Annotated in this window: 98 protein-coding genes, 14 pseudogenes and 1 riboswitch (2 of these 113 running past the window's edge); of the genes and pseudogenes, 85 read left to right on the top strand and 27 right to left on the bottom strand. The window is 59.9% G+C overall.

Translation table 11 applies throughout. The features are described 5' to 3' along the window. From fliJ to JFV26_RS20265, 27 genes and pseudogenes are all read left to right on the top strand, one after another. Nucleotides 1-432, top strand: the 3' portion of a protein-coding gene (gene fliJ, locus JFV26_RS20395) for a flagellar export protein FliJ (protein WP_201195012.1). Its footprint begins 18 nt before the window's first position; only the last 432 of its 450 coding nucleotides appear in the window; its start codon lies off the left edge, out of view; the stop codon is at nt 430-432. Between the two features lie 176 nt (nt 433-608). Beyond that, the gene (locus tag JFV26_RS20390) at nt 609-914 is read left to right on the top strand and encodes an STAS domain-containing protein (protein WP_201195011.1); all 306 of its coding nucleotides are present in this window, start codon (nt 609-611) and stop codon (nt 912-914) included. A gap of 5 nt (nt 915-919) precedes the next feature. Then, nucleotides 920-2,625: pseudogene (locus JFV26_RS20385) on the top strand (ATP-binding SpoIIE family protein phosphatase). A 30-nt stretch (nt 2,626-2,655) separates the two neighbouring features. Further along, nucleotides 2,656-3,003: an Hpt domain-containing protein gene (locus tag JFV26_RS20380; RefSeq protein ID WP_201195010.1), complete on the top strand. Its 348-nt coding sequence runs from the start codon at nt 2,656-2,658 to the stop codon at nt 3,001-3,003. Nucleotides 3,004-3,107: 104 nt separating this feature from the next. Continuing rightward, a complete protein-coding gene (locus JFV26_RS20375) occupies nt 3,108-4,484 on the top strand; it encodes a flagellar hook-length control protein FliK (protein ID WP_201195008.1) in 1,377 nt (458 codons plus the stop codon). Between the two features lie 200 nt (nt 4,485-4,684). Next, entirely contained in the window at nt 4,685-5,191 is a 507-nt protein-coding gene (gene fliL / locus JFV26_RS20370) for a flagellar basal body-associated protein FliL (RefSeq protein ID WP_201195006.1), read from the top strand. A 9-nt stretch (nt 5,192-5,200) separates the two neighbouring features. Continuing rightward, a complete protein-coding gene (gene fliM, locus JFV26_RS20365) occupies nt 5,201-6,169 on the top strand; it encodes a flagellar motor switch protein FliM (protein ID WP_092271441.1) in 969 nt (322 codons plus the stop codon). A gap of 67 nt (nt 6,170-6,236) precedes the next feature. Next, entirely contained in the window at nt 6,237-6,695 is a 459-nt protein-coding gene (fliN, locus tag JFV26_RS20360; RefSeq protein WP_416195329.1) for a flagellar motor switch protein FliN, read from the top strand. After that, nucleotides 6,696-7,175: a flagellar biosynthetic protein FliO gene (fliO, locus tag JFV26_RS20355; RefSeq protein WP_201195002.1), complete on the top strand. Its 480-nt coding sequence runs from the start codon at nt 6,696-6,698 to the stop codon at nt 7,173-7,175. Further along, nucleotides 7,175-7,933 carry a flagellar type III secretion system pore protein FliP gene (gene fliP / locus JFV26_RS20350; protein WP_201195000.1) on the top strand — a complete coding sequence of 253 codons (759 nt, stop codon included), beginning with the start codon at nt 7,175-7,177 and terminating at the stop codon, nt 7,931-7,933. The genes fliO and fliP overlap by 1 nt, the downstream gene beginning before the upstream one ends. Next, nucleotides 7,930-8,199: a flagellar biosynthesis protein FliQ gene (gene fliQ, locus JFV26_RS20345; RefSeq protein WP_201194998.1), complete on the top strand. Its 270-nt coding sequence runs from the start codon at nt 7,930-7,932 to the stop codon at nt 8,197-8,199. The genes fliP and fliQ overlap by 4 nt, the downstream gene beginning before the upstream one ends. A 3-nt stretch (nt 8,200-8,202) precedes the next feature. Continuing rightward, nucleotides 8,203-8,985 carry a flagellar biosynthetic protein FliR gene (gene fliR, locus JFV26_RS20340; RefSeq protein WP_201194996.1) on the top strand — a complete coding sequence of 261 codons (783 nt, stop codon included), beginning with the start codon at nt 8,203-8,205 and terminating at the stop codon, nt 8,983-8,985. Between the two features lie 3 nt (nt 8,986-8,988). Then, nucleotides 8,989-10,128 (top strand): flagellar biosynthesis protein FlhB, encoded by a 1,140-nt coding sequence (flhB, locus tag JFV26_RS20335; RefSeq protein WP_201194995.1) that lies wholly within the window; start codon nt 8,989-8,991, stop codon nt 10,126-10,128. A gap of 220 nt (nt 10,129-10,348) precedes the next feature. Then, nucleotides 10,349-12,477, top strand: a pseudogene (flhA, locus tag JFV26_RS20330) (flagellar biosynthesis protein FlhA). A gap of 11 nt (nt 12,478-12,488) precedes the next feature. Beyond that, nucleotides 12,489-13,823 (top strand): flagellar biosynthesis protein FlhF, encoded by a 1,335-nt coding sequence (gene flhF / locus JFV26_RS20325; protein WP_201194994.1) that lies wholly within the window; start codon nt 12,489-12,491, stop codon nt 13,821-13,823. Nucleotides 13,824-13,939: 116 nt separating this feature from the next. Then, the gene (gene fleN / locus JFV26_RS20320) at nt 13,940-14,770 is read left to right on the top strand and encodes a flagellar synthesis regulator FleN (protein WP_093417037.1); all 831 of its coding nucleotides are present in this window, start codon (nt 13,940-13,942) and stop codon (nt 14,768-14,770) included. Then, nucleotides 14,767-15,507 carry an RNA polymerase sigma factor FliA gene (fliA, locus tag JFV26_RS20315; RefSeq protein ID WP_007894214.1) on the top strand — a complete coding sequence of 247 codons (741 nt, stop codon included), beginning with the start codon at nt 14,767-14,769 and terminating at the stop codon, nt 15,505-15,507. Before fleN ends, fliA begins: the two co-directional genes overlap by 4 nt. A gap of 168 nt (nt 15,508-15,675) precedes the next feature. After that, nucleotides 15,676-16,047, top strand: coding sequence for a chemotaxis response regulator CheY (locus JFV26_RS20310; protein ID WP_201194993.1), 372 nt, complete (start codon nt 15,676-15,678; stop codon nt 16,045-16,047). Nucleotides 16,048-16,069: 22 nt separating this feature from the next. After that, entirely contained in the window at nt 16,070-16,858 is a 789-nt protein-coding gene (locus tag JFV26_RS20305; RefSeq protein WP_201194992.1) for a protein phosphatase CheZ, read from the top strand. A 53-nt stretch (nt 16,859-16,911) separates the two neighbouring features. After that, a pseudogene (locus JFV26_RS20300) lies at nt 16,912-19,151 on the top strand (chemotaxis protein CheA). 49 nt (nt 19,152-19,200) lie between these two features. Beyond that, a pseudogene (locus tag JFV26_RS20295) lies at nt 19,201-20,333 on the top strand (protein-glutamate methylesterase/protein-glutamine glutaminase). Next, nucleotides 20,333-21,073, top strand: a complete 741-nt coding sequence (locus JFV26_RS20290) for a flagellar motor protein (protein ID WP_201194991.1) — start codon at nt 20,333-20,335, stop codon at nt 21,071-21,073. The pseudogene JFV26_RS20295 and the gene JFV26_RS20290 overlap by 1 nt, the downstream one beginning before the upstream one ends. Before the next feature lie 15 nt (nt 21,074-21,088). After that, nucleotides 21,089-21,979 carry a flagellar motor protein MotD gene (gene motD, locus JFV26_RS20285; RefSeq protein WP_201194990.1) on the top strand — a complete coding sequence of 297 codons (891 nt, stop codon included), beginning with the start codon at nt 21,089-21,091 and terminating at the stop codon, nt 21,977-21,979. 43 nt (nt 21,980-22,022) lie between these two features. Continuing rightward, nucleotides 22,023-22,811: a ParA family protein gene (locus JFV26_RS20280; protein WP_201194989.1), complete on the top strand. Its 789-nt coding sequence runs from the start codon at nt 22,023-22,025 to the stop codon at nt 22,809-22,811. Nucleotides 22,812-22,928: 117 nt separating this feature from the next. Further along, nucleotides 22,929-23,813: a CheW domain-containing protein gene (locus JFV26_RS20275; protein ID WP_201194987.1), complete on the top strand. Its 885-nt coding sequence runs from the start codon at nt 22,929-22,931 to the stop codon at nt 23,811-23,813. An 87-nt stretch (nt 23,814-23,900) separates the two neighbouring features. After that, nucleotides 23,901-24,385, top strand: a pseudogene (locus tag JFV26_RS20270) (chemotaxis protein CheW). Then, nucleotides 24,386-24,777, top strand: a pseudogene (locus JFV26_RS20265) (DUF2802 domain-containing protein). A gap of 100 nt (nt 24,778-24,877) precedes the next feature. Here the strand turns inward: JFV26_RS20265 and JFV26_RS20260 are convergent. After that, the gene (locus JFV26_RS20260; protein ID WP_201194985.1) at nt 24,878-25,207 is read right to left on the bottom strand and encodes an EscU/YscU/HrcU family type III secretion system export apparatus switch protein; all 330 of its coding nucleotides are present in this window, start codon (nt 25,205-25,207) and stop codon (nt 24,878-24,880) included. Continuing rightward, nucleotides 25,204-26,769, bottom strand: coding sequence for a flagellar hook-length control protein FliK (fliK, locus tag JFV26_RS20255; RefSeq protein WP_201194983.1), 1,566 nt, complete (start codon nt 26,767-26,769; stop codon nt 25,204-25,206). Before fliK ends, JFV26_RS20260 begins: the two co-directional genes overlap by 4 nt. A 210-nt stretch (nt 26,770-26,979) precedes the next feature. Here fliK and ccmA point away from each other — a divergent pair, with 210 nt between their 5' ends. From ccmA to JFV26_RS20205, 10 genes and pseudogenes are all read left to right on the top strand, one after another. Next, nucleotides 26,980-27,615 carry a cytochrome c biogenesis heme-transporting ATPase CcmA gene (gene ccmA / locus JFV26_RS20250; RefSeq protein ID WP_201194981.1) on the top strand — a complete coding sequence of 212 codons (636 nt, stop codon included), beginning with the start codon at nt 26,980-26,982 and terminating at the stop codon, nt 27,613-27,615. Continuing rightward, complete coding sequence (gene ccmB, locus JFV26_RS20245) at nt 27,612-28,280, top strand: heme exporter protein CcmB (RefSeq protein WP_201194979.1); 669 nt, start codon at nt 27,612-27,614, stop codon at nt 28,278-28,280. The genes ccmA and ccmB overlap by 4 nt, the downstream gene beginning before the upstream one ends. A gap of 94 nt (nt 28,281-28,374) precedes the next feature. Beyond that, entirely contained in the window at nt 28,375-29,130 is a 756-nt protein-coding gene (locus JFV26_RS20240) for a heme ABC transporter permease (RefSeq protein ID WP_201194977.1), read from the top strand. After that, a complete protein-coding gene (ccmD, locus tag JFV26_RS20235; RefSeq protein ID WP_008145547.1) occupies nt 29,127-29,303 on the top strand; it encodes a heme exporter protein CcmD in 177 nt (58 codons plus the stop codon). The genes JFV26_RS20240 and ccmD overlap by 4 nt, the downstream gene beginning before the upstream one ends. After that, nucleotides 29,300-29,755, top strand: coding sequence for a cytochrome c maturation protein CcmE (ccmE, locus tag JFV26_RS20230; RefSeq protein WP_201194975.1), 456 nt, complete (start codon nt 29,300-29,302; stop codon nt 29,753-29,755). Before ccmD ends, ccmE begins: the two co-directional genes overlap by 4 nt. Nucleotides 29,756-29,759: 4 nt before the next feature. Further along, entirely contained in the window at nt 29,760-31,748 is a 1,989-nt protein-coding gene (locus tag JFV26_RS20225) for a heme lyase CcmF/NrfE family subunit (RefSeq protein ID WP_201194973.1), read from the top strand. After that, nucleotides 31,745-32,281, top strand: a complete 537-nt coding sequence (locus JFV26_RS20220; protein WP_201194971.1) for a DsbE family thiol:disulfide interchange protein — start codon at nt 31,745-31,747, stop codon at nt 32,279-32,281. The genes JFV26_RS20225 and JFV26_RS20220 overlap by 4 nt, the downstream gene beginning before the upstream one ends. Further along, the gene (locus tag JFV26_RS20215; RefSeq protein ID WP_201194969.1) at nt 32,278-32,748 is read left to right on the top strand and encodes a cytochrome c-type biogenesis protein; all 471 of its coding nucleotides are present in this window, start codon (nt 32,278-32,280) and stop codon (nt 32,746-32,748) included. The genes JFV26_RS20220 and JFV26_RS20215 overlap by 4 nt, the downstream gene beginning before the upstream one ends. Then, complete coding sequence (gene ccmI / locus JFV26_RS20210) at nt 32,745-33,944, top strand: c-type cytochrome biogenesis protein CcmI (protein WP_201194968.1); 1,200 nt, start codon at nt 32,745-32,747, stop codon at nt 33,942-33,944. Before JFV26_RS20215 ends, ccmI begins: the two co-directional genes overlap by 4 nt. Nucleotides 33,945-33,958: 14 nt before the next feature. Further along, nucleotides 33,959-34,362 (top strand): annotated as a pseudogene (locus JFV26_RS20205) (hypothetical protein). A gap of 166 nt (nt 34,363-34,528) precedes the next feature. Here the strand turns inward: JFV26_RS20205 and JFV26_RS20200 are convergent. The 3 genes from JFV26_RS20200 to JFV26_RS20190 all read right to left on the bottom strand — a co-directional run bounded on the left by JFV26_RS20200 (nt 34,529) and on the right by JFV26_RS20190 (nt 36,904). Further along, on the bottom strand, nt 34,529-35,416 hold the full coding sequence (locus tag JFV26_RS20200) for a LysR family transcriptional regulator (RefSeq protein WP_201194967.1): 888 nt from the start codon (nt 35,414-35,416) through the stop codon (nt 34,529-34,531). A gap of 63 nt (nt 35,417-35,479) precedes the next feature. Continuing rightward, a complete protein-coding gene (locus JFV26_RS20195; protein WP_201194966.1) occupies nt 35,480-36,199 on the bottom strand; it encodes an SDR family oxidoreductase in 720 nt (239 codons plus the stop codon). Nucleotides 36,200-36,247: 48 nt separating this feature from the next. Further along, nucleotides 36,248-36,904 carry a peroxiredoxin-like family protein gene (locus JFV26_RS20190; protein ID WP_201194965.1) on the bottom strand — a complete coding sequence of 219 codons (657 nt, stop codon included), beginning with the start codon at nt 36,902-36,904 and terminating at the stop codon, nt 36,248-36,250. Between the two features lie 274 nt (nt 36,905-37,178). Between JFV26_RS20190 and JFV26_RS20185 the strand changes: the two genes are divergently transcribed. Next, nucleotides 37,179-37,565, top strand: a complete 387-nt coding sequence (locus JFV26_RS20185) for a type II toxin-antitoxin system HicB family antitoxin (RefSeq protein ID WP_342215476.1) — start codon at nt 37,179-37,181, stop codon at nt 37,563-37,565. A 78-nt stretch (nt 37,566-37,643) separates the two neighbouring features. Here JFV26_RS20185 and JFV26_RS20180 read toward each other — a convergent pair whose 3' ends face one another. After that, entirely contained in the window at nt 37,644-38,849 is a 1,206-nt protein-coding gene (locus JFV26_RS20180; RefSeq protein ID WP_201194964.1) for an MFS transporter, read from the bottom strand. Nucleotides 38,850-39,082: 233 nt separating this feature from the next. On the opposite strand from JFV26_RS20180, the gene JFV26_RS20175 reads away from it, so the two are divergent. Beyond that, nucleotides 39,083-39,712 carry a DUF5666 domain-containing protein gene (locus JFV26_RS20175; protein WP_201194963.1) on the top strand — a complete coding sequence of 210 codons (630 nt, stop codon included), beginning with the start codon at nt 39,083-39,085 and terminating at the stop codon, nt 39,710-39,712. Nucleotides 39,713-39,903: 191 nt separating this feature from the next. Here JFV26_RS20175 and JFV26_RS20170 read toward each other — a convergent pair whose 3' ends face one another. The 8 genes from JFV26_RS20170 to gcl form a co-directional block, all read right to left on the bottom strand. Then, a complete protein-coding gene (locus JFV26_RS20170) occupies nt 39,904-40,899 on the bottom strand; it encodes a sulfate ABC transporter substrate-binding protein (protein ID WP_201194961.1) in 996 nt (331 codons plus the stop codon). Between the two features lie 209 nt (nt 40,900-41,108). Beyond that, nucleotides 41,109-41,933, bottom strand: a complete 825-nt coding sequence (locus JFV26_RS20165; RefSeq protein WP_201194959.1) for an ion transporter — start codon at nt 41,931-41,933, stop codon at nt 41,109-41,111. Between the two features lie 23 nt (nt 41,934-41,956). Beyond that, entirely contained in the window at nt 41,957-42,871 is a 915-nt protein-coding gene (locus tag JFV26_RS20160; protein ID WP_201194957.1) for an urea transporter, read from the bottom strand. Between the two features lie 142 nt (nt 42,872-43,013). Beyond that, nucleotides 43,014-44,429, bottom strand: a complete 1,416-nt coding sequence (gene pyk / locus JFV26_RS20155) for a pyruvate kinase (protein ID WP_201194955.1) — start codon at nt 44,427-44,429, stop codon at nt 43,014-43,016. Then, nucleotides 44,419-45,699, bottom strand: a complete 1,281-nt coding sequence (locus JFV26_RS20150) for a glycerate kinase type-2 family protein (RefSeq protein WP_201194953.1) — start codon at nt 45,697-45,699, stop codon at nt 44,419-44,421. Before JFV26_RS20150 ends, pyk begins: the two co-directional genes overlap by 11 nt. A gap of 193 nt (nt 45,700-45,892) precedes the next feature. After that, nucleotides 45,893-46,780, bottom strand: a complete 888-nt coding sequence (locus JFV26_RS20145; RefSeq protein ID WP_201194951.1) for a 2-hydroxy-3-oxopropionate reductase — start codon at nt 46,778-46,780, stop codon at nt 45,893-45,895. 69 nt (nt 46,781-46,849) lie between these two features. Next, on the bottom strand, nt 46,850-47,632 hold the full coding sequence (gene hyi / locus JFV26_RS20140; RefSeq protein WP_201194949.1) for a hydroxypyruvate isomerase: 783 nt from the start codon (nt 47,630-47,632) through the stop codon (nt 46,850-46,852). A gap of 142 nt (nt 47,633-47,774) precedes the next feature. After that, nucleotides 47,775-49,550 (bottom strand): glyoxylate carboligase, encoded by a 1,776-nt coding sequence (gene gcl, locus JFV26_RS20135; RefSeq protein ID WP_201194947.1) that lies wholly within the window; start codon nt 49,548-49,550, stop codon nt 47,775-47,777. 268 nt (nt 49,551-49,818) lie between these two features. On the opposite strand from gcl, the gene JFV26_RS20130 reads away from it, so the two are divergent. Together JFV26_RS20130 and JFV26_RS20125 are read left to right on the top strand one after the other, a co-directional pair. Further along, on the top strand, nt 49,819-50,259 hold the full coding sequence (locus JFV26_RS20130) for a GlcG/HbpS family heme-binding protein (protein WP_201194945.1): 441 nt from the start codon (nt 49,819-49,821) through the stop codon (nt 50,257-50,259). 216 nt (nt 50,260-50,475) lie between these two features. Continuing rightward, a complete protein-coding gene (locus JFV26_RS20125) occupies nt 50,476-50,934 on the top strand; it encodes an REP-associated tyrosine transposase (RefSeq protein ID WP_201194943.1) in 459 nt (152 codons plus the stop codon). Nucleotides 50,935-51,050: 116 nt separating this feature from the next. Here the strand turns inward: JFV26_RS20125 and JFV26_RS20120 are convergent, their stop codons facing one another. Next, complete coding sequence (locus JFV26_RS20120; protein ID WP_201194941.1) at nt 51,051-51,656, bottom strand: TetR/AcrR family transcriptional regulator; 606 nt, start codon at nt 51,654-51,656, stop codon at nt 51,051-51,053. A 523-nt stretch (nt 51,657-52,179) separates the two neighbouring features. Here JFV26_RS20120 and JFV26_RS20115 point away from each other — a divergent pair. From JFV26_RS20115 to JFV26_RS20095, 5 genes and pseudogenes are all read left to right on the top strand, one after another. After that, nucleotides 52,180-53,313 (top strand): efflux RND transporter periplasmic adaptor subunit, encoded by a 1,134-nt coding sequence (locus JFV26_RS20115; protein ID WP_201194939.1) that lies wholly within the window; start codon nt 52,180-52,182, stop codon nt 53,311-53,313. 13 nt (nt 53,314-53,326) lie between these two features. Beyond that, the gene (locus tag JFV26_RS20110) at nt 53,327-56,407 is read left to right on the top strand and encodes an efflux RND transporter permease subunit (RefSeq protein WP_201194937.1); all 3,081 of its coding nucleotides are present in this window, start codon (nt 53,327-53,329) and stop codon (nt 56,405-56,407) included. Beyond that, a pseudogene (locus JFV26_RS20105) lies at nt 56,397-59,518 on the top strand (efflux RND transporter permease subunit). Before JFV26_RS20110 ends, JFV26_RS20105 begins: the two are co-directional and overlap by 11 nt. Before the next feature lie 138 nt (nt 59,519-59,656). Next, nucleotides 59,657-61,086, top strand: a pseudogene (locus JFV26_RS20100) (efflux transporter outer membrane subunit). 69 nt (nt 61,087-61,155) lie between these two features. Further along, nucleotides 61,156-62,070: a DUF808 domain-containing protein gene (locus JFV26_RS20095; RefSeq protein WP_201194935.1), complete on the top strand. Its 915-nt coding sequence runs from the start codon at nt 61,156-61,158 to the stop codon at nt 62,068-62,070. A 215-nt stretch (nt 62,071-62,285) separates the two neighbouring features. On the opposite strand, the gene JFV26_RS20090 is transcribed toward JFV26_RS20095, so the two are convergent. Next, entirely contained in the window at nt 62,286-63,074 is a 789-nt protein-coding gene (locus tag JFV26_RS20090; RefSeq protein WP_201194933.1) for an MlaA family lipoprotein, read from the bottom strand. Next, nucleotides 63,067-64,365 carry a serine/threonine protein kinase gene (locus tag JFV26_RS20085; protein WP_201194931.1) on the bottom strand — a complete coding sequence of 433 codons (1,299 nt, stop codon included), beginning with the start codon at nt 64,363-64,365 and terminating at the stop codon, nt 63,067-63,069. Before JFV26_RS20085 ends, JFV26_RS20090 begins: the two co-directional genes overlap by 8 nt. Before the next feature lie 224 nt (nt 64,366-64,589). Between JFV26_RS20085 and JFV26_RS20080 the strand changes: the two genes are divergently transcribed. Next, a complete protein-coding gene (locus tag JFV26_RS20080) occupies nt 64,590-64,958 on the top strand; it encodes a hypothetical protein (RefSeq protein ID WP_201194929.1) in 369 nt (122 codons plus the stop codon). Between the two features lie 87 nt (nt 64,959-65,045). Here the strand turns inward: JFV26_RS20080 and JFV26_RS20075 are convergent. Next, nucleotides 65,046-66,640, bottom strand: a pseudogene (locus tag JFV26_RS20075) (glycoside hydrolase family 17 protein). Nucleotides 66,641-66,927: 287 nt separating this feature from the next. Between JFV26_RS20075 and JFV26_RS20070 the strand changes: the two are divergent. The 4 genes from JFV26_RS20070 (at nt 66,928) to JFV26_RS34245 (ending at nt 70,277) form a co-directional block, all read left to right on the top strand. After that, nucleotides 66,928-67,779: a glycine betaine ABC transporter substrate-binding protein gene (locus tag JFV26_RS20070; protein ID WP_201194927.1), complete on the top strand. Its 852-nt coding sequence runs from the start codon at nt 66,928-66,930 to the stop codon at nt 67,777-67,779. Between the two features lie 227 nt (nt 67,780-68,006). Beyond that, nucleotides 68,007-68,318 carry a DUF485 domain-containing protein gene (locus JFV26_RS20065; protein WP_059407499.1) on the top strand — a complete coding sequence of 104 codons (312 nt, stop codon included), beginning with the start codon at nt 68,007-68,009 and terminating at the stop codon, nt 68,316-68,318. After that, nucleotides 68,315-69,973 carry a cation acetate symporter gene (locus JFV26_RS20060; RefSeq protein ID WP_201194925.1) on the top strand — a complete coding sequence of 553 codons (1,659 nt, stop codon included), beginning with the start codon at nt 68,315-68,317 and terminating at the stop codon, nt 69,971-69,973. Before JFV26_RS20065 ends, JFV26_RS20060 begins: the two co-directional genes overlap by 4 nt. 70 nt (nt 69,974-70,043) lie before the next feature. Beyond that, nucleotides 70,044-70,277 carry a hypothetical protein gene (locus tag JFV26_RS34245; RefSeq protein WP_201195900.1) on the top strand — a complete coding sequence of 78 codons (234 nt, stop codon included), beginning with the start codon at nt 70,044-70,046 and terminating at the stop codon, nt 70,275-70,277. A gap of 529 nt (nt 70,278-70,806) precedes the next feature. Here the strand turns inward: JFV26_RS34245 and gltA are convergent. Continuing rightward, on the bottom strand, nt 70,807-72,096 hold the full coding sequence (gltA, locus tag JFV26_RS20050) for a citrate synthase (protein WP_201194923.1): 1,290 nt from the start codon (nt 72,094-72,096) through the stop codon (nt 70,807-70,809). A 348-nt stretch (nt 72,097-72,444) separates the two neighbouring features. Between gltA and sdhC the strand changes: the two genes are divergently transcribed. The 12 genes from sdhC (at nt 72,445) to JFV26_RS19990 (ending at nt 86,952) form a co-directional block, all read left to right on the top strand. After that, nucleotides 72,445-72,831 (top strand): succinate dehydrogenase, cytochrome b556 subunit, encoded by a 387-nt coding sequence (gene sdhC / locus JFV26_RS20045; protein ID WP_201194921.1) that lies wholly within the window; start codon nt 72,445-72,447, stop codon nt 72,829-72,831. Next, on the top strand, nt 72,825-73,193 hold the full coding sequence (gene sdhD / locus JFV26_RS20040; protein WP_123510546.1) for a succinate dehydrogenase, hydrophobic membrane anchor protein: 369 nt from the start codon (nt 72,825-72,827) through the stop codon (nt 73,191-73,193). The genes sdhC and sdhD overlap by 7 nt, the downstream gene beginning before the upstream one ends. 3 nt (nt 73,194-73,196) lie before the next feature. Next, nucleotides 73,197-74,972: a succinate dehydrogenase flavoprotein subunit gene (gene sdhA, locus JFV26_RS20035; protein ID WP_201194919.1), complete on the top strand. Its 1,776-nt coding sequence runs from the start codon at nt 73,197-73,199 to the stop codon at nt 74,970-74,972. Nucleotides 74,973-74,983: 11 nt separating this feature from the next. Continuing rightward, nucleotides 74,984-75,688: a succinate dehydrogenase iron-sulfur subunit gene (locus tag JFV26_RS20030; RefSeq protein WP_201194917.1), complete on the top strand. Its 705-nt coding sequence runs from the start codon at nt 74,984-74,986 to the stop codon at nt 75,686-75,688. Nucleotides 75,689-75,950: 262 nt separating this feature from the next. Further along, nucleotides 75,951-78,782 carry a 2-oxoglutarate dehydrogenase E1 component gene (locus JFV26_RS20025; RefSeq protein ID WP_201194915.1) on the top strand — a complete coding sequence of 944 codons (2,832 nt, stop codon included), beginning with the start codon at nt 75,951-75,953 and terminating at the stop codon, nt 78,780-78,782. A gap of 42 nt (nt 78,783-78,824) precedes the next feature. After that, nucleotides 78,825-80,045 carry a 2-oxoglutarate dehydrogenase complex dihydrolipoyllysine-residue succinyltransferase gene (gene odhB, locus JFV26_RS20020; RefSeq protein ID WP_201194913.1) on the top strand — a complete coding sequence of 407 codons (1,221 nt, stop codon included), beginning with the start codon at nt 78,825-78,827 and terminating at the stop codon, nt 80,043-80,045. Nucleotides 80,046-80,143: 98 nt separating this feature from the next. Further along, on the top strand, nt 80,144-81,580 hold the full coding sequence (gene lpdA / locus JFV26_RS20015; protein ID WP_201194911.1) for a dihydrolipoyl dehydrogenase: 1,437 nt from the start codon (nt 80,144-80,146) through the stop codon (nt 81,578-81,580). Between the two features lie 200 nt (nt 81,581-81,780). Continuing rightward, nucleotides 81,781-82,947: an ADP-forming succinate--CoA ligase subunit beta gene (gene sucC, locus JFV26_RS20010; protein ID WP_008148602.1), complete on the top strand. Its 1,167-nt coding sequence runs from the start codon at nt 81,781-81,783 to the stop codon at nt 82,945-82,947. Then, complete coding sequence (gene sucD / locus JFV26_RS20005) at nt 82,947-83,828, top strand: succinate--CoA ligase subunit alpha (protein WP_003210566.1); 882 nt, start codon at nt 82,947-82,949, stop codon at nt 83,826-83,828. Before sucC ends, sucD begins: the two co-directional genes overlap by 1 nt. A 408-nt stretch (nt 83,829-84,236) precedes the next feature. Next, nucleotides 84,237-85,550 carry a branched-chain amino acid transport system II carrier protein gene (brnQ, locus tag JFV26_RS20000; RefSeq protein ID WP_201194909.1) on the top strand — a complete coding sequence of 438 codons (1,314 nt, stop codon included), beginning with the start codon at nt 84,237-84,239 and terminating at the stop codon, nt 85,548-85,550. A gap of 263 nt (nt 85,551-85,813) precedes the next feature. Beyond that, on the top strand, nt 85,814-86,551 hold the full coding sequence (locus JFV26_RS19995; RefSeq protein ID WP_201194907.1) for a DUF599 domain-containing protein: 738 nt from the start codon (nt 85,814-85,816) through the stop codon (nt 86,549-86,551). After that, entirely contained in the window at nt 86,551-86,952 is a 402-nt protein-coding gene (locus JFV26_RS19990; RefSeq protein WP_201194905.1) for an MAPEG family protein, read from the top strand. The genes JFV26_RS19995 and JFV26_RS19990 overlap by 1 nt, the downstream gene beginning before the upstream one ends. Nucleotides 86,953-87,020: 68 nt before the next feature. Here JFV26_RS19990 and JFV26_RS19985 read toward each other — a convergent pair whose 3' ends face one another. Further along, complete coding sequence (locus JFV26_RS19985; protein WP_201194903.1) at nt 87,021-87,278, bottom strand: hypothetical protein; 258 nt, start codon at nt 87,276-87,278, stop codon at nt 87,021-87,023. Nucleotides 87,279-87,436: 158 nt separating this feature from the next. Here JFV26_RS19985 and JFV26_RS19980 point away from each other — a divergent pair, with 158 nt between their 5' ends. The 4 genes and pseudogenes from JFV26_RS19980 to JFV26_RS19965 all read left to right on the top strand — a co-directional run bounded on the left by JFV26_RS19980 (nt 87,437) and on the right by JFV26_RS19965 (nt 91,137). Next, nucleotides 87,437-87,913 carry a PaaI family thioesterase gene (locus JFV26_RS19980; protein ID WP_201194901.1) on the top strand — a complete coding sequence of 159 codons (477 nt, stop codon included), beginning with the start codon at nt 87,437-87,439 and terminating at the stop codon, nt 87,911-87,913. Continuing rightward, a pseudogene (locus JFV26_RS19975) lies at nt 87,910-88,361 on the top strand (PaaI family thioesterase). Before JFV26_RS19980 ends, JFV26_RS19975 begins: the two are co-directional and overlap by 4 nt. An 81-nt stretch (nt 88,362-88,442) precedes the next feature. Next, nucleotides 88,443-90,347, top strand: a complete 1,905-nt coding sequence (gene htpG, locus JFV26_RS19970) for a molecular chaperone HtpG (protein WP_201194899.1) — start codon at nt 88,443-88,445, stop codon at nt 90,345-90,347. A 61-nt stretch (nt 90,348-90,408) separates the two neighbouring features. Then, nucleotides 90,409-91,137: a dienelactone hydrolase family protein gene (locus JFV26_RS19965; RefSeq protein ID WP_201194898.1), complete on the top strand. Its 729-nt coding sequence runs from the start codon at nt 90,409-90,411 to the stop codon at nt 91,135-91,137. Between the two features lie 67 nt (nt 91,138-91,204). Here JFV26_RS19965 and JFV26_RS19960 read toward each other — a convergent pair whose 3' ends face one another. Together JFV26_RS19960 and JFV26_RS19955 are read right to left on the bottom strand one after the other, a co-directional pair. After that, complete coding sequence (locus tag JFV26_RS19960) at nt 91,205-92,065, bottom strand: pirin family protein (protein ID WP_201194897.1); 861 nt, start codon at nt 92,063-92,065, stop codon at nt 91,205-91,207. A gap of 61 nt (nt 92,066-92,126) precedes the next feature. Continuing rightward, on the bottom strand, nt 92,127-92,543 hold the full coding sequence (locus JFV26_RS19955; protein WP_201194896.1) for an OsmC family protein: 417 nt from the start codon (nt 92,541-92,543) through the stop codon (nt 92,127-92,129). Between the two features lie 320 nt (nt 92,544-92,863). On the opposite strand from JFV26_RS19955, the pseudogene JFV26_RS34990 reads away from it, so the two are divergent. Next, a pseudogene (locus JFV26_RS34990) lies at nt 92,864-93,634 on the top strand (MCP four helix bundle domain-containing protein); the annotation flags it as partial. Further along, entirely contained in the window at nt 93,626-94,489 is an 864-nt protein-coding gene (locus tag JFV26_RS34985; protein ID WP_446739942.1) for a methyl-accepting chemotaxis protein, read from the top strand. The pseudogene JFV26_RS34990 and the gene JFV26_RS34985, both read left to right, overlap by 9 nt. Before the next feature lie 138 nt (nt 94,490-94,627). On the opposite strand, the gene JFV26_RS19945 is transcribed toward JFV26_RS34985, so the two are convergent. The 3 genes from JFV26_RS19945 to purM are packed head-to-tail and all read right to left on the bottom strand — an operon-like array spanning nt 94,628 to nt 97,058. Further along, entirely contained in the window at nt 94,628-95,341 is a 714-nt protein-coding gene (locus tag JFV26_RS19945; RefSeq protein WP_201194892.1) for a DUF3108 domain-containing protein, read from the bottom strand. Nucleotides 95,342-95,349: 8 nt separating this feature from the next. Then, nucleotides 95,350-96,000 (bottom strand): phosphoribosylglycinamide formyltransferase, encoded by a 651-nt coding sequence (gene purN / locus JFV26_RS19940; protein ID WP_201194891.1) that lies wholly within the window; start codon nt 95,998-96,000, stop codon nt 95,350-95,352. Continuing rightward, nucleotides 96,000-97,058, bottom strand: coding sequence for a phosphoribosylformylglycinamidine cyclo-ligase (purM, locus tag JFV26_RS19935; protein ID WP_201194890.1), 1,059 nt, complete (start codon nt 97,056-97,058; stop codon nt 96,000-96,002). Before purM ends, purN begins: the two co-directional genes overlap by 1 nt. 340 nt (nt 97,059-97,398) lie before the next feature. On the opposite strand from purM, the gene JFV26_RS19930 reads away from it, so the two are divergent. The 6 genes and pseudogenes from JFV26_RS19930 to JFV26_RS19905 all read left to right on the top strand — a co-directional run bounded on the left by JFV26_RS19930 (nt 97,399) and on the right by JFV26_RS19905 (nt 102,785). Further along, nucleotides 97,399-98,499 carry a DUF2066 domain-containing protein gene (locus JFV26_RS19930; protein ID WP_201195861.1) on the top strand — a complete coding sequence of 367 codons (1,101 nt, stop codon included), beginning with the start codon at nt 97,399-97,401 and terminating at the stop codon, nt 98,497-98,499. 38 nt (nt 98,500-98,537) lie between these two features. Further along, on the top strand, nt 98,538-99,611 hold the full coding sequence (locus tag JFV26_RS19925; RefSeq protein WP_201194889.1) for an AI-2E family transporter: 1,074 nt from the start codon (nt 98,538-98,540) through the stop codon (nt 99,609-99,611). Between the two features lie 230 nt (nt 99,612-99,841). Further along, nucleotides 99,842-100,546 (top strand): DnaA regulatory inactivator Hda, encoded by a 705-nt coding sequence (gene hda, locus JFV26_RS19920; RefSeq protein ID WP_054049492.1) that lies wholly within the window; start codon nt 99,842-99,844, stop codon nt 100,544-100,546. Nucleotides 100,547-100,771: 225 nt separating this feature from the next. Further along, a complete protein-coding gene (locus JFV26_RS19915) occupies nt 100,772-101,410 on the top strand; it encodes a C40 family peptidase (RefSeq protein WP_201194888.1) in 639 nt (212 codons plus the stop codon). Nucleotides 101,411-101,575: 165 nt separating this feature from the next. Then, nucleotides 101,576-102,112 carry a C40 family peptidase gene (locus JFV26_RS19910; protein WP_201194887.1) on the top strand — a complete coding sequence of 179 codons (537 nt, stop codon included), beginning with the start codon at nt 101,576-101,578 and terminating at the stop codon, nt 102,110-102,112. 18 nt (nt 102,113-102,130) lie between these two features. Next, nucleotides 102,131-102,785 (top strand): annotated as a pseudogene (locus JFV26_RS19905) (O-methyltransferase). A 92-nt stretch (nt 102,786-102,877) separates the two neighbouring features. On the opposite strand, the gene JFV26_RS19900 reads toward JFV26_RS19905, so the two are convergent. Next, nucleotides 102,878-104,191, bottom strand: coding sequence for a PQQ-dependent sugar dehydrogenase (locus JFV26_RS19900; RefSeq protein WP_201194886.1), 1,314 nt, complete (start codon nt 104,189-104,191; stop codon nt 102,878-102,880). 70 nt (nt 104,192-104,261) lie between these two features. Further along, nucleotides 104,262-104,846, bottom strand: coding sequence for a hypothetical protein (locus JFV26_RS19895; protein WP_201194884.1), 585 nt, complete (start codon nt 104,844-104,846; stop codon nt 104,262-104,264). Nucleotides 104,847-104,999: 153 nt separating this feature from the next. Next, a riboswitch (cobalamin riboswitch) is annotated at nt 105,000-105,232 on the top strand. Between the two features lie 80 nt (nt 105,233-105,312). On the opposite strand from JFV26_RS19895, the pseudogene cobO reads away from it, so the two are divergent. From cobO to JFV26_RS19845, 10 genes and pseudogenes are all read left to right on the top strand, one after another. Further along, a pseudogene (gene cobO, locus JFV26_RS19890) lies at nt 105,313-105,923 on the top strand (cob(I)yrinic acid a,c-diamide adenosyltransferase). After that, nucleotides 105,920-107,320, top strand: coding sequence for a cobyrinate a,c-diamide synthase (locus JFV26_RS19885; protein ID WP_201194882.1), 1,401 nt, complete (start codon nt 105,920-105,922; stop codon nt 107,318-107,320). Before cobO ends, JFV26_RS19885 begins: the two are co-directional and overlap by 4 nt. Continuing rightward, nucleotides 107,317-107,967, top strand: coding sequence for a 5,6-dimethylbenzimidazole synthase (gene bluB / locus JFV26_RS19880; protein ID WP_201194880.1), 651 nt, complete (start codon nt 107,317-107,319; stop codon nt 107,965-107,967). Before JFV26_RS19885 ends, bluB begins: the two co-directional genes overlap by 4 nt. Then, nucleotides 107,964-108,872: an adenosylcobinamide-phosphate synthase CbiB gene (cbiB, locus tag JFV26_RS19875; RefSeq protein WP_201194878.1), complete on the top strand. Its 909-nt coding sequence runs from the start codon at nt 107,964-107,966 to the stop codon at nt 108,870-108,872. The genes bluB and cbiB overlap by 4 nt, the downstream gene beginning before the upstream one ends. Beyond that, nucleotides 108,865-109,857, top strand: a complete 993-nt coding sequence (gene cobD, locus JFV26_RS19870) for a threonine-phosphate decarboxylase CobD (RefSeq protein ID WP_201194876.1) — start codon at nt 108,865-108,867, stop codon at nt 109,855-109,857. The genes cbiB and cobD overlap by 8 nt, the downstream gene beginning before the upstream one ends. Then, nucleotides 109,854-111,305, top strand: a complete 1,452-nt coding sequence (locus JFV26_RS19865) for a cobyric acid synthase (protein ID WP_201194874.1) — start codon at nt 109,854-109,856, stop codon at nt 111,303-111,305. The genes cobD and JFV26_RS19865 overlap by 4 nt, the downstream gene beginning before the upstream one ends. 121 nt (nt 111,306-111,426) lie before the next feature. After that, entirely contained in the window at nt 111,427-111,948 is a 522-nt protein-coding gene (cobU, locus tag JFV26_RS19860) for a bifunctional adenosylcobinamide kinase/adenosylcobinamide-phosphate guanylyltransferase (RefSeq protein WP_201194872.1), read from the top strand. After that, nucleotides 111,945-113,000: a nicotinate-nucleotide--dimethylbenzimidazole phosphoribosyltransferase gene (gene cobT / locus JFV26_RS19855; protein WP_201194870.1), complete on the top strand. Its 1,056-nt coding sequence runs from the start codon at nt 111,945-111,947 to the stop codon at nt 112,998-113,000. The genes cobU and cobT overlap by 4 nt, the downstream gene beginning before the upstream one ends. After that, nucleotides 112,997-113,572 (top strand): alpha-ribazole phosphatase family protein, encoded by a 576-nt coding sequence (cobC, locus tag JFV26_RS19850; protein ID WP_201194868.1) that lies wholly within the window; start codon nt 112,997-112,999, stop codon nt 113,570-113,572. The genes cobT and cobC overlap by 4 nt, the downstream gene beginning before the upstream one ends. Before the next feature lie 2 nt (nt 113,573-113,574). Continuing rightward, on the top strand, nt 113,575-113,989 hold the 5' portion of the coding sequence (locus JFV26_RS19845; RefSeq protein WP_201194866.1) for an adenosylcobinamide-GDP ribazoletransferase. 320 nt of this gene lie beyond the right edge of the window; only the first 415 of its 735 coding nucleotides appear in the window; the start codon lies at nt 113,575-113,577; its stop codon lies beyond the right edge, outside the window.

Here is a 113,989-nt window from a genome sequence, read left to right as displayed (position 1 = left end):
GGGCGTCTGGCACCGGTGGTCGAAATGGCCGAAAAGGTCGAGAAAACCGCTGTCCAGCGCCTGGGGCATTTCCAGGGCCAGGTGCGCCTGGCGCAAAGCAAGCTCGATGACCTCGAAGCCTTCCGCCTCGATTACCAGGAACAATGGATCGTGCGCGGCAGCAATGGCGTTTCCGGCCAGTGGTTGCTCGGCTATCAGGGCTTTTTGGCGCAACTGGGCACGGCCATTGATCAGCAGCGACAGAGCCTGGTCTGGCATCAAAACAATCTGAACAAAGCACGGGACACCTGGCAGCAGGCTTTTGCCCGGGTTGAAGGCTTGCGCAAACTGGTCCAGCGCTACATGGATGAGGCGCGCAAGCTTGAGGATCGGCGTGAGCAGAAGTTGCTGGATGAGTTGTCCCAGCGCTTGCCGCGTCAGGATCCGTATTAGGTGTTGTGTTCAAAAGATTGCAGCCTTCGGCAGCTCCTGCATTAACCGCGTGTAAACCCGATTCCGTAGGAGCTGCCGAAGGCTGCGATCTTTTGATCTGATTTCCCGCCTTGCCCCTATCCTCGGCAGGTGCTAAACCTTGTACACACGTTGTTCAATGACAAGGAAGCCGTTAAATGTCAGTCGTTACAGAAGTCTCTCAAAATGGGCAAAAGCTGACGATTTCGATCAAGGGACGATTCGATTTTGCCAAGCATCAGGAATTTCGCGAGTCCTACGAAAATCGTGAGCCAAAACCCGAGTCCTTCGAAGTCAACCTGAAGGACGCCACCTACCTCGACAGCTCTGCGCTCGGCATGTTGTTGCTGTTGCGTGATCACGCCGGTGGCGAAAACGCCGAGATAACGTTGACCCACGCCAACGCCGATGTGCGCAAGATTCTGGCCATTTCCAACTTCGAACAAATCTTCGACGTGGCGTGATCGCCATGCGATTGATGTTCGAACCGCTGACGATCCTGATCGCTGAAGACAGTGCGGCTGATCGTATGCTGCTGTCGAGCATCGTTCGGCGCCAGGGTCATGAAGTGTTGACTGCGGCCAACGGGGCCGAGGCGGTCGAAGCGTTCCGTCAGCAGCAACCGCAACTGGTGTTGATGGACGCCATGATGCCGGTGATGGACGGTTTCGAAGCGGCGCGGCAGATCAAGGCGCTGGCGGGGAAACCCTGGTGCCGATCATCTTTCTGACCTCGCTGACCGAAAGCGAAGCCCTGGTCCGCTGCCTGGAGGCTGGCGGTGACGACTTTCTGGCGAAACCCTACAACCAAGTGATCCTCGGAGCCAAGATCAAGGCGATGGACCGCTTGCGCCGCTTGCAGGCCACCGTGCTTGAACAGCGTGACCAAATCGCCCAGCACCACGACTACTTGCTCAACGAACAGCGGGTGGCGAAGGCGGTGTTCGACAAGATTGCCCATTCCGGCTGCCTGAATGCGCCGAATATTCGCTACCTGCAATCGCCCTACGCGCTGTTCAATGGCGATCTGCTGCTGGCTGCCTTTACTCCGGCTGGTGACATGCACGTGCTGCTCGGTGATTTCACCGGTCACGGCCTGCCGGCAGCAGTCGGCGCCATGCCCCTGGCGGAAGTGTTTTATGGCATGACCGCGAAGGGCTTCGGCTTGCCCGAAACCCTGCGGGAGATGAATGCCAAGCTCAAGCGCATCCTGCCGGTGGACATGTTCTGTTGCGCGACCCTGCTGTGTTTGAGTTTCCAGCGATGTTCGGTTGAGGTCTGGAATGGCGGGATGCCGGACGGTTACCTGCACAGCTTCGCCAGCGGCGAGCGGACACCGCTGACGGCGCAGCACCTGCCATTGGGGGTGCTTAGCCCGCAAACCTTCGATGATCGCACCCAAGTGTTTCCGATGGCCGTCGGTGATCGGGTATTCCTGCTGTCCGATGGGGTGATCGACACCTGCGATGCCAACGAGCAGTTATTCGGTATCGAGCGATTGGAGCGAGTATTTGCGGCCAATCGTCAGCCCGGGGTGTTGTTCGAAGAGATTGAACAGGCCCTGCGCGACTTCCGTGGCGAGGCCCGGGATGATGTGAGCATGGTCGAGGTCAGCCTGCTGGAAGCCGCCCAGATCAGTCCGCCGGCACTGGTGTATTCCGACAGTGGTCAGTCCTGTCCGCTGGACTGGTCGGTGAGTTTCGAGTTCCGCGCCGCCACCCTCAAACGTTTTAATCCGCTGCCGTATCTGCTGCAATTGCTGCTGGAGGTCCATGGCCTGCGGACGCAAAGCGGCGCGTTGTACAGTGTTCTGGCCGAGTTGTATTCCAATGCGCTGGAGCACGGCGTGCTGGGCCTGGATTCGAGTCTCAAGCGCGATGCCTTGGGTTTTGCGCGCTATTATCAGGAGCGCAATGCGCGTCTGGATCAGTTGCAGGATGGCTACGTGCGTTTGCATTTGGCGGTAACGCCAGAGGGCGAGGGCGGTCGCCTGACGATTCGAGTCGACGACAGTGGCAAGGGTTTCGATGTGGCGCAGGTGATGGACCGTCCCCTGGATGGCGTCCGTCTGTCGGGACGGGGCGTCAGTCTGGTTCGTCAGTTGGGCCGCAAGGCGAGTTGGTCAAACGATGGTCGTAGTGCGCACGTGGAGTTTTACTGGGAGGCTCTGGCATAATCCGCGAATTCTTGATCAAGGAGTGAGCAAGTGGCTGACACACATCTGGATCGCGACGTGCTGAGCGCGTTGCAGGAAGTCATGGAGGATGAGTATCCGACCTTGCTGGATACCTTCATCGCCGACTCCGAGGAGCGTTTGCGCGTCCTGCGAAAGGCTGAAGATGCCGCGCAGCTCATGAATGCTGCCCACAGTTTCAAGGGCAGTAGCAGCAACATGGGCGCCATTCGTCTGGCCGAGCTGTGCGATGAGCTGGAGCAGCGGGCCAGGCAGGAACGCCTGGCGGGCATCGAAAAACTGGTCGGAGAAATTGACGGCGAGTTCGCCATTGTCCGCCCGCTTTATGAGGCCGAGCGTCAACGTTCCCTGGCGGAGTAACGCGCCGCCGGGCGCTTTTGGCGTCTTTCCAGCAAAACTGGCTCGACCCTTGCAGCTATCTCTATTAACTGTACCTACGATCCCAGTGCAGCGGAGACCGCGTTATGCCCGTTACCCCCAACTCGCTTCTTCAGGTCGCGGCAAAGGCCAAGCCTCAAGTCGCCAGCGCCAACCCCCCGCCGGTGGCTGCGGTGCCTGTGGATAAGGCGTCCAGCTTCGCCAAGGTCTTCGCCAATCAAGCCCGGAACAAGCCTGTCGTGTCGGCTGACACAGCGGTCAAACCTGCTCGGGATAAAACCTCGGACAGCCCTGGCAAAAAGGACGTCGGCAACACCAGGGCTGCCGCCTCGGCCCCGACCGTTGCCGATAGCGGCAAAACCTTGCCCGCTGATAATTCGGCGCCGGTGCCCGCATCGACAAGCGACAAGACCGCCAGCGATAGCGATACGGACACCGCCAATACACCGGTAGCCGTCGATGCGCCGCCGGCCGACCCGACGCTGGACCCCGCCTTGATGCAAGCGGTTCAGCCGGTGGCGCCAGCGCCAGTGCCGCAAACGCCACCCGTGGTTGTCACGGCGCCACCGCAAGTCGAGGCGCCGGTTGCTGCCGCTGTTGCTGCTGCGCCAGCACCGGCAGCCGCCCCGGCCACCGCCGATACCGATTTCGATCCAGAGGCTGACCCGCTCGATGCGTTGCCAGCCTTGCGCATGGCCATGGAGCAGAGCGGGCACGTGTCCGCTTCCAGCCAGGCTCAGGCCAAAGCGGCACCGACTCAGGCGCAAACCGATGGCGACCTGACCTCGGCGCAAAACTTTGCCGCCGGCATGGCGACCATGCTTGATGTGAAGGCCGACAAAGACAGCACCAGTCAGGGTGGCGAAAAGACGTTCAGTGGCTTGATCAATGAAGGTCTCAAGGACCTGACCTCCTCCAGCAGCGATACCCGTGTCGATGACTTCGCCAGCCGTCTGGCGGCATTGACCCAGGCCGCTACGCCGAAAACCGCCAATGCCCTGCCGGTCAATCAGCCGATTGCCATGCATCAGAGCGGCTGGACCGACGAAGTGGTAAACCGCGTCATGTACCTGTCCAGTGCCAATCTCAAGGCGGCCGACATCCAGTTGCAGCCCGCCGAACTGGGGCGCCTGGATATTCGGGTGAGCATGGTGCCGGACCAGCAGACCCAGGTGACTTTCATGAGTGCTCACCCCGGCGTTCGCGAAGCACTGGACGGGCAAATGCATCGCCTGCGTGACATGTTCGCGCAGCAGGGCATGGGCCAGGTCGACGTCAACGTGTCCGATCAGTCCCGTGGCTGGCAGGGCCAGGGTCAGGATCAACAGGCGCAGGGCGGTCGTACCAGCGCCAGTGGCGGTCGCGTTGATGCCATGGATGATGATATTGCGCCGGCGGTGGCAGAAGTGGCTGCGACAGCTACCAGCGTGATCGGCTCCAGCGCCGTCGATTATTACGCCTGATAAATTAGGCAACCCCAAAAAGATCGCAGCCTTCGGCAGCTCCTACAGGGTGTACACCTTGCCAATGTAGGAGCTGCCGAAGGCTGCGATCTTTTGCTTTTTAAGCCCTTCGCACTTTTGCCCTCCGACACTTCTGGCATAACACTTGCTCTTGCCTTGCCGTGCGACTGTGAAAACCTGAATAGTGACGGATTATTGGCATGGCGAAGAGCGAAGCAGCAGCAGTGGTTAAAGACCCTGCAACCAAAGGCAAACTCAAGCTGATCATTGCGATCGTGGCGGCGGTGCTGCTGGCGATCGGCTTGTCCGTGGGGGCGACCTGGTACTTCATGCACAGCGCCGCCAGTAAACCTGCCGTCGTGGCAGAAACCGCCCCGGCCGGCAAACAACCGGCAGTCTTCGAGCCCATGGCGCCGGCCTTCGTCGCCAACTACAACCAGAACGGTCGTCAGCGCTACATGCAGGTGAGTATCACCCTGCAGGGGCGCAATCAGGCCGATCTGGATGCGCTTAAAGTGCACATGCCGGTCATCCGCAACAACCTCGTCATGCTGTTCTCCGGCCAGGACTTCGCCACCCTCGCGACCCCGGTCGGGCAAGAGATGCTGCGTCAGAAGGCCACCGCGAGCGTCCAGGAAGTAGCGCAGAAAGAGCTTGGCAAAGTGGTGATCGAACAATTGCTTTTCACTAATTTCGTACTGCAGTAGGAACACGACATGGCCGTGCAGGACCTGCTGTCCCAGGATGAGATCGATGCGCTGTTGCATGGTGTCGACGATGGTCTGGTACAGACCGATACCGCTTCCGAACCCGGCAGCGTCAAAAGTTACGACCTGACCAGCCAGGATCGGATCGTCCGCGGACGCATGCCGACCCTGGAAATGATCAACGAGCGTTTCGCCCGCTACACCCGCATCAGCATGTTCAACATGCTGCGTCGCTCGGCAGACGTTGCCGTCGGTGGCGTGCAGGTGATGAAGTTCGGCGAATACGTGCACTCGCTGTACGTGCCGACCAGTCTCAACCTGGTCAAGATCAAGCCGTTGCGCGGCACTGCACTGTTCATCCTCGACGCCAAACTGGTGTTCAAACTGGTGGACAACTTCTTTGGCGGTGATGGTCGTCACGCGAAGATCGAAGGGCGTGAATTCACCCCGACCGAGTTGCGTGTGGTGCGCATGGTGCTGGAACAGGCGTTCATCGATTTGAAAGAAGCCTGGCAGGCGATCATGGAAGTGAACTTCGAGTACATCAACTCGGAAGTGAACCCGGCCATGGCCAACATCGTCGGCCCGAGCGAAGCGATTGTGGTCTCGACGTTCCACATCGAGCTCGATGGCGGTGGCGGCGACCTGCACGTGACCATGCCGTACTCGATGATCGAGCCGGTGCGTGAAATGCTCGACGCCGGCTTCCAGTCGGACCTCGATGACCAGGACGAGCGCTGGGTCAACGCCCTGCGCCAGGACGTGCTCGACGTCGACGTGCCGATTGGTGCCACCGTCGCCCGTCGTCAGTTGCGTCTGCGCGACATCCTGCATATGCAGCCGGGGGACATTATCCCGGTCGAGATGCCGGAAGAAATGATCATGCGCGCCAACGGCGTGCCTGCGTTCAAGGTCAAGATGGGTTCGCACAAAGGCAACCTCGCGTTGCAGGTGATCGAGCCGATCGAGCGCCGTTGATCGGCGCTTAACCCCCCATTTAACACTGGCCGCTTCCAGTTGAAGAGCTGCCCGCCGAGGACACATGATGAACGACGATATGAACGCCCAGGACGACCAGGCACTCGCTGACGAATGGGCTGCCGCGCTGGAAGAAACCGGTGACGCCGGCCAGGACGATATCGATGCCCTGCTGGCCGCTGATACCGGTGGCTCGGCGTCCAACCGCCTGCAGATGGAAGAGTTCGGCAGCGTGCCGAAGAACAACGAACCGGTGACCCTCGACGGTCCGAACCTGGACGTGATCCTCGACATCCCGGTGTCGATTTCCATGGAAGTCGGTAGTACCGACATCAACATCCGTAACCTGCTGCAACTCAACCAGGGTTCGGTCATCGAGCTGGATCGTCTGGCCGGTGAGCCGCTGGACGTGCTGGTCAACGGCACGCTGATCGCTCACGGCGAAGTGGTGGTGGTCAACGAGAAGTTCGGCATCCGCCTGACTGACGTGATCAGCCCAAGCGAACGCATCAAGAAGCTGCGCTAAGTGAAAAAGGTTCTGGGTTCTTTGCCGGGATTGCTGCTGGCGTTGCCGTTCAGCGTGATGGCGGCGGAACCGGTTGCAACGGTCACTGCCGCGGTGAATACCGCGACGGCTGCCGCTGCGCCGACGGTCAGCAGCGGTGTGGCCGGGCAATTGACGCAATTGGTGTTCGGCCTGTTGTTTGTGCTGGGGTTGATCTTCTTCCTCGCCTGGCTGTTGCGTCGGGTCCAGCAGGCCGGGCCGGCCGGCAAGGGGCAGGTGATCGACATCATAGGTTCCCGTGCCCTGGGCCCGCGTGATCGTTTGATGCTGGTCCAGGTCGGCAATGAGCAGATTTTGCTCGGCATCAGTCCTGGCACCATCACTGCGCTGCATGTGCTCAAGGAGCCGGTACAAGTGCCGGGCGGGACTGAAAAATCGACCCCGGAGTTTGCCCAGCGCCTGATGGAACTGTTGGGCAAGGATCAGAAGGATAAGAAGTAATGGGTGCGCTACGCATCGTCTTGACGCTGGCCCTGATGCTGGCTGCGCCGTTGGCGCTCGCCGCCGATCCGTTATCGATCCCGGCAATCACCTTGGGCACCAACGCCAACGGAGCTCAGGAATACTCGGTCAGCCTGCAGATTCTGCTGATCATGACCGCGCTGAGCTTCATCCCGGCGTTCGTCATGCTGATGACCAGTTTTACCCGGATCATCATCGTCTTCTCGATCCTGCGTCAGGCCCTGGGCTTGCAGCAGACCCCGTCGAACCAGATCCTCACCGGCATGGCGCTGTTCCTGACCATGTTCATCATGGCGCCGGTGTTCGACCGGGTGAACAACGATGCCTTGCAGCCGTACCTGGCGGAAAAAATGACCGCCCAGGATGCCGTGCTCAAGGCGCAAGTGCCGATCAAGGACTTCATGCTGGCCCAGACCCGCACCAGCGATCTGGAGCTGTTCATGCGGTTGTCCAAGCGCACTGACATTGCCACGCCGGATCAGGCGCCTCTGACCATTCTGGTGCCGGCGTTCGTGACGTCGGAGCTGAAAACCGCGTTCCAGATCGGCTTCATGATCTTCATTCCATTCCTGATCATCGACTTGGTCGTGGCCAGTGTGCTGATGGCCATGGGGATGATGATGCTCTCGCCGCTGATCATTTCCCTGCCGTTCAAGATCATGCTGTTCGTGCTGGTCGATGGCTGGGCATTGATTATTGGCACGTTGGCCAGCAGCTTTGGAGGTGTTTCGCCATGACGCCGGAAGTCGCCGTAGATATCTTTCGGGATGCGTTGTGGCTGACCACCATGATGGTTGCGGTGCTGGTGATTCCGAGTCTGCTGGTGGGCCTGTTGGTGGCGATGTTCCAGGCCGCGACCCAGATCAACGAACAGACCTTGAGCTTCCTGCCGCGCCTGCTGGTGATGCTGGTGACGCTGATCGTGGCCGGCCCGTGGCTGGTTCAGACGTTCATGGAATACATCCTGCGGTTGTACGGCAGTATTCCTCAGGTCATTGGCTAAACCATGTCGCTGCTGCAACTGACCGATACCCAGATCAGCACTTGGGTGGCGACGTTCATGTTGCCGCTGTTTCGCGTCGGCACGTTGCTGATGGTCATGCCGGTCTTCGGCACGACCCTGGTGCCCAGGCGCGTGCGGGCGTATCTCGCTCTGGCGATCACGGTGGTCATCACGCCGGCCCTGCCGCCGATGCCGCCGGTCAATCCGCTGGACTTGAGCGGGCTGCTGCTGATCGGTGAGCAGATCATCATTGGCGCCGTGCTGGGCTTCTCCTTGCAGTTGTTCTTCCAGGCGTTCGTCATCGCCGGACAGATTGTCGCGATCCAGATGGGCATGGGCTTTGCGTCCATGGTCGACCCTACCAACGGCGTATCGGTGGCGGTGATCGGGCAGTTCTTCACCATGCTGGTAACGCTGTTGTTCCTGTCGATGAACGGTCACCTGGTGGTCTTCGAAGTCCTCACAGAAAGCTTCACTACGCTGCCGGTCGGCAGCGGGTTTATGGTCGATAATTTCTGGCAACTGGCGGGCAAGCTCGGCTGGGTGCTGGGGGCGGCACTGGTGTTGGTGTTGCCGGCGATCACGGCGTTGCTGGTGGTCAACATCGCGTTTGGCGTGATGACCCGGGCGGCGCCGCAACTGAACATCTTCTCCATTGGGTTTCCGCTGACCCTGGTGCTGGGGATGTTCATCCTCTGGATCAGCCTGGGCGACATTCTCAACCAGTACCAGCCGATGGCCGTGGAGGCCTTGCAGTTTCTACGCGAACTGGCACGGGTGCGCTGAGCCATGGCTGAGAGCGAAAGCGGTCAAGACAAAACAGAAGACCCCACGGACAAGCGCAAGAAAGACTCCCGCGACAAAGGCGAGGTGGCGCGCTCCAAGGAACTCAATACCCTGGCGATCATGCTCGTCGGTGCCGGCGCACTGCTGATTTTCGGCGGAGTCCTGGCCCAAGACATGATGGAGTTGATGCGCCTTAACTTCTCGTTGCCGCGGGAGGTGATCCTCGATCAGAAATCCATGGGCAACTACCTGATGCACTCGGGTCAGGTTGCCTTGTGGGCCATTCAGCCGATCATGATCTCCCTGGTTCTGGCAGCGCTCATCGGCCCGATTTCTCTGGGCGGCTGGTTGTTTTCCGCGAGCAGCCTGGCGCCGAAGTTCAGCCGGATGAACCCGCTCAGCGGCCTCAAACGGATGTTTTCCACCAAGGCCCTGGTCGAGCTGCTCAAAGCGTTTGCCAAGTTCACCATCGTTTTGTTTGTGGCGCTGGCGGTGTTGTCCTCGGACATCGCTGACTTGCAGCGCATTGCCCATGAGCCGTTGGAGACGGCGATCATCCACAGTATTCAGGTGGTGGGTTGGAGCACGTTGTGGATGGCTTGCGGGCTGATCATCATTGCGGCGGTCGACGTGCCTGTGCAGTTGTGGGAAAGCCACAAGAAGCTGCTGATGACCAAGCAGGAAGTGCGTGACGAGCACAAGGATTCGGACGGGCGGCCAGAGGTCAAGCAGCGGATTCGTCAGCTGCAGCGCGAGATGTCCCAGCGCCGGATGATGGCGGCGATCCCGGATGCCGACGTGGTCATCACCAACCCGACGCACTACGCCGTAGCGCTCAAGTACGACCCGGAGAAGGGCGGGGCGCCGATGCTGATCGCCAAGGGCAGTGACTTCCTGGCGTTGAAGATGCGTGAAATTGCCGTGGCCAACGAAGTGCTGCTGCTCGAATCGCCAGCCCTGGCGCGTTCGATCTATTACTCCACAGAACTCGACCAGGAAATCCCTGGCGGCTTGTACCTGGCAGTTGCCCAGGTACTGGCCTACGTCTACCAGATCCGCCAGCACCGCGCCGGCAAGGGCAAGCGCCCGGACCCGCTCAAGGACGACTTGCCGATCCCACCGGATCTGCGTCGCGATTCTTAAAAGATCGCAGCCTCGTTTCACTCGACAGCTCCTGCAGGGGTGGTTTATCTGCGATATCGCGGTGTAAACCCAACCCGTAGGAGCTGCCGAAGGCTCGGTCCGCGTTCGGACGATCTTTTGATCTTGTCCAGTCCCGGCAAAAGTGGAAGGCTTCTTGCAGTAGCCGCTCTGCGTCTGCTTCAGGCGTCAAAAGTTTGCTTTAAAGGAACGGGGAAAACCGGTGGATCGCTCTCAGTTATTCAATAGTGCTCGCGCTAACGTCGCCGACTTGAGTCGGGGCAATCTGGGTGTGCCGCTGTTGCTGCTGGTCATGCTGGCCATGATGATGTTGCCGGTGCCGCCGTTCCTGCTGGACGTGTTTTTCACGTTCAACATTGCATTGTCCATTGTCGTCCTGCTGGTCTGTGTCTACGCTTTGCGGCCGTTGGATTTCGCGGTGTTTCCGACGATTTTGCTGGTCGCCACGCTCATGCGCCTGGCGCTGAACGTGGCCTCGACGCGAGTGGTGATGCTCCACGGTCAGGAAGGGCATGCCGCCGCCGGTAAGGTGATCCAGGCCTTCGGTGAGGTGGTGATCGGCGGCAACTACGTGGTCGGTATCGTGGTCTTCGCGATTTTGATGATCATCAACTTCGTCGTGGTGACCAAGGGTGCCGGGCGGATTTCCGAGGTGAGCGCGCGCTTCACCCTCGACGCGATGCCCGGCAAACAGATGGCCATCGACGCCGACCTGAACGCCGGCCTGATCGATCAGAACCAGGCCAAACTGCGCCGGATGGAAGTTGCCCAGGAAGCCGAGTTCTACGGTTCCATGGACGGTGCCAGCAAATTCGTGCGCGGTGACGCCATCGCCGGCCTGCTGATCCTGTTCATCAACCTGATCGGCGGTATGGCGGTCGGTATCTTCCAGCACGGCATGAGCTTCGGTGACGCCGGCAAGGTTTACGCGCTGTTGACCATCGGTGACGGTTTGGTGGCGCAATTGCCATCACTGCTGTTGTCCACCGCCGCTGCGATCATGGTGACCCGTGCGTCCGGCTCGGAAGACATGGGCAAGCAGATCGGTCGCCAGATGTTCGCCTCGCCGAAAGCGTTGGCGGTGGCGGCAGGTTTGATGGCGGTGATGGGCCTGGTGCCCGGCATGCCGCACTTCTCCTTTCTCAGCATGGCGGCCTTGGCGGGTGGCGCTGCGTACCTGTTCTGGAAAAAGCAGAGCGTGGTCAAGGTTCAGGCCTTGCAAGAGGTCAAGCGCCAGCAAGAACTGCTGCCATCCCCGGCCCGCGCTCAGGAAACCAAGGAGCTTGGCTGGGACGACGTGACCCCGATCGACATGATTGGCCTGGAAGTTGGCTATCGCCTGATTCCGCTGGTGGATCGCAACCAGGGTGGTCAGTTGCTGGCGCGGATCAAGGGCGTTCGCAAGAAGCTGTCCCAGGACCTGGGCTTCCTGATGCCGACTGTGCACATTCGTGACAACCTCGACCTGGCGCCAAGTGCTTATCGCCTGACCCTCATGGGCGTGATCCTCGCCGAGGCGGAGATTTACCCGGATCGCGAGCTGGCGATCAATCCGGGGCAGGTCTACGGCACGCTCAATGGCATTACCGCCAAAGATCCGGCTTTTGGTCTGGAGGCGGTCTGGATCGAAATCAGCCAGCGTGCCCAGGCCCAGTCCCTTGGTTACACCGTGGTCGATGCCAGTACAGTGGTGGCAACCCACTTGAACCAGATTCTGTACAAGCACTCCAGTGAGCTGATTGGCCACGAGGAAGTGCAGCAACTCATGCAATTGCTGGCCAAAAGCTCGCCAAAACTGGCTGAAGAGTTGGTGCCGGGCGTTGTTTCGCTGTCGCAGTTGCTCAAAGTCTTGCAGGCGTTGCTCGCCGAACAAGTGCCGGTACGGGACATTCGCAGCATCGCCGAGGCCATCGCCAACAATGCAGCCAAGAGTCAAGATACTGCCGCTCTGGTGGCCGCGGTGCGCGTCGGCGTATCCCGCGCAATCGTCCAAAGCATTGTAGGGACTGAGTCGGAGCTACCAGTTATCACCCTGGAGCCAAGGTTGGAACAGATATTGCTCAATAGTCTTCAGAAGGCAGGACAGGGCTCGGAAGAGGGCGTTCTGCTGGAGCCAAGCATGGCAGAGAAGCTGCAACGTTCGTTGATCGATGCCGCGCAGCGTCAAGAGATGCAAGGTCAACCGGTGATTCTGCTGGTAGCCGGTCCGGTTCGCGCGATGCTTTCGCGATTCGGCCGACTGGCAGTCCCGGTTTGCATGTGTTGGCTTACCAGGAAATTCCTGACAACAAGCAAGTGACCATCGTTGCGACAGTAGGGCCCAACGGCTGAGGTAGTGGTTTATGCAAGTTAAGCGTTTTTTCGCCGCCGATATGCGTCAGGCCATGAAACTGGTTCGTGATGAGCTGGGCGCTGATGCGGCCATTATCGGCAACCGCCGGATCGCCGGCGGTGTCGAGCTGACAGCAGCCCTGGATTACAAATTGTCGGCGCTGGCCCCGCGCGTTCCGAACATGGAACTCGAGGATGAGCTGCGCAAGACCCAGTCGCGCATCGTGACTGCCCAGGCCGAACTGAGCCTGCGCGGCGATGGCGAGACTGACGGTGACAAGACCACCAATCGCCAGTTGTTCGCCGGCTTGCCGTTGACCGCTGCCGAGCCGTTGGTTGAACCGACTTACGCCGCGCCGCGCCGTCAGGCACCGGCTCCTGCGCCAGCCTCCGGCGGTGTTGACCCGCGGGCCTTCGATTCGATGCGTTTCGAGCTCAACAGCCTGCGCGAACTGATGGAAGTGCAACTCGGCTCCCTGGCCTGGAATCAGTTGCAAGGCAGTCGTCCGGCCCAGGCGAACCTGTGGCGTCGCCTGCAACGCATCGGCTTGTCCGGCCCGTTGTCACGCGATCTGCTGGCGCTGATCAGCGATATTGAAGAACCTCGTCAAGCCTGGCGCATGTTGCTGGCGCACCTGGCGCGGATGATCGCCACACCGGAAGTCGAGCCGCTGGAAGAGGGCGGCGTGATTGCCATGGTCGGCCCTGCCGGCATGGGCAAGACCACCACGCTGGCCAAGCTCGCCGCCCGTTACGTGCTCAAGTACGGCGCGCAGAACATCGCGCTGGTGAGCATGGACAGCTACCGCATTGGTGCTCAGGAACAACTCAAGACCCTGGGCCGGATTCTCAATGTGTCGGTGACCCACGTCGACCCGGGCCAGTCCCTGGTGCAGGCGCTGGACCCGCTGCTGCGCAAACGCGTGGTGCTGATCGATACCGCCGGCCTTCAGGCCAGCGATCCGGCACTGCGCATGCAGCTCGAAAGCCTGGCCGGTCGCGGGATCAAGTCGAAGAATTATCTGGTCCTGGCAACCACCAGCCAGAAACAGGTTCTAACCGCCGCCTATCACAGTTACAAGCGCTGCGGGCTGGCCGGGTGCATCCTGACTAAACTGGATGAAACGGCGAGTTTGGGCGAGGTGTTGAGCCTGGCCATCAGTCATGAATTGCCGGTGGCTTACCTCACCGATGGCCCGCGTATCCCGGATGATTTGCATCTGCCGCGGCGTCATCAGCTGGTCAGTCGCGCGGTTAGCGTGCAAATGCAGGAAGAACCCAGCGAGGAAGCCATGGCTGACATGTTCGCTGATATTTACCACAGCCCGACCAAACAGGTTGGCTGAGGTACTAATGAACCGTTTTTGTACCTACATCGATGGTCTGCCATGCATTGTTCAGTTGATGAACGCGCAGCCAGTAATGTGGCCTCCGTCTATGCAAGACAAGGTAAAGAAATAACATGGGCAGCATGCATCCCGTACAGGTGATCGCGGTGACCGGCGGCAAAGGTGGCGTCGGGAAGACTAACGTGTCAGTGAACTTGTCCCTGGCTCTAGCTGAGCTCGGCCGGCGCGTCATGCTGCTGGATGCCGATCTGGGGCTGGCGAACGTCGACGTTCTGTTGGGACTGACACCAAAACGTACACTGGCCGACGTGATTGAAGGCCGCTGCGAGCTGCGCGACGTTCTGTTGCAGGGCCCGGGCGGTATTCGCATCGTTCCGGCCGCTTCCGGTACCCAGAGCATGGTTCATCTGAGCCCGGCCCAGCATGCCGGCCTGATCCAGGCCTTCAGCGATATCGGCGACAACCTTGATGTCCTGGTGATCGACACCGCTGCCGGTATTGGTGAGTCGGTAGTCAGTTTTGTCCGCGCCGCCCAGGAAGTGTTGCTGGTGGTCTGCGACGAGCCGACCTCCATCACCGACGCCTACGCGCTGATCAAGCTGCTGAACCGCGATTACGGCATGAACCGCTTCCGCGTCCTGGCCAACATGGCCCAGAGCCCGCAAGAAGGTCGCAACCTGTTCGCCAAGTTGACCAAGGTCACGGACCGCTTCCTTGACGTCGCCTTACAATACGTCGGCGCCGTGCCTTACGACGAAAGCGTGCGCAAGGCCGTGCAGAAGCAACGTGCCGTCTACGAAGCCTTTCCGCGCTCCAAGTGCGCCCTGGCGTTCAAGGCGATTGCACAGAAGGTCGACACCTGGCCGCTGCCGGCCAACCCGCGTGGGCATCTGGAATTCTTCGTCGAGCGTCTCGTGCAACAGACCGCAGGACCCGTCCTATGACAGCCAGTGGCTACAACCTCTACAAGAAGTCGGCACGTGACGCGCAGTACGAGCTGATCGAGCGTTATGCGCCACTGGTTAAACGCATTGCATACCACTTGCTGGCACGTTTGCCGGCCAGTGTTCAGGTGGAAGACCTGATCCAGGCCGGGATGATCGGCCTGCTTGAAGTGTCGACCAAATACGATGCCAGCAAAGGCGCGAGTTTCGAGACGTACGCGGGCATTCGAATCCGCGGCGCGATGCTCGATGAAGTACGCAAAGGGGACTGGGCGCCACGTTCGGTCCACCGCAATACCCGCATGGTCAGCGACGCAATTCGCTCGATTGAAGCTAAAACCGGCCGTGACGCTAAAGATCACGAGGTTGCGGCCGAACTCCAATTGAGTCTCGACGATTATTACGGGATTTTGAACGACACCTTGGGCAGCCGCCTGTTCAGTTTCGACGATCTGTTGCAGGACGGCGAACACGAAGGGCTGCATGAGGACGGCGCCAGTGCTCATCTGGAGCCGTCACGCGATCTGGAAGATGAACGCTTCCAGGCAGCGTTGGCGGACGCGATTGCCAATTTGCCGGAGCGTGAGCGACTGGTGTTGGCGCTGTACTACGACGAAGAGCTGAACCTCAAGGAAATCGGTGAGGTCCTGGGGGTCAGCGAATCGCGTGTCAGCCAGTTACACAGCCAGTGCGCGGCCCGTTTGCGGGGGCGTTTGGGGGAGTGGCGAGCGCGCTGAAGGCAGTGTGGGGACACTGCGAACGAGGCTGGTGCGGTGTTTAACTGCAGCGGTCTCGATCTGTTGTGCTCCAGACAGTCATTTGAGTGCTTTGCCGGATTGATTGAAGTGGCGCGTCCAGGTGCTGGGCGCGTTTAAGACTGCTTGGAGGTCGAATTGGACAAGAACATGAAAATCCTCATCGTTGATGACTTCTCAACGATGCGGCGGATCATTAAAAACCTGTTGCGTGACCTTGGGTTCACCAACACGGTCGAGGCTGACGATGGCATCACTGCCATTCCGGTTCTCAACAGCGGCAGCATCGACTTTCTGGTAACGGACTGGAACATGCCTGGCATGACCGGTATCGATCTGCTGCGCCACGTGCGCGCCGATGAAAGACTCAAGCACCTGCCGGTGCTGATGGTGACTGCTGAAGCCAAGCGCGAGCAAATCATCGAAGCGGCCCAGGCCGGTGTAAACGGCTATGTGGTCAAACCCTTCACGGCCCAGGCGTTGAAAGACAAAATCGAGAAGATTTTCGAACGCATCGGTTGAGAAACTGCGCCACGGGGGAGCTATGGAGCATAACGAATCTTCACAGGGCGATTTCGAGTCGACCCTGAAAAAACATGCCCGCGAACTGGTCGACAGCCTTGAAAAAGGCAAGTTTGGCGACGCTGTGCAACTGATCCATGAGCTCAATCAGACCCGTGACCGCGGCCTGTACCAGGAAGTGGGCAAGCTCACTCGTGAGCTGCATAGCGCGATCGTCAATTTTCAGATTGACCCGCACATGCCGCAAGCCGAGGAAGTCTCGCAGATCACGGACGCCACCGAGCGTCTGGGTTATGTGGTCAAGCTGACCGAGGCCGCTGCCAACCGCACCATGGACCTGGTGGAAAACGCCACGCCGCTGGTCAACGGCCTGAGCAGTGAAGCCCAGGCGTTGAGCACCGACTGGGGACGGTTCATGCGTCGCGAAGTCGGGGCTGAAGAGTTCCGTGAGCTGGCGCGGCGGGTCGACGGTTTCCTGACACGCAGCAGCGAAGACAATCGCGTGGTGTCGAGCAACCTGAACGACATTCTGCTGGCTCAGGATTACCAGGACCTCACCGGTCAAGTGATCAAGCGTGTGACACAATTGGTCACCGAAGTTGAAAGTAACCTGCTCAAGCTCGTGCTCATGGCCAGTCAGGTAGACCGCTTTGCGGGTATCGAACATGACCGTGAAGCGATGCTGGCTGAAAAAGATCCGCAAAAACATCTCTCTCAGGGTGAAGGTCCGCAGATTCATGCCGATAAAAGAGAAGATGTTGTGTCCGGTCAGGACGATGTGGACGATTTGTTATCCAGCCTAGGATTTTAGAAATTTAGAATTTTAGGTTTTTTAGGTTTTTAGACCTTAGGAGCACCCCCTTAATGAGCTTCGGCGCCGATGAAGAGATCCTTCAGGATTTCCTGGTTGAGGCCGGCGAGATTCTAGAGCTGCTGTCCGAACAACTGGTTGAGCTGGAAAGCCGACCGGATGATGCGGACTTGCTCAATGCAATTTTTCGCGGTTTTCACACTGTAAAAGGGGGCGCCGGCTTCCTCCAGCTCAATGAGCTGGTGGAGTGCTGTCACATCGCCGAGAACGTGTTCGACATCCTGCGCAAGGGCGAACGACGCGTCGACTCGGAACTGATGGACGTAGTTCTCGAAGCGCTGGATGCGGTGAACGGTATGTTCACCGAAGTCCGCGAACGCAGCCCGGTCACGGCGGCTACTCCAGAATTGCTTGCGGCACTGGCCCGTCTGGCCGAGCCGCAAACCGCCGACGAAGCAGCTCCGGTTGCTAGCGTGGTGGAAGAACCGGCCGCTGAAAGCGAGTCGGGCGATATTACCGATAACGAATTCGAACAACTGCTGGACTCGCTGAACGCCGTCAAGGCTCAGGCCGAGGCCCCGGCGGTGGCTCCTGTGCCGACTGCAGATGCGTCGGCCAGTGACGAAATCACCGATGCCGAGTTCGAGTCGTTGCTCGATCAGTTGCATGGCAAAGGCCAGTTCGCGGTTGATGCCGTGGCAGCACCTGCTGCACCGGCTGCCCCAAAAGCGCCAGGCGACAGCTCGGACATCACTGACGACGAATTCGAAGCACTGCTCGATCAACTGCACGGCAAGGGCAACTTTGCCGTGGATGCGCTGGAATCGGCCATTGCCTCGGCCCCCGTCCCGGCTGCACCAACCGCTAAAGCGGCTGGCGGCGATCTGATCTCCGATCACGAGTTCGAATCGCTGCTCGACGAATTGCACGGCAAAGGCAAGTTCACCGAAGTCGGCACCGGCGCAGTGGTTTCTGCTCCTGTCGCCAAGGCACCAGCTGCTGCCGCCAAGCCTGCGGCGAAAGCCCCGGAGCCTAAAGCTGAAGCGCCGAAACCGGCGGCAGCGGCTGCGGCACCTGCTCGCGCCGCTTCGGCGGCGCCGCCACCGGAAAAGCCGGCCAGTGAAGCCGAGACCACGGTGCGGGTTGATACCGCGCGGCTCGACGAAATCATGAACATGGTCGGCGAACTGGTACTGGTGCGTAACCGCCTGGTTCGCCTGGGTGCCAACAGCGCCGACGAGGCCATGTCCAAAGCCGTGTCGAACCTCGACGTGGTGACGGCTGACCTGCAAACCGCGGTCATGAAGACCCGGATGCAACCGATCAAGAAAGTCTTCGGGCGCTTCCCGCGCCTGGTTCGAGACCTGGCGCGCCAGCTCAAGAAAGAGATCAACCTGGAACTGGTCGGCGAAGAAACCGACCTCGACAAGAACCTCGTCGAGGCCCTGGCCGACCCGCTGGTCCACTTGGTGCGCAACGCGGTCGACCACGGCATCGAGTCACCGGAAGAACGCGAGGCCTCGGGCAAGGCCCGCGGTGGCAAGGTGATCCTGGCCGCTGAGCAGGAAGGTGACCACATCCTGCTGTCGATCTCCGATGACGGCAAAGGCATGGACCCGAACGTCCTGCGTGCCATCGCGGTAAAACGCGGTGTGATGGACAAGGACGCAGCCGATCGTTTGAGCGAGACCGAGTGCTACAACCTGATTTTCGCACCTGGGTTCTCGACCAAAACCGAGATCTCCGACGTGTCGGGTCGTGGTGTGGGCATGGACGTGGTGAAAACCAAGATTTCCCAGCTCAACGGTTCGATCAACATCTACTCGACCAAGGGCCAGGGTTCGAAGATCGTCATCAAGGTGCCGTTGACCCTGGCGATCATGCCGACGCTGATGGTCATGCTCGGCAACCAGGCGTTTGCGTTCCCGCTGGTGAACGTCAACGAGATCTTCCACCTCGACCTGTCGCGCACCAACGTGGTGGACGGTCAGGAAGTGGTGATCGTGCGGGACAAGGCCTTGCCTTTGTTCTACCTCAAACGCTGGCTGGTCAGCTCCGCCGCTCACGAAGAGCAGCGCGAGGGCCATGTGGTGATCCTGTCGGTGGGCACGCAGCGGATCGGCTTTGTCGTCGATCAACTGGTGGGCCAGGAAGAAGTGGTCATCAAGCCATTGGGCAAAATGCTTCAGGGAACCCGGGCATGTCCGGCGCCACCATCACCGGTGACGGCCGCATTGCGCTGATTCTGGATGTCCCGAGCATGCTCAAGCGTTACGCCGCACGGCGTATTTGATTCTGGTGGGGCGGGGCGACTGAGCCTCGCTCCGTCTAACGGAGTGTTTATGGTAGTCAAAGTCCTGGTGGTGGACGATTCGGGGTTTTTCCGCCGCCGCGTCTCGGAAATTCTTTCAGCGGATGCGAACATCCAGGTTGTCGGTACGGCAACCAACGGAAAAGAGGCGATCGATCAGGCGCTGGCCCTCAAGCCAGACGTAATCACCATGGACTACGAGATGCCGATGATGGATGGCATCACGGCGGTGCGGCACATCATGCAGCGCTGCCCGACCCCGGTCTTGATGTTCTCCTCGCTGACGCACGAAGGCGCCCGGGTCACCCTGGATGCGCTGGACGCGGGGGCGGTGGACTTCCTGCCGAAGAATTTCGAAGACATCTCCCGCAACCCGGAGAAGGTCAAGCAACTGCTGTGCGAGAAAATTCTCAGCATTTCGCGCAGTAACCGCCGTGCCAACACCTACACCGCTCCGGTCGCCGCACCCGCTCCGACGCCTGCACCTTCGAGCGTCAGCAGCTATGGCAGCACTGCGCCTGCACGTCCGGCACCGGCACCGATGCCCGTTCGTAGCCATGCGCCTGCTTCGACCGGCCCGTCGTCACCTGCGCCGAAACGCAAAGCCTACAAACTGGTTGCCATCGGTACGTCCACGGGTGGCCCGGTTGCCCTGCAACGGGTCTTGACCCAGTTGCCGGCCAACTTCCCGGCGCCGATCGTGTTGATCCAGCACATGCCGGCGGCCTTCACCAAGGCCTTCGCCGAGCGCCTGGACAAGCTCTGCCGCATCAGCGTCAAGGAAGCCGAGGATGGCGACATCCTGCGTCCCGGCCTGGCGTTGCTGGCCCGGGTGGCAAGCAAATGATGATCGATGGCCGTGGCGCGGTGAAAATCCTGCCGGGCGACGAACGACTGAACTACAAGCCGTGCGTGGACATCACGTTCGGTTCGGCAGCCAAGACCTACGGCGACAAAGTTCTGGCGGTCGTGTTGACCGGCATGGGCGCCGACGGTCGTGAAGGCGCACGCCTGCTCAAACAGGGCGGCAGTGCAATCTGGGCCCAGGATGAAGCGAGCTGCGTGATCTACGGCATGCCGATGGCCATCGTCAAAGCTGATCTGGCGGACGCGATTTACAGCCTGGACGACATTGGCAAGCACCTGGTCGAGGCGTGTATCTGATGGATGTACTGAGCCTTATCGGGATCATCATGGCGTTTGTCGCCATCATCGGCGGCAACTACCTTGAAGGCGGTCATCTCGGCGCACTGGCCAACGGCCCGGCGGCGTTGATCGTAATCGGTGGGACCATCGGTGCGGCGCTGTTGCAATCGCCGATGAGCGCTTTCAAGCGGGCCATGCAGATCCTTGGCTGGATCCTGTTTCCACCGCGTGTGGATCTGGCCGGTGGTATCGATCGCGTCGTGAACTGGAGCCTGACCGCCCGCAAGGAAGGTTTGCTCGGTCTGGAAGGGGTGGCGGACGCCGAACCGGATAACTACTCGCGCAAAGGCCTGCAATTGCTGGTGGACGGCGCCGAACCGGAAGCCATTCGCAGCATCCTGGAAGTGGATTTCTACACCCAGGAAAGCCGCGACATCGAAGCCGCCAAAGTCTTTGAAAGCATGGGCGGCTACGCGCCGACCATCGGCATCATCGGTGCGGTGATGGGTTTGATCCATGTCATGGGCAACCTGGGCGATCCATCGCAACTGGGCAGCGGCATCGCCGTCGCCTTCGTCGCCACCATCTACGGGGTGGCCAGTGCCAACCTGGTGTTGCTGCCGGTCGCGTCCAAGCTCAAGTCCATCGCGTTGCGTCAGTCGCGTTATCGCGAAATGTTGTTGGAAGGGATTCTGTCGATCGCCGAAGGTGAAAACCCTCGCTCTATTGAGTTGAAGCTTCAGGGCTTCATGGATTGATGGGGGTAATGGATTATGGCTCGTCGCCGGCAACCTGAAGAACACGTCAATCACGAACGCTGGCTGGTGTCCTATGCGGACTTCATCACCTTGCTGTTTGCGTTCTTCGTGGTGATGTACTCGATCTCTTCGATCAACGAAGGCAAGTACAAAGTCATCTCGGAAGCGTTGATCGGCGTGTTTACCGACTCGGATCGCGCCGTTAAGCCGATCCCGGTGGGTGAAGAGCGACCGATGACGGTGACCCCGGCCAAGCCATTGGTCAAAGACGCCGAACAGATTGATGCCGGCATCGCCGGTGCCAGCGATCCGCTCAAGAGCATCGCCGACGACATCAGCGCCGCGTTTGGCGACTTGATCAGCTCCAACCAGATGACCGTGCGTGGCAACGAGCTGTGGGTCGAGATTGAACTCAACTCCAGCCTGTTGTTCGGCAGCGGCGATGCCATGCCCAGTGACATGGCCTTCAACATCATCGACAAGGTCGCGGCGATCCTGAAACCGTTCGACAACCCGATCCATGTCGAAGGCTTTACCGATGATCAACCGATCCGCACTGCGCAGTACCCGACCAACTGGGAGCTGTCCTCGGCCCGTTCGGCGAGCATCGTGCGCATGCTGGCGATGCAGGGTGTCAACCCTGGGCGCCTGGCGTCGGTGGGTTACGGCGAATTCCAGCCGGTGGCCAACAACGCCACGGCAGAAGGCCGGGCGCGCAACCGTCGGGTGGTGCTGGTGGTGTCGCGAAATCTCGATGTACGCCGCAGCCTGACCGGCACCGGAACCGCCAATGCGAAACCGGATGCCGCATTGAAGCGGGCTGGCACACAAACTGCACCGACCCCGGTAAAGTCGCCGGGACGAGAGAGCGCCGTCAATTCTCCGTCACCCGCATTAATACGTTGAGCTATTTCTCGGTCGGCGTTATCGGCCGGGAGGAACAATCCGAATGAGAGTCTGGGCAGTTGCCAATCAAAAGGGTGGTGTTGGTAAAACCACTTCCTCTATCGCTTTAGCCGGTTTGCTGGCCGAGGCGGGCAAGCGCGTGGTCATCGTCGATCTCGACCCCCACGGCTCGATGACCAGCTATTTCGGTTATGACCCGGACACCCTGGAACACAGCAGCTACGACCTGTTCCTGCACAAGGGCAGCGTGCCGCAAGGCTTGCCCGGTCAGTTGTTGATGCCCACCAGTCACGACAATATTTCCCTGCTACCGTCGAGCACCGCGCTGGCAACCCTTGAGCGCCAGTCGCCGGGCCAGAGCGGCCTGGGTCTGGTGATCGCCAAGAGTCTGGCGCAATTGTGGCAAGACTTCGATTACGCCGTGATCGACAGCCCACCGTTGCTCGGTGTGTTGATGGTCAACGCCTTGGCCGCGAGCCAGCAATTGGTGATCCCGGTGCAGACCGAGCACCTGGCCGTCAAAGGCCTGGAACGCATGGTCAACACCCTGGCGATGATCAACCGTTCGCGCAAACAGGCGTTGCCGTTCACCATCGTCCCGACCCTGTTTGACCGCCGGACCCAGGCGTCCCTCGGGACCCTGCGCGTGCTGCGCGACAAATACCCGGAAGAAATCTGGCAAGGCTATATTCCGGTCGATACTCGCCTGCGTGATGCCAGCCGGGCCGGGGTCACGCCTTCGCAATTCGACGGCAAGAGCCGTGGCGTTCTGGCTTACCGCGCACTGCTCAAGCATCTGCTGACCGCTCAACTCGTTCCGGCGGTGGCCTGAGATGAACCCCATTCGCGTAGGAGCTGCCGCAGGCTGCGATCTTTTGATCCTGCTTTGTGACACCTTCGAATCCGCCAAAAGATCGCAGCCTTCGGCAGCGCCTACACAGGTGCTCGCATGAACCGGCCGGTGAAGGTTACTTCGCGTCCGCAACTGGCGCTCCAGTCGTATCTGGACAGCCTGCTGATGGAGGCGACCGAAGAGTTGCTGCCGGAAGTCGAGGTGGTATCTAAAGTCGTCGAGGTTGTTGAAGTTGTCGAGGCAGAAGCCGCACTGGATGAGTTTCAGGCTGCCGTGCTCGAAGAACAGGCCCGCGATGCGCAGAAACCTGCCGCCGTCGCCGCGCCCGTGAGTGCGCCAGTGGTCGAGAAGGCGCCGGTGGTGATCGAAGCCCCGGCACCGATCCTGGCGCCTGTGTCGACCATCGCGCCGTTGCTGCAAGCCCTGGTGCCGCCGGTGGTCGAAGTCCACTTGCCGCCGAGCAACACGTCGCCACCGGTGGAAACCGATGGCCGCCCGTCCTGGGCTGCCGAACCGTTCGAATGCCTGTTGTTCGATGTCGCCGGGCTGACCCTGGCTGTGCCGCTGGTGTGCCTGGGCTCGATTTATTCCCTGGCCGGCCACGAACTGACACCGCTGTTTGGTCAGCCGGAATGGTTCCTCGGGATCCTGCCGAGCCAGGCCGGTAACCTGAAAGTGCTGGATACCGCGCGCTGGGTCATGCCGGATCGCTATCGCGATGACTTCCGTCAGGGCCTGCAATACGTTATTTCGGTGCAGGGCTACGAGTGGGGGCTGGCGGTTCATCAAGTCAGCCGTTCGTTGCGCCTGGATCCGAACGAAATCAAATGGAGAAGTCATCGAGGTCAGCGGCCATGGCTCGCCGGCACGGTGATTGAGCACATGTGTGCATTGCTGGACGTTTGCGCACTGGCCGAGTTGATCGCCAGCGGCGGGGCAAAGCACATGGGCGGCAGCAAGCCGCTACATAAACCGACATAGCAGCCGACATAACAAGCAGGCGACGGCATTTTGAATGCCGCCACACAGAACACACACCGCCAAGTGCGGTTTTTCGAGGGGTCAGGTATGAGTAATCACGCGACGAATGCAAAAGGTTCCGAAGATCCGATCCTGCAATGGGTAACCTTCAAGCTGGACAATGAGACCTACGGCATCAACGTGATGCGCGTTCAGGAAGTCCTGCGTTACACCGAAATCGCCCCGGTCCCGGTGCCCCGAGCTACGTGCTGGGCATCATCAACCTGCGCGGTAACGTGGTCACCGTGATCGACACCCGTCAGCGCTTTGGCCTGATGAACGCCGAGATCAGCGACAACACCCGTATCGTCATCATCGAAGCCGACAAGCAAGTCGTCGGGATCATGGTCGACAGCGTCGCCGAAGTGGTTTACCTGCGTCAGTCGGAAATCGAGACTGCGCCGAACGTCGGTAATGAAGAATCCGCCAAGTTCATCCAGGGCGTATGCAACAAGAACAACGAACTGCTGATCCTGGTCGAACTCGACAAGATGATGAGCGAAGAAGAATGGTCGGATCTGGAGAACATCTGATTGATTCTTGAGGTTGCGGTCATTGTCCTGTTCCTGTTTTGGGCAGGCACGCTGGCGATGTTCCTGGCGTACATTCGCGCTCAGCGGCTGATCGCCGCGCAACAGGCCGAGGCCGATGCGCTGCGCGATCAGCGCATCAAGGACCTGGCCAGGCGCGTCGACAACTACCAGAACGGCAACGTACGCATGGGTGAAGACCTGCACGAACTGCGCGCGGTGGTCGGCCCGTTGCCGGACAAACTCGCCCAGCTGGAACAGCGCGACCCTCGAGCCTGTCGTTTGCCCAAGCGGCACGACTGGTCGGGATGGGGGCCACGGTTGATGAACTGACTCAGTCCTGCGGGTTGACCCAGGCTGAGGCGGAGTTGATGCGCAAGTTGCACAAGAACTGAGAAAGATCAAAAGATCGCAGCCTTCGGCAGCTCCTACGGGTGTACATAAACCCCTGTAGGAGCTGCCGAAGGCTGCGATCTTTTTACATTCAACGCCGAATCAATAGTCATCCCCGCGATCAGTAACATCCTTCTCGACCATCGGCGCATGCGGATCCTGCCCTTCAGGAAACTTGCCCTTCAAATTCCACGCAAACGCAATAATCTCGGCAATCGTGCGGTACAACTCCTGCGGAATACTGTCTCCCAGCTCCATTTTCGCCAGCAACCTCACCAGCTCCGGGTTTTCGTAGATCGGCACTTCGCATTCGCGAGCAATCTTCAGGATGGCTTCGGCCAGTTCTTCGTCGCCCTTGGCGGTGAGGGTCGGGGCGTGGCTGCCGTCGTATTTGAGGGCGATGGCCTGGCGTGGGGTGTTGGGGTTTCTCATGCGGTTTCGTCGACCCAGCGTTGTTCGAGGCGGGTTTGGCTGCCCTGGGGCGGCGTGCCGAGGTGGCAATCCAGATCGCCGACGTTCAGGCCGGATGCCAGCAAGCGCTCGCGCAGTGCCGCAAGATTGCTTTCGATCAGGCTTGCGGTGTATGGCCGTTCGGCCCACAGCTGGCTGGACAGGCTGCCCTGGATCAACTGCGCCTGAACCTGTAGTGGGCCGAGCGGTTCGAGGTCGAATGCCAGCTCTACCCGCCACAACTGTTGTTTCGGCTCGCGTTCTTCTCGGCGTTCGTTTTGCGGTTCTTTTTCCGGGGCTTCTTCGCGCTGGAACTTGACCTGCAACGGCACGATGTCCTGCATGTTGCGCATCGGAATTTCAAGCTGCCAGGTGCTCAGCAGCCGTCCATCGTCGGTGACGCCGGTCTGTTCCAGGCTCGACAGTTGGTGGCTTTGCAGGCGCGAAACCGCCGCGGCTGCCAGGCGTAGCAAGAGTTCGAGATCGCCTTCACCCTCCTGGCTTTGCAAAAAGCGTTCGGGCAGCGGAAAACTGGTCGGCAGCGGTTTGGTGCTGACCTGACCGAGCATGCCCAGCGCGCTGCGCACAAAGCTTGGCATCGCCTGGGCCAGGGTGTTGGCGGCGATGATCGCGCTGAGGTTGGTGTTGGTCGGAGTCAGTTGCGCGATCAGCTTGAGCAGATCGGCTTTCAGGTCCGGGGCCTGTGTCGGGTTCTGGCCGCTGAGCAATTTCGTTTCCAGGAACAGTCCACTGCTGAGCAACGCCTGAGCCAGGCCTTTGGGCGTGCTCAGTTGCTGAACGTCCGGCAGGCCGGCGAGCAGTTTGTTCACGGCAGCTTGCAGGTCGTCTGATGTTTCGTCGGACTGCGGCAGGTTCTGCAACGCGCTGAGCAGACCGTCGAGCGAACCCTGGCGGCTCTGCTGGGCGTTCAACTGCTGCGTCACCGCCAACTGGTCCTGGCGATTGCTCAGCGGCAGGAACTTCAACGACTGTGTGTCCTGCACCAGCGCGCTGAGCAAGGTGCCGATGCGCAGCGGTTGCGGGCTGTCGATGGTCAGCGTGCTGCCGCTCAGCGCGGTGTTGAGCAGGCTGACCAGCGAGCGAAACACCGTCGGCTGGCCCGGCGTCTGCGCCAACACCTGAGACGTCAGCACTTTGCCTTGCAGCAAGGTGCCGACCGGCAGTTGTGCGGTGTCGATGCGGGTGAGGGTGGCCACGCTGGAGGCAATCGCCTGTTGCACCGTAATCGCCAGGTTACTGGCAGAGGGCTGGGTGATCGCCAGGTTGGTGCCAGTGGGCAGTGGTTGCAGGCTGGTGGCCTGGACCGTGGTCTGGCGGCCGCTGTCGAGGGTGACTTTGAGCAGCAATTGAAAGGATTGATCCGCTTGCTTGAGCGACAGCACTTCAGCGTTGGCGGTCTGGCCGGGCGTGATCAGGCCCTCCATCGGCGTCAGCAGCTTGAGCACGTCGCCACTGGCCACCAGCGGGCGTGTGACGGCTGGCGTGGTCTGGGGCAGCGGGAGGATGTTCATTTCGCCTGTCATACGCGGTCACAACCTTGGGAAAATGCGCTCTTTAGAGTAAGGCATGGCATGTATAATGCCGCCCGTCTTACAGGGAACGGTGAAAACATTGCAATTGTTTTGACGCAGCTCTCTAGAACAGGCCGCCAATGTATCTATGCTGCATCACTTTAGCGGCCGCGCCACTGCCGACTTGAATCGCCGATTTGAAACGAAAAGGCCCGTGATCTCTTGACCAGTCCACTCCTGCAAACCGTCGACCTCGCCTGTGAGCGAGACCTTCGGCTGCTCTTCGAAAATCTCGAATTGAGACTGTCCAGTGGCGAAATGGTGCAGATCAGCGGTCCGAACGGCAGCGGCAAGACCAGTTTGTTGCGTTTACTGTCCGGGCTGATGCAGCCGACTGCCGGTCAAGTGCTGCTCAATGGCCGGCCGCTGAACGAGCAACGCAGCGAATTGGCGCGCAACCTGCTGTGGATCGGCCATGCCGCCGGGATCAAGGATCTGCTGACCCCGGAGGAAAACCTCAGTTGGCTCTGCGCCTTGCACCAACCGGCAACCCACGAGGCCATCTGGCAAGCGCTGGCCGCTGTCGGACTGCGCGGTTTCGAGGATGTTCCCTGCCACAGCTTGTCCGCCGGCCAGCAACGCCGCGTGGCCCTGGCGCGGCTTTACCTCGATAGCCCGCCGCTGTGGATTCTCGACGAGCCCTTCACCGCGCTCGATAAACAGGGCGTGGCACAACTCGAAGAACACCTGGCCACCCACTGCGAACGCGGCGGCATGGTGATTCTGACCACCCACCACACGCTGACCCGGATGCCGGCCGGCTATCGCGACATTGACCTGGGGAACTGGGCCGTATGAGTGTTTTCGGCCTGTTGGTCGCCCGTGAGGCTCGTCTGTTGTTCCGCCGTCCTGCGGAACTGGCCAATCCGCTGGTATTCTTCGCCATCGTGGTGTCGATGTTCCCGCTGGCGGTCGGACCCGAGTCTCAATTGTTGCAAACCTTGTCTCCGGGACTGGTCTGGGTCGCGGCCCTTTTATCGGTTTTACTCTCGCTGGACGGGCTTTTTCGCAGTGATTTCGAGGACGGATCGCTTGAGCAGTGGGTCCTTTCGCCGCACCCCCTGGCTCTTCTGGTTTTGGCCAAGGTACTGGCACACTGGGCCTTCTCTGGCCTGGCACTGGTTTTGCTCGCTCCACTGCTGGCGTTGATGCTCGGTTTGCCTGCCGCTTGTCTGCCGGTGTTGCTGCTTTCCTTATTGCTGGGTACACCGGTACTGAGCCTGCTCGGTGCGGTGGGCGCGGCCCTGACGGTTGGATTGAAGCGTGGCGGCCTGTTGCTGGCGTTGCTGATTCTGCCGCTGTACATCCCGGTGTTGATTCTTGGCAGTGGCGCCTTGCAGGCCGCACTCCAGGGTATGCCGGCGACCGGATATCTCTTGTGGCTTGGTAGCCTGACCGCCCTGGCGATAACCCTGACACCTTTTGCAATAGCCGCTGGCCTGAAGATCAGCGTCGGCGAATAATAATGAGGTCTGGTCAATTTTTGATCGCTTTCTTTTGAAAGAAAGGCAGACCCTTGACTCTTCAAAGCGAAGAGCAACCGTGATGGAAACAGTAATGAACTGGACCTGGTTTCATAAGCTCGGCTCACCCAAATGGTTTTACGGCATCAGTGGCAAACTGCTGCCGTGGCTGAGCGTCGCGGCGTTGCTGCTGATTGGCGTCGGCGTGGTCTGGGGCCTGGCCTTCGCGCCGCCGGATTACCAGCAAGGCAACAGCTTTCGCATCATTTATATCCACGTTCCGGCCGCCATGCTGGCGCAGTCCTGCTACGTGATGCTGGCGGTGTGCGGCGTCGTCGGGCTGGTCTGGAAGATGAAACTGGCCGATGTCGCCCTGCAATGCGCGGCACCGATCGGTGCCTGGATGACCGCCGTGGCGCTGGTCACCGGAGCGATCTGGGGCAAACCGACCTGGGGCTCGTGGTGGGTTTGGGATGCACGACTTACGTCCATGCTGATTCTGCTGTTTCTGTACTTCGGTCTCATTGCGCTGGGCAACGCCATCAGCAATCGTGACAGCGCGGCCAAGGCCTGCGCGGTGCTGGCGATTGTCGGCGTGATCAACATCCCGATCATCAAATACTCGGTGGAGTGGTGGAACACCCTGCACCAGGGCGCGACGTTCAGCCTCACCGAAAAACCGGCGATGCCGGCCGAGATGTGGCTGCCATTGCTGCTGACGGTGCTGGGCTTCTACTGTTTCTTCGGCGCGGTGCTGTTGCTGCGCATGCGTCTTGAGGTGCTCAAGCGCGAAGCCCGGGCGAGCTGGGTCAAAGCCGAAGTGCAGAACAGTCTGGAGGCGGCTCGATGAGTTTTGCTTCATTCGGCGACTTCCTCGCCATGGGCCATCATGCCCTGTATGTCTGGTCGGCCTATGGCATTTGCCTGGCAGTACTGGCCCTCAACGTGGCGGCGCCGATCCTGGCCCGCAAGCGGTATCTGCAACAAGAGGCGCGTCGTTTGCGCCGGGAGAACGGCAAGTGAATCCGCTGCGCAAAAAGCGTCTTATCATCATTCTCGCAATTCTGGTCGGGGTCGGCGCTGCCGTTGGCCTGGCGCTGAGCGCGCTGAAAGAGAACATCAATCTGTTTTACACCCCGACCCAGATCGCCAACGGCGAAGCCCCGCAAGACACGCGCATTCGCGCCGGCGGCATGGTCGAGAAAGGTTCGCTGCAACGCTCCGGTGATTCGCTGGACGTGAAATTCATCGTCACTGACTTCAACAAGTCCGTGACCATCACTTATCGCGGCATCCTTCCGGACCTGTTCCGCGAAGGGCAGGGCATTGTGGCGTTGGGCAAAATCAACGCCGACGGCGTGGTGGTGGCCGACGAAGTGCTGGCCAAGCACGATGAGAAGTACATGCCGCCGGAAGTGACCAAGGCCCTGAAAGACAGTGGCATGTCGGCGCCTACCCAAGCCAAAGAGGGTTGATTTGATGACGTCTGCAATCTTTATCCCTGAATTGGGCCAGTTGGCAATGATCCTGGCGCTATGTTTTGCGCTGGTTCAGGCCGTGGTGCCATTGCTTGGCGCCTGGCGCGGTGACCGCTTGTGGATGAGCCTCGCCCAGCCTGCAGCCTGGGGCCAGTTCGCCTTTCTGGTGTTCGCCTTCGGTAGCCTGACCTACGCCTTCATGACCGACGACTTCTCCGTCGCCTATGTGGCCAACAACTCCAACAGTGCGTTGCCGTGGTACTACAAGTTCAGCGCGGTGTGGGGCGCCCACGAAGGGTCGTTGCTGCTGTGGGCCTTGATTCTCGGCGGCTGGACCTTCGCGGTGTCGGTGTTCTCCCGGCAGTTGCCGCAAGTCATGCTTGCCCGCGTGCTGGCGGTGATGGGCATGATCAGTGTCGGTTTCCTGCTGTTCCTGATCCTGACCTCGAACCCGTTCGCGCGGATCCTGCCGCAGATTCCGGCGAACGGTCACGACCTCAACCCGTTGCTGCAAGACATTGGCCTGATCGTTCACCCGCCGATGCTGTACATGGGGTACGTCGGTTTCTCCGTGGCGTTCGCTTTCGCCATCGCCGCGCTGCTGGGTGGCCGACTTGATGCGGCGTGGGCGCGCTGGTCGCGTCCATGGACCATCGTCGCCTGGGCGTTCCTCGGTATCGGCATCACCTTGGGCTCCTGGTGGGCCTACTACGAACTCGGCTGGGGCGGCTGGTGGTTCTGGGACCCGGTGGAAAATGCTTCCTTCATGCCTTGGCTGGTCGGTACGGCGCTGATTCACTCGTTGGCGGTCACGGAAAAACGTGGCGTATTCAAGAGCTGGACCGTGTTGCTGGCCATCGCCGCATTCTCGTTGAGCTTGCTCGGGACCTTCCTGGTGCGCTCCGGCGTGCTGACCTCGGTTCACGCCTTTGCGTCCGACCCTGAGCGCGGCGTGTTCATCCTGATCTTCCTGCTGTTTGTGGTCGGTGGTTCGCTGACGCTGTTCGCCCTGCGCGCTCCGGTCGTGAAGAGCCACGTCGGCTTCAACCTCTGGTCCCGGGAAACCTTGCTGCTGGGTAACAACCTGGTGCTGGTGGTTGCCGCTTCGATGATCCTGCTCGGCACCTTGTATCCGCTGATTCTCGATGCGATGACCGGCGCCAAGTTGTCGGTTGGCCCGCCGTACTTCAACGCGTTGTTCATTCCGTTGATGGCATTGCTGATGGTGGTAATGGCGGTCGGTATGCTGGTGCGCTGGAAAGACACCCCGGTCAAATGGCTGGTGGGCATGTTGACCCCGGTATTGCTCGGCAGCGCCGCACTGGCCGTGGTGGCCGGCGTCGCTTACGGCGACTTCAACTGGGCGGTGATCGCGACCTTCATGCTCGCCGCGTGGGTGTTGCTGGCCGGCGTGCGGGACATTCTCGACAAGACCCGTCACAAAGGCCTGATCAAAGGCCTGCCGACCTTGACCCGCAGTTACTGGGGCATGCAGGTCGCGCATTTGGGCATTGCCGTTTGTGCGCTCGGTGTCGTGTTGTCGAGCCAGAACAGTGCCGAGCGCGACTTGCGCCTGGCGCCCGGCGAGTCCATGGACCTGGCCGGTTACCACTTCGTCTTCGAAGGCGCCAAGCACTTTGAGGGGCCGAACTTCACGTCCGACAAGGGCACCATCCGGGTAATCCGCAGCGGTCGGGAAGTCGCCGTGCTGCACCCGGAAAAACGCCTCTACACCGTGCAGAACTCGATGATGACCGAAGCCGGGATCGACGCCGGTTTCACCCGTGACCTCTACGTAGCCCTCGGCGAGCCGCTGGGCGATGGCGCCTGGGCCGTGCGCGTGCACGTCAAACCGTTCGTGCGCTGGATCTGGTTCGGCGGCCTGCTGACAGGTTTCGGCGGGTTGCTGGCGGCGCTGGATCGCCGTTATCGGGTCAAGGTGAAAAGCCGCGTGCGTGAAGCACTGGGCATGACGGGAGCCACTGCATGAGACGTTGGTTGATGCTGTTGCCACTGGCGATTTTTCTGGTGGTGGCTGTTTTTCTGTATCGCGGCCTGTACCTGGACCCGGCCGAGTTGCCCTCGGCCATGATCAACAAGCCGTTCCCGGAGTTTTCCCTGCCAGCGGTGCAGGACGGCAAGACCCTGACCAAGGCTGACATCCTCGGCAAACCGGCGCTGGTCAACGTCTGGGGCACCTGGTGCATTTCCTGCCGGGTCGAGCACCCGGTGCTGAATAAACTGGCCGAGAAGGGCGTGCTGATCTACGGGATCAACTACAAGGACGTCAACGCCGACGCCTTGAAGTGGCTGGTGGAATTCCACAACCCGTACCAACTCAATGTCCGCGACGACGAAGGCACCCTGGGTTTGAACCTCGGTGTATACGGCGCTCCGGAGACCTTCTTCATCGACGCCAAGGGCATCATCCGTGACAAATACGTCGGCGTGATCGACGAACAGGTCTGGCGCGAAAAACTGGCGGCCAAGTATCAGGCGCTGGTCGACGAGGCCAAGCCATGAAGCGTTGGATAGTCGCCGTTGTATTGGGGTTGAGCATGGCCGGCGTGGCGCACGCGGCCATCGACACTTACGAGTTCGCCAAAGACGGCGACCGTGAGCGATTTCGCGAGCTGACCAAAGAGCTGCGTTGCCCCAAGTGCCAGAATCAGGACATTGCCGATTCCAACGCACCGATTGCCGCCGACCTGCGCAAAGAGATTTTCCGCATGCTCGGCGAGGGCAAGGACAACCAGCAGATCATCGACTTCATGGTCGACCGCTACGGTGATTTCGTCCGCTACAAACCTGCTCTGAACGCCAAGACTGCCTTGCTCTGGTTCGGCCCTGCCGGCCTGTTGCTGGGTGGCTTCGTGGTTATCGCCGTGATCGTCCGCCGTCGTCGCGTGCAACGCGCTGACACCCCGGACGCGCTTTCCTTTGATGAGCGCAAGCGCCTCGACCACCTGTTGGATAAAAACCAAGAATGATTGATTTCTGGCTCGCTGCAGGTCTGCTACTTCTGGTTGCCCTGAGTTTTCTGTTGATCCCGGTTTTGCGTGTCCGTCGCGCCCAACTCGAAGAGGATCGCACCGCCCTGAACGTCGCGCTGTATCAAGAGCGCGTGGCTGAGTTGCAGACCCAGCAGGAAGAGGGCGTGCTTGATGCCGCGCAAATGGACAGCGGTCGCGCCGAAGCGGCACGTGAGTTGCTGGCCGACACTGAAGGCCTCGCGGCGCCGCGAGTGTCTCGCCTGGGTAAATCCCTGCCGTTGCTGGCGGCGATTCTGGTGCCGGTGCTGGGCCTGGGGCTCTATCTGCATTTCGGTGCCAGCGACAAAGTCGAACTGACCCGCGAATTCGCCCAGGCGCCACAGTCGATGGACGAAATGACCCGTCGCCTGGAGCGTGCGGTCGCCGCTCAACCGGACTCGGCGGAGGGCCTGTACTTCCTCGGTCGCACCTACATGGCTCAGGATCGTCCGGCCGACGCGGCGAAGATTTTCGAGCGCACCGTGAACCTCGCCGGTCGTCAGCCGGAACTGCTCGGCCAGTGGGCGCAGGCCCAGTACTTCGCTGACGGCAAGAAGTGGTCGGACAAGATTCAGGCCCTGACTGACGAAGCGCTGAAAGCCGATCCGAAAGAAGTCACCAGCCTTGGCTTGCTCGGCATCGCCGCGTTTGAAGGCGAACGTTATCAGGACGCCATCGACTACTGGAATCGCCTGCTGGCGCAACTGCCGCCGGACGACAATTCCCGTAGCGCGCTGCAAGGCGGGATCACCCGGGCTACCGAGAAGCTTGAAGCCAGTGGCGGTAAAGTTGTCCAGGCTCCCGCCACCAAAGGGGCATTGCTCAAGGTTCGTGTCGATCTCGCCGCTGACCTGAAAGCCAAGGTTCAACCGGGCGACAGCGTATTCATCTTCGCCCGCGCCACCTCCGGCCCACCGGCACCGTTGGCGGCCAAACGCCTGACCGTGGCCGACCTTCCGGCAACCGTCGAGCTGGGCGATGCCGACGCAATGATGCCGCAGTTGAAACTGTCTAACTTCCCTGAAGTCCAACTGGTTGCGCGCATCTCCCGCGCCGGCCAACCGACGGCCGGCGAGTGGGTCGGTCGCAGCCAGCCTCTGGCCAGCAGCACCACCGCGCCACAAAAACTGACCATCGACAGCCCGGATAAATAACAGGAAGCAACGCCATGACCGCCATCGCTCGTATCACCCTGCTCAGTCTGGTTTTAGGGTTAAGCGCTTGTGCGGTCCATCGGCCTCCTGAACATACATTGCCGCCGATTCCGCCATCGCAGCCCAGCCCGACACCGTCACCGACGCCGACGCCAGGTAAACCGGGCATCCCGGCCAAACCCGCCAAACCCATGCCCCGCACCTCCGCCAGCTTTGCCCCGCCACCGGGGGCAACAGCCATTGGGATGCGAAACTCGGCGTCTACGTCCTCGAAGACCAGCCCAACACCTTCTACCGCCAGCGCACCTACTACCGCTGGAACAATGGCTGGAGCCGCTCGATCAGCCCGAACGGGCCATGGGAAGAGACGGACATCCATGGCGTGCCGGGTGGGTTGGGCAGGCAGTTCGGGGAGTAAACAGAAACGGCGATCTTCGGATCGCCGTTTTGCTGTCTGGAAATCGAAAAGATCGCAGCCTTCGGCAGCTCCTACAGGATCGCGTACGACGTTGATCTTCAGTCGTACGCGACTTTTGTAGGCGCTGGCGAAGCCTGCGATCTTTTGATCTTGCTTGATCTGCTTTTCACGTGTCCTTAGCCAGTAACCCTTGGACGTAATCCACAAACGCCCGAGCCTTGGCACTGGCCATCCTCCCCGTCGGAAACACCGCCCACAGGTCCTGATTTGGTAAAACCCAATCCCTCATCACTTCCACGACCGCACCACTGGCCAACTCCGGCGCAAACATCCATTCCGACGCCATGGTCAGCCCTAGATGCGCCAGCACTGATTCACGCAACCCTTCGGCGGCGTTGACGCGGATTCGGCCACTGATGATCACCGGTTGTTCTTCGCCGGCTTTCTTGAACTGCCAATTGGCGCCGCCGCCCTGGCTGTAAACGACGGCTTGGTGTTTGGTCAGGTCGGCAGGGCAGGTGGGTTCGCCGTGTTTTTCGAAGTACGCCGGCGTGCCCAGCACCACGCGCCTGCATTCGGCGATCTTGCGGGCGGTCAGGCCGGAATCGCTCAAGGTACCCATGCGCAAGGCAACGTCGACGCCTTCTTCCACCAGATTGATGTTGCGGTCGTCGAGCATCAGGTCGATGTTCAATTCCGGGTTCTGATCGAGGAACGGCCCCAGGTGCGGCACGATATGTTGCCGCCCGAAGGTGACGGCAGCGCAGATCCGCAGGTTGCCGGTCAGCCCGCTGGCGGCACCGCGAGCGGCGTTGTCAGCCTCGTCGGCTTCTTCGATGGCGCGTTTGGCCCTGTCGAAAAAGGCCAGTCCGGCTTCGGTTGGGGTCAGGCCGCGGGTCGAGCGCAAAAGGAGTCGTACGGCGAGCCGGGTTTCCAGTTGCGCGATGGTTTTCGACACGGCGGGCTGGCCGATATTCAGACGTCGGGCTGCCGCGGAAAACGAGCCGGTTTCGACCACGTAGACGAAGGTTTCCATGGCAGCGAGGCGGTCCATCTTGAGTCCTTGTGCAAGTCTGGTGGTTGTTGGAGATCCATTGGGTGAGCGGTGTATTGCCAATCAGAACGCAGCTTTACCAATCGAAGCACCACCATCGACAAACAGCGTTTGCCCAGTGATAAACCCGCTCTGCTCGGATAACAGAAAGGCAATCGCGGCAGCGATTTCTTCCGGTTGCCCCAACCGCCCCATCGGCACACCGGCCAGATAGCGCGCTTCACCTTCGCTGCCGATCGGGTTGTTGGCGCGGAACAATTCCGTCTCCGTCGGACCGGGGGCCACGGCGTTGACCGTGATCCCGGTTTGCGCCAGTTCCAGCGCCCAGGATCGGGTGAAACTGATCAGTGCCGCTTTCGCCGCCGCATAGGCCGTGCGCTGGGTGATCCCGAGCACTGTCAGGCTGGAAATATTCACCACCCGACCCCAGGCTTTGGCGCGCATGTTCGGCAAGAGGGCCTGGGTCGCTTGCAGGGCCGAATGCAGGTTGACCCGCATCACGTCGTCGAAGGTGTCGAGGTCGATTTCGCTCAACACCTGTGGGCGAACCAGACCGACGTTATTCACCAGTCCATCAAACTCATAAGTGCTGGCCAGATCCGCCAGCACTTCCTGGGTCAGCGCTCTGTTGCTCAGGTCCAGTGGAAACAGAATGCCGGGGAATGTCAGGTCGGGGGTGCGGGCAATGCCCACCACGCGATGACCCGCGCGGTCCAGGTGCTCGGCCACGGCACGGCCGATGCCTTTGCTGGCGCCGGTGATGAGAAAGGTACGTCGGGTCATGGAAACTCCTTTCAGGAAAATGCCGCGCTTCAGGCGGCAGTGATCGGTTCAGCCGCGAATCGCATTCAGCATCGCTTCAGGCTCTGGCCGCTGAGTGTAATCCGGGTTGACCTCGGCGTAACGAATCACGCCATTTCGAGCGATCACATAACGCGCCGGCATCGGCAGGGTCCAGGATGGATCATCATTGAATGTCGGCAGATCGTTGCGCAGATTCTTGTACAGCCCGATCAGGTAATCCGGCACCTCGAAGCGCAGGCCAAAGGCGTCCGCCACGTCGTTGTGGGTATCGCTCAGAATCGCAAACGTCAGGCCATTGGTGCGCAGCGATTTGCGGCTGTTGGCGGCGATTTGTGGCGAGATCGCTACAAGGTTAGCCCCGGCCTCCTGCAAGGTCGGCAGGAACGCCTGCAAGGCTTGCAGCTCCAGATTGCAGTACGGGCACCAGACGCCACGGTAAAACGTCAGCACCAATGGACCCTTGGCCAGCAGATTGGCCGAAGACACCGGATTGCCGTCGGGATCCTTGAGGGTAAACAGCGGGGCCTTGTCCCCGACCTTCAGCGCCTTGTTTGCTGCACCGGACGCGATCAATTCAGCTGTGGCGCGCGCCATGATCGGGTGGATGTCGGACGGGGCGTTGTAGGGTGGTTTACCGGCCTTGAAGTCGGCTTTGAAGGCATCGAGTTTTGCTTGCAGGGTCATGATCTTGATCCTTGATGGGGAAGCCGTTTTGGCTGTGATCAATGGTGACCTTGGTTGGGTGAAGGCGGAACGTGGGTGAGGGGCATAGGTTTCATTCTTCAAGGGAATGTCCTGCCTTGAATCACACCCAGTAAAACAACCGAACGTCGTGCTTCCGATTTTTGTGCGTGAGTAAAGATAGCTCTAGAGTTGCTTTTGTTTGGCCGGAGCTAGGAGGCTGGTGGTGCCCGCCAGCCAGCTACACAGGAGATCCATCATGCAATATCCCATCTGAATCGAGTGGGGCGACGAGAACACCGCCATCGGGATTCAGATCCCCGATATTCCAGGCGCAGTCACTGCCGGGGATACGTTTGAAGACGCCTATAACGCGACAATCGAGATTGCCCACATCATGCTGCAAGCGATTGCGGCTGACGGGGAGCCCATTCCGATGCCGGCCTCTGCCGCCGCACACCGCAGTAATCCCGAGTTTGCCGACATGGGCTGGGAAATGCTGGAGCTGGACATCGCGCCGTACATGGGCAAAACCGAGAAGGTCAATGTGACGCTACCGGGCTACGTGATTCAGCGCATTGACCGTTATGTGCGCGAGCACAACGTCAAAAGCCGCTCCTCCTTTCTGGCGGATGCGGCGATGGAAAAACTGGTTCGGCACTGAGCGTTGATAGTCACATCATATTCGCAGGCAAGCCCCACTCCTGTAGGAGCGAGGCTTGCCCGCGAAGCCTTTAGCGATTCATGCTGTTGCCAGCGAAGGCGCTTTTGAAACACTCAAAAACCGCAACAATGCCAACAACGGAAACGCACTGCCCACAATCACGATCCACAACCAGCCGCCGTGTTCATACACCACGCTGGCCACCGACGAACCGAATGCGCCGCCGATGAAGATGCTGGTCATGTACAACGCATTCAAGCGGCTGCGGCTTTTGGCGTCGAGGGCGTAGACCGCGCGCTGGCCAAGGACCATGTTCATTTGCACGCAGAAGTCGAGCACCACGCCAGTGACAGCCAGGCCGATGACGCTGTAGAGCGGGTGGATGAAGGCCGGCAGGAAGCTCAGGCTGGCGAATATCAGGGCCAGCAGTGAGGCTTTGCGGGTATGCCCGGCGTCGGCCAGTCGACCGGCAATCGGTGCGGCGATGGCACCGATGGCGCCGACTAAAGCGAAGATCGCGATCTGGGTCTGGCTCAGGCCATGATTGCGCGCCAGTTCCAGCGGCACCGCGGTCCAGAACAGGCTGAAGGTGGCGAACATGCAACCCTGGTAAAACGCCCGTTGGCGCAAGACCGGTTGTTGACGCAACAGCGTCCACAGCGAGCCGAGCAACTGACCATAAGAAGCGCTGTGATCAGGCTGGCGCTTGGGAATGGTCAACGCCAGCACGATGCTGATCGCCGCCATCAACGCTGCCGCAATGATGAACATCGCCCGCCAGCCGAAGTGGTCAGCCACCAGGCTGGACACGGGACGTGCCAATAGAATACCCAACAGCAAACCGCCCATGATCCCGCCGACCACTCGACCGCGGGACTCTTCTGGCGCCAGGTGTGCGGCCAGCGGAATCAGAATCTGCACCGACACCGAACTGAAGCCCACCAGTAACGAGATCAGCAGAAACACATTCGGCTGATCGGTGAACGCTGCACCCAGCAGGCTGGCAATCGCCACCAGCGTGGTGATGATCATCAACTTGCGGTTTTCCAGCAGATCACCCAGCGGCACCAGGAAGAACAGGCCCAGCGCATAACCAATCTGGGTCAGCGAAACGATGAAACTGGCCATGGTGCTGGTCAGGCCGATGTCCGGCGCGATCAGGCCGATGATCGGTTGGGCGTAATAGATGTTGGCAACGATGGCGCCGCAGCAGAAGGCGAACAACATCACCATGCCTTTGGTCATTGTCACAGCGCTGTGGGGCGCCTGAGTCGCTGGGTTCATAACGTGTCTCGCTAAACAGGAGGAATGCGCAAAGGCTAAGGGGCTGACCGAAACGGCGGAAGAGGGATTGGAGTGATAGTAATCATTCCGTTGCGGAATGAGTGACGGACCACTGTGATGTCCGTCGATGTACCTTGCGTCAAAACAGTGAGGCTGATGATACATTCACTTACATCTTGTTCGATAGCGTGCTTATGTTCTCTCTTCACGTTTCATAACCGGAAGCCACTTCCATGAATGCGATGTTCCGTCACCTGATTCGCAGCGCCTCAGCGATTACGCTGGTTACCTTATTCTCGGCAGGACTGGCTCAAGCGGACGACGCTCCGGGCCTGCGCATCGGGGTGCGCGGCGAGATTACCGGCGTCAATGCCGACACCCTGAAAGTCCACACCAAGACGGGCGAAAACGTGGTCATCACCTTGACCAAGGACACCAAAGTCCGTGCCGTCACCCTGGCCAATATCGAAGACATCAAACCCGGCAGCTACATCGGCTCGGCCGCCATCCCCCAGGATGACGGTACCCTCAAGGCGCTGGAAGTCCACGTCTTCCCACCGGAGCTGGCCGGCAGCGGCGACGGCCACCGGCCCTTCGATCTGGCCAAGGGCAGCAGCATGACCAATGGCAGCGTTGGCGATCTGGTGGTCAGCAATGGCCGCACCTTGACCGTTAACTACAAGGGCGGCCAGCAGAAGATTCTGGTGCCGGAAGACGTGCCGATCGTCAACCTGATGCCGGGGGATCGCACTTTGTTGAAGGTTGGCGTGAAGATCGTGACGTTTGTGACCCAGAGTGCGGACGGGACGCTGACGGCTCAATCCATCTCGGCGGGCAAGGATGGCGTTACACCGCCGATGTAACGACTTGCCGAAATCCCTGTGGAAGCGGGCTTGCTCGCGAAGGCGGCTTCACATTCAACAGAGATGTCTACTGAGACACCGCTTTCGCGAGCAAGCCCGCTCCCACAGGGGATCTTCGGTGAACACAAATTTACTGTTTGGCCACAAAAAAGGCGACCTCCGCAGGTCGCCTTTTCATTGAGCCTTAGCCTTTACTGCGCATAAATCTGGTCAAAAATCCCGCCATCATTGAAGTGGGTCTTCTGCACGGTGCGCCAGTCACCAAAGGTCTTCTCTACCGACAGGAAGTCAACTTTAGGGAAGCGATCGGTGTACTTGGCCAAAACAGCCGGATCCCGCGGACGCAGGTAGTTTGCCGCTGCAATCTCCTGACCTTCAGGCGACCACAGGTATTTCAGGTATTCGTCAGCAGCAGCACGAGTGCCTTTTTTGTCGACGACTTTATCGACCACCGACACCGGCGGCTCAGCTTCGGCGGAAACACTCGGGTAGATCACCTCAAACTGATCGCGGCCAAACTCGCGGGCAATCATTTCCGCTTCGTTTTCGAAGGTCACCAGTACGTCGCCGATCTGGTTGGTCATGAAGGTGGTGGTGGCTGCACGGCCACCGGTGTCCAGCACTGGCGCCTGTTTGAACAGTTTGCCGACGAAGGCTTTGGCCTTTTCGTCATCGCCGCCATTCTTCAGCACGTAGCCCCAGGCCGAGAGGTAGGTGTAGCGGCCGTTGCCCGAGGTTTTCGGGTTGGGCACGATCACTTGTACGCCGTCCTTGAGCAGGTCGGGCCAGTCTTTCAGGGCTTTCGGGTTGCCTTTGCGGACGATGAAAACAGTGGCCGAGGTGAACGGCGCGCTGTTGTTCGGCAGGCGGGTGACCCAGTTGTCCGGGACCAGTTTGCCGTTGTCTGCCAGGGCGTTGATGTCGGTCGCCATGTTCATGGTGATGACGTCAGCCGGCAGGCCGTCGATCACCGAACGTGCCTGTTTGCTCGAGCCGCCGAAAGACATCTGCAGGGTGATGTTTTCGTTGTGTTCGGCTTGCCAGTGTTTCTGGAACGCAGTGTTGTAGTCCTTGTAGAAATCGCGCATCACGTCGTAGGAAACGTTGAGCAGGGTCGGTGCGGCCTGAGCCACGCTGGTCAATGCCAGACCAGCGGCCAGAAGTGAGGCGCCAAAGAGTTTTTTCACTGCGCATTCCTTGTTCTGGTAGGAGCTGCCGCAGGCTGCGATCTTTTGATCTTGATCCTTGCGAGACCGTTGAAGATCAACATCAAAAGATCGCAGCCTTCGGCAGCTCCTACAGGTTATTTTTCAGTCATTGAAGAGGTGTTGCCACCGTTTTGCCAGCGACTATAGCCGGGCACGCATAGTCCTTTAAAGATTAAAAAGCTCTTTGCTTATTCCAGCTTTGTAAACAACGCATTGCCACACCGCGAGCAAAACGCCGCACTCGGTTCGTGGCTGTTTTTCTTGCACACAGGACAGTCGTGTTGCTGTTGTTCGCCGCGCATTGCACTGGCCAGTTCAGCGGTAAAAATCCCGGTAGGGACGGCGATGATCGAGTAACCGGTGATCATCACCATCGACGAGATGATTTGCCCCAGCACGGTTTTCGGCACGATGTCGCCGTAGCCGACAGTGGTCAAGGTCACGATAGCCCAGTAGATACCTTTGGGGATGCTGGTAAAGCCATGTTCCGGGCCTTCGACCACATACATCAGGGTGCCGAACACGGTCACCAGGGTACAGACGCCGAGCAGGAAGACGAGGATTTTCTGCTTGCTGCCGCGCAGGGCATCGAGCAGGTAATGGGCCTGTTTCAGGTAGGGGCCGAGCTTGAGAACCCGGAAAATTCGCAGCATTCGAATGATCCGGATGATCAGCAAATACTGCGCATCGCTATAGTACAGCGCGAGGATGCCGGGCACGATCGCCAGCAAATCCACCAGCCCGTAAAAGCTGAACGCATAACGCAGCGGTTTGGGTGAGCAGTAGAGGCGCAGGATGTACTCACCCAGAAAGATGACTGTGAAACCCCACTCGATGTACGCCAGTATGCCGGCGTAGTTCTGATGAACCGCGTCAATGCTGTCGAGGATCACGATCACCAGGCTGGCGAGGATGATCAGCAGCAACGTGCTGTCAAAGCGCCGGCCAGCCACGGTGTCGGTCCGGAAAATCATCACGTACAGGCGATTGCGCCACGTGTCGTTGCCTTTCATTCAAATCGCCCCGGGCATGAAAATTAGCGCAGCCTAGGGTGATTCTCCCCGGTAGCGCAAGGCGCAGTGTCTTTGGCGGCCTGGCGCAGCAGGCGCATGCTGGCACGAATCAGCCAGCAAGCGAGGATGAACGGCGCGGTCAGCGTGGCCAGACCTATCGCGGTGAAGCCTGGCGTCAGCAAAACCGCCAGCACAATGCCCAGCAGTGGCAACCAGGGTTGGCGACGGACCTGGCTGAAGGCGAGGGCGGCGAGCACCGGGTTGTAGCTGCTCAAGCCTGACAATGCGCTGGAGGTTTCGTGATGCAGCAGGGCGAAGCCCAGACCGGCCAGCGAACCCAGCAACGCCCAGAAAAACCCACGACGGTCGGCGATCAGCAAACCCGCGGCAATCAGCGCTCCCGCCAATGGATGACCGAGAAACATCACTTGGCCCAAGCCTTTCAATGCAGCGGCGATCAGGTTGAAGGTGTTCATTTCAATCAGTGGCACCGGGTGCTGGGGCGCGGCGAATGCGAGCAGCATCCAGCCCAGGCCAACGAACGGTGCGGTGTAGGCCGGCAGGCACTGATGATCACGGCAGCGCTTGAGCCATTGTTCGGTGAGCATCGCACTCAGGCCACCGCAGGCGATGATCAGCGGCGGCAACAGCGCGGACCAGGGGAAATACAGGCTCAGCAACAGGCCGAGCAAAACGCCGTTGTAGCTGAACTGCCCGGCCTGACGATCAGCCTTGGCATAGCCGCGACGTTGTGCGGTCAGCAACCCGGCGACCCCGCCCAGCAGCGCACCGCCGAGCAGGGCCGGGGCGGTAAAAAGAATCGCCAACAGGCACAGCAGACCGCACAGCGGATGGCGCTGGAGGAAAATCTGACTGAAACCGTTGAGCAGGGCAGTGGCCCAGTCGGGGCAGTGGGTGTTGAAGTGGTTGGCAGGCATTTTTATTTTTGTTTGTCAGGTGGACCGTGTGATCGTTCTTCGCGGGCAAGCCTCGCTCCTACAGGTTTGAGTCGTGCCCATTATCGCGGCCGACGTAAATCCGTAGGAGCGAGGCTTGCCCGCGAAGAGGCCGGTACAGGCGCTAAATCAACGTCTCGATACGCAACGAATTAGTCGACCCTGGCTGCCCAAACGGCACGCCCGCAGTGATCAATAACGTATCGCCACGCTTGGCCATGCCTTGCGCCTGAGCAATCTCGAGCGCCGTCGAGCACACCTCATCCACCTGCCGCAGCCGATCGTTGACCACCGAGTGCACGCCCCACGCCACGGTCAAGCGGCGAGCGGTTTGCAGGTTCGGCGTCAGGTTGAGGATCGGCACCGTCGGCCGTTCCCGCGCCGCTCGCAGGCTCGACGTCCCGGACTCGCTGTAGTTCACCAGCACTGCCACCGGCAGCACGTTACTGATGCGCCGGATCGCGCAGCTGATCGCATCGGAAACGGTCGCTTCTGCCTTCGGCCGGCTCACATCGAGTTGGGCCTGATAGTCCGGACCGTTTTCCACCTGACGGATGATTTTGCTCATCATCTGCACGGCTTCCAGCGGGTATTCGCCGGACGCGGTTTCCGCCGACAGCATCACCGCATCCGCGCCTTCAGCCACGGCATTGGCGACGTCAGTCACCTCGGCGCGGGTCGGGGCCGGGGAGAAACGCATCGACTCAAGCATCTGCGTCGCCACCACGACAGGCTTACCGAGTTCGCGGCAAACGGTGATGATGTTCTTCTGAATCTGCGGCACGCTTTCGGCCGGTACTTCCACACCCAGGTCACCGCGAGCCACCATGATCGCGTCGCTCAATTCGGCGATTTCCCGCAACTGAGTGACCGCCGACGGTTTCTCGATCTTGGCCATCAAGAACGCTTTGTCGCCGATCAACGCGCGGGCTTCACGAATGTCTTCCGCACGCTGCACGAACGACAGCGCTACCCAGTCCACGCCCAGCTCCAGACCGAAGCTCAAATCGCGACGATCCTTGGCGGTCAGCGGGCTGAGGTCGAGCACCGCTTGCGGCACGTTCACGCCTTTACGGTCCGACAGTTCTCCGCCATTGAGCACGGTGGTGTCGATCGCGTCGGAGTACTTGGTGACTACGCGCAGACGCAACTTGCCGTCGTCCAGCAGCAGGTCCATGCCCGGCTCCAGCGCAGCGATGATTTCCGGGTGCGGCAGGTTGACCCGGCGCTCGTCGCCCGGCGTCGGGTCGAGGTCCAGGCGCAGGGCCTGGCCGCGATGCAGTTGCACCTTGCCGTCGGCGAACTTGCCGACCCGCAGTTTCGGGCCTTGCAGGTCCATCAGAATCCCGAGCGGGTAATTGAGCTGACGCTCGACTTCACGAATCCATTGGTAACGCTGTGCATGGTCGGCGTGATCGCCATGGCTGAAATTCAGCCGGAAGATGTTGACCCCAGCCTGCACCAGTTCGCGGATGTCATCGATTCCGTCAGTAGCCGGACCGAGGGTGGCGAGGATTTTGACCTTTTTATCAGGCGTCATGGTGTGTGCTCTCGAGAATCAGGATGGCGCGGAAGTCGTTGACGTTGGTGCGGGTCGGCTCGGTAACGATCAGGGCGTCCAGCGCCTCGAAATAGCCGTAGCCATTGTTGTTGTCCAACTCGTCGCTGGCGCTCAAGCCGAGGGCGGCGGCGCGGGCGTAGCTGTCCGGGGTCATGATCGCGCCGGCGTTGTCCTCGGAGCCGTCGATGCCGTCGGTGTCGCCGGCCAGGGCGTAGACGCCGGGCAGGCCTTTGAGGCTGTCAGTCAGGCTCAGGAGGAATTCGGCATTACGTCCACCGCGACCGTTGCCGCGCACGGTGACCGTGGTTTCGCCGCCGGAGAGAATCACGCACGGCGCTGCCAATGGCTGGCCATGCAGGACGATCTGCCGTGCGATGCCGGCGTGGACCTTCGCCACTTCCCGGGATTCGCCTTCCAGGTCACCGAGGATCAGCGGACTGAAACCGGCCTGACGGCACTTCACCGCCGCCGCTTCCAGCGATTGCTGCGGGCGGGCGATCAATTGGAAATGGCTGCGGGCCAGGCTCGGATCGCCAGGTTTGACGGTTTCCGATTCCGGGTTTTGCAGCCAGGTGCGCACCGAGGCCGGGACTTCGATGCTGTAGCGCTTGAGGATCGCCAGGGCTTCGGCCGAGGTGCTTGGGTCGGCCACTGTCGGGCCCGAGGCAATGACGGTGGCAAGGTCACCCGGTACATCGGAAATCGCGTAGGTATAAACAGTCGCCGGCCAGCAGGCTTTGCCGAGACGACCGCCCTTGATCGCCGAGAGGTGCTTGCGCACGCAGTTCATCTCACCGATGGTCGCGCCGGATTTGAGCAGGGCTTTGTTGATTGATTGTTTGTCGGCGAGGGTAATGCCTTGTGCCGGAAGTGCGAGGAGCGCAGAGCCACCGCCGGACAGCAGGAAGATCACGCGGTCGTCTTCAGTCAGGTTGCTGACCAGTTCCAGCACGCGTTTGGCCACAGCCAGACCGGCCGCATCCGGCACCGGGTGCGCGGCTTCGACCACTTCGATTTTTTCGCAGGGCGCGCCGTGACCGTAGCGGGTGACGACTAAACCCGAGACTTCACCCTGCCAGCAACGCTCGACCACTTGGGCCATGGCGGCGGCGGCTTTGCCGGCGCCGATGACGATCACGCGAGCGCTACGATCTTTGGGCAGATGGGCTTCGAGGACTTGCTGCGGATGGGCCGCGTCGATGGCTGTGGCAAACAGCTCGCGCAGCAGATGTTGCGGATCGACCGACATGGCGGGCTCCCGGAATTCTTGTTATTGGAGGACGGCGGCCTGCGACAGCGCTGGGAAGGTTCACCCTTTGGCAGGATGAACCAACCCCTGTAGGAGCTGCCGCAGGCTGCGATCTTTTTGCGGATAACGCGGTGAGCGGTCGGGCGTAAAGATCAAAAGATCGTCCGAACGCGGCCCGAGCCTTCGGCAGCTCCTACTTGCGAATCGAGAAATTCGCCATGTGTTCCAGGCCCTTGATCAGCGCCGAGTGGTCCCAGTTGCTGCCACCGATGGCCGCGCAGGTGCTGAACACTTGCTGGGCGTTGGCGGTGTTCGGCAGGTTGATGTTGAGTTCGCGGGCACCTTGCAGGGCCAGGTTCAGGTCCTTCTGGTGCAGGCTGATGCGGAAGCCTGGGTCAAAGGTGCCTTTGATCATGCGTTCGCCGTGCACTTCAAGGATCTTCGAGGAGGCGAAACCGCCCATCAGCGCTTCACGGACCTTGGCAGGATCGGCGCCGTTTTTCGAGGCGAACAGCAAGGCTTCAGCCACGGCCTGGATGTTCAGCGCGACAATGATCTGGTTCGCCACTTTCGCGGTTTGACCGTCGCCATTGCCTCCGACCAGGGTGATGTTCTTGCCCATGGCCTGGAACAGCGGCAGGGCGCGTTCGAAAGCATCGGCATCGCCGCCGATCATGATGCTCAGGCTCGCAGCCTTGGCGCCGACTTCACCGCCGGACACGGGCGCGTCGAGGTACTGGGCGCCTTTTTCGTTGATCTTGGCAGCGAAGGCTTTGGTCGCCGTGGGCGAGATCGAGCTCATGTCGATCACGACTTTGCCTTTGCCAACACCGGCGGCAATACCGTCGGCGCGGAACAGCACGTCGTCGACCTGCGGTGTATCCGGCACCATGATGATGATGAATTCGGCTTCCTGGGCGACTTCTTTCGGGTTGGCCAGGGCGATGGCGCCACCGGCAACCAGGTCAGCCGGGGCGGCGTCATGGTGCGCCGACAGGAACAGGCTGTGACCGGCTTTCTGCAGGTTCAACGCCATTGGGTGGCCCATGATGCCGGTGCCGATAAATCCGATTTTAGCCATGAGAAAATCCTCTCTTGTATTTATATGCCCCCTGTAGGAGCTGCCGAAGGCTCCTACAGGGATATACGTTTAGATTGCGTTATGGGTTTTCAACCAGCCCAAACCGGCTTCAGTGGTGGTCAGTGGCTTGTATTCACAGCCAACCCACCCCTGATAACCAATGCGGTCCAGGTGTTCGAACAGGAAGCGGAAGTTGATTTCACCGGTGCCCGGTTCGTTGCGTCCCGGGTTGTCCGCCAACTGCACGTGGTTGATCTCGCCCAGGTGCGATTGCAGGGTGCGGGCCAGGTCGCCTTCCATGATTTGCATGTGGTAGATGTCGTATTGCAGGAACAGGTTGGCGCTGCCGACCTGTTCGCGAATCGACAGGGCTTGTGCGGTGTTGTTCAGGTAGAAGCCCGGGATGTCGCGGGTGTTGATCGCTTCCATCACCAGTTTGATGCCCGCCGCTTGCAGCTTGTCGGCCGCGTACTTCAGGTTGCTGACGAAGGTTTTTTCCACGCTGGCATCATCGACGTTTTGTGGACGAAGCCCGGCCAGGCAGTTGATCTGGGTGTTGCCCAGCACTTTGGCGTAGGCAATGGCCAGATCGACCCCGGCGCGGAACTCTTCGACCCGATCCGGCAGGCACGCGATACCGCGTTCGCCCTTGGCCCAGTCACCGGCGGGCAGGTTGAACAGCACCTGGGTCAGACCGTTGGCGTCGAGCTTGGCCTTGATCTCGGCGGAGCTGAAGTCGTAAGGGAACAGGTATTCGACACCACTGAAACCGGCCTTGGCGGCCGCTTCAAAACGGGCAAGAAAATCCTGTTCGGTGAACAGCATGGACAGGTTGGCTGCGAAACGCGGCATGGTGGTCTCCCGTAAAAATATGGCCTGTAGCAGCTGCCGAGGCACGAGGCTGCGTTGGGCTGCGAAGCGGCCCCCGATGGCGGTCCTTCGGACACGCAACGCAGCCTCGTGCCTCGGCAGCTGCTACAGGATCAGGTCGTTCTTAATCGAGCAACGAAATCGCGGTCGGCGCATCGTTGCCGACCAACGCCAGGTCTTCGAATTCGTTGACCGCGTTGATCTCGGTGCCCATGGAAATGTTGGTCACGCGCTCCAGGATAATCTCGACGATCACCGGCACCTTGAACTCTTCCATCAGTTCCTGAGCCTTGCGCAGGGCTGGCTGGATCTGACCCGGTTCGAACACTCGCAGTGCCTTGCAGCCGAGGCCTTCGGCAACTGCGACGTGGTCGACACCGTAACCATTGAGTTCCGGAGCGTTGAGGTTATCGAAGGACAGCTGCACGCAGTAGTCCATGTCGAAACCGCGCTGGGCCTGACGGATCAGCCCCAGGTACGAGTTGTTCACCACCACGTGGATGTACGGCAGTTTGAACTGCGCGCCCACCGCCAATTCTTCGATCATGAACTGGAAGTCGTAGTCGCCAGACAATGCCACAACTTTGCGGGTCGGATCAGCCTTGACCACGCCCAGCGCTGCCGGAATGGTCCAGCCCAACGGGCCGGCCTGACCGCAGTTGATCCAGTGACGCGGTTTGTAGACGTGCAGGAACTGCGCGCCGGCAATCTGCGACAGACCGATGGTGCTGACGTAGCAGGTGTCTTTGCCGAACACCTGGTTCATCTCTTCATACACGCGCTGCGGCTTGACCGGCACGTTGTCGAAGTGAGTCTTGCGATGCAGGCTGGCTTTGCGCTGCTGGCAATCTTGCAGCCAGGCGCTGCGGTTTTTCAGCTTGCCAGCAGCTTGCCATTCACGAGCGACTTCGATGAACACGGTCAGCGCGGCAGCGGCGTCGGAAACGATGCCCAGGTCCGGGGTGAACACACGGCCGATTTGCGTCGGTTCGATGTCAACGTGAATGAACTTGCGGCCTTCGGTGTAGACGTCGATCGAGCCGGTGTGGCGGTTGGCCCAGCGGTTACCGACGCCCAGCACCACGTCCGATTTCAGCATCGTTGCGTTGCCGTAACGGTGGGAAGTCTGCAAGCCAACCATGCCGACCATCAAGGGGTGATCGTCCGGGATGGTGCCCCAGCCCATCAGGGTCGGGATCACTGGAATGCCGGTCAACTCGGCAAACTCCACCAGCAACTCGCTGGCGTCGGCGTTGATGATGCCGCCACCGGCGACCAGCAATGGGCGCTCAGCCTGATCGAGCATGGCCAGGGCCTTCTCGATTTGCACGCGGTTAGCGGTGGGCTTGGCCAGTGGCAGTGGTTCGTAGGCATCGATGTCGAATTCGATTTCAGCCATCTGCACGTCGAACGGCAGGTCGATCAGCACTGGGCCTGGACGACCGGAGCGCATTTCGTAGAAAGCTTTCTGGAACGCGTAAGGCACTTGGCCCGGTTCCATGACGGTGGTCGACCACTTGGTCACTGGCTTGACGATGGCCGTGATGTCGACGGCCTGGAAGTCTTCCTTATGCATACGGGCCCGTGGTGCCTGGCCGGTGATGCACAGAATCGGGATCGAGTCGGCCGAGGCGCTGTAAAGCCCGGTGACCATGTCAGTGCCCGCCGGGCCGGAAGTGCCGATGCACACGCCGATGTTGCCAGCCTTGGTGCGGGTGTAGCCCTCGGCCATGTGCGAAGCGCCTTCAACATGGCGTGCGAGGACGTGATCGATGCCACCGACCTTCTGCAAGGCGGAGTACAGCGGGTTGATCGCGGCGCCCGGGATGCCAAAAGCGGTATCAACCCCTTCGCGGCGCATCACCAGAACGGCGGCTTCGATTGCTCTCATTTTGCTCATTGTTTTGGTGCCTCTTACGTTTTGTAATTGTATACAAGTGGCTTTGCGCAGAGTGTATTCACGGCGGACGGCGCAGGTCAATCCATTTTCTCAAGCGACTGTTTCATTCGTCGGAAGCCCGTTCTACTGTGGCTTTTCGTCGCATGTGGCGCTTTTTTATAATTATTGTATACAAATAAATAATCTATTGTGTTCTATTTGTTGCATCGGACTGCGGCATTACGAAGCAGTCCAACGGCTTTCCCAAAAACAAAATGAGGACGGCACCATGAGCGCTTTAACCTTGAAAGTCGCAGTCAGCCTGACCAGTCAGGCCATCGCCGCAGGGCGTGCAATTTGCGCAGCTCCACTGACCATCGCTGTATTGGATGCCGGCGGGCATCTTCTTTCTCTACAGCGAGAAGACGGCGCCAGCCTGCTGCGCCCGCAAATCGCCATCGGCAAAGCCTGGGGTGCGATTGCGCTGGGCAAAGGCTCGCGGCTGCTGGCACTGGATGCCCAGCAACGCCCGGCGTTTATTGCTGCATTGAATAGCCTGGGGCAGGGCAGCGTCGTGCCGGCACCGGGCGGTGTGTTGATTCGGGATCAGGACGGGAATGTGCTGGGAGCGGTAGGCATCAGCGGCGATCTGTCGGATGTGGATGAACAGTGTGCGATCAGTGCGATTGAGGCGCAGGGGTTGCGGGCGGATGCGGGGGTGACTGCCTGACATTTTTGTTGATTGATCTACCGCTTTCGCGAGCAAGCCCGCTCCCACATTAGGCCTGTGGTGGACACAACATGTGTGAACACCGCCAATCCACTGTGGGAGCGGGCTTGCTCGCGAAGGCAATCTCCCAGACACATCCAGCTAAAAGTCTACCCTCGAGTCTCGGATGTCCTGATCTAGCCTTCTCATGAGTTCATTCAGGAGAGAGGCAAAGGAATGCCTGAGCTGTCAGCGTCACATCGTCTTCGAATCGGTCGTCATACGGAACAAAATCGCATCTACCTTCTGACGGCCAATACTCTCAAGCGGGCGCCTATTTTCAGGGATTACAGCTTGGGACGGATGGTCGTACAGCAATTCAAAAACGCACAGGAGCAGGGGTTTGCCGACTCCTTGGCCTATGTTGTCATGCCTGACCATTTCCACTGGTTGATCCAATTGCAAAAAGGATCACTGGGCCAGTTGATGTGCCAGGCCAAATCGTTAAGTACTCGATCAATCAATGCCGCCACCGGCAGAACGGGCAGTCTCTGGCAGCAGAGCTTTCATGATCATGCGCTGCGTCGTGAGGAGGACTTGGTGAAACTTGCTCGCTATGTTGTCGCCAACCCATTGCGGGCGGGACTGGTTGAGGAGCTTGGCGACTATCCGTTGTGGGATGCCATTTGGCTTTAGGCTCGGGACCGAGTTGCCCCCATTCGCGAGCAAGCCCGCTCCCACATTGGATCTCCAGTGTGTCGCAGATCGAGTGTGGGAGCGGGCTTGCTCGCGAATAGCCGCGCCGCGGTCTTTCAGTCCGGCTCACACCCCTTGAGCACCAACCGAATAATCGTCTGCGCCGCAGCCTCGTAATCCGCCTCGTCCAGCTTCGCTTTACCGGTCACCGCAGAAATCTGCCAGTCAAAGTCGGCGTAGGTCTGGGTCGCGGCCCAGATGCTGAACATCAGGTGGTTGGGGTCGATGGCGGCGATCTGGCCGCGGTCGATCCAGGTCTGGATGCAGTCGATGTTGTGTTTGGCCTGGCCGTTGAGTCGTTCGACCAGGTCGGCGCTCAGGTGTGGGGCGCCGTGCATGATTTCGCTGGCGAACACCTTGGAGGCGAAGGGCAAATCGCGGGAGATGCGGATCTTGGAGCGGATATAGCCGCTCAGCACTTCGCCGGGCACGCCGTCGGCGTTGAACGGCGTCGAGGCCTGCAGGATCGGTTCGATGATGCTTTCCAGGACCTCGCGGTAGAGGTTTTCCTTGGATTTGAAGTAGTAGTAGACGTTGGGCTTGGGCAATCCGGCCTTGGCTGCGATATCACTGGTTTTGGTCGCAGCGAAGCCCTTGTCGGCAAATTCTTCACTGGCGGCACGCAGGATCAGTTCTTTGTTGCGCTCGCGGATAGTGCTCATAAACCAGGGGGTTCCTTGCCTGTTCTGGCGGTTGCGCATGGTAGCACCGGCCTCGCGCGGCGCTCAAGAATGCCTGTAACCGCCAGGGGGCGCTCTCAAAGTTTCCCTGCCGCGTTGTCGCCTTAAAGCGGGCCAGGCAAGGCGCAGGCCGCTGGGAATGGTCGTTCCCTTTCCAAGGCCTGCAACGCAGCCTGGCCCGCTTTAAGGCACAACCCGAAGGGCCGGGCCTACTGTTGTGCAGGGCTGCGTTGCTCGAAGCTTATTTGGAATGACCAAACCACGCTTCTCGCGCCTTGCCCTGCACAACAGCAGACCCGGCGCGGTAGGGAAACTAATTGAGAGTGCCCCCTGCTTACTGACAATCTCTGTCGGTATGCTGAACAAGTTCGCGGATGTTCGGGTGAACCGCCGACCCACTGCTAGAGTTCAAGGCAGCGATCAGCCATTGGCACCATTGATCTTGGGTGGGCGGGCTTCACTTCCAATCGCCGCGCATCACTGTCGGCCTGTTCGAGTGAACACTGTGGAGAAAAGCAGACGAAGCAAAATCGGCCTGGTAGTCGGGGTACTCCTGCTGGTGCTGCTCGCGGTCGCGCTTTGGTATTTTCTGGTGCTGGGGCGCAACAAGGTCAAACCGCCGCCCTCCGCCGAGCCCGTGGCGGCAGTGGCCGTCAAGTTGCAGGATGTGCCGGTGTACATCGATGCCTTGGGCACGGTCACGCCGACCCGTAGTGTGACGGTGATTACCCAGGTCGATGGGATTCTCAGCTCGGTCGAATTCAAGGAAGGCCAGCAGGTGCACAAGGGTCAGGTCATCGCCCGCATCGACGACCGCGCGCTCAAGGCGCAACTGGCGGTAGCCAAGGGCACGCTCATGCATGATCAGGCGTTGCTGAGCAACGCAGTGCGGGACCTGGCGCGCTATCGCGAGCTGATCAAAGTCGGCTCCACCACCCAGCAAACCCTCGACACCCAAGCCTCGCTGGTACAGCAGCTGCAAGGCACGGTCGCCTCCGATCAGGGCAGTGTGCAGAACCTGGAAGTGCAGTTGAGTTATTGCACCATCACCTCACCGGTCGATGGAGTGGTCGGTTTGCGCCAGGTCGATCCCGGCAATTACGTTACCACCGCGAGCACCACCGGTATTGCGGTGATTACCCAGATGACCCCGGCGACCGTGGTCTTCGCTGTGCCCGAAGATGATCTGGGGGCGATCAATCAGGCCATGGCCAAAGGCGCGGTGACGGTACTGGCCTACGACCGTAACAAGCACAACCTGTTGGGCACCGGCAGCCTGCTGGCGCTGGACAATCAGGTCGATACCAGCACCGGTACGATCAAGGTCAAGGCGCAGTTCGATGACTCGGGCAAGGCGCTGTTTCCCAATCAGTTCGTCAACGCCCGGCTCAGGGCCGATACCCTGACGCAAATCACGGTGGTGCCGACCCGGGCGATTCAGCACGGCAGCAAGGGTGATTTCGTGTTTGTGGTGGTCGACCCCGGCAACAAGGTCAGCCTGCGTAACGTCAAGACCGGGCCGGCCACGGGCGATGTTTCGGCGATTCTCGACAATGGCGTGAAACAGGGCGAGCAGGTGGTCACCGAGGGCGCGGACAAACTGGATGACGGTTCTGCGGTGAAGGTCGTCGCGCAGTGAGGGATGGCCAGTCATGAACGTCTCGCGGCCCTTTATCGAACGCCCGGTCGCCACCACTTTACTGATGGTGGCCGTGCTGTTGCTGGGCATGCTCGGTTATCACCTGCTGTCGGTTTCGGCGCTGCCGGAAGTGGATTATCCGACGATTCAGGTTTTCACCCAGTACCCCGGCGCCAGTCCGGAGGTGATCAGTTCGTCGATCACCGCGCCGCTGGAACGTCAGCTCGGCGAGATGCCGGGCCTCAAGTCGATGAACTCCACCAGTTCCGACGGCGCGTCGGTGGTGACCCTGCAATTCGATTTGTCGCTGTCGCTGGATGTCGCCGAACAGGAAGTGCAAGCCGCGATCAACGCTGCCGGGACTTTCCTGCCGGCCAACCTGCCGTATCCGCCGGTCTACAGCAAGGTCAACCCGGCCGATGCCCCGGTGCTGACGCTATCGCTGACCTCTGACGTGCTGCCGCTGACCAAGGTCGAAGACCTGGCCGACACCCGTCTGGCGCAGAAAATTTCGCAGATCACCGGGGTGGGCCTGGTCACCATCAGCGGCGGCCAGCGCCCGGCGGTGCGGGTCGAGGCCAACACCTCGGCGCTGAATAATCTGGGGTTGTCCATCGACGACCTGCGCACCTCGCTGGGCACCGCCAACGTCAACCAGGCCAAGGGCAATATTGACGGCAAGTTCCAGGCCTATTCCATCGGCAGCAACGACCAGTTGCAGTCGGCCGAGGAATACCGTGATCTGGTGATCGCCTACAAAAACGGGGCGCCCATTCGCTTGTCGCAGATCGCCAGCTCGACCCAGGGTCCGGAAAACCCGCGTCAGGCGGCCTGGACCGACAGCACGCCATCGATTGTCCTTAATATTCAGCGCCAGCCCGGTGCCAACGTGATCGACGTCGTCGACCGGGTGCAGCAACTGTTGCCCAAACTGCGCGCCAGTTTGCCGGCCACCCTCAAGGTCGCCGTACTCACTGACCGCACGCAAACCATCCGCGCTTCGGTCACCGACGTGCAGTACGAACTGGGCGTGGCCGTTCTGCTGGTGGTGATCGTGATTTTCCTGTTCCTGCGCAATTTGCCGGCGACGATCATTCCAGCCGTGACCGTGCCGCTGACGCTGATCGGCACTTTGGCGGTGGCCTATGGGTTTGGATTTTCGCTGAACAACCTGACGCTGATGGCGCTGACCATTGCCATCGGTTTTGTGGTCGACGACGCCATCGTCATGATCGAAAACATCACGCGCTACATCGAGGCCGGCGACTCGCCGATGGAAGCCGCGCTCAAAGGCTCGGAGCAGATCGGTTTCACCATTATTTCGCTGTCGATAGCGTTGATCGCGGTGATGATCCCGCTGCTATTTATGGGCGATGTGGTGGGACGGCTGTTTCGCGAATTCGCCATGACGGTGGCGGTGACCATCGTCATCTCGGCGCTGATTTCCCTGACGCTGACGCCGATGATGTGTTCGCGGATGCTCAAGCCTGAAAAGGAAGAGCGCCGGGTCGATTTCTTCGACCGCATCAACGGCTATTACGTCAAAGGCCTGGACTGGGTGCTGGTGCATCGGGGCCTGACGTTGATCTCCGTGGTAATCACTGCGGTGCTGACCCTGCTGATCATTGTGATCATGCCCAAGGGCTTCTTTCCCGAGCAGGACACCGGGCTGATCCAGGGTATTTCCCAGGCGTCACCGACCATCTCCTTCCAGCAGATGCAGGTTGAACAACAACGGTTGGCGGCGCGGATTTTGAAGGACCCGGCGGTGGCGAGCCTGTCATCCTTCGTCGGCATCGATCAAACCAACCCGACGATCAACCAGGGCAACCTGCTGATCAACCTCAAGCCCCACGGCGATCGTGACAACAGTGCAGCGGTGATTCGCCGGCTCTCCGACGCCAATGCCGACGACGCCGGGATTCGCCTGTACCTGCATAGCGTGCAGGACCTGACCCTCGATGCCACGGTATCGACCACCAGTTATCGCCTGGGCTTGCAGGCCACCGATCCTGACGAGCTGGAGCAGTGGACCAGCAAACTGCTGGCGGCGATCAAGCAGGACCCGATGTTCACCGATGTGCAAAGCCAGGCGATGCAGTTCGGCAATCAGATCCAGCTCAACTTCGACCGCGCCACCGCTTCGCGCCTGGGTGTCACGCCGCAGGCCATCGACGACGTGCTGTACGACGCCTTTGGCCAGCGTCAGGTCTCGACCATCTACACCCAGCTCAACCAGTATCACGTGGTGATTGCCACTGATCATCCGCCGCGCAATCTGGCGGACCTGCTGACTGGGCTGTACGTCGACATCCCGTCCGGCGGCGTGGCACCACTGTCGAGCATGGCGACCCTGCAAGTGATCCGAGCGCCGGTCACCATCAATCGCCTGGGGCAATTCCCCTATGCCGATGTCTCGTTCAACCTGGCCCCCGGCCAGACCCTCGGCGCCGCCGTCACCCGGCTCAAGGACATCGAAGCCCAGGCCGGGCTGCCGCTGTCGGTGCAGGCAAACCTGGAGGGGGCGGCAGCCACCTTTGAGGCGTCGCTGTCCAACCAGGTGTTTCTGGTGCTGGCCGCTGTCGTCGTGGTGTACCTGATGCTGGGGATCCTCTACGAGAGTTTCGTGCACCCGATAACGATTCTCTCGACCTTGCTGTCCGCCGCACTGGGGGCATTGCTGGCGTTGCTGATCACCGGCACGCAGTTCGACATCATCGGCCTGATCGGCATTGTGTTGCTGATCGGTATCGTGATGAAGAACGGCATCATGATGGTCGACTTCGCCCTGGAGCTGGAGCGCAAGGGCGGGCTGGACCCGGTGGCGGCGATTCGTCAGGCCGCCGAGTTGCGGTTTCGGCCGATCCTGATGACCAGCATGGCCTCGCTGTTCGGCGCGGTGCCGTTGGCGCTGGGCACCGGGATCGGTTCTGAGCTGCGCCATCCGCTGGGGATCGCGATCATTGGCGGGCTGCTGCTGAGCCAATTGCTGACGCTGTTTTCCACGCCGGTGATTTTCCTCGCCATGCACAGCCTGGAGCGGCGTTTCAGTCGGCGCCGGCCGCTGGTCGAGGCCTATCGCGATGAACCTTAGCGCGCCCTTTATCCAGCGTCCCATTGCCACCACATTGCTGGCAGTCGGGTTGGCGCTGTTTGGTGTGCTGGCGTTCAACCTGTTGCCGGTGGCGCCGCTGCCTGAGGTGGATTTTCCGACCATCAGTGTGCGCGCTTCATTGCCGGGAGCAGACCCGACTACCGTGGCCTCGTCGGTGGCCACGCCACTGGAGCGCCAGTTCGGGCAAATCGCCGGGGTCACCGAGATGACATCGTCCAGTTCGTTGGGGGCGACGCGCATCACCCTGCAATTTGACCTTAATCGTGACATCGACGGCGCCGCCGGGATGTTCAAGCGGCGATCAACGCGGCGCGCAGCAGCTTGCCCAGCGACTTGTCCGGCAACCCGACCTACCGCAAGGTCAACCCGGCCGACTCGCCGATCCTGATCCTCAGCCTGACCTCCGACAGTGCCACCCGCGGGCAAATGTATGACGTGGCCTCGACCTTGCTGGAGCAGCGTTTGCTGCAGACCACCGGGGTTGGCGACGTGACGGTGGGGGGCGCGTCTTTGCCGGCGGTGCGGATCGATCTCAACCCGGACCGGCTCAATCGCTACGGCGTCAGCCTGGAGCAGGTGCGTCAGGTGATTCAGGCGGCCAACGTCAACCTGCCCAAGGGCACGGTGTCGGTGGGCGATCAGTCTTATGGCCTCAAAGCCAACGACATGCTTTACCAGGGCGCGGACTACGGGCCGTTGGTGGTCAAGCAAAGTAACGGCGATCTGGTGCGTATCTCGGACCTGGGCGATGTCATCGAGGATGTCGAGGACCTGCGCAACTACGGTTTGTCCAACGGCAAGCCGGCGGTGCTGCTGGTCGTGTTCAAGCAACCGGGGGCCAACGTCATCGACACCGTGGATGCGGTGAAGGCTGAGCTGCCGTTTCTCCAGAGTTCGATTCCGTCGTCGATCAAGATCAACACCCTGATGGACCGCACCACCACCATCCGGGCGTCACTACGGGATGTCGAGTTGACGCTGATGATCTCGATTGCCTTGGTCACGCTGGTGACTTTCGCGTTTTTCCGCGACTGGCGCAGCACGCTGGTACCGGCCATCGTGGTGCCGCTGTCGCTGCTCGGCACGTTTGGCGCGATGTATTTTCTGGGCTACAGCCTGAACAACCTGTCGCTGATGGCGCTGACCATTTCCACCGGCTTTGTGGTCGACGACGCCATCGTGGTCGTCGAGAACATCATGCGCCACCTGGAGAAGGGCGAAAGCCGGATGCAGGCGGCATTGGCTGGCGCGCGGGAAGTCGGCTTCACGGTGATGACCATCAGCGTCTCGCTGGTGGCCGTATTCATTCCGCTGCTGCTGATGGGCGGTATTGTCGGGCGGTTGTTTCGCGAGTTCTCGATTTCGCTGTCGGTGGCCATCGTCATTTCGATGGTGGTTTCGCTGACGGTGACGCCCATGCTGTCCAGCGTGCTGCTGCGTACTAAAGAGCAGGTCGCCCGCGACAGTGACCATCCGGATTCGCGTTTCCATCGCTTCTACGACCGCACCCTCGGCTGGGTGATCGAGCATTCGTTCCTGATGGGCCTGACCACTTTGCTGGTAATCGTGCTGGCGTGTGTGTTGTATGTGCTGGTGCCCAAGGGCTTCTTCCCGCAGGAAGACACCGGGCGCATGTCCGGCAGCATCATTGCGTCCCAGAGCATTTCGTTTGGCGCGATTCAGTCGAACTTCAGTGACATCAACCGCAAGGTCCTGAGCAACCCGAATGTCGAGACGGTCGGCGGGTTTGTCGGCGGTGGCGGGGGGATTGGCGGGGCGGTCAACAGTGCGCAGTTGTTCATCACCCTCAAATCCCTGTCCGAGCGCAAGGACAGCGCCGATCAGGTCATGGCCCAGGTGCGCAAAACCCTCGGCGACATGCCCGGCACCCGCCTGTATTTGCAGTCGGCCCAGGACATCACCGTCGGTGGCCGGCAGAGCGGGGCGCAGTATCAATACACCATGACCGCTGATGACCAGAGTACCCTCGACGAATGGGTGCCCAAGGTGGTGGCGGTGCTGCACACCTTGCCGCAACTGACCGACATCAACACCGACCAGCAGGACAACAGCCTGATGGCCAGCGTGATCGTCAATCGTGACGCGGCGGCGCGGCTGGGGGTGAGCATGTCGGCCATCGACCAGACGTTGTACGACGCTTTCGGGCAACGCCAGGTCTCGACCATCTACCGTTCAGCCAACCAGTATCACGTGGTGATGGAAGTGGCGCCGCCGTACTGGTCCGATCCGGCGGCGCTCAAGGGGATTTATGTGCCCGTCGGCGAGGCTGCCGCCGCCACCAAGGGCAGTGCGGCGGCGCCCAACCTCAGTGCCACCGCCAATCAACAGTTGGTCCCGCTGTCGGCGATCGCCGATTATTCGGTGGGCCGCACGGCCATTTCCATCAGTCATCAGGGCACCTTTCCAGCGGTCACGGCCTCGTTCAACCTCACCCCCGGCGTGTCCATCGGCCAGGCCACGGCGCTGGTGGAGAATGCCGTGGCGCAGTTGCGAATGCCGGCCAGCGTCGTCGGCCAGTTCGCCGGCACGGCGCAAGTGTTCCAGTCGTCGGTGGCCAATGAGCCGTTGCTGATTGTCGCGGCGCTGTTGTCGGTGTATGTCGTGCTCGGCATGCTCTACGAGAGCCTGGTCCACCCGTTGACGATCCTCTCGACCTTGCCGTCCGCCGGGGTCGGTGCGCTGATTGCGTTGCTGTTGACTGGTACCGAACTGTCGATCATTGCGCTGGTGGGGGTGATTTTGCTGATTGGTATCGTCAAGAAAAACGCGATCATGATGATCGACTTCGCCATCACCGAACGCCGGGAGTCTGGCCTGAGCGCCAAGGAAGCGATTCGCCGTGCGTGCCTGATCCGTTTTCGGCCGATCATGATGACCACCCTGGCGGCGATTCTCGGCGCATTGCCGTTGGTGCTGGGCACCGGCTATGGCTCCGAATTGCGCCGGCCCTTGGGGATTTCGATTATTGGCGGGTTGGTGTTCAGCCAGTTGCTGACGCTCTACACCACCCCGGTGATTTACCTCTGGCTCGACCGGGCGTCCCAGCGCCTGCGCCGCAAGGAGCAATAAATGAATCGTCGTAAATCCCTTGTAGCCATGACCCAATCCCCTGTGGGAGCGGGCTTGCTCGCGAAGGCGTCAGGTCAGCCTATATCCCTGTTGAATGTAAATCCGCATTCGCGAGCAAGCCCGCTCCCACAGGGGGTGATGCTGGCTTTTGTACTGAGCCTCGTACTAAGCGGTTGCATGGTCGGGCCGGACTATCACAAGCCAACCCTCGAACTGCCGATGACCTTCAAGGAGGGCAGCCAATGGCAGCGGGCGGCGGCCGATCCGCAGGGGGCGCTGGACAGTCAGTGGTGGCTGGCCTATCAGGATCCTGTCCTGAACGACCTGATCGCCCGTTCGGCCAAGGCCAACCAGTCGATCATCGCCGCCGAAGCCGCGTATCGCCTGGCGCAGGCGCAAGTGGCGTCGAGTCGCGCCGGGTTGTGGCCGACGGTCGGGGTCGGGCTTTCCGGGACGCGTGGTGCAGGCGGCAGCAGTTCCAGTTCCGGCACGACGACCACTGGCGTCAGCAGCAGTGGCGGTAGCGCCGGCGTTTCGCAATCGGTCAGCGCCACCCTGAGCGCCAGTTGGGAACCGGATTTGTGGGGGCTGGTGCGACGAGGCATCGAGTCGAGCCAGGCCTCGCTGCAGTCGTCCGATGCGTTGCTGGCCGGGGTGCGCCTGTCCATCGATGCCAGCGTGGCCACCAACTACCTGGGATTGCGGCAACTGGACATGGATGTCGACCTGTTGCAGAAACAGCAGACCATCAATCAGCAGTTGCTGGAGATGATTCAAGCGCAAACGGTCCAGGGCACGGCAACCAACGACCAGTTACTGGTGGCTCAGGACCAGTTGGCCACGGTAATCGCCGACCTGCAAACCTCACAACGCTCGCGCGAACAGGCCGAACATGCACTGGCGGTGCTGACGGGTGTGGCACCGGCGCAGTTCAATCTGCCCGCCGTGGACAGCTACAATTTTGTGCTGCCAATACCGCCGCCAACCCTGCCATCAAGCCTGTTGCAACGACGCCCGGATGTGGTGTCTGCCGAGCGCGTGGCGGCGGCGGCGAACGCGAAAATCGGTGTCGCCGAAGCGGCGTTTTTCCCGACGCTGGACCTGACTGCCGAAGCCGGCTATCGCGGCACCGCGCTGGGGGATTGTTCTCCGTGCCTAACCGCATCTGGACCCTCGGCCCGGCGCTGGCCGAAACCATTTTCGACGGCGGCGCGCGGGAAGCGGCGAAACAACAGGCCCAGGCCAGCTACGATCAGGATGTGGCCAACTATCGGGGGACGGTGCTCAGTGCCCTGCAAAACGTCGAGGACAATCTGTCGGCGATCAACCATCTGCACACCCAGGCCCAGGCCTTTGAACAGATGTATCAGCGCAATCAGCAGTTGTTCGGCAGCCAGGAGGCGCAACAACGCGCGGGTATTGTCAGTCAGCAAACGGTGCTGACCCAGCAATTGGTATTGCTGCAAGCCGAACAGAACTGGCGAGACACCCAAGGGCTGCTCAGTCAGGGCAGTGTGGCATTGTTCCAGAGCCTTGGCGGTGGCTGGCAAGTGCCCGCGGATCACTGAGGCATCTCGCTTCCCCTGCATCGGGCGCGTTATGCTTCGCGCACTTTTTCATGTAGGGAAACCTGACCCATGGCAGGAAGCAGTTTGCTGGTGCTGATCGACGATATTGCCGCCGTACTCGATGATGTAGCGTTGATGACCAAAATGGCCGCGAAGAAAACCGCCGGTGTGCTCGGCGATGACTTGGCGCTCAATGCCCAGCAGGTCAGCGGCGTACGCGCCGAACGGGAAATCCCGGTGGTTTGGGCCGTGGCCAAGGGCTCGTTTCGCAATAAACTGATTTTGGTGCCGTCGGCGCTGGCCATCAGCGCGTTCGTACCGTGGCTGGTCACGCCGTTGTTGATGGTCGGCGGTGCGTACCTGTGCTTCGAAGGGTTCGAGAAACTGGCCCACAAGTTTCTGCACAGCAAGGCTGAAGATGACGCCGGGCACGCCCAATTGGTCGAAGCCGTGGCTGATCCGGCGACCGATCTGGTGGCGTACGAACAGGACAAGATCAAAGGTGCGATTCGCACCGACTTCATCCTCTCGGCGGAAATCATCGCCATCACTCTCGGCACGGTGGCCGACGCCACGTTGACCCAGCAAGTGATCGTGCTGTCCGGCATCGCCATCGTCATGACCATTGGCGTCTATGGCCTGGTAGCGGGCATCGTCAAACTCGACGATCTTGGCCTGTGGCTGACCCGGAAACCGGGGCAAATGGCCAAAAGCATTGGCGGGGTGATCCTGCGTGCTGCACCGTACATGATGAAAAGCTTGTCGGTGATCGGCACGGCGGCGATGTTTCTGGTTGGCGGCGGGATCCTGACCCACGGCGTGCCTGTGGTGCATCACTGGATTGAAAGTGTCGGCGCGAGCGCGGGTGGGGCGGGGTTTATTGTGCCGGCGTTGTTGAATGCGGTGGCGGGGATTGTGGCGGGTGCGGTGGTGTTGGTGGGCGTTATGGCGGCGAGCAAAATCTGGAAATCCGTGAAAGGCTAAAGCCTGATTATTTCCAGAGACCACCACAATCAAATGTGGGAGCGGGCTTGCTCGCGAAAGCGGTGTGTCAGTCAACATCTCTGTTGAATGTGAAGCCGCCTTCGCGAGCAAGCCCGCTCCCACATTGGGTTTGTGGTGTGGCCGGAAATGAAAAAGGCCATTCGATTCGCATCGAATGGCCTTTTTTGTTGCCGTCAGATTTTGTGCCGCCAGAGTTACTCGGCAATCTGCAACTTGCGGGACTCTGTGTAGACGTAACGCACCTTCTCGTACTCGAACGGCGAGTTCAATTGGCCGTAGCGGAAGCTGGTCTGGTAGCGCTTGTCGACACCGCGCAGGACCCAGATTTCCGGGTGGTTTTCGCTGACTTTGGAAACGTTCAGGAAGTTGATCGCCGATTCACCGGTGTAGTCGACGGCCAGGCCTGCGGTGTCGCGCAGGTTGGACGGGCCGAGGATCGGCAGGACGAAGTAGGCACCGCCCGGTACGCCGTAGAAGCCCAATGTCTGGCCGAAGTCTTCGCTTTGGCGCGGCAGGCCCATGGCGGTGGCCGGGTCCCAGAGGCCGGCGATGCCGAGGGTGGTGTTGAGCAGCAGTCGCCCGGTGGTTTCCAGCGAGCGATGGCCCTTGAGCTGCAACAGGCTGTTGAACAGGTTCGGCACGTCACCCAGGTTATTGAAGAAGTTGCTCACGCCGGTGCGCAGGAAACTCGGGGTGATGTAGCGATAACCGTCGACCACGGGCAGGAACACCCATTGGTCAAAGCGGTAGTTGAAGTGGTAAACCCGGCGGTTCCACTCCTCCAGCGGGTCATAGACGGCCAGTGCGTTGAGCGTCGAGCGTTCGAACTCGCGTTGGTCCAGCCCTGGGTTGAACTTGAGTTTGCTCAGCGGTTCCTTGAAGCCATCGTTGTCGATAACGACCGGTGCGTTGGCTTTGCTGTTGTCGGCTTGGGCGACGCCTGCACAGAGTAACGCTGCGAAAAGCAGGAGATATTTAGCCACGGAAGAACTCCAGCATGGCGTCGCTGTTGACGCGATAGTTAAGGTTGCCGCAGTGGCCGCCCAGTGGGTAAACGGTCAAGCGATCACCGAATGTCTTGCGCAGGAAACCCAGGTCGCCAGGGCCGAGGATCACGTCGTCGGCGTTGTGCATGACCGAGATTTTCGGGCTGTCGTGCAGGTAATCCTTGAGCGCATACAGGCTGACCTGGTCGATCAGTTGCAGCAGGCTGCCGCCATCGGTGCGGGCGCGCCACATCGGGATGACCTGTTCGGTGATGTAGCAGTCGAAGTCGCATTGCAGCGCACGCTTGAGGAACGGCGTGAGGCTGGTGCCTTCGGTGATCGGGTATTTCGGCGGGGTGATCAGGCCACGGCGGTTGATCAGGTCCGAGGTGAAGGCAATGTCGGCCGCCGAGAAGCGGAACGAGGTGCCGATCAGCATGGCCATCTGCTCGTTGGTCAGGTGTTGCTTGGACTGCTGGAAGTCATAGAGCAGGGCATCGTTGAGGTCGATGTAGCCTTTCTGCTGGAAGTAGCGGGTCAGTTTGCTCAGCACCAGTTCATAGAAGGTCGTGCTGTTGTTGATGCCCTTGACCTCGGTCTGTACCAGCTTGTCGAGGTTGGTGATCGAGGTATAGAGGTTGACCGGCGGGTTGAGCAGCAGGACTTTCTTGAAGTTGAAGCTGCGACGGGTTTCGTCCAGGTGTGCGACGAACGCGGCATCCAGTGCACCCAGGCTGTAACCGGTCAGGAAGTACTCGGTGACCGGCGTTTTCGGGTTTTGCGCCCGTACGGCCTGCATCACCCGGTACATGTCTTCGGCATCTTCCTTGGTGATACCGGGCGTGGCAAAGCGTGAAGCGGCACTCATGAAATCGAAGCTGGTCGGCGACGACAGTTGCACCACGTGATAGCCGGCCTTGTAGTACAGCTTTTTCAGGTATTCGTTGAGGCTGCTGTCATAGCGTGCGCCAGTGCCGGCGATCAAAAAAATCAGCGGGGCAGCGTGATCCTGGGTGGCGATCCGGTAGGTGAGTTTCTTCACCGGCCAGAAGTTGTCCGGCAGGCTGAATTCACGCTCCGGGCGCAATCGGACGCTGCGGTCCTGCTGATTGATGTCCTCGTTGGACGGCAGCTCCGGGCGCAACTCCGGCGGCGTTGTAGCAATGGTTGCTTCGAACGGGTTGGTCAAAGGGTAGCCGTAACTGGCGGCGTCAATGTCGACCGCCAGTGCGGACGCACTCAAAATAAGGCCGCCAAACAAGGCGGCGAAGCGCAAGGAACGGAGCATGACTAAATCCCTTAGAGAAAGGTGCCGAATGAAGTTCGCAGGCTATGACCACGGGGGCGGCGTCAAAGTGCCATGGATCGGCACCAATCAGGCCTGATTTCGGAGTAATGGTAGCGGGACGATACACTTTGCAGTGATTGGCTGCCCAGTTAACTGTTGTTAACGCTTGCACACGGCTGCCGGGAGATTAAGCTGGCCGCCGTTTTCGTTTATTGGAGTGCTTCATGTCTCGCCGTCTGCCCGTGATTCTGCTGCTTGTTTTGCTGCCGTTATGGCTGGCCGCCAGTTATGGCGCGCGTTATGGCTTCATGGAGGATGCGCGGTGGGTCGGCCTCTGCGTGGACGAGGCGAGTCGCTGGGAATGCCAGGTTCGCTCGAACCTTGGCTTGATGATCCACTTCGCTGTGCTGGGCTGGGGCGCAATGGCCGCGGCAGTCATCGGTTTTGTCGTACCGGGCCGGGCAGGTTGGTGGCTGGCGGTGTTGGCGCTGGTGCTGGGGTTCCCGGCACTGGCGTTGTACAACACGACGCTGGCGGTGTTTGCGGTGGTGATTGCGGGGTTGCGGTTGGTCAGGGCGCCTGGCGTCGTTTGATAGAAAAAGATCGCAGCCTTCGGCGGCGCCCACAGGCGCGTAGGAGCTGCCGAAGGCTGCGATCTTTTGATCTTGCTTTACCGATGTTTACCCCTTGCGAACCCGCAAACTGCGCCACAACGCAGCAACCATCAGCACACTCACCAACGCCCAACCCCAGGCCTGCTGGTTCTGCAACCCTTCACGGAACAGCTGTGGCGCAATGCCGGCACCGATGATGAAGGTCAGCAAGGCAATCTCCCGACGCGGCACATTCACCGGACGGCACAGATACACCAGCGCCGGCAGAATGAACGCGACACTCGGGAAGCTGCGATAACGCGGGTCGAACACCAGTTCCAGCATCATCACCGCCGTGGCAAAGCCTGCCGTCGCCAGCAGCCAGCCGGCCCGACGCTCCAGCACGTTGAACACCCGTTCACGCCACCCGGTGCGAGCACTCAGCGTCAGCGCGGCATGGGCCAGCACCAACAGATTCAACGCCGTCAGCAAGCCAACCCACAGCCATTCACTGGCAAAACGGGTGGTGACTCGCGCCAGGTCGCCCCAGGCGCCGATCGAACCGGCGGCCAGCGCACCCAGCAGCGGCAGCACCAGCGCCGCCCGTGTGCTGCGAACCCGACCGCCCAGCAGCAATGTGCCGAAGAAGATCAAGCCGCCGACTGCCAGCCATTGCGACCAGTACGGAACATTTGTCACCGGACCGGCCAGTACGCCCTTGTCCTGGCGATCGGCATCAAACAGGCCCCAATAACCACCGACTGCCCCTTCGCTGGCGCGTTTCCACGGCTGGTCAAAGGCTTCGATCAGGTTGTAGTGCCAGCCTTGTTGCTCGGCCATGGCGACAAAACCACGAATGAACTTGGCCTCGTTGACCCGGCTCGGCAGGGCTGTTTCACGCTGGCGGCCTTCGCTCGGCCAGCCGGTTTCGCCAATCAGTACATCCTTGGGCGCGAACTTGTTACCGAACACCTGGCGGACCTCAGCCACGTGTTGCAGGGCGGCGTCGATGTTCGATGGATCATCTTCCCAGTACGGCAGCAAATGGATGGTCAGGAAATCCACCGCCGGGGCGACTTCCGGGTGTTTGAGCCAGAATTCCCAGACGTCGGCGTAAGTGACGGGCTGCTTGATCTGGCTTTTGACTTTATTAATCAGTGTCGCCAATTGCGCGCCGGTGACTTCCTTGCGCAGCAAGGCTTCGTTGCCGACGATCACCGAGGTCACCACGTCCGGGTTGGCGTTGGCCGAGGCGATCAGCAGGTCGACTTCCTTGGCGGTGTCCACCGGGTTGCTGTTGACCCAGGCACCGATCATCAGCTTCAAGCCGTGCTTGCGCGCCAGGTCGGGCAGGGCCTCGAGGCCGGTCATGGAATAGGTGCGGATGCATTCGAAGCGGGTGGCCAGCAGCGCGAGGTCGGCGTCCATGCGCTCGGGGCGCAGCTTGAACGGCTGATCGAATGGCGACTGGTCTTTGTCGAATGGGGTGTAGGAGGCGCATTGCAGCTTGTGCGAGGCGCTGGCCACGTCCGGCAGGATCACCGGTTTACCGAGGCCGTACCAGAAGCCGCCGAGGGCAAACAGCCCCAGCAGGCAGGCGAAGAGATAAGCAAAAAAGGAAAGCGTGATGTCGCGGGCATGATCAGGCCGTCTGGGAGCAAAGGCGCGCATGTTACCTGCATTTGCCCCGGGCTTGGTGGCCTGCATGATTTAGACATGCAAAGTTCGGGCGGATCGGGCGGGGCGTTTGCAGCGGTCACGATTAATGGCGTTCTGATGTCGTTTCTCGATGCCTTGAGGTCGCTGGCAGAGCAGGTCGCTGTTGTCGCGAGGTTGATTATCGAAGTATCAGTACTCCGCTGATGATCGAACGAGTTTGCGGTGAGGCGTGATGGGGGCGCTGTGCACCATAACAATACGTTGACGCCGCTCGGCATCCGTCGGGCGCAGCACTTTCGGGGAAGTAACGATGAAGATGCGACGACTTTTAGGCGCCAGTGCCGCTCTGGTACTTGCGATTGGCTCCACATTTGCGAATGCCGAGAGCAAAACCCTGAGCATCGGCTACGTCGACGGTTGGTCCGACAGTGTCGCGACCACCCATGTCGCGGCTGAAGTGATCAAGCAGAAACTCGGTTATGACGTGAAGCTTCAAGCCGTCGCCACCGGGATCATGTGGCAGGGTGTGGCCACCGGTAAACTCGATGCCATGCTGTCCGCCTGGCTGCCCGTGACCCACGGTGAATACTGGGCCAAGAACAAGGATCAGGTCGTCGATTACGGCCCGAACTTCAAGGATGCAAAAATCGGCTTGATCGTGCCGGAGTACGTCAAGGCCAAGTCCATCGACGACCTGAAAACCGATGACAGCTTCAAAGGTCGCATTGTCGGCATCGACGCCGGTTCAGGCGTGATGCTCAAGACTGATCAGGCGATCAAGGACTACGGCCTGACCAACTACACCCTCAAGGCCAGTTCCGGCGCCGGCATGATTGCCGAGCTGACCCGTGCCGAGAAGAAAAACGAATCCATCGCCGTCACCGGTTGGGTGCCGCACTGGATGTTCGCCAAGTGGAAACTGCGTTTCCTCGACGATCCGAAAGGCGTATACGGCGCGGCTGAAACCGTGAACAGCATCGGTAGCAAAGAACTGGCAACTAAAGCACCGGAAGTGGCCAAGTTCCTGAAAAACTTCCAGTGGGCTTCAAAAGACGAAATCGGCGAAGTCATGTTGGCGATTCAGGATGGTGCCAAACCTGAAGTTGCAGCCAAGGATTGGGTGGCCAAACACCCGGATCGCGTGGCTGAATGGATCAAGTGATTTGAGCGCAAGCGTCTAGTCAGTACCTTCCAGAGCCCCTTGGCATTTATGCCAAGGGGCTTTTTCGTTTCCGTGTGTTTACGGGGTGCAAAGCAGGCTAATTATTATTTTCTGAAAAGTGGCAAAACCGTCATGTCGTTCTAATACTAAGGTCGTCTGGAACCAGTTCCGCAGCCGCATAAAGTGGATACGTTCTAACAATAATCTGTGCTGCGAGGATAAAAACAATGAACGACAGCATTTACCTCTCGATTCAAAACAGCCCGCGTTTCAAGGAGCTGGTTAGTAAGCGAGAAAAGTTCGCCTGGATACTCTCCGCGATCATGCTTGGGCTTTACTCCGGATTCATCCTTTTGATTGCTTACGGGCCGCATATTCTGGGGGCTAAAATCAGCCCCGAATCTTCGATTACCTGGGGGATACCGATTGGTGTCGGGCTGATTCTCTCGGCCTTTATCCTGACTGCAATCTACGTACGACGCGCCAATGGCGAATTTGACGACCTGAACAATCTGATTCTCAAGGAGGCTCAGCAATGATCCGGCGTCTAATGGCTCTATTGAGCATCGCAGCCTTTGCACCCGGCGCCTGGGCGGCTGAAGCCCTGACCGGCGAAGTGCACAAACAACCCCTCAACGTTTCCGCGATCCTGATGTTTGTCGCATTTGTCGGCCTGACCCTGTGCATTACCTACTGGGCCTCCAAGCGCAACAACTCCGCAGCCGACTACTATGCGGCGGGTGGCAAGATCACCGGCCTGCAAAACGGCCTGGCGATTGCCGGTGACTACATGTCAGCGGCGTCCTTCCTGGGTATTTCCGCCTTGGTGTACGCCTCCGGCTATGACGGCCTGATCTACTCGATCGGCTTCCTGGTGGGCTGGCCGATCATTCTGTTCCTGATCGCCGAGCGTCTGCGTAACCTGGGCAAATACACCTTTGCCGACGTGGCGTCCTACCGCCTCGGGCAAACCCAGATCCGCACGCTGTCTGCTTGCGGTTCGCTGGTGGTGGTGGCGTTCTACCTGATTGCGCAGATGGTCGGTGCCGGCAAGCTGATCCAACTGCTGTTCGGTCTCGACTACTACGTTGCGGTGATCCTGGTCGGCATCCTGATGTGCATGTATGTGTTGTTCGGCGGCATGCTGGCGACCACTTGGGTACAGATCATCAAGGCTGTGTTGCTGCTGTCTGGTGCCTCGTTCATGGCGCTGATGGTGATGAAACACGTCAACTTTGACTTCAACATGCTGTTTTCCGAGGCGATCAAGGTTCACCCTAAAGGTGAAGCGATCATGAGCCCGGGCGGTTTGGTGAAAGATCCAGTCTCGGCGTTCTCCCTGGGCCTGGCACTGATGTTTGGTACGGCTGGCCTGCCGCATATCCTGATGCGCTTCTTCACCGTGAGTGATGCGAAAGAAGCGCGTAAGAGCGTGCTGTACGCCACTGGCTTCATCGGCTACTTCTACATCCTGACCTTCATCATCGGCTTCGGCGCGATCCTGCTGGTCAGCACCAACCCGGCCTTCAAAGATGCGGCTGGCGCGCTGTTGGGCGGTAACAACATGGCGGCGGTGCATCTGGCTGACGCGGTGGGCGGCAGTATCTTCCTGGGCTTCATCTCTGCGGTAGCGTTCGCGACCATTCTGGCCGTTGTGGCTGGTTTGACCCTGGCCGGTGCGACGGCGGTATCTCACGACCTTTACGCCAGCGTGATCAAGAAGGGCAAGGCCAACGACAAGGATGAGATCCGCGTCTCGAAAATCACCACCATCGCTCTGGGCGTGCTGGCGATTGGTCTGGGCATTTTGTTCGAAAGCCAGAACATCGCGTTCATGGTGGGCCTGGCGTTCTCCATTGCGGCGAGCTGTAACTTCCCGGTGCTGCTGCTTTCCATGTACTGGAAGAAGCTGACCACTCGCGGTGCGATGGTCGGTGGCTGGATGGGGTTGATCAGCGCGGTGGGCTTGATGGTGCTTGGGCCGACCATTTGGGTGCAGATCCTGCATCACGAGAAGGCGATCTTCCCGTACGAGTACCCGGCGCTGTTTTCCATGGCGATTGCGTTTGCCGGGATTTGGTTCTTCTCGATTACTGATAAGTCGGCGGCGGCTGATAAAGAGCGGGCGTTGTTCTTCCCGCAATTTGTGCGTTCGCAGACTGGGTTGGGGGCGAGTGGGGCGGTTTCGCACTAAGGTTTCAGGCTTGTCTATATAAGCTGCGTTAAACAGAAATGCCCCGGTCGAAAGATCGGGGCATTTTTGTTTGGCTTTGGCTTTGGCTTTGGCTTTGGCTTTGGCTTTGGCTTTGGCTTTGGCTTTGGCTTTGGCTTTGGCTTTGGCTTTGGACTTTGCTTTTGTAGGAGCGAGGCTTGCCCGTGAAGGCGGCCTGATAGCCGACCGGGATTTTGATGGTGTACATATCCATTTCTGCGGTAACGGCTACTTAGGGTTTCGCCCTTACGGCGACTCACTTTTTTTCAAACGCCAAAAAAAGTAAGCAAAAAAGCCTCGCCCCGAGCGTCCGGCTCCTCGCTTAGGCTCGGCGTTCCTTCGTTCCGGTATTCATCCGGGGGCATTGCCCTCCGGTCTGCTTCGCTACGACCTACATGCAATGTGTTCGACTGCGTCGAACGGCGCTGCGCGCCAATCCCCGGATGAACACCTCCGCTCAGCCTCCCGAAGGGGCGGGTAGATCAAGATCAAAAGCCAAAGCAATGGCAATGGCAATGGCAAGATCAAAAGATCGCAGCCTTCGGCAGCTCCTACAGGGGGGCGTATGCTTGACATCAGGCGGGCCGGCACGCCGAGCCTGAGCGAGGCACTGAGCGAAAGGGGCGGGAGCCCTTTGGTTACTTTGGTCTGGGCCGGCATTCCGGCTTTTCCAAAGTGACTCGCTGTAAGAGCGAAACCGCCAGCCGCCGTGACCGGAAAAACGGATATGTACACAAACAGCACAAACAAAAACGGCCCCTATATAAATAGAGGCCGTTCCCGGTACAACTTAAGACGTTATCGCAAGACAGATCTTATTTGCGGTCTTCCAGCTTGGTAATGTCACGCGACTCGTAGCCGGTGTATAGCTGGCGCGGACGGCCAATCTTGTACGGGCTGGAGAGCATTTCTTTCCAGTGGGAGATCCAGCCCACGGTCCGCGCCAAAGCGAAGATCACGGTGAACATGCTGGTTGGAATGCCGATCGCCTTGAGGATAATCCCCGAGTAGAAGTCGACGTTCGGGTACAGCGAGCGTTCGATGAAGTACGGGTCGGTCAGGGCGATCTCTTCCAGGCGCATGGCCAGTTCGAGTTGCGGATCGTTTTTGATGCCCAGTTCTTTCAGTACTTCGTCGCAAGTCTTCTTCATGACGGTAGCGCGTGGGTCGCGGTTTTTGTAAACCCGGTGACCGAAGCCCATCAGTTTGAACGGATCGTTCTTGTCCTTGGCCTTGGCGATGTACTTGTCGATGTTCGACACATCGCCAATTTCGTCAAGCATGGTCAGAACAGCTTCGTTCGCGCCGCCGTGGGCAGGGCCCCACAGTGCAGCGATACCGGCGGCGATACAGGCGAACGGGTTGGCCCCCGACGAACCTGCCAGACGTACGGTAGAGGTCGATGCGTTTTGCTCGTGGTCGGCATGGAGGATGAAGATCCGGTCCATGGCCTTGGCGAGTACCGGGCTGATCGGTTTGATCTCGCACGGGGTGTTGAACATCATGTGCAGGAAGTTTTCCGCGTACGTCAGGTCGTTGCGCGGGTACATCATGGGTTGCCCCATGGAGTACTTGTAAACCATCGCTGCCAGGGTCGGCATCTTGGCAACCAGGCGGATCGCGGAGATTTCGCGATGCTGCGGGTTATTGATGTCCAGGGAGTCGTGGTAGAAGGCCGAGAGGGCGCCGACCACACCGCACATGACGGCCATTGGGTGAGCGTCGCGACGGAAGCCGTTGAAGAAGGTCTTCAACTGCTCGTGAACCATGGTGTGGTTCTTCACGGTGCTGACGAACTGGGCCTTCTGTTCTGCGGTCGGCAATTCGCCGTTAAGCAGCAGGTAGCAGGTTTCCAGGTAGTCCGACTTTTCAGCCAGCTGTTCGATCGGGTAGCCGCGGTGCAGCAGGATGCCGTTGTCGCCGTCGATATAGGTGATCTTCGACTCGCAGGAGGCGGTCGACATGAAGCCAGGGTCAAAGGTGAAACGGCCCGTGGCCGTCAGGCCCCGAACATCAATTACATCGGGACCAACGGTGCCGGTTAAAATGGGCAGCTCGACGGGGGCTGCGCCCTCGATGATCAACTGCGCTTTTTTGTCAGCCATGTGGCCTCCTATTTATGCTTGAAATCATCAGACAGACCCCCACGCAGGGCCCGCACCACTATAGTGAGATAAATTCGAATGTCAATTTGCCTAAAGTCTTGCTCCAGAAGGCTTTAACCGGACTTTTTCCTCGAAATTACCTGCCATTTACGCCTTTTATCCGACTTGTGCAATGAGCTATTAGGGGGAGGCGAACGCGTTGTCATTAGTAGCCTAACTGTCTATACTCGGCCACCGACCGCCAGGGGCTTTTGGGCCTGCTTTATTGGGGGTCGCATCCCTGGGTGGTGGTTACCTGACCAGTGCACTCCCCAACAACTTTGCCCTGATTGTTAGGGGCTCTTCAGTGTGAAAAAAGCCGTGAAAAGCCAACGACCTGTAAACCTAGACCTAAGGACCATCAAACTCCCCATCACCGGCGTTACGTCGTTTCTTCACCGTGTTTCCGGCATCATCCTCTTCCTGGGCCTTGGCATCATGCTTTATGCATTGGGCAAATCCCTGGGTTCCGAGGAAGGTTTTGTCGAGGTGAAGGCATGCTTGACCAGTCCGCTGGCCAAGTTCGTAGCATGGGGCCTCCTGTCCGCCTTGCTGTATCACATGGTAGCCGGCGTGCGCCATCTGATCATGGACATGGGCATCGGTGAGACGCTGGAAGGCGGCAAGCTGGGCTCGAAAATCATTATCGCCGTGTCTGCGGTGCTGATCGTTCTGGCGGGAGTTTGGATATGGTAACCAGCGTAACGAACCTGTCGCGTTCCGGTCTCTATGACTGGATGGCGCAGCGTGTGTCTGCGGTTGTTCTCGCGGCTTATTTCATTTTCCTGATCGGATACCTCGCAGCGCACCCTGGCATTGGCTACGCCCAATGGCATGAGCTGTTTGCAAGCAACGGGATGCGTATCTTCAGTCTGCTGGCCCTGGTGGCCCTGGGCGCTCACGCCTGGGTTGGCATGTGGACCATCGCGACCGACTACCTGACGCCGATGGCGCTGGGCAAGTCCGCGACTGCAGTACGTTTCCTCTTCCAGGCAGTATGCGGCGTTGCGATGTTCGCCTACTTCGTCTGGGGTGTGCAGATTCTTTGGGGTATCTGATTCATGTCTACTACAGTTAATACGCTTTCGTTCGACGCCATTATTATTGGCGGCGGCGGTGCTGGCATGCGCGCTGCGCTGCAACTGGCACAAGGTGGTCACAAGACTGCCGTGGTAACCAAGGTTTTCCCGACTCGCTCGCACACCGTATCCGCCCAGGGTGGCATCACCTGCGCCATCGCCTCGGCAGATCCGAACGATGACTGGCGCTGGCACATGTACGATACCGTCAAGGGATCCGACTATATCGGTGACCAGGACGCTATCGAATACATGTGTTCCGTAGGCCCGGAAGCGGTTTTCGAGCTCGAGCACATGGGCTTGCCGTTCTCCCGTACCGAACAGGGCCGCATTTATCAGCGTCCGTTCGGCGGTCAGTCGAAAGACTTCGGTAAAGGTGGCCAGGCTGCCCGTACCTGCGCTGCTGCCGACCGTACCGGTCACGCACTGCTGCACACCCTGTACCAGGCCAACCTGAAGGCCGGCACCGTATTCCTCAACGAATACTACGGCGTCGACCTGGTGAAGAACGAAGACGGTGCCTTTGTCGGCATGATCGTCATCTGCATCGAAACCGGCGAAACCTCTTACGTCCGCGCGAACGCCACCGTCCTGGCGACCGGCGGTGCAGGCCGTATCTACTCGTCCACCACCAATGCCCTGATCAACACCGGTGACGGCGTCGGCATGGCTCTGCGTGCTGGCGTGCCGGTACAAGACATTGAAATGTGGCAGTTCCACCCGACCGGCATTGCCGGCGCCGGTGTACTGGTGACTGAAGGCTGCCGCGGTGAAGGCGGTTACCTGATCAACAAGCATGGCGAGCGTTTCATGGAGCGTTATGCTCCGAACGCCAAAGACCTGGCTGGTCGTGACGTGGTTGCTCGCTCGATGGTTAAAGAAATCATCGCCGGCAACGGTTGCGGTCCGGATGGCGACCACGTAATGCTGAAACTCGATCACCTCGGTGAAGAAGTTCTGCACAGCCGCCTGCCAGGCATCATGGAGCTGTCCAAGACCTTCGCTCACGTCGATCCAGCCGTGTCGCCGATCCCGGTCGTTCCAACCTGCCACTATATGATGGGCGGCGTGCCGACCAACATTCATGGTCAGGCAATCACGCAGGACGCCGAAGGCGTTGACCAGATCATCCCGGGCCTGTTCGCTGTAGGCGAAGTGGCTTGCGTATCGGTTCACGGTGCCAACCGCCTGGGCGGCAACTCGCTGCTCGACCTGGTGGTATTCGGTCGTGCTGCCGGCCTGTTCCTGGAGCAGACCCTGAAGGAAGGCGTCGACTACGCTCGTCCACGCCAGTCCGACATCGACGCTGCCCTGGCACGTCTCGATGGCCTGAACTCGCGTACCGAGGGTGAAGACGTCGCCACCCTGCGTAAAGAACTGCAAAGCTGCATGCAGAACTACTTTGGTGTATTCCGTACCGGCGAATACATGCAGAAGGGTATTGCTCAGCTGGCTGATCTGCGTGGCCGTATCGCCAACGTCAAGATCAACGACAAGAGCCAGGCGTTCAACACCGCTCGTATCGAAGCGCTGGAACTGCAGAACCTGCTGGAAGTGGCCGAAGCTACCGCCATCGCCGCAGAGATCCGCAAAGAGTCCCGCGGTGCTCACGCCCGTGAAGATTTCGAAGAGCGCGATGACGTTAACTGGCTGTGTCACACCCTGTATTTCCCGGGTGAGAAGCGCGTTGCCAAGCGTGCCGTGAACTTCTCGCCAAAAACAGTCCCGACCTTTGAACCAATGATTCGGACTTATTAAGGGTGGCCGCCATGTTGAAAGTCAGTGTTTATCGCTACAACCCTGATCAGGACGCTGCGCCGTTCATGCAAGAATTCCAGGTCAATACCAACGGTAAAGACCTGATGGTGCTGGACGTGCTGGCCCTGATCAAAGAGCAGGACGAGGGTTTCTCCTATCGTCGCTCTTGCCGTGAAGGTGTTTGCGGTTCCGACGGCATGAACATCAACGGCAAAAACGGTCTGGCGTGCGTTACGCCGCTGTCCGCTGTCGTAAAAGGTAACAAGCTGATCGTTCGTCCTCTGCCTGGTTTGCCGGTTATCCGTGACCTGGTCGTCGATATGAGCATCTTCTACAAGCAATACGAGAAGGTTAAGCCATTCCTGCAGAACGACACGCCGGCTCCGGCCATCGAACGTCTGCAGACCCCTGAAGAGCGTGAAAAGCTCGACGGTCTGTACGAGTGCATCCTGTGCGCTTGCTGCTCGACCTCTTGCCCGTCCTTCTGGTGGAACCCGGACAAGTTCCTGGGTCCAGCTGCTCTGCTGCAAGCGTATCGCTTCCTGGCAGACAGCCGTGACACCAAGACTGCCGAGCGTCTGGCTTCGCTGGATGACCCGTTCAGCGTATTCCGCTGCCGCGGGATCATGAACTGCGTCAACGTCTGTCCGAAAGGCCTGAACCCGACTAAGGCCATCGGTCACGTACGTAACATGTTGCTGCAAAGCGGCGTGTGATTCAGCTGCTGTACCCGCAGGACCGCTGTACCTGTAGATGCTACGGCGCAGGCTTCAACCGGCGCCGTAGTTTTAACCTGAGCAGCAGCTCATAAAGCTGCGGCTCTTATTTTGAAGAAATGAGACAAGCAGGGGCATCCGGGCTGGTACCCGGACTATCAGCGTGATCCTAAGTGGCTTGTTTTAGTCGCTGCATTCGGACTTCTGCAAGTTTGCTCGGTGTCGACGCCGGTGGTGTTCCCCTAACCGAGGGTGACCAAGCATGCAAGAAAGCGTGATGCAGCGCATGTGGAACAGCGCCTACCTATCCGGTAGTAACGCTGCCTATGTGGAAGAGCTCTATGAGCTCTACCTGCACGACCCTAACGCTGTGCCAGAAGAGTGGCGCACCTACTTTCAGAAGTTGCCTGCTGACGGCAACACTGCCACCGATGTTTCGCACTCCACAATTCGCGATCATTTCGTCTTGCTGGCAAAGAACCAGCGCCGCGCCCAACCGGTTTCCGCCGGCAGCGTGAGCAGTGAGCACGAGAAGAAGCAAGTTGAAGTGCTGCGATTGATCCAGGCCTACCGTATGCGTGGCCACCAGGCAGCCCAGCTTGACCCGCTGGGGCTGTGGCAGCGTCCTGCACCTGCAGACCTGTCGATCAATCATTACGGCTTGACCAATGCCGATCTTGATACGACCTTCCGTGCCGGCGACCTGTTCATCGGCAAAGAGGAGGCGAGCCTACGCGAAATTCACGAAGCGTTGCAGCAGACATATTGCCGCACCATCGGCGCTGAATTCACGCATATCACCGATTCCGAGCAGCGTCACTGGTTCCAGCAGCGTCTGGAAAGCGTGCGCGGTCGTCCGACGTACTCCGCCGACATCAAGAGCCACTTGCTCGAACGCGTCACTGCCGGCGAAGGTCTGGAAAAATACCTGGGCACCAAATACCCGGGTACCAAGCGTTTCGGTCTGGAAGGCGGCGAGAGCCTGATTCCGATGCTCGACGAGCTGATCCAGCGTTCCGGTTCCTACGGCACCAAGGAAATCGTTATCGGCATGGCCCACCGTGGCCGTCTCAACGTGCTGGTCAACACCTTCGGCAAGAACCCGCGTGATCTATTCGACGAGTTCGAAGGCAAGAAGAAGGTCGAGCTGGGTTCCGGTGACGTTAAATACCACCAGGGCTTCTCGTCCAACGTCATGACCGCCGGCGGTGAAGTTCACCTGGCCATGGCCTTCAACCCGTCCCACCTGGAAATCGTTTCTCCAGTGGTCGAGGGTTCGGTCCGTGCCCGTCAGGATCGTCGTAACGACCCTACCGGCGAGAAGGTTCTGCCGATCTCCATCCACGGTGACGCGGCATTCGCCGGCCAGGGTGTGGTGATGGAAACCTTCCAGATGTCGCAGACCCGCGGTTTCAAAACCGGCGGCACCGTGCACATCGTGATCAACAACCAGGTCGGTTTCACTATCAGCAACCCGCTGGACTCGCGTTCCACCGAGTACGCAACCGACGTCGCGAAAATGATCCAGGCGCCGATCCTCCATGTGAATGGTGACGATCCGGAAGCCGTATTGTTCGTGACCCAACTGGCCATTGACTACCGCATGCAGTTCAAGCGTGACGTGGTAATCGATCTGGTTTGCTACCGTCGTCGCGGCCACAACGAAGCTGACGAGCCTAGCGGCACCCAGCCTCTGATGTACCAGCAGATCACCAAGCAGCGCACCACCCGTGAGCTGTACGCCGAACGCCTGACCCAGGCCGGTGTGGTGGATGATGCACGCGTACAGGCCAAGATCGACGAATACCGCAACGCGCTGGACAACGGTCTGCATGTTGTGAAAAGCCTGGTCAAAGAGCCGAACAAAGAGTTGTTCGTGGACTGGCGTCCGTACCTGGGCCACGCCTGGACTGCACGACACGACACGCGTTTCGATCTGAAAACCTTGCAGGAACTGTCCGCCAAGCTGCTGGAAATCCCGGAAGGCTTCGTGGTTCAGCGCCAGGTCTCGAAAATCTACGAAGACCGTCAGAAGATGCAAGTCGGCGGCCTGCCGATCAACTGGGGTTACGCCGAAACCATGGCGTACGCGACCCTGGCGTTCGAAGGTCACCCGATCCGCATGACTGGCCAGGACATCGGCCGCGGTACGTTCTCGCACCGCCACGCGGTGTTGCACAACCAGAAAGATGCCGGCAGCTACATTCCGCTGCAGAACCTGTACAAAGGTCAGCCACGTTTCGACTTGTACGATTCGTTCCTGTCCGAAGAAGCCGTACTGGCGTTCGAATACGGTTACTCGACCACCACGCCTGAGGCGCTGGTGATCTGGGAAGCCCAGTTCGGCGATTTCGCCAACGGTGCCCAGGTGGTTATCGACCAGTTCATCACCAGTGGTGAGCACAAGTGGGGCCGTCTCTGCGGTCTGACCATGCTGTTGCCGCACGGTTATGAAGGTCAGGGTCCGGAGCACTCTTCGGCTCGTCTGGAGCGTTACCTGCAGCTGTGCGCCGAGCACAACATTCAGGTAGCCGTGCCGACTACGCCGGCCCAGATCTACCACTTGCTGCGTCGTCAGGTGATTCGCCCGCTGCGCAAGCCGTTGATCGTGCTGACACCGAAGTCGCTGCTGCGTCACAAACTGGCTATTTCGACCCTGGAAGATCTGGCTGAAGGTTCGTTCCAGACCGTGATCCCGGAAATCGATGCTCAAGATCCGAAAAAGGTCGAGCGCATTGTTCTGTGTAGCGGCAAGGTCTACTACGACCTGCTGGAAAAGCGTCGTGCCGAAGGTCGTGATGACATCGCCATCGTGCGTATCGAGCAGCTGTACCCATTCCCTGAGGACGACTTGAACGAAGTCCTGGCTCCTTATACCAACCTCAAACATATCGTTTGGTGTCAGGAAGAGCCGATGAACCAGGGTGCCTGGTACTGCAGCCAACACCACATGCGCCGCATCGTTGGCAATCACAACAAGGCGCTCGTTCTCGAGTACGCCGGCCGTGATGCTTCTGCTGCACCTGCTTGTGGTTATGCATCGATGCACGCTGAGCAGCAGGAAAAACTGCTGCAAGACGCCTTTACTGTTTAACGCCTTCGCGCACCTGAAACCGAATTTAAGGACCCACAGATAATGGCTATCGAAATCAAAGCCCCCACTTTCCCGGAATCGGTTGCCGATGGCACCGTTGCCACCTGGCACAAAAAACCAGGCGACGCCGTCAAGCGTGATGACCTGATCGTCGATATCGAAACCGACAAAGTGGTACTGGAAGTATTGGCCACCGCTGACGGCGTGCTGGGCGCTATCGTCAAGAACGAAGGCGACACCGTTCTGTCCGACGAAGTCCTGGGCTCTATCGAAGCGGGCGGCGCTGCTGCCGCGCCAGCGGCTGCCGCTGCTCCGGCCGCTGCACAAGCTGCGGCTCCGGCTGCCGACGGCGAAGACGATCCTGTTGCTGCACCGGCTGCTCGCAAGCTGGCTGAAGAAAACGGCATCAACATCGCTTCCGTTGCCGGCACCGGCAAAGGCGGTCGTGTGACCAAGGAAGACGTAGTCGCTGCTGTTGCTGCCAAGAAAGCCGCACCGGCTGCCGCACCTGCCAAGGCGGCTGCCCCGGCTGCCGCTGCTCCTGTGTTCGCCGCTGGCGACCGCATCGAGAAGCGCGTACCGATGACCCGCGTGCGGGCCACCGTTGCCAAGCGTCTGGTAGAAGCCCAGTCGAACATGGCGATGCTGACCACTTTCAACGAAGTCGACATGACCGAAGTCATGGCCCTGCGTTCGAAGTACAAGGACCTGTTCGAGAAGTCCCACAACGGCGTACGCCTGGGCTTCATGTCGTTCTTCGTCAAAGCAGCTACCGAAGCGCTGAAACGCTTCCCGGCTGTCAATGCGTCGATCGACGGTGCTGACATCGTTTACCACGGCTACGCCGACGTTGGTGTTGCTGTTTCCAGCGACCGCGGTCTGGTTGTACCGGTTCTGCGTAACGCCGAACTGATGAGCCTGGCTGAAATCGAAGGCGGCATCGCCGCTTTCGGCAAGAAGGCGCGTGACGGCAAGTTGTCGATGGACGAAATGACCGGTGGTACATTCACCATCACCAACGGTGGTACCTTCGGTTCGATGATGTCGACCCCGATCGTCAACCCGCCGCAAGCGGCCATCCTGGGCATGCACAACATTCTGCAGCGTCCTATGGCGATCAACGGTCAGGTCGTTATCCGTCCGATGATGTACCTGGCTCTGTCCTACGATCACCGTCTGATCGATGGCAAAGAAGCTGTGACCTTCCTGGTTACCATCAAGAACCTGCTGGAAGACCCGGCTCGTTTGCTGCTGGATATCTGATAGAAGCAGCCGCAGGTTTCAAGCTTCAAGCTGCAAGAAATTGCAGTTTGGCTTGAGGCTTGCGGCTTCAAGCTTGTTGCCAAAAGAGGAATTTTTGAATGTCGCAGAAATTTGACGTAGTAGTGATCGGTGCGGGCCCTGGCGGCTACGTGGCTGCCATCAAAGCAGCGCAACTGGGTCTGAGCACTGCCTGCATCGAGAAATACACCGACAAGGAAGGCAAACTGGCCCTGGGCGGTACTTGCCTGAACGTCGGCTGCATTCCATCCAAGGCGCTGCTGGACAGCTCCTGGAAATACAAGGAAGCCAAAGAAGGCTTCGCGATCCACGGTATCAATCACGCTGGCGTGACCATGGACGTGGCTGCAATGGTTGGCCGTAAAGCCAACATCGTCAAAGGCCTGACCTCTGGCGTTGCAACCCTGTTCAAGGCTAACGGCGTTACTTCCCTGCAAGGCCACGGCAAACTGCTGGCCGGCAAGAAAGTTGAACTGACCAAGCCAGACGGTACCGTTGAAATCATCGAAGCCGAGAACGTGATTCTGGCGTCGGGTTCGCGTCCGATCGACATTCCACCGGCTCCGGTTGACCAGAACGTGATCGTCGATTCGACGGGCGCGCTGGAATTCCAATCCGTACCTAAGCGTCTGGGCGTGATCGGCGCTGGCGTGATCGGTCTGGAACTGGGTTCGGTATGGTCCCGTCTGGGCTCCGAAGTCGTGGTTCTGGAAGCGCTGGAGAAGTTCCTTCCAGCGGCTGACGAAGCGGTTTCCAAAGAAGCCTACAAGACCCTGACCAAACAAGGCCTGGACATCAAGCTGGGCGCTCGCGTCACCGGTTCCAAAGTGAATGGCGACGAAGTCGTTGTGAACTACACCGATGCCAACGGCGAACAGAGCATCACCTTCGACAAGCTGATTGTTGCCGTTGGTCGCCGTCCAGTGACCACCGAGCTGCTGGCAGCTGACAGCGGTGTGAACATCGACGAACGTGGCTTCGTTTTCGTTGACGACCAGTGCGCAACCAGCGTTCCGGGCGTTTTCGCAATCGGTGACGTGGTTCGCGGCATGATGCTGGCGCACAAGGCGTCCGAAGAAGGCATCATGGTCGTAGAGCGCATCAAGGGCCACAAAGCCCAGATCAACTATGACCTGATCCCGTCTGTTATTTATACTCACCCGGAAATCGCGTGGGTTGGTAAAACCGAGCAAGCCTTGAAAGCTGAAGGCGTTGAAGTTAACGTCGGCACTTTCCCGTTCGCAGCCAGTGGCCGTGCCATGGCAGCCAACGATACCGGCGGTTTCGTGAAAGTCATTGCCGATGCCAAGACTGACCGCGTATTGGGCGTCCACGTGATTGGCCCGAGCGCTGCAGAACTGGTTCAGCAGGGCGCAATCGGCATGGAATTCGGCACCAGTGCCGAAGACCTGGGCATGATGGTTTTCTCCCATCCGACCCTGTCCGAAGCCTTGCACGAAGCTGCTCTGGCAGTGAATGGCGGCGCCATTCACATCGCCAACCGCAAGAAGCGTTAAGACAAGACAATAAGAAACCACGGCGGAAGGCCCGTCGTGAGCCTTGCGTGCAAGACTCACCGCGGAATGTCCGCCGGACGCAGCCTTGCGTAGTCTCACCGGTTATCCGGAACACCTACGCAAGCAGCAGTCACAGGTGGTGCGGCACTTGATCGAGTGCAGCACCGAATGCGCAGTACCTAACGAAGACGGTAATAAGCATGAATCTTCACGAGTATCAGGGTAAGCAGCTGTTCGCTGAATACGGCCTGCCAGTATCCCAGGGTTTCGCCGTAGACACCCCGGAAGCAGCAGCAGAAGCGTGCGACAAAATCGGCGGGACCGAATGGGTTGTCAAAGCCCAGGTTCACGCAGGTGGTCGCGGTAAAGCGGGCGGCGTTAAGCTGGTTCGCAGCAAAGAAGACGCCAAAGCATTCGCTCAACAGTGGTTGGGCAAGCGTCTGGTGACTTACCAGACTGATGCCAATGGTCAGCCAGTCACCAAGATCCTGGTTGAATCGTGCACTGATATCGCTAAAGAGCTGTACCTGGGCGCTGTCGTTGACCGTTCGAGCCGTCGCATCGTGTTCATGGCTTCCACCGAAGGTGGCGTGGACATCGAGAAAATCGCTCACGACACTCCAGAAAAAATTCTGAAAGCCACTATCGATCCACTGGTTGGCGCTCAGCCATTCCAGGGTCGCGAGCTGGCATTCCAGCTGGGTCTGGAAGGCAAGCAAGTTGCTCAGTTCGCCAAGATCTTCGTAGGTCTGGCCAAGCTGTTCAAGGATCACGACCTGGCTCTGCTGGAAGTGAACCCGCTGGTGATCAAGGCTGACGGCGATCTGCATTGCCTCGACGCCAAGATCAACATCGACGCCAACGCCATGTACCGTCAGCCTAAGCTGAAAACTTTCCACGATCCGTCGCAAGACGATCCGCGCGAAGCGCACGCTGCCAAGTTCGAACTGAACTACGTAGCACTGGAAGGCAACATCGGTTGCATGGTCAACGGTGCTGGCCTGGCCATGGGTACCATGGACATCGTCAACCTGCATGGCGGTAAACCAGCCAACTTCCTCGACGTGGGCGGCGGTGCTACCAAAGAACGCGTTACCGAAGCGTTCAAGATCATCCTGTCCGACACTAACGTCGCTGCAGTATTGGTCAACATCTTCGGCGGCATCGTTCGTTGCGACATGATTGCCGAAGGCATCATCGGTGCAGTGAAAGAAGTCGGCGTGAAAATCCCGGTTGTTGTTCGCCTTGAAGGCAACAACGCTGAGCTGGGCGCTAAAGTACTGGCAGAAAGCGGTTTGAACATCATCGCTGCTACCAGCCTGACCGACGCTGCTCAACAAGTTGTCAAAGCTGCGGAGGGCAAATAATGAGCGTCCTGATCAACAAAGACACCAAAGTTATCTGCCAGGGTATTACCGGTTCGCAAGGTAGTTTCCACACCCAGCAAGCCATCGAATACGGCACCAAGATGGTGGGTGGCGTTACTCCTGGCAAGGGCGGCACCGAGCACCTGGGCCTGCCAGTGTTCAACACCGTGAAAGACGCTGTAGCTGCCACTGGCGCCACCGCCAGCGTGATCTACGTTCCAGCTCCTTTCTGCAAAGACTCCATCCTGGAAGCAGCATTCGGCGGCATCAAGCTGATCGTTTGCATCACTGAAGGCATTCCTACCCTGGATATGCTGGATGCCAAGGTCAAGTGCGACGAACTGGGCGTAGTCCTGATCGGTCCTAACTGCCCAGGCGTGATCACTCCAGGCGAATGCAAGATCGGCATCATGCCAGGTCACATTCACTTGCCAGGCAAGGTCGGTATCGTTTCCCGTTCCGGCACCCTGACCTACGAAGCTGTGAAGCAGACTACTGACGCCGGTTTCGGTCAGTCGACTTGCGTCGGCATCGGCGGTGACCCGATCCCGGGTTCGAACTTCATCGACATCCTGAAACTGTTCCAGGAAGATCCGAAGACCGAAGCGATCGTCATGATCGGTGAGATCGGCGGTTCGGCTGAAGAAGAAGCGGCTGCCTACATCAAGGCACACGTGACCAAGCCGGTTGTTTCCTACATCGCTGGTGTGACTGCCCCTGCAGGCAAGCGCATGGGCCATGCTGGCGCAATCATCTCTGGCGGCAAAGGCACTGCAGACGAGAAGTTTGCTGCCCTGGAAGACGCAGGCGTTAAAACCGTGCGTTCGCTGGCAGACATCGGCAAGGCTTTGTCCGAGCTGACCGGCTGGGCTGTCAAGTAAGCCTCGCGCTTAGCTGACGCTTCACCAGACAAAGGCCACCTTCGGGTGGCCTTTGTTGTTTCCGAAGATCAAAAGATCGTCCGAACGCGGCCCGAGCCTTCGGCAGCTCCTGCATTGGAATGCGATCCCATGTAGGAGCTGCCGGAGGCTGCGATCTTTTGATCTTTGCTGTTTTAGATGAAATTTAGATATGTAAACGCGACATCGAAATGTCGCGTATCGGATACTTCGCCCCCTAACAGTGCGTTTGTCATGCAAATTCGTTAGGCTAGCAGCCATTTTTGCGTCCGCAGCCCACAAGGTCGCTACGCGCTAAACGGGTTGGTCCTATACAGACCGACAGCATTTCCCTCACCCATAAGGGAAATCCCTCTCTAAATTCCGATTCAGTAGTGTGGTATTTCCTTAATGAAAGTGTTGAAAGGCCAGGACATCCTGGCACTTGGTTTTATGACGTTTGCCCTGTTTGTCGGGGCCGGCAACATCATCTTCCCGCCTATCGTCGGTTTGCAGTCCGGGCCTCATGTCTGGATGGCGGCGCTGGGCTTTCTGATCACCGCCGTCGGTCTGCCGGTCATCACTGTTGTCGCCCTGGCCAAGGTCGGTGGGGCAATGGATGCCTTGAGCAGCCCGATCGGTAAAGTCGCAGGTGGCCTGCTGGCCGCCGCGTGCTACCTCGCTGTCGGCCCGCTGTTCGCCACGCCGCGCACCGCCACCGTGTCTTTCGAAGTGGGCCTGGCGCCGCTGACCGGTGAGAGCCCGCTGGCGCTGTTCCTCTACAGCTCGGTGTACTTCCTGCTGGTGTTCTTCATCTCGCTCTATCCGGGCCGCCTGCTGGATACCGTGGGACGTTTCCTCGCGCCGCTGAAGATCATCGCCCTGGCTGTGCTGGGCATCGCCGCGTTCGCCTTGCCGGCCGGTGATATCGGCGTGGCCACACCTGAATATGTGGCGGCACCGTTCTCCCAAGGCTTCATCAATGGTTACCTGACCATGGATACCCTGGGCGCGCTGGTGTTCGGCATCGTCATCGTGAATGCGATCCGCTCCCGTGGCGTCGAGTCGCCGGCGTTGATCACCCGTTACGCGATCATTGCCGGTTTGATTGCCGGCGTCGGTCTGGCGCTGGTTTACGTCAGCTTGTTCCGCCTCGGTTCGGGCAGCCATGAAGTGGCCGCCGGTGCCGCGAATGGTGCGGCCGTCCTGCACGCCTACGTGCAACACACTTTCGGTTCGCTGGGCAGCGGTTTCCTGGCGGTGTTGATCTCGCTGGCGTGCCTGGTGACCGCGGTCGGTCTGACTTGCGCCTGCGCCGAATACTTCAGCCGGGTGTTGCCTCTGTCCTACAAGACGCTGGTCATCATCCTGGCGGTGTTCTCGCTGTTTGTGTCCAACCTGGGCCTCACCAAGCTGATCGCGTTCTCGATCCCGGTGCTGACCGCGATCTACCCACCGTGCATCGTCCTGGTCGCCCTGAGCTTCTGCAAAGACTTCTGGCGTGAGCAGGGCCGCATCGTCGGCCCGGTGATGCTGGTGTCGTTCATCTTCGGCATGATTGACGCGCTTAAAGGCGCCGGTCTGGCGGACTGGATGCCGGCGCAGCTGTCGCACCTGCCGCTGAGCGCGCAAGGACTGGCGTGGCTGGTGCCGTCGGTCATGACGCTCGTTGTGGCGGCCGTGTGCGACCGCCTGCTGGGCAAGCGCGACGAAGCCCTGGCTTAAACCTGATCGCTCGCCACAAGCGGGCAACAGGCCAAAACAGAAATGCCCCGTATCAATCGATACGGGGCATTTTTTATGGGCGTCAGGCAGTGTCTTTTTCCGTCAACTAACGTCGAACCACTGCACAAAACCAAATGTGGGAGCGAGCCTGCTCGCGAAAGCGGCCTATCAATCAACATTGATGTTGTTTGACACTCAGCTTTCGCGAGCAGGCTCGCTCCCACAGGTTTTCGGTATCGCGCACTTACATCACAAGGACCTGCATGTCGTTCATCCACGCCAACCTGATCCACCTTCTCGCCGCGCTCTGGTTTGTCATCTGCTGGGGCGGCTACACCCGTTATGCGACGTGGAAGGGGCGTGACACCGCGTGCCTGGCCAGTGTGCTGCACCTGTACCGGGAAGACTGGATGCGCCGTATGCTGCTGCGCGACAACCGCATCGCCGATGCCAGCGTGATTGGCAACCTGGAACGCAACGCCTCGTTCTTCGCCTCCAGCACCTTGATTATCCTGGCGGGTATTCTCACCGTACTCGGCGCCTCCGAAAGGGCCGTGTCGTTGCTGGCAGACATTCCCATGGTCCAGCAGGCTTCTCAGGGCATGTCGGAGATCAAGTTGCTGTGCCTGGCGCTGGTGTTTGTCTATGCGTTTTTCACCTTCAGTTGGTGCATGCGTCAGTACAACTTCGCGGCCGTGCTAGTTGGCTCGGCACCGATGATCGGCGAGCGGCATGTTTCCGAGCAGGAGCGTAAAGCCTTCGCAGCACGCGCGGCGCGGGTCATCTCGATGGCGGCCAACCAGTTCAACTTTGGCCTGCGCTCTTACTACTTCGGCATGACCATGCTGGCCTGGTTCGTCAGCCCCTGGCTATTCATGTTGATGAGCACCGGCGTCGTGCTGGTGTTGTATCGCCGGGAGTTTCACTCCGACGTTCTCGACGTGATGGTCTATACCCCTACAGAGGCGCCATTGCCCGAAGCCAACAAAGAGGCCGCTTGATGAGTATTCCGTTCTGGTGTGTGTTTATCAGTGCCTTGCTGATCTACGTGGCCCGTATGCCCGTGGCCAAGGCCATGAAGGAGCAGGGCGGTTACAACAATCACCTGCCACGCCAGCAACAGGCGCAACTAACCGGCTTCGGTGCCCGTGCGTTGGCGGCTCACCAGAACAGTATCGAAGCTTTCATCTTGTTTGCGGTGGGGGTATTGATGGCGCACACCACGCAGACGGCAGGGTGGCTGATCGATTCGTTGGCGATCATCTTTGTGATCGCGCGCATCCTCTATTTGCTGTGCTATTGGGGGGATCTTGCCTGGCAGCGCAGTCTGGTGTGGGTCGTCGGATTAGTTTGTTCGTTATTGCTGATGATTAGTCCGACTTTTAAAACCGTTTTGCTCTAACGCAGCAAATAACAGGCAAAAGAAAACCCGCACTTGGCGGGTTTTCTTTTATCACGCTAAAAACTGTTTTAGTTTTTAGGTGCTTCGGTAGGAGCGGCCGGAGCGGACTCCTGGGTTGCCGCTTTGTTCGATTCAGCCTGATCTTTGGCGGCTTCGGCGTTTTCTTTCGCCGCGTCGTTCACTTTATCCTGAGCTTCGTTCATTTTTTGCTGGGCTTGCTCAGCATGTTGGTTAGCATCTTGAGCTTTGTCCTCGGATTTTTTATCGCAAGCAGCGAGACCGAGGGAAGCGGTCAACATCAAGGCAATAGCTAAAGTCTTACGCATGGGGTGTTTCTCCTTATGGAAAATATCTACTGGCCTTTCGAGCACCGCCGACAGCGATAAGTTCCTCATTTCATACAGATATATAAGTTTTTATCGCACGGAACTTTTACCCGGAATGCCTGATGCTTTACCGGGATACTAAGAAGAGTTTTTATCAAATGGCCGAAAACCCCGTTTTTGAGCGCGCGACACGATTTCTATCGGCACTGCGACATTGTCAGGTACTTGGTCTACGCGTGCACAGCGCAAGCAATGAAGGGCTGACAGTGATCCTGCCCTACAGCCCGCAAATTGTCGGAAACCCGCAAACCGGTGTCATTCATGGGGGTGCCCTGACGTCGTTGATGGACACCGCGTGCGGCATGTCCACCCTGTGCGTGTTGCCGGAATTCGAAGTCTGCCCGACCCTCGATTTGCGCATCGACTACATGCACGCGGCCGAGCCGCATAAGGATGTCTACGGCTTCGCCCAGTGCTACCGGGTGACCACTGACGTGATTTTTGCCCGCGGCTTTGCCTACCAGGACGACCCCGAGCACCCCATCGCCCACGTGGTCGGCACCTTCATGCGCATGGGCAAGGGCATCAAAGGCACGAAAGGCTTTGGCGGCGCGATCGCCGGAGGTGCGAAATGACTGACGCGTTCAAGGAACAACTTCAACAGGCTCACGAGCGAGGGGACTACGCCTCGCTGCTGCACCTGATCCCGTACGCCAAGTTGATTGGTGTCGAGTGTTCGCGGGTAGGGGATGAGTTGCTGTTCCGCCTGCCGGCCAACAAGGACAACATTGGTAACCCTTTATTGCCGGCGATTCATGGCGGCGTGATCGCCGGGTTCATGGAACTGGCGGCGGCGCTGCACCTGTTGATCTTCACCGGCTCGCCCGGTGTACCGAAGATCATCGACTTTTCCCTCGACTATCTGCGCGCCGGGCAATTTCGCGATACGTGGGCGCGTTGCCAGGTTTGCCGCCAGGGGCGGCGGGTGGCCAACGTGGCCATAACGGCCTGGCAAACCACCGAAGCCGAGCCGATTGCCACGGCCCGGGGCATTTCAAAATCGAAGAGCCCTTGAAATCCTGAACTCAGCCCCAAACTCTGATGACAACCCGCCGCCGACCCTTCAGGTCGCGGCCACTGCCATCTGATTGGAGTTTGATGACCATGAGTGTGGAAACTCAAAAGGAAACCCTGGGCTTCCAGACCGAGGTGAAGCAACTGCTGCACCTCATGATCCATTCGCTGTATTCCAACAAGGAAATCTTCCTTCGCGAATTGATCTCGAACGCCTCTGACGCTGTCGACAAGTTACGTTTCGAAGCGCTGTCCAAGCCTGAGTTGCTGGAAGGTGGCGCCGAACTGAAAATCCGTGTGAGCTTCGACAAGGACGCCAAAACCGTCACCCTCGAAGACAACGGTATCGGCATGAGCCGTGAAGAAGCGATTACCCACCTGGGGACCATCGCCAAATCCGGTACTGCCGACTTCATGAAGCACCTGTCCGGCGATCAGAAAAAAGACTCGCACCTGATCGGTCAGTTCGGTGTGGGCTTCTACTCCGCATTCATCGTCGCCGACAAAGTCGACGTGTTCAGCCGTCGTGCCGGTGATGCTGCCAGCGAAGGCGTGCACTGGTCGTCCAAGGGTGAAGGCGAGTTTGAAGTCGCTACCGTTGAGAAAGCCGAGCGCGGCACGCGCATCGTCCTGCATCTTAAGGCTGCGGAAGACGAGTTCGCCGATGGCTGGCGTCTGCGCAACATCATCAAGAAGTACTCCGATCACATCGCTCTGCCGATCGAGTTGCCGAAAGAAGTGGCAGCCGCCGAAGGCGAAGAGCAGCCGGCCGTTGAATGGGAAACCGTCAACCGCGCCAGCGCCCTGTGGACCCGTCCTCGCACTGAAGTGAAGGACGAGGAATACCAGGAGTTCTACAAACACATCGCTCATGATTTCGAGAACCCGCTGAGCTGGACCCATAACAAGGTCGAAGGCAAGCTGGAATACACCTCGCTGTTGTACGTGCCGACCCGTGCTCCGTTCGACCTGTACCAGCGTGAAGCGCCGAAAGGCCTGAAGCTGTACGTGCAGCGTGTGTTCGTGATGGATCAGGCCGAGTCGTTCCTGCCGCTGTACCTGCGCTTCATCAAAGGCGTGGTCGACTCCAACGACCTGTCGCTGAACGTGTCGCGGGAAATCCTGCAGAAAGACCCGATCATCGATTCCATGAAGTCGGCGCTGACCAAGCGCGTGCTCGACATGCTGGAAAAACTGGCGAAGAACGAGCCTGAGCAATACAAAGGCTTCTGGAAAAACTTCGGTCAGGTCATGAAAGAAGGCCCGGCTGAAGATTTCGCCAACAAAGAAAAAATCGCAGGCCTGCTGCGCTTTGCATCCACCCATGGTGATGAAGGCGAGCAAGTGGTCGGTCTGGCTGACTACCTGGCACGCGCCAAGGACGGTCAGGACAAGATCTACTACCTGACCGGCGAAACCTACGCACAAGTCAAAAACAGCCCGCACCTGGAAGTCTTCCGCAAGAAAGGCATCGAAGTGCTGCTGCTGACCGATCGCATCGACGAGTGGCTGATGAGCTACCTCAGCGACTTCGACGGCAAGACTTTTGTCGACGTGGCACGCGGTGACCTGGACCTCGGCAACCTGGATTCGGAAGAGGACAAGAAAGCCGCGGAAGAAGTCGCCAAGTCCAAAGAAGGTCTGGTTGAGCGTTTGAAAACTGCGCTGGGCGACTCGGTTGCTGAAGTGCGGGTTTCCCACCGTCTGACCGATTCCCCGGCGATTCTGGCCATCGGCGAGCAGGACCTGGGCTTGCAGATGCGTCAGATCCTCGAAGCCAGCGGGCAGAAGGTGCCGGATTCGAAGCCGATCTTCGAATTCAACCCGGCTCACCCGCTGATCGAGAAGCTTGACGCTGAGCAGAGTGACGAGCGCTTTGGCGACCTGTCGCACATCCTGTTCGATCAGGCGGCCCTGGCGGCTGGTGACAGCTTGAAAGACCCGGCGGCCTACGTGCGTCGTCTCAACAAGCTGCTGGTTGAACTGTCGGTTTAACTGAGTTGTACAAAAACCCGCTTCGGCGGGTTTTTTTATTCTTGAGTCTTAGGAGTCTGAAATGAGCCAAGTCACTGTGCGTTCTGTGGTCTATCAACTGGATGGCCAATCCTACGAAAGCCGTCTGGCCTTTGATGCCGACCATAAAGGGCTTCGTCCGGGTCTGTTGATGGCACCGAACTGGATGGGCGTCAGCGCTGGCGCCGAAGAAATCGCCAAGTCGGTGGCGGCCAAGGGTTATGTGGTGTTGCTTGCTGACCTTTACGGTCAGTCGGTTCGTCCGCAGAACGGCGACGAGGCGGGCGCGGCGATGATGCCGTTGAAGAATGACCGCGCCTTGCTGCGCAAGCGTATGGCGGCAGCGTTCGAGCAATTGCAGGCTCAGGGCGAGGCGGCGGTCGATACCTCGAAGCTGGGGACTTTCGGTTTCTGCTTTGGCGGTTGCTGTGCGCTGGAACTGGCTCGCGCCGGTGCGCCGGTGAAAGCCGCGGTGTCGTTCCATGGCTCGCTGGATACACCGAACGTGAACGATGCGAAAAACATCAAGGGCTCGGTGCTGGTGCTGCACGGTGCGTCCGATCCGCTGGTGCCAAAAGAGCAATTGCCAGCGTTTGAAGATGAAATGAACGCGGCGGGCGTGGATTGGCAACTGCTGAGCTACGGCGGCGCAGTTCACTCGTTTACCGATCCGCATGCAAACGTGCCGGGCAAGATGATGTATGACGCAAAAACAGCCACTCGGGCGTTTGTGTCGATGCATAACTTGCTGGATGAAGTGTTCAAGGGCTGATCGCCCTTAAGATCAAAAGATCGTCCGAACGCGGCCCGAGCCTTCGGACGATCTTTTGATTTTTGCCCTAAGGCAACTCGATCCGCTCACTTTCCCCCGGCACCGTCGGCCAATCCCCGGCCGCCCAGCGCCGCCGAGCCTCGTCAATGGCCGCCGGATCACTCGCCACAAAATTCCAGTTGATCCGCCGTGGCCCATCCAGCGGCGCACCGCCGAACAACACGGCGTGGCAGTCGCTCTCGGCAAACAGCGTCATCTCTTCCCCGACCGGCAACACCACCAGCGAATGCGGTTCTACCGGCTCGCCGTCGAGTTGCGCCTCGCCATCCAGTACATACAGTGCGCGTTCTTCATGCTCGGTCGGAATCAGCAATGTCGTCGCGGTTTGCAGGTTCAATTCGGCGTACAGCGTAGGAGAAAGCACCGGTACCGGCGATTCCAGGCAAAAGCCTGTCCCGGCAATCATCCGGATCTTCACGCCGAGGTTATCGCTGACCGGTAGCGTGGACGCCGGGTGATGGCTGTAGTGCCCCGGACCTTGCTCATGATCTTTGGGCGAGGCGAGCCAGATCTGCACGCCGTGCATCGTGAAGCCGCTATTTTTCAGCGTCTCAGGGGTGCGTTCAACGTGGGCAATCGCGCTGCCCGCTGTCATCCAGCTCACGTCGCCGGTATCCACCACCTGATCGGAACCGAGGCTGTCCTTGTGCTGGATCTGCCCCTGGAACAAATAGGTGAGGGTCGACAGACCAATGTGCGGGTGTTGTCGGATGTTCATGCCTTTGCCCGGTGGATAACGGGTTTCGAGCATGTGGTCGAAAAACACGAAAGGCCCGACGCTGCGGCATTTGGCTGACGGCAACGGGCGAAGAATCGGTTGGCCTTCGACATCTTCGGCGCGGGGGCTGATCACGAGCGGAGTGTTCATGCTGCATTCCAGGCTGAGCGGGTAATGCGTGGAGCATAACCCGCTTGCACGGCCCTTGCCGCTATTGGCTGAAGGCGCCTTCGGACAGGTGGGTCTCGATGCTGACCTCGGTGGTGGTCATCAGTTTGTGAACCGGGCAACGGTCAGCCACGCGGTGCAGCTCTTCGCGCTGGGCGTCAGTGAGTACACCCTTGAGGGTCAGTTTGACGTGCAGGGCGTATTTGCCTTTCTGCTCCTCGCTGTTGTCGCGTTTGACCTCGACCGTAACGCCGGTCAGCGGGATGTCCTTCTTCTTGGCGTACAGCTTCAGGGTCAGGGCCTTGCAGGCACCGAGCGCCGCGTCGAAGTAGTCGTGAGGCTCCGGCGCCGAGCCTTCGCCGCCGGCGGAGGTGGGCACATCGGCAAACAGTTCGTGGTCGTCGATCTGGACGCTGTGACGAAAGCCTTCGCTGGAAACAGTATTGACGGTAACAGTCATGGGAAACCTCATCGGCAGTAGGAAAAGTCATTCGATCAAAAATGGACCCTGAAGGTATAGAGCATGCGTGCTGTGACGCGTTCCCAAAAAGATCGCAGCCTGGCAGCGCACAGGCGCGTAGGAGCTGCCGAAGGCTCGGGCCGCGTTCGGACGATCTTTTGATTTTGCTTTGCCCGGCTGAACCGTTACCGCCCAATGATCGAAGTAGCAAGGCGTTTTGATATCACGTTTTGGTCTTACGCAAAATTTCTGTGGGCCGATACCGTCTAAAGCAACCCGCTGCAGGGATATGCAGTGCCTAATTGGAAGGAACCAGAGCAATGAGTATCCGAAGTCTCAATATTGCGCCGCGCGCGGGGCTGGGTTTTGGCCTGCTGGCGTTGATGGTGTTCGGGTTGGGGGCGTTCGCCCTGCAACAGATGGCGAACATGCGCGCCGAGTCCGATCAGGTCGACAACAACTGGTTGCCCAGCGTGATGGCCGTGGGTGAGATGAGCCAGGACATGCTGCGCCTGCGTGCCCTGACCATGCGCCTGCTGATTAACCGCGATCCCCAGGCGCTGGCCCAGAATGTCAGCAAACTCAATGAGCTCAAAGGCACGCTGGGCGAGGCGCAACAGCGCTATAACGCGCTGATCGTGCTGCCGGAGGAGCGCTCGCTGTTTGATCGCTTCAAAATGTCTGAACAACGGTACCTGCAGTTTCAGGGGCAGGTGATGACCCTGTCTGCCCAAGGGCAGGTCGACGCTGCGGCGGTCATCGTCAATGGCGAGATGAGCCCGCTGGCCGATGAAATCGCTGTCACCCTCAAAACCCTGGTGGAGCTGAATAAACATAACGCCAACCTGGCGACCGAGGCGGCGCGTCGGGTATTCAGTAGTTCGCGGGTCTGGGTCGGGGTGATGGTCGCGATTGCGGCACTGATGACCATCGGCCTGGCCTTGCTGCTGACCCGCAGCATCGTCTTGCCCTTGTCCCAGTCGTTGCGGGTGGCTGAGGTGGTGGCGGGCGGCGATCTGACCGGCGACATCAGCATTACCGGCAAAGACGAACCGGCGCGGCTGTTGCACGCGCTCAAGAGCATGCAGCAAAGCCTGCGGGAGACTATTCGGCGGATTTCCGATTCCTCCAGCCAATTGGCGTCGGCCTCGGAAGAACTCAGTTGTGTCACTGAGGACGCCACCCGGGGCTTGCATCAGCAGAGCCTGGAGATCGAGCAGGCCGCCACGGCGGTCAATCAGATGACGGCGGCGGTGGAAGAGGTGGCGAGCAACGCTGTAGCGACCTCGCAAGCGTCCCGGGAGTCTGACCGGATCGCCCAGCATGGTCGTGAACAAGTGCGTCAGACGGTGCTGTCGATTGAGTCCCTGGCGGATGATGTCACCGCCAATGCGACCCAGGTCGAGGATCTGGCGCGGAAGGTCTACGGCATCAGCAAGGTATTGGATGTGATTCGCTCGATCGCCGAGCAGACCAATCTGCTGGCCTTGAACGCGGCGATTGAAGCGGCGCGTGCCGGCAATGCCGGGCGCGGTTTTGCCGTGGTGGCGGATGAAGTGCGGGCGCTGGCCCACCGGACTCAGCAATCGACCCAGGAAATCGAGCAGATGATCAGCGGTATCCAGCAGGGCACCGACTCAGCCGTCAGCTCGATGCAGCAGAGCAATAGCCGGGCGCGCTCGACCCTGGAAGTGGCGAAAGCAGCGGGCGTTGCGCTGGAGGAGATTGCCTCGGCGTTCACCTTGATCAACGAGCGCAACATCGTCATCGCCAGCGCCTCGGAGGAGCAGGCGGCAGTCGCGCGGGAAGTGGATCGCAACCTGATGAATATCCGTGACCTGGCGTTGCAGACCTCGGCGGGGGCGAACCAGACCAGTGCGGCGAGTCAGGAGTTGTCGCGGTTGGCGGTGGATTTGAACACCATGGTGGCGCGGTTTTCGGTCTGATTTGCGAAAGATCAAAAGATCGCAGCCTGCGGCAGCTCCTACAGGAGACCGCATTCCAATGTAGGAGCTGCCGCAGGCTGCGATCTTTTGATTTAAAAAAAAGCCCCGCATTTGCGGGGCTTTTCGTGTTGAACCGGATCAGCTGCCTTTGACCGCCTTGCCGTTGACCGTGCCGTCCAGGAGCATGATGTTGTACTCCTTGCCGTCGGTTTCAACCTGTTGCAGGCGGACCAGCAGGTAATCCCAGTCCTTGGCGAACCACATGACGGTGGTGCGCTTGGTTTGTGTTGGGTCGCGCACGCGCTCGACCTTGATCGCATCGATCTGGCCGGCCTTGGTGTCGACCTTTTCCGAACCCAGTACGCGGAAGTCATAGGTATCGACATCACCGCCATCGACCACCTGATAGCTCATGCTTTTCTTGCCGGCTGCCACGTCATGCTGAAGAGCAAGCTGGTAGGTGGATTTGTCGACCATGCCACGGTTCAGCGGAACCTTGACCGGGTCTCCACGATCAGTGCCGGTGACCATTTTGGTGGTCCAGTCGAAGTCCAGGTCGGCTTTCTTGGCTTTGCCCAGGCCGCCACGTTCGAAGTGGTAGGACTGGGGCAGCAAGGTGTCCTTGTCCAGGGTCAGGGTGCTTTCTTCATTCAGGCTGGCAATCATCATCGATGCCTTGAAGCTGAGTCTCCAGACGCCGTTCGCTTCCTTGGTCAGGCTGCGTTCCGCGGTGCCGCTCATTGGAAGTTGTTTCCAGTCGGCGGTGTAGCTGGCGGAGAACGGTTGAAGGTCTGAAGCCTGTGCCAGAGGCAGGGCGAACAGAGCACAAGCGAAGAGCAGGGCGCGACGCATAAAATCTCCTAGGTTCGAATCAAGTGGCCGCTGGCCGCGAGTAACTTTTCATCCAGTAAAGCACCTTGTTCGCCGAGTGATAAACGACCTTCGGCAAACCAGCGTACGGCCATCGGGTAGATCAGGTGTTCCTGAACGTGTACCCGCTGAGCCAGGCTCTGCGGCGTATCGTGCAACTCTACCGGTATTACTGCCTGTACGACCAGTGGTCCGCCATCGAGTTCCTCGGTGACGAAGTGCACGGAGCAGCCGTGCTCGGTGTCGCCGGCCTCCAGCGCGCGCTGATGAGTGTGTAACCCTTTGTATTTGGGTAGCAGCGAGGGATGGATGTTGAGCAGGCGACCCTGGTAGTGCCGCACGAAGTCAGCGCTGAGAATGCGCATGAAACCGGCGAGTACCACGAGTTTGGGATTGAAGGCGTCGATCAGTTCGATCAGTGCGGCATCGAAGGCCTCGCGGCCCTCGAATGCCTTGTGATCCAGGGCGCGGGTGTCGATACCCGCCTCCCTGGCGCGTTGCAGGCCGTAGGCGTCGGCGCGGTTGGAAATCACCGCAGCAATGCGGGCCGGGCTGTCGCCGGTCCGCGTGCTGTCGATCAAGGCCTGCAAGTTACTGCCGGTGCCGGAGAGCAGCACCACGACATCACAGGTGGCGGACATTAATGAGCCTTGAGGTTCTTCAGTTCAACCTGAGCCGCGCCTTCGGCAGCGGTGGAGATCTGACCGATGACCCATGGCTGCTCGCCGGCTTCACGCAGAACGTTCAGAGCGGTTTCAACGTGCTCTTGAGCAACGCAGATAACCATGCCGACGCCGCAGTTCAGCACGCGGTGCATTTCGTTCTCGTCGACGTTGCCTTTCTCTTGCAGCCAGTCGAACACGGACGGGCGAGTCCAGCTTGCCACGTCAACCACCGCTTGAGCGCCTTTTGGCAGAACGCGCGGGATGTTGTCGAGCAGGCCACCACCGGTGATGTGGGCCATGGCTTTGACGGCGCCGGTTTCCTTGATCAGCTTGAGCAGCGGCTTCACGTAGATACGGGTCGGGGCCATCAGCAAGTCGGTCAGCGGTTTGCCGTCGAGCTGGATGTTTTCGATGTCTGCACCGGACACTTCGATGATCTTGCGGATCAGCGAGTAGCCGTTGGAGTGCGGGCCGGAAGACGGCAGGGCGAGCAGGGCATCGCCGGCAGCGACTTTGGAGCCGTCGATGATTTCGGATTTTTCCACGACGCCGACACAGAAGCCGGCCAGGTCGTAGTCTTCGCCTTCGTACATGCCAGGCATTTCAGCGGTTTCACCGCCGACCAGGGAGCAGCCGGACAGTTCGCAGCCAGCGCCGATGCCGGTCACGACCTGGGTCGCGGTTTCGACATTCAGTTTGCCGGTAGCGTAGTAGTCGAGGAAGAACAGCGGCTCGGCGCCGCACACCACCAGATCGTTGACGCACATGGCGACCAGGTCGATGCCGATGCTGTCGTGTTTGTTCAGGTTCAGCGCCAGGCGCAGCTTGGTGCCGACGCCGTCAGTACCGGAAACCAGCACTGGCTGCTTGTAGCCGGCCGGGATTTCGCAGAGGGCGCCAAAACCGCCCAGGCCGCCCATGACTTCCGGGCGCGCAGTGCGCTTGGCGACGCTCTTGATGCGTTCGACCAATGCTTCACCGGCGTCGATGTCTACACCGGCGTCCTTGTAGCTCAGGGAGGGTTGCTTGCTCATGATCCAGGCCTTTAGGGGGGATTCAGGGGTAACGACCGAGTCCAGTGGGACCGCCGAAACAAACGAGGGCGAGTGCCTTGCGCGAATTTCAGGGTGCCCGGCTGTTGCCGGTCTGCGAAGGCGCGCGATTTTATCAGGCTTGAGAGGCAGCGGCCATCCTCGCGCCGACGGCAGGGGCATATCGGCTGAAAAAACCATTATTGCCCCAGTGAGTGACGTCTCTCATAGCTGTATAAGGTATCCCTATTAACCGTCTATCGTTATGACAGTGCCAAAAACTTATCGAGGCCGGGTGAATGTTTTGTGCGGGGCGATGGTCACAGCCTTGCTCAATATCTTCATGCGGCCAGTTCCAGCCGCTCTTGTCGTCAGGAATCTTCCATGCGTTTTTTCCAGCTATCTATTTGCGGGCTGTTTGTCTCTGGTCAGCCTGGCGAGTCATGCCGAAACCGTGAAAAACCTTTATCAGGTCCGTCAACCGGTCAGTGGTCAAAGCGCGGAGGTGCGCGATCAAGCGACCCAGGCGGCGCTGGATACGCTGGTGTTGCGCCTGACCGGTGATCCGAAGGCGCCACAGAATCCGGGGCTGGCGGCGATCCGCAAGGACCCGCAACAAATCATCAGCCAGTACGGCTTTGATGCGGGACCGCCGGAAGTGCTGAAGGTCGATTTCGACCCGGCGACCACCGAGCAGGCACTGCGTCGTGCCGGGCTGTCGCTGTGGGGCGCCAATCGGCCGTCGATCCTCGGCTGGTGGCTGAGTGATTCCACCGAAGGCTCAAGCCTGGTCGGTGATGGTCAGGCCAGTGCGGCACCGTTGCGCCGCGCCGCACAACACCGTGGTTTGCCGTTGCGTCTGCCGCTGGGTGACCTGAGCGAACAGCTCGTCGCTACCGCGCCAACGCTTGAAGGCAATGACCCCGCGCCACTGCATAACGCGTCGGAACGCTATGGCGCCGACGCGTTGCTGGCGGTGCATGCTCGTGAAGAGGGCGGTCAGTGGCAAGCCAAGTGGCACCTGTGGCTGGGCAATCAGAAAGAGGCTGGCAGTGTGCAGGGCGCCGATGTGCCGGCCTTGGCCGATGCGGTGATGCTGGCGGTCAGCGAGCGCATGGCGCCGCGATTTGTCGTCAAGCCGGGCGTTTCAAGCGAGCAGTTGCTGGAAGTGCAGGGCATGACGCTGGAACGTTACGCGGCGCTCGGGCATTTGCTGGAGCCTTTCGGTGGGCATCTGGTCAGTGTTGACGGTGATCACATTATCTACCGGGTTAACGGCAGCGCCGAGCAGTTAAAGGCGCAGTTGTCCCTGGCCAAGTTGCAGGAAGTGCCGGCGGGTGAAGCCCCGATGCCAGTCGCCCCGGTTCCGCCGGCGGCCGATGGCGCGGTACCCGCGATAGCACCGGTCCAGGCGCCGGTGCCGCAGTTGCGATTCCGTTGGTAAGGTTTTCTTTCTTTATATAGAAGCATAGGGAGTTGTACATGGCCGATACGCGGCGTTGGTTCTGGTTGGGCGGGGTGGTCCTGCTCTGCGTGTTTGTCTGGCTGTTGCATCCGATCCTGACGCCATTTTTGGTGGCGCTGCTGCTGGCCTATCTGTTCGATCCGCTGGTGGATCGGCTGGAGAAGCTTGGCCTGTCTCGGACCTGGGGCGTGGTGACGGTGTTCGCGCTGTTTACCTTGATCTTCACGGCGCTGCTGCTGGTGTTGGTGCCGTTGCTTGCCAAGCAGTTGTTCCGTTTGTACGAGTTGGCGCCGCAGATGCTGGATTGGTTGCAGCACACGGCCTTGCCGTGGGCGCAATCGAAATTCGGACTGTCGGATAATTTCTGGAAGTTCGACAAGGTCAAGGCTGCGATCAGTGAACACATGGGCCAGACCACCGACATTGTCAGCTTGGTACTGAGCCAGGCGACCGCTTCCAGTCTGGCGCTGATCGGCTGGCTGGCCAACCTGGTGCTGATCCCGGTGGTGAGTTTCTACCTGCTGCGCGATTGGGATCTGATGATGGCCAAGATCCGCAGCCTGTTGCCTCGTGATCGCGAAGAGCGCGTGGTGTCACTGGCCGGCGAATGCCATGAAGTGCTCGGGGCGTTTGTTCGCGGGCAATTGCTGGTGATGCTGGCGCTGGGCGTGATCTATGCGGCGGGCCTGATGCTGGTCGGGTTGGAGTTGGGGCTGTTGATCGGTCTGATCGCCGGTCTGGCGGCGATTGTGCCGTACATGGGGTTTGTCATCGGGATTGGCGCGGCGTTGATTGCTGGCCTGTTCCAGTTTCACGGCGACTTGTACCCCATGCTCGGCATCGTCGCGGTGTTCATGGTCGGGCAGGCACTGGAAGGCATGGTGTTGACGCCGTTGCTGGTGGGCGACCGGATCGGCCTGCACCCGGTGGCGGTGATTTTCGCGATTCTGGCCGGTGGCGAGCTGTTCGGTTTCACTGGCGTGCTGCTGGCGTTGCCGGTGGCGGCGGTGATCATGGTGCTGGTGCGCCATGTGCATGATTTGTATAAAGATTCGGATATGTACAGCGGCGTCGACGAACCTGAGCTTTAACGTCGACTGATCGCTCATGGCGGTCGGCCTGGTTCCTTGCCAGGTTGGCCCGCTTCTCCCTCGCGGCTGTCACATGCGCCGCCAAAGAAACTGTCATAAAACCAGTGCGTTAACGCAAACCTTTGATTTTGCTTGTGGTCTGCTGCATTGTGCGGGCTGCCTCACGGGTATAAACTTCGCAAACTTTACACAGAGGCCACTAACGGTTCCTTTGGAACTGTTCAGTCAGCATGAAACCGATTCAGCTGCCCCTAGGTGTGCGTCTGCGTGATGACGCTACCTTTATCAATTACTACCCAGGCGCCAATGCCGCTGCACTCGGCTATGTGGAGCGGCTATGCGAAGCCGACGCCGGCTGGACCGAAAGCCTGATTTACCTCTGGGGCAAGGACGGGGTAGGGCGCACGCACTTGTTGCAGGCCGCCTGCCTGCGTTTCGAGCAAATGGGTGAACCGGCGGTGTACCTGCCGCTGGCCGAGTTGCTCGATCGCGGCATCGAAATCCTCGACAACCTCGAACAATACGAACTGGTCTGCCTCGATGATTTGCAAGCTGTTGCCGGGCGAGCGGATTGGGAAGAGGCGCTGTTCCACCTGTTCAACCGTCTGCGCGACAGTGGCCGGCGTCTGCTGATTGCAGCATCGACTTCGCCGCGTGAACTGCCGGTGAAGCTGGCGGATCTCAAATCGCGCCTGACCCTGGCGCTGATCTTCCAGATGCGTCCGCTGTCCGATGAAGACAAATTGCGTGCCTTGCAATTGCGCGCATCCCGTCGCGGTTTGCACCTGACCGATGAAGTCGGGCATTTTATTTTGACCCGTGGCACCCGCAGCATGAGTGCGCTTTTCGAGCTGCTTGAGCGTCTCGACCAGGCCTCCCTTCAAGCTCAGCGCAAGCTGACAATTCCCTTCCTGAAAGAAACCCTTGGCTGGTAGCGGGCCCTGTTAAATAAAGGCCTGTAGCAGGTTCGGCATATTTCAGGCGCCAGAAAATCCGCTTTCCTGCAAGGTTGCAGGCTGCGCAAATGTTTAAAATGGGCTTAAGCTCTTAGATGTAAACGAGAAACCGAGAAGTCACAAAAAGATCGATTGAATTTGCAAATGAGGTTGATAGCGGGCATAGTCTCGGCTTCTTTACAACTATCAGCCACGGTCGTGCCCATGCTAAATCGCTTCGCACCCCTCGTGCCTCTCGCACTCGTCACCCTGTTGTTTGGTTGCGCTGCTCACTCTCCAGTGTCCCAGCAAGAGCAACAACAGCAGGTTAAAAACTCTGCTACTGCGCAATCTTCCGTTCTTTATCAGGAAGCTCTTAACCAAGAAGAGACGGCCACCGAAAAAGAACTGGCTGACTTCGCCGATGGCAAGTCGTACCAGCTTCCGGTTCTGGCCGACAGCATCCTCGAGCGTGGCATGTCCCTGATCGGTACCCGTTACCGTTTCGGCGGTACCTCTGAAGCCGGTTTCGACTGCAGCGGCTTCATCGGCTACCTGTTTCGTGAAGAGGCCGGCATGAATCTGCCGCGCTCCACTCGCGAAATGATCAACGTGGATGCCCCGTTGGTAGCGCGCAACAAGCTCAAGCCTGGTGACTTGCTGTTCTTCGCGACCAACGGTCGTCGCGGTCGCGTCAGTCACGCCGGTATCTACCTCGGTGATGACCAGTTCATCCACTCCAGCAGCCGCAAAAGCGGTGGCGTGCGGGTTGATAGCCTGGGCGACAGCTACTGGAGCAAGACCTTCATCGAAGCCAAGCGCGCACTCGCAATGGCCCCGACTGTGGTCACCGCTCGCAAGTAAGCACACTTAAAGTAAGGCGAACTTAAAGTCTTACTTGAAGTTTGCCGCGTAGCCGCTAGAATCCTGTTCTAATATTGATGGCAAACCGCCTGCGTCCTGCGCAGGCGGTTTTCTTTTCTGTCTTTCCGGCAGAAAAAGCCGCAGCCAGATCAGGATGTTCTGCTTATGACGATGTCGGCCCGCCTCGCACTCATGTTCTTCGCAGCGCTGCTCAGCGCCTGCGCCAGCCGTCCACCGCCCTCGGCGCCGGTGGTTCGCGCGCCGATTATTTTCGGTTCCTCCCAAGCATTCTCCCCGGAAGCAGAAGACGTGTTGTTTCGCGCCCTCGGCCTGGTGGGCACGCCGTATCGCTGGGGTGGCAATACGCCGGACTCGGGGTTTGATTGCAGTGGCCTGATCGGTTACGTCTACCGTGACGTCGCCGGCATTTCCCTACCGCGCACCACTCGCGAGATGATCAGCATGCAAGCCGCCAATGTCGGCAAGGAAGGCCTGCAAACCGGCGACCTGATCTTCTTCGCTACCAATGGCGGCTCCCAGGTCAGTCACGCCGGGATCTACGTCGGTGAAGGCCGCTTCGTCCACGCCCCGGCCACGGGTGGCACGGTGAAGCTCGACAGCTTGTCCAAAGCCTATTGGCAGAAAGCCTACCTGAGCGCCAAGCGCGTCTTGCAACCTGAGCACCTGGCGCGTAACCCGTAGATTGCAGAGGTTGCTGTCATGACCACTCGCACGCTCAATCTCGACGATTCCCTGTACCACTACCTGCTCGACGTTTCCCTCAGGGAAACGCCGCTGCTCAAGCGTTTGCGTGACGAAACCCAGCTGCTGCCCATGGCGCGCTGGCAGATCGCGCCAGAGCAGGGGCAGTTCCTCGCGTTGCTGGTCAAGCTCATCGGCGCCCGGCGTTTGCTGGAAGTCGGCACCTTCACCGGTTACAGCGCGTTGTGCATGGCGGCGGCATTGCCGGACGACGGCTCGCTGATCTGTTGCGATATCCCCGGCGACTACAACGCCACCGCGCGGCGTTACTGGCAGGGAGGCGGGGCTTGCCGCACGCATTGACCTGCGTCTGGCGCCCGCGCTGGAAACCCTGGCGCTGCTGGAGCAGCCAGGGCAATTTGATCTGATCTTCATCGACGCCGACAAGGCTAACTACTCGAGTTATCTGGAGCACGCCCTGCGTTTGCTGCGGGTCGGTGGTTTGGCGGTGTTTGATAACACGCTGTGGAGCGGTCGAGTGCTTGAGGATAATCCCGAGAGCGCAGACACCCGAGCTATCCAGGCGCTCAATCGTGCCTTGAAGGATGATGGGCGGGTGGACCTGTCGATGTTGCCGATAGGTGATGGTTTAACCCTTTGCCGCAAAAGGTAATGCCGGCTTGAAAAGATCGCAGCCTTCGGCAGCTCCTGCAGTGGTTGGTGTACACCCTGTAGGAGCTGCCGAAGGCTGCGATCTTTTGATCTTTATTTAGCCGCCGAAACCCGCCACACCTTGTTCCCCACATCATCCGCCACCAGCAAATCTCCCTGCTGATCAATCACCACACCCACCGGCCGGCCCAAGGCATTTTCATCTTTATCGAGGAATCCGGTCAGCACATCCACCGGCTGCCCGGTCGGCTTGCCTGCCGCGAACGGCACGAAAATCACCTTGTAGCCGCTATGCGGTTTGCGGTTCCACGAACCGTGCTGGCCGACGAATGCGCCGTTGGTAAACGGTGCAGGCAGTTTGCTGCCTTCGGCAAAGGTGAACCCCAGTGAGGCGGTATGCGGGCCGACGGCGTAATCCGGGGCGATGGCTTTGGCCACCAGGTCCGGATTTTGTGGGTCGACGCGCACATCGATGTGTTGCCCGTAATAACTGAATGGCCAGCCATAGAATGCGCCGTCCTTGACCGAGGTGATGTAGTCCGGCACCAGATCGCTGCCGATCTCATCCCGCTCGTTGACCGCGGTCCAGAGCGCGCCACTGGCCGGTTCCCAGCCCATCCCGTTGGGGTTGCGCAGGCCCGAGGCGAAGATCCGGTGATTGCCGGTGGCGCGGTCCACTTCCCAGATCGCTGCGCGACCTTCTTCAGCGGCCAGGCCATTTTCGCCGACGTTGCTGTTGGAACCCACCGTCACGTACAGCTTGCTGCCGTCCTTGCTGGCGATGACGTTTTTGGTCCAGTGATGGTTGATCGTGCCGCCCGGCAGGTCGGTGACCTTAATGGGCTGGGATTTGATCTGTGTATCGCCGGTTTCATAGTGGAAGCGTAGCAAGCGATCCGTGTCGGCGACGTACAGGTCATTGCCGACCAGGGTCATGCCGAACGGCGAGTTGAGGTTTTCCAGGAACACCGTGCGGGTTTCGGCCACACCGTCGTGGTCCTTGTCCCGCAGCAGCGTGATGCGGTTCGGGCTCGGTACGCCGGCACCGGCGCGGCCCATGACTTTCTTCATGACCCAGCCGCGAATGCCTTTGCTGTCATCGGGTTTGGGTGGTGCGTTGGTTTCGGCCACCAGCACATCACCGTTGGGCAGCACATAGAGCCAGCGCGGGTGATCGAGGTTTTCGGCAAATGCCGCGACTTGCGTCCCTGCGGCCGCAGTAGGTTTGGCGCCGGCCGGCCAGCCGATCGCCGGAGCGATGTTCACCGTCGGGATCAGGGTCTTGTTCGGTTCTGGCAGCTTGGGCGACGGTCCGGTGCCGTCCGAGACTTGCAGGCTGGAGGATTCACCACAGGCGGCGAGCCCTCCGGCGAGCGCGATGACGAGAACGAACTGAGGCTTGAACATGCGGATCTTCTTCCCTATGAATGCATTGTCTTAATCATAGAGAAGAGAAAGGACGCGATGGTTCAACCCGTCAGCCACGGGCCTCTTTGAGCAGTACGGCGATGCCGGGATGATAGTTGCCGGCTTCGTTGCGCAACTTGCGATAGGCGTAAGGGAAATACCAGGCCACGGCGCAGGTGTGTTCCTTTTGCAGGTCGTCGACCATGTCCTGGAGTTCTTCCGGGGTGGCGCTGTGCTGGGCTTTTTGCGGGGCGGCGAACAGGCAGCCGAGTTTCAGGTCACTGGCGTGGCTGATTCGCTTCGCCTCGCTGGTGATATCGGCCAGGGCTTGCGTCAGATTCAGGCTGTTGACCCGTGGCCAGCGCTGGGTGGCCTGAATAAATGCGCGAGCTTCGCTGCTGGCAATCAACAAATCGGCTCGGGCATTGCGTTCGCCTTCTTCGGTTTGTTTGCGGCTCGGCGCCTGTTGCAGCGTGACCATTTCGGCCATCCACGCGGCGGCCGAAAGTAGCCCGAGGTTGGCTTTTTCGTCGAACCAGTAAGGTGTGTCGTTATCGCCGCGCACGGCGTTGTAACGGTCGATACAGTCAAACCAGCGTTCCAGCAGCGGGCGCAGGAATTCCAGCTTCGGATTGCTGATGATCATGCCTTGCATGTGGCTCACCCTTGTTATTGTGTTGTGAATTATGGCTCTTTGATATCACTACCGGGAGTGTGGCACAAGATTGGCGTCAGTAAATTGATCGACGGCAGTTTTTCGCCGGATGGCGCCCCGGCTTTAATTGACGCTCCACCCCCAACCCTCTAACCTTCGCGGCTTGTTTCAGGTGCTCTGTGGCCACGGTCGATAGAGTGAAACAGGGAAGCCGGTGAGTGATTTCTTCCATAGACGAAGAACCACGATCCCGGCGCTGCCCCCGCAACGGTAAATGAGAGAAAGCTGCGCCTTGAGCCACTGTGTCTTAACTCGACATGGGAAGGCGCGCAGCCAGGCGTAAGCCGCTCATGAGCCCGGAGACCGGCCTGATCCATCCAGCGGCATCACGGTGGGCGATGCCAGGCTTCTTGCCATCTATTCTTGTGCCTGCCCGCCGTTATCCAGCCTCAACGGAGAGCTCCCCATGACTGATACCCCCGATCGTGACGAACGCCACCTGGCGCGCATGCTGCGCAAAAAGCCGTGATTGACGAACGCATCGCCAATTCGCCGAACGAATGCGGCCTGCTGCTGGTGCTGACCGGCAACGGCAAAGGCAAAAGCAGCTCGGCTTTCGGCATGCTCGCCCGCTCCATGGGCCACGGCATGCAGTGCGGTGTGGTGCAGTTCATCAAGGGGCGCAACAGCACCGGTGAGGAGTTGTTCTTCCGCCGCTTCCCGGAGCAAGTGCGTTTTCATGTGATGGGCGAGGGTTTCACCTGGGAAACCCAGGACCGCCAGCGTGACATCGCCGCCGCCGAAGCCGCGTGGGCCGTGTCCCGCGAACTGCTGCGCGATCCATCGATCGGCCTGGTGGTGCTCGATGAACTGAACATCGCGCTCAAGCACGGTTACCTCGATCTCGATCAAGTCCTCAGCGACTTGCAAGGCCGTCCACCGATGCAGCACGTGGTGGTCACCGGTCGCGGCGCCAAGCCGGAAATGATCGAACTGGCCGACACCGTCACCGAAATGAACGTGATCAAACACGCGTTCCAGGCCGGGATCAAAGCGCAAAAAGGCGTCGAGCTGTGAATCAACCACGTCATTGCCCGGCGGTACTGATTGCCGCACCGGCCTCCGGTCAGGGCAAGACCACCGTCACCGCCGCGCTGGCCCGTTTGCATCGCAATCAGGGGCGCAAGGTGCGCGTATTCAAATGCGGCCCGGACTTTCTCGACCCGATGATTCTCGAGCGCGCCAGCGGTGCGCCGGTCTATCAACTGGACATGTGGATGGTCGGCGAGCAGGAAAGTCGTCGGCTGTTGTGGGAAGCCGCCGGTGAAGCCGACCTGATTCTGATCGAAGGGGTCATGGGCTTATTCGACGGTACGCCGTCCAGCGCTGACCTGGCGCGGCACTTCGGTGTGCCGGTGCTCGGCGTGATCGACGGCACCGCCATGGCTCAGACCTTTGGCGCGTTGGCCCTGGGCCTGGCGCGCTATCAGCCGGACTTGCCGTTTGCCGGCGTCCTGGCCAACCGCGTCGGCACCTTGCGTCACGCGCAACTGCTCGAAGGCAGCCTGACCGAAGGCTTGCGCTGGTACGGTGCGTTGTCCCGGGAAACCGGGATCGAATTGCCGAGTCGTCACCTCGGGTTGGTCCAGGCCAGTGAGCTGAATGACCTCGATGTGCGCCTTGATGCGGCCGCCGATGCGTTGGCCAGCAGTTGCGAGGTCGCGCTGCCACCGGCCGTCGAGTTTGCCGCCCCGGATGTGATCAGCGCCGAGCCGTTGCTGGCGGGTGTGCGCATCGCCGTGGCCCGTGACGAAGCGTTCGCCTTCACTTACGGCGCGAGCCTGGATTTGTTGCGGGCGATGGGCGCTGAGTTGGTGTTTTTCTCGCCGATCCGCGATAGCCAATTACCCGAGGCTGACAGCCTTTACCTTCCGGGTGGTTACCCCGAACTGCACCATGTGACGCTTTCGCAAAATACCTCGATGCTGGTCGCGATTCGCGCGCACCACGCGGCGGGCAAGCCGTTGCTGGCCGAATGTGGCGGCATGCTGTATCTGCTCGATTCGTTGACCGATATCGACGGCACTCGCGCTGAACTGGTCGGCTTGCTGGCAGGGGATGCGGTGATGCAAAAACGTCTGGCGGCATTGGCGTTGCAAGCGGTCGAGTTGCCCGAAGGCTTGTTGCGCGGGCACACCTATCACCACTCGTTGACCAGCACTGAACTTGAGCCGATTGCCCGGGGCCTGAGCCCGAACGGCGGGCGCGGGGCGGAGGCTGTTTATCGTGAGGGGCGGATGACGGCCTCTTATGTGCACTTCTATTTTCCGTCGAATCCATCGGCGATTGCCGCTCTGTTTGCGCCTGATGTTGAGGCCGCCTTCGCGAGCAAGCCCGCTCCCACAGTTGACCGCGTTTCGTCAGGCAGCACGCCATCTAATGTGGGAGCGGGCTTGCTCGCGAAGAGGCCATGACAGACAACGCATTCAGCCAGGCCGAACGCGAAGCAGTTTATCGAGCCATCGCCGAACGCCGCGACATGCGCCACTTCAGTGGCGGCACCGTCGAGCCCGAGCTGCTACGGCGCCTGCTCGAAGCCGCGCACCAGGCGCCGAGTGTCGGCCTGATGCAGCCATGGCGCTTCATCCGCATCAGCGATCGAGCCCTGCGCGGCAAGATCCGGTTATTAGTAGAAGAAGAACGCATCCGCACCGCCGAAGCCCTTGGCGAGCGCACCGACGAGTTCATGATGCTCAAGGTCGAAGGCATCAACGACTGCGCCGAAGTCTTGGTGGCGGCGCTGATGGATGATCGCGAACGCCACATTTTCGGTCGTCGCACCTTGCCGGAAATGGACATGGCGTCGCTGTCCTGCGCGATCCAGAACCTGTGGCTGGCGTCCCGTGCCGAAGGACTGGGCATGGGCTGGGTCTCGCTGTTCGAGCCGCAAGCCCTGGCGGACCTGCTGGGTTTGCCTGCCGGTGCCAAACCGCTGGCGGTGCTTTGCCTCGGCCCGGTCAAGGAGTTCTATCCGGCGCCGATGTTGGTACTCGAAGGCTGGGCGCAGGCGCGCCCGCTCAGTGAATTGCTGTATGAAAACTATTGGGGAGTGAGTCAATGAGTGTGGCGTTGTTGAGTGTCGCCGCGGTTGCGCTGGATGCGCTGCTGGGTGAACCCAGGCGCTGGCATCCGCTGGTGGCGTTCGGCCGTTTTGCCGAGCGCATCGAGCAACGCTTCAACTCCGGCGGTCGCGGTTGGCGCAGTCATGGCGTCACCGCCTGGGTGATTGCGGTGTTACCGCTGACCTTGCTGGCCACCGCATTTTCCTGGGCGCCTTATGTCGGTTGGCTGGTCGAGATTCTGGCGCTGTATTGCGCCCTCGGCATGCGCAGCCTGGGCGAACACGTCGAGCCGGTGGCCAAGGCCCTGCGCAGTGATGACCTGGACGAAGCGCGCAAACGCGTGGGTTATCTGGTCAGCCGCCAGACCAGTGAACTGGATAAAACCGAAGTCGCCCGCGCCGCCACCGAATCGGTGCTGGAAAACGGCAGTGACGCCGTGTTCGCCGCACTGTTCTGGTTTGCCGTGGCCGGTGCGCCGGGCGTGGTGCTCTATCGACTGAGCAACACCCTTGACGCCATGTGGGGCTATCGCAATGAACGCTTCGAGCGGTTCGGCTGGGCGGCGGCGAAAATCGACGACGTCCTTAACTACATTCCCGCACGGCTGGTGGCGTTGACCTACGCACTATTGGGCAAAACCCGACTTGCGCTGAAATGCTGGCGTACTCAAGGCCCGACCTGGGACAGCCCGAACGCCGGGCCGGTGATGGCGGCCGGTGCGGGTGCGCTGGGTGTCGAGTTGGGCGGGGCGGCGATTTATCACGGTGAATTGCATCAGCGTCCACAACTGGGCGAAGGTGTTCCGGCGGACGCCGACTCCATCGACCGTGGCTGGCAATTGGTTCAGCGCGGCGTATGGTTATGGCTGCTGATTCTCTGCTTGGGGGCTGAATTTTATGCTTGAGCACGGTGGTCGGTTGCGCAAGGCGGCGCTCGAATACGGCATCGCCGAAGCCGATTGGCTCGACCTGTCCAGTGGCCTGGCGCCCTGGCCGTTTCCGATTCCTCAGATTGCGTTGCGAGCCTGGGCGCGGTTGCCGGAAACCGATGATGGTCTGGAGCAGGCCGCTTGTGATTATTACGGCGCCGCCCACGTGCTGCCGGTCGCCGGCTCGCAGATGGCGATCCAGTTGCTGCCGCGTCTGCGCCGGGCCGGCAAGGTCGGCGTGCTGTCGCCCTGTTATGCCGAACACGCCGAGGCGTGGCGTCGTAACGGTTACATCGTGCGCGAAGTGCTGGAGCAGGAAGTCGACTTTTTTCTCGACAGCCTCGACGTGTTGGTAGTGGTCAACCCGAACAATCCCACGGGCCTGAGCCTGAGCCCGAATCGTCTGCTCGACTGGCACTCGCGGCTGGCCCAGCGCGGTGGCTGGCTGGTGGTGGACGAAGCATTCATGGACAACACGCCGCACCTGAGCCTGGCGTCGTTTACCCATCAGGTCGGCTTGATCGTGTTGCGCTCTTTCGGCAAGTTTTTCGGCCTGGCCGGGGTGCGGCTAGGCTTCGTCCTGGCTGAGCGCAAGTTGCTCAGATTGCTGGCCGAGCAAGTCGGACCGTGGGCGGTCAGTGGCCCGACTCGGGTGCTGGGCCAGGCCTGTTTGCAGGACACTGAAGGGCACGCCCGGCAACGGGTGCGCAGCGAGGAGGCCAGTCAGCGATTGGCTGCGCTGCTGGAACGATATGACCTTAAGCCGCAGGGCGGTTGTGCCTTGTTTCAATGGCTGATCACTGAGCGCGCCGAAGCGTTGCATGCATTTATGGCGCGGCGCGGGATCTTGCTGCGGTTGTTCACCCACAACAGCAGCCTGCGTTTTGGTCTACCGGCGGACGCCGCCGAAGAAGCTCGTCTCGAACAAGCCCTGCAAGCTTTCGCCAAGGAAATCCGATGACAACGTTGATGGTGCAAGGCACCACGTCCGACGCCGGTAAAAGTACCTTGGTAACGGCGCTGTGCCGCTGGGTCACGCGCCACGGTGTCAGCGTTGTTCCGTTCAAGCCGCAAAACATGGCGTTGAACAGCGCCGTGACCGCTGACGGTGGCGAGATCGGCCGCGCGCAAGCGGTGCAGGCTCAGGCCGCCAATCTTGAGCCGCACACCGACATGAACCCGGTGCTGCTCAAACCCAACAGCGACACCGGCGCCCAAGTGATCATTCATGGTCGCGCCGTCACCACCATGAACGCCGTCGCTTATCACGACTACAAAGCCATCGCGATGCAAGCGGTATTGGCCTCCCACGAACGGTTGAGCGCGGCTTATCCGGTGGTGATGGTCGAAGGCGCGGGCTCGCCGGCCGAGATCAATCTGCGCGCTGGTGATATCGCCAACATGGGCTTTGCCGAAGCCGTGGACTGTCCGGTGGTGCTGATCGCCGACATCAATCGCGGCGGGGTTTTCGCCCATCTGGTCGGTACGCTTGAGCTGCTGTCTGCGAGCGAGCAGGCGCGGGTCAAAGGTTTCATCATCAACCGTTTTCGCGGTGACCTTGCCTTGCTGCAACCGGGCCTCGACTGGCTCGAAGAACGCACCGGCAAACCGGTGATCGGCGTCCTGCCATACGTCATGGACCTGCACCTGGAGGCTGAAGACGGCATCGATCAGCGTCAGACCGACAAGGCTGAGCAAGTGCTCAAAGTGGTGGTGCCGGTGTTGCCGCGCATCAGCAATCACACCGATTTCGATCCACTGCGCCTGCATCCGCAAGTGGACCTGCAATTCATCGGCCCCGGCCAAGCGATTCCGGCCGCTGACCTGATCATTCTTCCGGGCTCGAAAAGCGTGCGCAGCGACCTCGCGTACCTGCGGGCCAACGGCTGGGACACGGCGATCTCCCGACATTTGCGCTATGGCGGCAAAGTGTTGGGGATTTGCGGCGGCCTGCAAATGCTTGGCGAGCAGGTTCACGACCCGTTGGGCCTCGAAGGCGCGCCGGGTTCCAGCGCCGGTTTGGGCTTGCTGGCGTTCGAAACCTTGCTCGAAGAACAGAAGCAACTGCGCAACGTGGGCGGGCGCCTGGCGTTGGAAAATGCCGAGGTCAGTGGCTATGAAATCCATGCGGGCGTAACCACTGGGCCGGCGTTGGAAAATGCCGCCGTGCAGTTGGACGATGGTCGCTGCGACGGTGCGCAAAGTCTCGATGGGCAGATTTTCGGCACCTACCTGCACGGGTTGTTCGAGTCATCGGCGGCGAGCAGTGCGCTGTTGCGTTGGGCCGGATTGCAGAATGTGCAGGCGGTGGATTATCACGCCTTGCGCGAGCGCGATATCGAGCGGTTGGCGGATTTGGTGGAGCAGCATTTGGATACTGCGCTGTTGCGTGAACTCTGTGGGTTTTAGGGTGGGTTTGATGGCCCCTTCGCGAGCAAGCCCGCTCCCACATTGGAATGCGATCAACTGTGGGAGCGGGCTTGCTCGCGAAGGCGTAATTCGCCTCACCGCCCATATAAAGGAATAAACCATGCTCCAACTCATCCTCGGCGGCGCCCGTTCCGGTAAAAGTCGCCTGGCTGAAAAACTCGCCACCGACAGCCAGCTCCAGGTGACCTACATCGCCACCAGCCAACCGCTGGACGGCGAAATGAACGAACGGGTGGCCCATCACCGCGCCCGCCGTCCCGCCGAATGGGCGCTGATCGAAGAACCGCTGGAACTGGCCCGTGTCCTGCGCGAAAGCGCCAGTGCCGAGCGTTGTTTGCTGGTGGATTGCCTGACCCTGTGGCTGACCAATCTGCTGATGCTCGATAACCCCGAGCGCCTGGCGGCCGAGCGTGATGCCTTGCTGGACTGCCTGGCATCGCTGCCGGGAGAAATTATTTTTGTCAGCAACGAGACCGGAATGGGTGTCGTGCCGCTGGGCGAATTGACTCGCCGCTATGTCGATGAAGCCGGTTGGCTGCATCAAGCCTTGGCTGAGCGCTGTCAGCGAGTCGTCCTGACCGTCGCCGGCCTGCCCCTGACTCTTAAAGGTAATGCGTTATGACTCAATCCTGGTGGCTCAACCCGTGCAAGCCGATCGATGCAGCAGTCGTTGAGCAGGCCGAAGCCCGTCAACAGCAACTGACCAAACCGGCCGGCTCCCTCGGTAGGCTGGAATCGGTCGCCGTGCAACTGGCCGGATTGCAGGGGCAGGTCAAACCGAGCCTCGATCAACTGTGGATCGCGATTTTTGCCGGTGATCATGGCGTGGTGGCTGAAGGCGTATCGGCATTTCCCCAGGAAGTCACCGGGCAGATGCTGCACAACTTCGTCACCGGCGGCGCGGCGATCAGCGTGTTGGCGCGGCAGTTGGGCGCTTCACTTGAAGTGGTCGACCTTGGCACGGTTACACCGTCCTTGAACCTGCCGGGCGTGCGGCATCTGAATGTCGGCCCGGGCACGGCCAACTTTGTGAACGGCCCAGCCATGACCGTCGCTCAAGGTGAGCTGGCCTTGCAGGCTGGCCGCGACAGCGTATTGCGTGCCATCGCGACGGGGGCGCAGTTGTTCATCGGTGGCGAAATGGGCATCGGCAACACCACGGCGGCCAGCGCCTTGGCCTGTGCGTTGCTGGATTGCCCGGTGGGGCATCTGGCCGGACCGGGCACTGGGTTGAACGCTGCGGGTGTCAGCCATAAAGCGCAAGTGATTGAGCGGGCGCTGGTGTTACACGGCGCTCAGCGGGGCGATGCGCGGCAAACCCTGTTCAACCTCGGCGGTTTTGAAATCGCGGCGTTGGTCGGTGCCTATCTGGCCTGTGCCCAGGAAGGTGTCGCGGTGCTGGTGGACGGCTTTATTTGCAGCGTCGCCGCGTTGGTGGCCGTGCGCTTGAACCCGCAATGCCGCCAGTGGTTGCTGTTTGGCCACCGCGGTGCCGAGCCGGGCCATCGCCATGTGCTGGAAACCCTGAGCGCCGAGCCGTTGCTGGACCTCGGTTTGCGTCTGGGCGAGGGCAGTGGTGCCGCGTTGGCGGTGCCGTTGTTGCGCCTGGCGTGTGACCTTCACGGGCAGATGGCGACCTTTGCCGAAGCGGCCGTGGCGGATCGCCCGGCATGATTTTGCGCCTGGACGTGTTGCGCCACGGCGAGACCGAACTCGGTGGCGGCTTGCGTGGCAGTCTCGACGACGCACTCACCGACAAGGGCTGGGCGCAGATGCGTGCGGCGGTGATCGAGCAGGGGCCATGGGATCGACTGGTCAGCTCGCCGTTGCAGCGTTGCGCGCGGTTCGCAGATGAACTGGGCGGGCAGCTCGGTTTGCCGGTTCAGTTGGAAAAAGACCTGCAGGAACTGCATTTCGGCGCATGGGAAGGGCAGAACACCGCAGAGCTGATGAAAACCAGCGCCGAAGCGTTGGGGCTGTTCTGGACCGATCCTTATTCATTTACGCCGCCCGAGGGTGAGCCGGTGGTGGACTTTTCGGCGCGGGTGCTGGCGGCAGTCGAGCGGTTGCACGCGACCTGTGCGGGCGAGCGGGTGTTGTTGATCACCCATGGCGGGGTCATGAAGTTGCTGCTGGCCCAGGCCCGAGGCTTGCCGCGTGAACAGTTGCTCAACGTTGAAGTCGCCCATGCTTCGTTGTATTCGCTGTCGGTGGGTTCTGGCGTACTGCTGCGGGAAGCACTCTGATCATGTTGCCGTTCTGGATCGCCCTGCAATTTTTGAGCAGCCTGCCGATTCGTCTGCCGGGCATGCCAGCGCCTCAGGAATTGGGGTGCTCGCTGCTGTTTTATCCGCTGGTCGGGCTGCTGTTTGGCGGGCTGTTATGGGGGCTGAGCGGATTGTTGTCAGGCGCGCCGTTGCTGCTTCACGCTGCGCTGCTGTTGACCGTTTGGGTGTTGCTCAGCGGCGCACTGCACCTGGATGGCCTGGCCGATAGTGCTGATGCGTGGCTCGGTGGTTTTGGCGACCGTGAGCGCACATTGACCATCATGAAAGACCCGCGCAGCGGGCCGATTGCGGTGGTGACCTTGGTGTTGGTGTTGCTGCTTAAATTTGCGGCGTTGCTGGCGCTGATCGAGCAGGGACACAGTCTATTGTTGATCG

Origin of the sequence: Pseudomonas sp. TH31, assembly GCF_016650815.1 — a bacterium.
Lineage (GTDB): Bacteria > Pseudomonadota > Gammaproteobacteria > Pseudomonadales > Pseudomonadaceae > Aquipseudomonas.
This window is presented reverse-complemented; position numbering and strand designations above follow the sequence as displayed.

Excerpts from the sequence above, each read along its gene's own strand:
- JFV26_RS20190 (WP_201194965.1), bottom strand. The coding sequence starts at position 36,904 with ATGACCCTGCAAGCAAAACTCGATGCCTTCAAAGCCGACTTCAAGGCC.
- JFV26_RS20160 (WP_201194957.1), bottom strand. The coding sequence starts at position 42,871 with ATGCCTGCCAACCACTTCAACACCCACTGCCCCGACTGGGCCACTGCC.
- cobC (WP_201194868.1), top strand. The coding sequence starts at position 112,997 with ATGATTTTGCGCCTGGACGTGTTGCGCCACGGCGAGACCGAACTCGGT.
- JFV26_RS20060 (WP_201194925.1), top strand. The coding sequence starts at position 68,315 with ATGATCCGGCGTCTAATGGCTCTATTGAGCATCGCAGCCTTTGCACCC.
- fliR (WP_201194996.1), top strand. The coding sequence starts at position 8,203 with ATGTCGCTGCTGCAACTGACCGATACCCAGATCAGCACTTGGGTGGCG.
- JFV26_RS20180 (WP_201194964.1), bottom strand. The coding sequence starts at position 38,849 with ATGAACCCAGCGACTCAGGCGCCCCACAGCGCTGTGACAATGACCAAA.
- gcl (WP_201194947.1), bottom strand. The coding sequence starts at position 49,550 with ATGAGCAAAATGAGAGCAATCGAAGCCGCCGTTCTGGTGATGCGCCGC.
- JFV26_RS19895 (WP_201194884.1), bottom strand. The coding sequence starts at position 104,846 with ATGCAAGGCATGATCATCAGCAATCCGAAGCTGGAATTCCTGCGCCCG.
- JFV26_RS20175 (WP_201194963.1), top strand. The coding sequence starts at position 39,083 with ATGAATGCGATGTTCCGTCACCTGATTCGCAGCGCCTCAGCGATTACG.
- JFV26_RS20130 (WP_201194945.1), top strand. The coding sequence starts at position 49,819 with ATGAGCGCTTTAACCTTGAAAGTCGCAGTCAGCCTGACCAGTCAGGCC.
- JFV26_RS20200 (WP_201194967.1), bottom strand. The coding sequence starts at position 35,416 with ATGGACCGCCTCGCTGCCATGGAAACCTTCGTCTACGTGGTCGAAACC.
- JFV26_RS20065 (WP_059407499.1), top strand. The coding sequence starts at position 68,007 with ATGAACGACAGCATTTACCTCTCGATTCAAAACAGCCCGCGTTTCAAG.
- JFV26_RS34985 (WP_446739942.1), top strand. The coding sequence starts at position 93,626 with ATGCAGCAAAGCCTGCGGGAGACTATTCGGCGGATTTCCGATTCCTCC.
- JFV26_RS20280 (WP_201194989.1), top strand. The coding sequence starts at position 22,023 with ATGAGAGTCTGGGCAGTTGCCAATCAAAAGGGTGGTGTTGGTAAAACC.
- JFV26_RS20070 (WP_201194927.1), top strand. The coding sequence starts at position 66,928 with ATGAAGATGCGACGACTTTTAGGCGCCAGTGCCGCTCTGGTACTTGCG.
- purM (WP_201194890.1), bottom strand. The coding sequence starts at position 97,058 with ATGAGCAAGCAACCCTCCCTGAGCTACAAGGACGCCGGTGTAGACATC.
- JFV26_RS19925 (WP_201194889.1), top strand. The coding sequence starts at position 98,538 with ATGGCCGATACGCGGCGTTGGTTCTGGTTGGGCGGGGTGGTCCTGCTC.
- sdhD (WP_123510546.1), top strand. The coding sequence starts at position 72,825 with ATGGTAACCAGCGTAACGAACCTGTCGCGTTCCGGTCTCTATGACTGG.
- JFV26_RS20150 (WP_201194953.1), bottom strand. The coding sequence starts at position 45,699 with ATGTCGGTCGATCCGCAACATCTGCTGCGCGAGCTGTTTGCCACAGCC.
- ccmD (WP_008145547.1), top strand. The coding sequence starts at position 29,127 with ATGAGTTTTGCTTCATTCGGCGACTTCCTCGCCATGGGCCATCATGCC.
- flhF (WP_201194994.1), top strand. The coding sequence starts at position 12,489 with ATGCAAGTTAAGCGTTTTTTCGCCGCCGATATGCGTCAGGCCATGAAA.
- cbiB (WP_201194878.1), top strand. The coding sequence starts at position 107,964 with ATGAGTGTGGCGTTGTTGAGTGTCGCCGCGGTTGCGCTGGATGCGCTG.
- hda (WP_054049492.1), top strand. The coding sequence starts at position 99,842 with ATGAAACCGATTCAGCTGCCCCTAGGTGTGCGTCTGCGTGATGACGCT.
- JFV26_RS20375 (WP_201195008.1), top strand. The coding sequence starts at position 3,108 with ATGCCCGTTACCCCCAACTCGCTTCTTCAGGTCGCGGCAAAGGCCAAG.
- JFV26_RS19985 (WP_201194903.1), bottom strand. The coding sequence starts at position 87,278 with ATGCGTAAGACTTTAGCTATTGCCTTGATGTTGACCGCTTCCCTCGGT.
- fliL (WP_201195006.1), top strand. The coding sequence starts at position 4,685 with ATGGCGAAGAGCGAAGCAGCAGCAGTGGTTAAAGACCCTGCAACCAAA.
- cobT (WP_201194870.1), top strand. The coding sequence starts at position 111,945 with ATGACTCAATCCTGGTGGCTCAACCCGTGCAAGCCGATCGATGCAGCA.
- JFV26_RS20290 (WP_201194991.1), top strand. The coding sequence starts at position 20,333 with ATGGATGTACTGAGCCTTATCGGGATCATCATGGCGTTTGTCGCCATC.
- JFV26_RS20220 (WP_201194971.1), top strand. The coding sequence starts at position 31,745 with ATGAGACGTTGGTTGATGCTGTTGCCACTGGCGATTTTTCTGGTGGTG.
- ccmI (WP_201194968.1), top strand. The coding sequence starts at position 32,745 with ATGATTGATTTCTGGCTCGCTGCAGGTCTGCTACTTCTGGTTGCCCTG.
- odhB (WP_201194913.1), top strand. The coding sequence starts at position 78,825 with ATGGCTATCGAAATCAAAGCCCCCACTTTCCCGGAATCGGTTGCCGAT.
- lpdA (WP_201194911.1), top strand. The coding sequence starts at position 80,144 with ATGTCGCAGAAATTTGACGTAGTAGTGATCGGTGCGGGCCCTGGCGGC.
- fliP (WP_201195000.1), top strand. The coding sequence starts at position 7,175 with ATGGGTGCGCTACGCATCGTCTTGACGCTGGCCCTGATGCTGGCTGCG.
- JFV26_RS20310 (WP_201194993.1), top strand. The coding sequence starts at position 15,676 with ATGAAAATCCTCATCGTTGATGACTTCTCAACGATGCGGCGGATCATT.
- JFV26_RS20080 (WP_201194929.1), top strand. The coding sequence starts at position 64,590 with ATGTCTCGCCGTCTGCCCGTGATTCTGCTGCTTGTTTTGCTGCCGTTA.
- bluB (WP_201194880.1), top strand. The coding sequence starts at position 107,317 with ATGACAGACAACGCATTCAGCCAGGCCGAACGCGAAGCAGTTTATCGA.
- purN (WP_201194891.1), bottom strand. The coding sequence starts at position 96,000 with ATGTCCGCCACCTGTGATGTCGTGGTGCTGCTCTCCGGCACCGGCAGT.
- fliA (WP_007894214.1), top strand. The coding sequence starts at position 14,767 with ATGACAGCCAGTGGCTACAACCTCTACAAGAAGTCGGCACGTGACGCG.
- JFV26_RS20120 (WP_201194941.1), bottom strand. The coding sequence starts at position 51,656 with ATGAGCACTATCCGCGAGCGCAACAAAGAACTGATCCTGCGTGCCGCC.
- sucC (WP_008148602.1), top strand. The coding sequence starts at position 81,781 with ATGAATCTTCACGAGTATCAGGGTAAGCAGCTGTTCGCTGAATACGGC.
- JFV26_RS19915 (WP_201194888.1), top strand. The coding sequence starts at position 100,772 with ATGCTAAATCGCTTCGCACCCCTCGTGCCTCTCGCACTCGTCACCCTG.
- JFV26_RS19960 (WP_201194897.1), bottom strand. The coding sequence starts at position 92,065 with ATGAACACTCCGCTCGTGATCAGCCCCCGCGCCGAAGATGTCGAAGGC.
- JFV26_RS20030 (WP_201194917.1), top strand. The coding sequence starts at position 74,984 with ATGTTGAAAGTCAGTGTTTATCGCTACAACCCTGATCAGGACGCTGCG.
- JFV26_RS20225 (WP_201194973.1), top strand. The coding sequence starts at position 29,760 with ATGACGTCTGCAATCTTTATCCCTGAATTGGGCCAGTTGGCAATGATC.
- hyi (WP_201194949.1), bottom strand. The coding sequence starts at position 47,632 with ATGCCGCGTTTCGCAGCCAACCTGTCCATGCTGTTCACCGAACAGGAT.
- cobU (WP_201194872.1), top strand. The coding sequence starts at position 111,427 with ATGCTCCAACTCATCCTCGGCGGCGCCCGTTCCGGTAAAAGTCGCCTG.
- JFV26_RS20240 (WP_201194977.1), top strand. The coding sequence starts at position 28,375 with ATGAACTGGACCTGGTTTCATAAGCTCGGCTCACCCAAATGGTTTTAC.
- JFV26_RS19955 (WP_201194896.1), bottom strand. The coding sequence starts at position 92,543 with ATGACTGTTACCGTCAATACTGTTTCCAGCGAAGGCTTTCGTCACAGC.
- fliQ (WP_201194998.1), top strand. The coding sequence starts at position 7,930 with ATGACGCCGGAAGTCGCCGTAGATATCTTTCGGGATGCGTTGTGGCTG.
- pyk (WP_201194955.1), bottom strand. The coding sequence starts at position 44,429 with ATGACGCCTGATAAAAAGGTCAAAATCCTCGCCACCCTCGGTCCGGCT.
- JFV26_RS20305 (WP_201194992.1), top strand. The coding sequence starts at position 16,070 with ATGGAGCATAACGAATCTTCACAGGGCGATTTCGAGTCGACCCTGAAA.
- JFV26_RS19965 (WP_201194898.1), top strand. The coding sequence starts at position 90,409 with ATGAGCCAAGTCACTGTGCGTTCTGTGGTCTATCAACTGGATGGCCAA.
- JFV26_RS19980 (WP_201194901.1), top strand. The coding sequence starts at position 87,437 with ATGGCCGAAAACCCCGTTTTTGAGCGCGCGACACGATTTCTATCGGCA.
- JFV26_RS20110 (WP_201194937.1), top strand. The coding sequence starts at position 53,327 with ATGAACGTCTCGCGGCCCTTTATCGAACGCCCGGTCGCCACCACTTTA.
- JFV26_RS20260 (WP_201194985.1), bottom strand. The coding sequence starts at position 25,207 with ATGAGAAACCCCAACACCCCACGCCAGGCCATCGCCCTCAAATACGAC.
- JFV26_RS19910 (WP_201194887.1), top strand. The coding sequence starts at position 101,576 with ATGACGATGTCGGCCCGCCTCGCACTCATGTTCTTCGCAGCGCTGCTC.
- flhB (WP_201194995.1), top strand. The coding sequence starts at position 8,989 with ATGGCTGAGAGCGAAAGCGGTCAAGACAAAACAGAAGACCCCACGGAC.
- JFV26_RS19930 (WP_201195861.1), top strand. The coding sequence starts at position 97,399 with ATGCGGCCAGTTCCAGCCGCTCTTGTCGTCAGGAATCTTCCATGCGTT.
- motD (WP_201194990.1), top strand. The coding sequence starts at position 21,089 with ATGGCTCGTCGCCGGCAACCTGAAGAACACGTCAATCACGAACGCTGG.
- JFV26_RS19995 (WP_201194907.1), top strand. The coding sequence starts at position 85,814 with ATGTCGTTCATCCACGCCAACCTGATCCACCTTCTCGCCGCGCTCTGG.
- gltA (WP_201194923.1), bottom strand. The coding sequence starts at position 72,096 with ATGGCTGACAAAAAAGCGCAGTTGATCATCGAGGGCGCAGCCCCCGTC.
- JFV26_RS20195 (WP_201194966.1), bottom strand. The coding sequence starts at position 36,199 with ATGACCCGACGTACCTTTCTCATCACCGGCGCCAGCAAAGGCATCGGC.
- JFV26_RS20390 (WP_201195011.1), top strand. The coding sequence starts at position 609 with ATGTCAGTCGTTACAGAAGTCTCTCAAAATGGGCAAAAGCTGACGATT.
- brnQ (WP_201194909.1), top strand. The coding sequence starts at position 84,237 with ATGAAAGTGTTGAAAGGCCAGGACATCCTGGCACTTGGTTTTATGACG.
- ccmB (WP_201194979.1), top strand. The coding sequence starts at position 27,612 with ATGAGTGTTTTCGGCCTGTTGGTCGCCCGTGAGGCTCGTCTGTTGTTC.
- htpG (WP_201194899.1), top strand. The coding sequence starts at position 88,443 with ATGAGTGTGGAAACTCAAAAGGAAACCCTGGGCTTCCAGACCGAGGTG.
- fliK (WP_201194983.1), bottom strand. The coding sequence starts at position 26,769 with ATGACAGGCGAAATGAACATCCTCCCGCTGCCCCAGACCACGCCAGCC.
- fleN (WP_093417037.1), top strand. The coding sequence starts at position 13,940 with ATGGGCAGCATGCATCCCGTACAGGTGATCGCGGTGACCGGCGGCAAA.
- JFV26_RS20215 (WP_201194969.1), top strand. The coding sequence starts at position 32,278 with ATGAAGCGTTGGATAGTCGCCGTTGTATTGGGGTTGAGCATGGCCGGC.
- JFV26_RS19865 (WP_201194874.1), top strand. The coding sequence starts at position 109,854 with ATGACAACGTTGATGGTGCAAGGCACCACGTCCGACGCCGGTAAAAGT.
- sdhA (WP_201194919.1), top strand. The coding sequence starts at position 73,197 with ATGTCTACTACAGTTAATACGCTTTCGTTCGACGCCATTATTATTGGC.
- fliN (WP_416195329.1), top strand. The coding sequence starts at position 6,237 with ATGAACGACGATATGAACGCCCAGGACGACCAGGCACTCGCTGACGAA.
- JFV26_RS20085 (WP_201194931.1), bottom strand. The coding sequence starts at position 64,365 with ATGCTCCGTTCCTTGCGCTTCGCCGCCTTGTTTGGCGGCCTTATTTTG.
- JFV26_RS20125 (WP_201194943.1), top strand. The coding sequence starts at position 50,476 with ATGCCTGAGCTGTCAGCGTCACATCGTCTTCGAATCGGTCGTCATACG.
- JFV26_RS20165 (WP_201194959.1), bottom strand. The coding sequence starts at position 41,933 with ATGAAAGGCAACGACACGTGGCGCAATCGCCTGTACGTGATGATTTTC.
- JFV26_RS19900 (WP_201194886.1), bottom strand. The coding sequence starts at position 104,191 with ATGTTCAAGCCTCAGTTCGTTCTCGTCATCGCGCTCGCCGGAGGGCTC.
- JFV26_RS19990 (WP_201194905.1), top strand. The coding sequence starts at position 86,551 with ATGAGTATTCCGTTCTGGTGTGTGTTTATCAGTGCCTTGCTGATCTAC.
- cobD (WP_201194876.1), top strand. The coding sequence starts at position 108,865 with ATGCTTGAGCACGGTGGTCGGTTGCGCAAGGCGGCGCTCGAATACGGC.
- JFV26_RS19945 (WP_201194892.1), bottom strand. The coding sequence starts at position 95,341 with ATGCGTCGCGCCCTGCTCTTCGCTTGTGCTCTGTTCGCCCTGCCTCTG.
- JFV26_RS20145 (WP_201194951.1), bottom strand. The coding sequence starts at position 46,780 with ATGGCTAAAATCGGATTTATCGGCACCGGCATCATGGGCCACCCAATG.
- fliM (WP_092271441.1), top strand. The coding sequence starts at position 5,201 with ATGGCCGTGCAGGACCTGCTGTCCCAGGATGAGATCGATGCGCTGTTG.
- JFV26_RS20025 (WP_201194915.1), top strand. The coding sequence starts at position 75,951 with ATGCAAGAAAGCGTGATGCAGCGCATGTGGAACAGCGCCTACCTATCC.
- sucD (WP_003210566.1), top strand. The coding sequence starts at position 82,947 with ATGAGCGTCCTGATCAACAAAGACACCAAAGTTATCTGCCAGGGTATT.
- JFV26_RS20095 (WP_201194935.1), top strand. The coding sequence starts at position 61,156 with ATGGCAGGAAGCAGTTTGCTGGTGCTGATCGACGATATTGCCGCCGTA.
- JFV26_RS20275 (WP_201194987.1), top strand. The coding sequence starts at position 22,929 with ATGAACCGGCCGGTGAAGGTTACTTCGCGTCCGCAACTGGCGCTCCAG.